This window comes from Bacillus sp. Bvel1 (assembly GCF_014872755.1).
In the GTDB taxonomy this organism is placed as follows: domain Bacteria; phylum Bacillota; class Bacilli; order Bacillales; family Bacillaceae; genus Bacillus; species Bacillus velezensis.
This window is the reverse complement of sequence record NZ_JAAOBZ010000008.1, coordinates 400,394-515,736: the sequence shown is the minus strand read 5'-3', so window position 1 is coordinate 515,736 and position 115,343 is coordinate 400,394. Positions and strand designations below refer to the sequence as shown.

Below are 115,343 nucleotides of genomic sequence, written 5' to 3'. Positions count from 1 at the left end.
AAGGCAAAAATAAAGATATGCCAAGGCGCTTTCCTTAATAAGTCCGCCGGTCCGATTTTTAAATAAAACCATCTCCAGCAAAGCAGGATGACTGAACTGATGACAGCCACGAGCGAAACGGATATGCCGTTGTAAGAAGCTGCAAACAGACTGATCCGGACAAACAATACAAATACCAAAACACAAAACATGATGTTCGTACGGCTGTTTTTTTGGGACAAGTCTGGCGGAGGCTGAAGCGGATGATATCGTTTGTGTTCCAGCGATTCAAAATGAACCGGAATATCGGGGAGCTGTTTCGGCAAACGGCGGTAGAAAACGGCAAACAGCAGAAAGGCCATAAACACCAGTCCCAGCGTGCCGGGGATAAACATCATATTGGTGTACAAATAAAGGTCCATGCCTATCATTTTGAGAGAAATTAAATTGACGATATTACTGACGCCGATCGGGGTGCTTGCCGCCGTCGCAATTAATACGCCGCTTATTAAATACGGTGTTTTCTGATGTCTTTTAAGTCCGAGATATTGTAAGACCAATAGTAAAATAGGAGTGGTGATTAAGACGCTGCCGTCATTATTCAGAAAGAGCGTCATTGAAAAACAGAGCAGGTTGGTCAGCCAAAAAAGCCGGATGCCTGATCCCTTGGCGCGGTGAAGCAGTTTGGCCGCCGCCCAGTTAAAAAAACCGAAGCTTTCCAGCGCGATCGCCATTATCATTGTGGAGATAATGGTTATTGATGCTCCGGTGACTTTTGACCCTATATCCCCCAAATCATGAAAGGAAACGGTTCCGCATAACAAAACGAGAATGGCGCCCAGCGACGCCGGAACGGCTTCATTTAATCCCCCGGGTCTCCAAAATATAAAAATAATGGTCACAAAGAAAGAAATCAGGGTCAAAATGACGGTAATATGTGTAATGTGTTCTGCCTCCTTTTCGATGGGTCATTGCCGCCCCGTTATTTTTATCCCTCCTGATCAGTTGTACTGTATGTATACGGGTACAGGTCGTAAGGTGTACTGAGCGTTTCTACCAATTTAGTAAAAATCCATAAAAGCACAAAAAAAAGAGGCTGCTTTCGGCGGCCCTCTTTTTTATGCATTTTCCTTATCCGCCTGCAATAAAGCCTGGCGCTTATTCATAATATCCAGAAAATGTTTCAGGATCGGATTTTGATTATCCTTGCGGTAGGCAATGACCCATTCGGCAGTGAGCTGCGCCTGATTAATGCCGCGGTAGGCGACTTCGAGATTAAACAGCTTTTTAGCAGAAGAAGGCACGAAGGTTACACCGATACCGGCACTAACCAATCCGATCACCATTTGATACTCCGTCGCTTCCTGAACGATTTTCGGTTTGAAGCCCGCCTGCTCGCAGTAGTTTACAAACTCCAGGTATAAAGTCGGCCATGTTTCTTTCGACAGTGTGATAATCGGTTCATTTTTTAAATCCTGAATGTCGATTGTCTGTTTAGCGGTAAGCGGGTGCTGCTTCGGCAAAGCCAGAATGCACGGGCTGCTCTGCACCTTTTCCATATGTAACGCGGAATGCTGTAAAGGCGGATGAAGGATGCCGATATCAATGTTCCCCTTCAGAAGTTCTTCCTGCTGTCTGAAAGAAGAAATTTCACGCAGATCAAGCTTGACGGAGGGGAATTTTTCGCGGAATTCCCGAATGATCGGCGGCAGAAATTCATATGTGGCCGAGCCGACAAAACCGACGACAAGGCGGCCGAGCTCTCCCCGCGCCGTTCTCTGCGCCATTTCAATCGCTTTGTCTATTTCTTCGATCGCGTTTCTGCTGTGTTTTAAAAAACTTTCTCCGGCAGCTGAAAGCTCTACAACCCGTTTCGTGCGCTTTAATAAGGTCACGCCGACTTCCTTCTCAAGCTGTTTGATCTGCTGGCTGAGAGGCGGCTGTGTCATATTTAACCGAAGCGCAGCTTTGCCGAAATGAAGTTCTTCGGCAACGGCAATAAAGTATTGAAGATGGCGAAGCTCCATCCTTATCCATTCCTTTCTCTTTGTTAATTATTCGTGAAACATATTAATCATACGGCGAATTGATATTGGAGGTCAATTTCCAAAGAGTGTATAGTGAATAATATCACAAATTACTTAAAATTTTATATTTAATATGCATAATAAGGAGTGAGGGTGTTGGCAAAAGCAACAAATGAACTAAAAACCTCTGAAAAAAATCGGGGGGCGGAGCTTGTTGTTGATTGCTTAGTGGAGCAAGGTGTCACACATGTTTTTGGCATTCCGGGTGCAAAAATTGATGCAGTATTTGATGCGTTAAAAGATAAAGGACCTGAACTGGTTTTATGCCGTCACGAACAGAACGCTGCATTTATGGCTGCGGCTGTCGGAAGACTGACTGGAAAACCAGGCGTTTGTCTCGTTACTTCAGGCCCGGGGGCATCCAACTTGGCGACCGGCTTGTTAACGGCTAATACAGAAGGTGATCCGGTAGTGGCGCTGGCGGGTAACGTAATTCGCGCAGACCGGTTAAAACGGACACACCAATCATTGGACAATGCGGCGCTATTTCAGCCGATTACAAAATACAGTGTAGAAGTACAGGAAACAGGGAATATACCAGAAGCGGTAACAAACGCCTTCAGGGCAGCGTCAGCAGGTCAGGCAGGCGCGGCTTTTGTGAGCTTTCCGCAGGATGTTGTGAATGAAATCACAAATGTGAAAAACGTACGCAGCGTGCCGGCGCCGAAACAAGGCCCTGCACCGGAAGAGGCGGTCAGCGCGGCTATCGCGAAAATCCAGACGGCGAAACTTCCCGTTCTGTTAGTCGGCATGAAAGGCGGAAGACCGGAAGCGGTAAAACAAATCCGCAAACTGCTTGCCAAAACAAAACTGCCTTTCGTAGAAACGTACCAAGGGGCCGGCACATTGTCCAGAGAGCTGGAAGACCAATATTTCGGCCGGATCGGACTGTTCCGCAACCAGCCGGGCGATCTTCTGCTTGAACAGGCGGATGTCGTATTAACGATCGGTTATGATCCGATTGAATACGATCCGAAGTTCTGGAACGTAAACGGTGACCGTGCTATTATCCATCTTGACGAAATCCAGGCCGATATCGATCATGCCTATCAGCCGGAATTAGAATTATTAGGCGATATCCCCGCTACGGTTAAACAAATTGAACACGACGCTGTGACATTTGATATGGGCAGCCGTGAAAAAGAAGTGCTGAGCGAGTTAAAACAGATGCTCACAGACAGCGAGAAGGCGCCAAGCGATCATAAATCCGACAGAGTGCATCCTCTGCAAATCGTCCAAGAACTCCGCAATGCAATTGATGACGACGTAACCGTCACTTGCGATATCGGTTCTCACGCGATCTGGATGTCCCGCTACTTCCGCGCTTATGAGCCGCTGAAGCTGTTGATCAGCAACGGCATGCAGACATTGGGCGTAGCGCTTCCTTGGGCGATTGCCGCCACATTGGTGAATCCGGGTGAAAAAGTCGTATCCGTTTCAGGAGACGGAGGATTCCTGTTCTCTGCAATGGAATTGGAAACGGCAGTCCGCTTAAAAGCGCCGATCGTTCACCTTGTATGGAATGACAGCACATATGATATGGTCGCATTCCAGCAAATGAAAAAATATAACCGTACATCATGCGTAGATTTCGGAAACATTGACATCGTAAAATATGCAGAAAGCTTCGGCGCCACCGGCTTGCGCGTTGAGTCACCGGAACAGCTGGCAGACGTGCTGCAAAAAGGCTTGAACACAGAAGGCCCTGTCATCATTGACATTCCTGTCGATTACAGTGACAATGTCCATTTATCAAGCGACATGCTTCCGAAGCAATTCAAAGAAAAAATGAAAGCAAAAGCTCTCTAGCACTCTGCGCACCATGACCTGTTTTCTAAAACAGCCCAATTTAAAAGGAGTGAAGGGAATATGAAAAACGCAAGCGACATCCATATGATGAGCCGCGGAGAAAAAGGCTCACCTGAGGATCAGATCTATCAAGTATCCACCATGACATCTCTGCTGGACGGAGTATATGACGGAGATTTTGATATGGCTGACATTCCGAAGTTCGGTGATTTCGGGATCGGCACGTTCAATAAACTGGACGGCGAATTAATCGGATTTGACGGCGAATTTTACCGTCTGCGCGGCGACGGAACGGCTACGCCTGTTAAAGGCGGAGACCTGTCACCATTCTGCTCATTCACATTTTTCACGCCGGACATGACGCATACGATCGACGGCGAAATGACCCGTGAAGAATTCGAGCAGGAAATCGCCAGCCTTCTGCCTAGTAAAAACTTATTTTATGCGATCCGTTTAGACGGCGTATTTAAAAAGGTGCAGACAAGAACGGTAGAACGCCAGGAGAAACCGTACGTTCCGATGATTGAAGCGGTGAAAACACAGCCTGTGTTCAACTTTGACGACATTCAGGGTACAATCGCCGGCTTCTGGACGCCGGGTTACGCAAACGGCATCGCTGTTTCCGGATATCACCTGCACTTCATTGATGAAGGACGCAATTCCGGGGGACACGTGTTTGACTATGTCATTAAAGATTGTAAAGTGACCATTTCTCAAAAAATGAATATGAACCTCAAGCTTCCGAATACGGCGGACTTTTTCAACGCAAATTTAGATAATCCGAATTTTGCGAAGGATATTGAAACAACCGAAGGAAGCCCGGAATAAAATAAAAAAGAAAGCCTCATTTTTCTCGGGGGCTTTCTTTTTATTTGGCTGAACCGGCAAAGATTAGGTAAAATACAGTCAAAAGGGAAAGGTGTGGTAGCTGTGAAAGTATTGGTATTAGCGGTTCATCCTGACATGGACAACTCAGCGGTCAATAAGGCGTGGACAGAAGAATTAAAAAATCATGATGACATCACGGTCCGTGAGCTTTATAAAGAATATCCGGACGGGAAAATAGATGGGGAAAAGGAACGGCAGCTGTGTGAACAGTATGACCGGATCGTATTTCAATTCCCGCTGTACTGGTACAGTGCGCCTCCGTTTTTAAAAACATGGATGGATCATGTGCTGGCGTATGGCTGGGCTTACGGTTCCAAAGGAAAGGCGCTGCACGGCAAAGAATTGCTGCTGGCTGTTTCTGTAGGTGCCGGAGAGGATGCATATCAGGCAGGCGGGTCCAACCATTTTTCACTGAGCGAGCTCTTAAGGCCGTTTCAGGCAATGGCTAATTTTACGGGAATGACCTATTTGCCGGCTTTCGCGATGTACGGTGTAAGCAGCGCCGATGCTGCGGCTATCCGTGACAATGCCAAACGCCTGGCGGATTACATAAAGAAGCCATTTTAGAGTCGTATGCATTCATCTTCATCCGACAATATTTCCTGAGAAATATTTCGAACCCTAGACGTTTCTGACTGCTCAAGAAAGAAAAAACGGATTTCGCGCTGAATTTGCGAAATCCGTTTTGATATTATGTCAGTTTTTGCAGATCTTTTGTGCTGATATATCCCGTTGCGCCCCCGTAATCGACAAGCGCCCAGCCGAAATCAATGCCGCCGCCGGCTGTCTTTTTCCATCCGAGGAAAGAAACGCTCGTGTTTTTGGCAAGGGAAGCTTTGACCGCTTGTTTGTCTGTATATACTTTTGTTTTTGCCGTCGTTTTTACGGTTGTTGCTTCTTTAACAATATAATGAGTAGATACAAATCCTGTTTTTCCGTTTTTATAATGTACTTTTGCCCAGTCAGCGTTCTGGAATGAAACGATCTTTAAGCTGTCGCCTAAATGAAGGGTATCAGCTCTCGGACTGGCTGCTGATGCTTTTGTTCTCACGTTCAATGCTTCCGCGGAAACGAGATAAGAGTCAAGCGGGTAGCTGTACAGATCGTCAATTTTGACCGCTTCTTGCGCGTGTGTCTCGGGAAGAGGCGTTATTCCGGCAGCTGAAGCCGCTGATATTCCCGCTGCAAGGGTCAGAATGGATGCCGCTTTGGCTGTTTTCTTCATCTGTATCTCTCCTTTTACTTCATCCTTTCACGTTTTACCGGAAGTCTAAACATCAGCCGGTTATTTTTGCGTTTGAAGTTTCAATGGAGCGGAAATGGTTTTTTTGACTTTTTCTCCTTTGAGCACCTGCTCCGCCGCTTCGGCCGCCAGTTTTCCGATCAGCTCCGGCTGCTGGGCGACCGTGGCTGTCAGCTTCCCGCTTTTAATGGAAGAAATCGCATCTTTATTTCCGTCGAAACCGACGACCAAAATGTGTTTGCCCGAGCTGTTAATCGCTTCGAGCGCCCCGAGTGCCATTTCATCATTATGGGCGAACACGGCTTTGATATCCGGATGTCCCTGCAGCAGGTTTTCCATGACGGTCAATCCTTTTGTACGGTCAAAATCTGCCGCTTGTTTTGTAACGACATCCAGCTTTTTGTCGGCAATATGATGAAAGCCCGTTCCGCGTTCCCGTGTCGCGGATGCGCCCGGCACCCCTTGCAATTCAGCCACTTTGGCGCCTTTTCCGAGCTGATCGGCGAGGTAGTCAGCCGCCATTTCTCCTCCTTTGACATTGTCAGAGGCGACAAGCGTTTCGACTTTGCCGTGTTCGGCTGAACGATCCAGCGCAATGACGGGAATGCCGAGGGAATTTGCCGATTCGACGGCTGTTGAAATCGCTGATGAATCGGTCGGATTGATCAGCAGCGCATCGACTCCCTGCTGGATCAAATCTTCTACGTCATTTGACTGTTTAGATGAATCATTTTGGGCATCGACAATAATGACCTTCATGCCCCGTTTTTTGGCTTCCTTTACAACGCCTTCTTTTAATGAAACGAAGAACGGATTGTTTAATGTGGAGACGGAGAGCCCGATAGTGAATTCTTTTTTATGTTTTGTGTTTGACGGTTTTGCCCATTGCGGCGGTTCAAGTGAACAGGCGGACAGCAAAAACAGTGATAATGCCGCGATCGTGATGATGGCTTTCTTCATAATGGTCCTCCTACTATGCCGATTTTTTGCGGTCCAGCAGCACCGCGATTAAAATGACGATTCCTTTGACGACAAGCTGATAAAACGATGATACGCCGAGAAGGTTCAAGCCGTTGTTCAGCGTACCGATAATCAAAACCCCGATCAGCGTACCGATGATGCGCCCTCGACCGCCGGACAGGCTCGTTCCGCCGAGAACGACCGCTGCGATGGCGTCCAGCTCGTATGATTCTCCGGCCGTCGGCTGTGCGGAATTTAAGCGTGATGTCAGAATCGCTCCCGCCAGCGCCGATAATAAACCTGTCAGAGAATAGATCATGATCTTGATGCGGGGCACTTTGATTCCCGATATCAGCGCCGCTTTCTCATTGCCGCCGATGGCGTATGTCCGGCGGCCGAACGGTGTTTTGTGCAGAAGAACCCACAGGGCCGCAAATGCAATCAGCATCGTAATGGCAGGTACGGGGATGCCGAGAAAATAACCGCGCCCGAATAATTGAAATGCGTAATTTGAACCGAGCCCCGTAATCGGATTTCCGTCCGTATAGACGAGGGTCAGTCCGCGAAAGACGGTCATTGTCGCCAAAGTGGCGATGAACGGCGCCATTTTTCCTTTTGTGATTAATAATCCGTTTATCATGCCGAGTACGGCGCCGATCACGCAGCCGATGATGACGGCTAAGATCGGATCGATGCCTGATACCATCATACCTGCGACCAATGCGCTCGATAAGGCGAGGATGGCTCCGACAGAGAGATCAATGCCTCCCGTTAAAATGACAAACGTCATTCCGAAGGCAATCAGAGCGTTAATCGCAACCTGCCGAAGAAGATTGAGAATATTGAGAGGTTCAAGAAAACTCGGGTTTAAAACGGAAACGATCAGCACAAGAATCAGTAAGCCGAGAAACGGACCGAGTTTTTGCGTGAAGGTATGAATGGAAAATCGCTTTTGTTCAGTTGATGTTATTGGTTCAGTTTTCATACTGCTGCCCTCCCGTGGCAAGTGTCATGATGTGTTCTTGTGTTGCATCTGCCGCATTGATTTCTCCGCTGATGCGCCCTTCGTGGACGACGATGATTCTGTCACTCATGCCGAGAATTTCCGGCAGCTCGGAAGAAACCATGATGATGGCGACTCCGCGATCGGTCAGTTCATTCATTAATGAATAGATTTCCCTTTTCGCGCCTACGTCGACGCCTCTTGTCGGTTCATCAAGGATGAGGACTTTCGGGCCGATTCCGATCCATTTGGCGATGACGACTTTTTGCTGATTTCCTCCTGATAAATGCCGGGCGGCGGTTTCCGGAGATGCAGTCTTAATGGTCAGACGCTTGATGAGCAGCTCAACGAACTCCGCCTCGCGTTTTCGGTCAATGATGCCTTTCGGAGAGAAGCTGGTCAGGTTCGGCAATGAGATATTTTCACGAATGGACGTATCCAGCAGCAGCCCTTCATCTTTGCGGTTCTCCGTAATCAGGCCGAGTCCCTTGCGGATGGCATCGTACGGACCCCGAATGCCGGTTTTTCGGCCGGAAATCCAGATCTCGCCGGAATCGAGCCGGTCAATTCCGAACAGCGCCCTCATGATTTCTGTCCGTCCGGCACCCATTAAGCCGGAAACGCCGAGGATTTCTCCGGCGCTCACATGGAAACTGATCTGTGAAAAGCTTCCTTTTTTTGAGGCGTTTTTCACTTCGAGCACCTTATCGCCGAGTGACGGCGTGCGGGTCGGATACCGATCGGTCAGCTCCCGCCCGACCATTTTTTTGACCACTTCATCAAAATGAGTATCTTTCATATGCGCCGTATCGACAGTGAGGCCGTCCCGCATAATGGTGATCCGGTCGCAAATTGAAAATATCTCTTCCATTCGGTGAGAAATATAGACAATGGATACGCCGTCCCGCTTTAACGCCGTCATCACGTCAAACAGTTTGCTGATTTCCCGTTCGGTCAGCGCCGCGGTCGGTTCGTCCATAATAATGACTTCGGCGTTTGTCATCAGCGCTTTGGCAATCTCAATCATTTGCTGCTGGCCGACGGAACATTGTCCGGCTTCCCGGTCAAGAGGAAGAGAGACTCCCAGTTTTTCAAGCTGTGATTTTGCTAGCGCTTTCATTTTCTTCGTTTCCAAAACGCCGAACGCCGTCGTCAGCTCTTTGCCGATAAAAAGATTTTCAAGCACCGTCATGTCCGGCCATATATTCAGTTCCTGATGGATAAAGGCGATTCCGTGCTTTTCGGCTTCCTTTGGATTGGAGAAATTCATATTTGTTCCGTTTATCGTAATGTTTCCCTTGTCGAGCCGGTAGAGCCCGGTGAGCAGATTCATTAACGTCGATTTGCCCGCTCCGTTTTCTCCCATTAAAGCGTGGATTTCTCCCGGCAGAAGCTCAAATGAGACGCCGGATAGCACTTGGTTTTTGCCGAATGCTTTATGAATGTCTGTCATGCCGATGTGCATGCTGGATCCCTTCTTTCTAGAAAATCACACCCGCCTGCAGGATGCAGTTGGCGTATGGTGTCATTTCACCCGTTCGGATGACGGCTTTTGCTTTCTGTGTGAGCCGTTTGAATTCCGAGTGGGACATGTACTCGATCGTCTGCGCTGAGAAATGGCTTTCTATGAAACTTGCATTCTCAGGATTTTCGTCTTTGATCTCGGAGGCGGCCATCACCTTTTCGACGGCCATCTCCCCGGCTACCAGGCTGGTCACATCCCGAAAGGCGGGAATGCCCGCCGTTAAGGACAAATCAATTTTAGGGACGCCGTCAGGGACGGGGAGACCCGCATCGGCGATCGCGATGAGGTCTGTATGCCCGAGATCGGCTAATACTTTGGCAATGTGGCTGTTTAACATTCCGTGTTTTTTCATGACAGCAGCTCCTCAACTTCTTTTCTGACCGGCATCCCGCCTTGGGCGCCGAAGTGCTGCACGGACAGGGAGGCGGCGCGGTTGGCGAACTGGAGCGCTTGCTCGATGTCCCGTCCTTCCGCGAGTGCGACGGCAAGTGCCGCATTAAAGGTATCGCCGGCACCCGTCGTGTCGACCGCTTCTGCAGGGAAGCCGGGAACAAGCCGTTCCGCGGTGCCGTCTGAGTAGCGTACGCCTTGTTTTCCTTCGGTAATGAACAGTTTGCCGGGATAGCCGGCGAGCGCTTCTTCTTTCGTCCGGTCAGGAAATAAAATGGATGCTTCATGTTCGTTCGGCGTAAGATATGCGGCATTCTCAATCGTCGATTGTTTCAGCGGGCGGGCCGGCGCGGGATTCAGGATAACCGGAATTTGCTGCGCGCGGCAGTAGCTGCACACTTCTTCAACGGTTTCTTCAGGAATCTCCTGCTGGATCAGCACGATATCAATGCCGGGAAGTTTTGCCAGCGCACTTTTGGCATAATCGGGTGAGATGTCATCGTTTGCACCTTTTACGACGACGATGCTGTTGTCTCCTTCTGCGAGCACAATATGAGCCGTTCCGCTTTTTTTATGTGTAACCGTTTCCATATAGTCCGTATTGACACCGTTTGCCTTCAGGTTTTCAATAATCGCTTTTCCGTAGCTGTCACTGCCAGCTTTTCCCACCATATATACGTTCGCGCCAAGGCGGGAAGCGGCTACGGCCTGGTTTGCGCCTTTTCCCCCGGGCACGGTTTGAAAGTCTGTGCCCAGTACGGTTTCTCCGGCTTTCGGACGCCGTTCGGATGTGACGACCAGATCCATAGAACAGCTTCCGATAACACAAATTTCACTCATGGTGATCATCCTTTCTCGTCGTTTGTCTTCTTATATAAGTCACAGGCAGTTGAATGGCCGTCTCTTTCGGCGGCTCTTTCTTTATCAATTGCAGCAGCAGGTTTGCCGCTTGTTTTCCCATCTCATATGCAGGCTGGCGGATGGTTGAAAGCGGCGGAAACAAAAGCCTGCTCTGCGGAATATCGTCGTATCCGATGATCTGAATCTCCTCCGGAACTTTTTTACCGAGCCGCAGCGCCTCATGGAGGACGGCAGCCGCCGCAATATCGTTGCTGGCAATGACTCCGTCGGTTTCGGGGTATGCTGCAAACAATTTTTCTGCTAAAACGGCGGCATCCTTGATAGAAAATGAAGCGGCGGAGATGACATTGAACTGCGCGCCCGCTTTATACAGCACATCAAGTGCGCCGTTAAAACGTTCCTGAGCGGTCGGAAGGTGGCCTGGGCCTTTGACAAGCGTGATGCTTGTGCTTTTGCCGCGAAGCATTTCCTCAGCCGCCCGTTTTCCGCCTGCCCGCCCGTCACTGAATACGGATGGGGCGCCTTCTTTTGTCCGGTCCAGAAATACGACCGGGTAAAGGCTGCCGCTGTATTCGGGAAGGTCGGGGTAATGGGTGGCCGCCAAAATACCGGCAACTTGATTTTGTTTAAATGTTTGCAGGTAGTCGAGTTCTTTTTCCAATTCTTCATCGCTGTTGCCGATGATCAGTCGGTATCCTTCCCGCTGCAGCTCGTCTTCAGCGCCGCGGGCAAGCTGCGGGAAAAAGGGGTTCGTAATATCCGGAAGCAAAAGCCCGACCAGTCTGGATTCTCTTTTATAAAGAGAGCGGGCAACTTCATTCGGATAATAATTCAGCTTCTCCATGGCAAGCATGACCTTCGTTCGTGTATCTTCATGGACGTAGCCGTTGTCATTGAGGACACGCGAGACCGTGGCAACAGAGACGCCGGCAGCGCCTGCGACATCTTTAATCGTTGCCAACAAACACTCCCCCTTCATTTATGTAACCGTTTACACAAAAAGAGTACCACGAATCATTTCGGTTGGCAACAAAAAAAGAGACCGGGGTCTCTTTTAGTTCACGATGCCGATTTGCGAGATATTCACTTTGATATCAGGGATTATCTCGATGGAAGGATAGACCTCACGCCAATTGAGCCGCTTGCCCCGCTCATAATAATGGGTTTGATATTTCCGGCCGATGCCGAGGATATCCGAGTTGTGCTCCTGAATATGGCTGATCACCGATCTGGCCTGGCTGTTCAAATTTGCTGATGCTTGTTTGTTCATTTGGTTGATTGCCGTATAAGAATTCAGCTTGTCCTTCGGATATTCCAAGACGCGTGCGTTCAGCTTTAAACGGATTTTCACTTTTATATGCTGCGGATCTGTATCTATAAATACAATCTTTCGCGTGGCATCCGTGATGCCGAGAGAAAGATAATTTTCAATATCCATTTTGTATTTGTCCCACAGCTTCAGATTAATATTAGCCGATTTATTAAATTGCCCGCTTAAAAGGGTCAGGAGGGTCGAATCCTGACCGAGCACCTCAGTCACTTTCCGCTGGCCGCTGAACAGGGCAGAACCCTCTACCTTTATCGTCTGTCCGTTAATCGATAAATAAGGAAGGGCGAAATCCTTATCAGCCGTCAGCATGCTTGAACGGATGGATTGCAAATTTTCCATGCTGATATTTGATTCCGCATTAGCGCTTGTTAATAAATTCGTTAAATACTTGCTGACGATCAATTTCTGCCGGACGATCAGCTTCAGCACTTCAATCGCCTCGCCGTCTTTTACAACCGCCGGATGAGCGAGAAGCGGACTTTTCGGATCTCTGTAAAAGACATCGAGATAAGGAAAAAGCGGTTTTTCCGCCATTTTCTCACCGATTAATAAGACTCTTTGCTTGGACGTGTCGATGCGCTGGTCGACAAGCTTATCCAATTGAAACCGCGCTTCACGGATGGTGTGCCCGGAAGCGCTGAGCACCGTCGTAATGAATGAGCCGCCCGTTTCCTGTTCCGCCTGGGAGGACTGAACCTTCCGATAGGTAATGCCGATTTTATTTTTACCGTCATGATCAACATCAAGGCTTGCGGTCAGCACGAGAGAAATATCTTTCAACAAATTTTGATCCCAGCAGCCGGCAAGTGTCAGGCTTGCGCACATGAGACTGATAAGAACCGCTTTTTTAATGCGCATGGCGGACACCCTTTTTGCGTACAAGGACAATCAATACCATAAACAACGGAAACAAATACACAAACACAATATCGGAAATGCGGAAAAACTGATCCAGCTGCTGTATCGTTTTATCTGTGCTTGTGGCCCAAATAGACAGAAGGAAGACGAGCAGGGCCAGCGGATAAACAAACCGGCTGTGATCTTTTTGATTGAACAGCTTGGCGATGCCGGTGCTTGCCAAGTAAAACACGTTGGCCAGCGTTGAAAAGACGGTCACGAACCAAAACGTCAAAAAGAGCAGATCCGTCCGTTCGATAATTCTGAATGAAACGGTTTTTAACAGGTACAGCACAGGCTCCGGGATCATTTTTATTTCTTCGGGGCTGATGGTGACAAAGCAAGTAAGAGTGATATACAGGTAATAAAGGATAATCAAGCCGTTTGAAATCGTCAGTATTTTGTAGCGCTGGCTGACGGTGCAGTTGATAAGGGGCCCGATCACAAGCGCCGCCTGAAAGCCGGTAATGCTGACAAGTGTTTGCTGCACCCCGGTAAGCATGTCTTTTGCGGTTCCGTGAAAAATCGGCATAATGTATGTGATATCGGCTTTTCCCAGCGTGTATAAAAGCGGCAGAGAGATCAGCAGCAAAAACGGCGTTAAAATAAAGCTGAACCTCGCGATCGCATTCAGCGGGGCTTGGGCGATATAGACAGAACCGAGAATCAGCATTAAGCTGATCACCCAATTCGGAGTCTGAGGGAGCACCCAGATATCCAATAACCGTGTAAATACAGAAAGAATGAGCGTGCAGAGAAACGCGAAATATAAAATATACAGCACCTGCACCCCTTTGCCGGCAAGTGTTCCGAACACCTCCTCCAGCATTTCATACAGGTTCAGCTTCGGAAACCGGTGAAATAATATCATATACAGGCTGAAGGTAAGCTGGACGAGCAATCCGGTAAGCAGAATGGAAATCCATCCGCTGCTTCCCGATTTCATCATCAGTAAATGGGGCAGCGCCAAAATGCCGATGCTGATCTGCGTCTGATTAATGAAAAACACGCCTTGAAGCCGGCTGATTTTTTTAGGCTTCATCTTTTCTCCACCCCCGAACATGTTTTATCTGCTTTGAATCTTGCGGTCTCAAATAAAAAGGCCTTCTTTTAATAAACCAGGCCGGCAGCCGGATAAATGCATCCTTTAAGTCACTGAAATGAAACGGCGTCAGAGATGATAAATACGGAACGCCGAGGGATTCAAGCTTGCACAGGTTCATCAGAATAAGTCCGAAGCCGAATGCGATGCCGATAAAACCGAACGAGGATGCCAGAAACATAAGCGGAAATCTGAGCGTTCGAATGGACGTGCTCATTTCATATGAAGGAAGCACAAAAGAAGAAACGGCCGTAACGGCCACGACGATAATCATCATATTAGAAATGAGTCCCGCCTGAACGACTGCGTCACCGATCACGAGACCGCCGACAATGCCGATCGTCTGACTGATCGGTTTCGGCAGCCTGATACCGGCTTCGCGGATCAGCTCAATCGTAATCTCCATAATCATGGCCTCTATCAGCGGAGGGAAGGGAATATCAACAATCGAATTTTTCATGGTGATAATCAAATCGTTGGGAATGACTTCAAAATGAAACGCAATCAGCGCGATATAAAAAGCGGGCAGTGTAATCGCGATCATAAAGGCGAAAAATCTCAGCACTCTCAAAAAACTGGCGGAAATCCACCTCGTGCTGTAGTCATCCGGCGATTGAAAAAAGGAAAAGAACGTGATCGGCGCAATCAAGGCCGACGGGCTGCCATCCATCATGATCAGCACACAGCCTTCCATCACGCATGCTTTTGCTTTATCCGGCCGTTCCGTATGAACGATCTGCGGAAAAATGGAAAACGAATTATCTTCTATCGACTCCTCGATAATTCCGGGCGCAAGCACGCTGTCTATACGCAGGTATGACAGGCGCCGCTTCACTTCCTCCACAATCTCCGGATTGGCGATATTCTCAACAAAGATAACCGCAACCTTTGATTTGGCTCTTTCCCCGATATCCATATAATGAACGGAGAGATGGCGGTCCTGTATGTGAAACCGCAGCTGATGAATGTTCGTTTCCAAACTTTCCACAAACCCGTCATGGGCGCCGCGGACGATACTTTCAGATTCGGGTTCCATAATGGAACGCAGCGGATTCTGCCCGACGGAAAACAGCTTCGCTTTCCTTGATGCATCGCTGAGAAAAACAACCTGGCCTGCCAAAATCCCGTCAATGAGTTTTCTGGTTTCATCCGTTTCCGCACTGCTGACGGCATTCATCGTTTCCTCAAGCGGACCGTTCTGCAGGGTGTCGCTTAACAGAAACTCATTCAGCTTCTGTTCTTCTATCATTTGTTCAATATAAAAGAAAGCGGTATGACGGTCCTGCAGTTTGATCCTTCGTATTTTAAAATCACCGCAAACACACATCAGCTCCTGCATTTCCCGTACAGCCGATTCAAAATCGCCGGAAATCCGCTTGTTTTGTTTATCCGCAGACATCAGACCGCCTCCTTTCCCGGTTATTTGTAGTTTTCAGCGGGTATTCCTTTTTTATGCATTTTATAAAATAGAGGAGTTTCTCGACGTTTTACCAAGAACTTCACAATTATGGATGAATATTTCTTGAACGAATATAAAGATTTATTAAAATTATTTCAAAAGAGTGATAAATGTCCTGTAAATGCTTTAAAAGGAGATAGGCTTTCCGCATATAAAATGTGTATTTCTTGTAAACACTCCGGACCCGTCTTTTTCTGTCACGTACCAGTCATTCCGCTAGTTATTTTGAAATGGGACTGAAAGCAGGATGCGGGGGAAAAATGAATGACTTTAAGACCTTATCCTTAACAAAAAAGGCAGTCTGCACACAGCGGACATAGAGTCCCGAAACGTATGCGCAGTGCGGAAAACGCTGATATAACAGGCTGTAAAAGATGGATTATCATTACATCTTTTTCTTCCGGAACGCGTATAGTCCCATTGGTCCAAATGAATTTCTGTGTGGAAATGTAAACGCATACATTTTTCTTTTGAAAAATTGAAGTAAGGTTTAAGTCCTGCCTATTCCCAAAAAAAGCAATTCGATAATAGGAAGAATAGCGTCACTAATAGAGAAGTTTGGCTCAGTGAAAGCGGGAAGATTATGTTACATAATGCCGATTGAGAATTCATAGTGAAGCTATATACTGATGAATGAATTTATCAATACAGAAGGAGATGTCAAAAATCAATGTGGTTACTCATTATAGCCTGTGCTGCCGTACTAATCATCGGAATCATTGAAAAAAGGCGGCATCAGAAGAATATCGATGCTCTGCCAGTACGCGTCAATATTAATGGTATCCGCGGAAAGTCAACCGTAACGAGGCTGACGACCGGAATACTGATGGAGGCGGGCTACAAAACAGTCGGAAAAACGACGGGAACAGATGCAAGGATGATCTATTGGGATACACCTGAGGAGAAACCGATCAAACGGAAACCGCAGGGCCCGAATATCGGCGAGCAAAAAGAAGTAATGAAGGAAACCGTAGAACGGGGCGCCAATGCCATTGTCAGTGAATGTATGGCGGTAAACCCGGATTATCAGATTATCTTTCAGGAAGAACTCCTTCAAGCCAACATCGGCGTCATCGTGAATGTGCTTGAAGACCATATGGATGTCATGGGGCCGACGCTTGATGAGATTGCTGAAGCTTTTACCGCGACGATACCGTATAACGGTCACCTTGTCATTACAGACAGTGAATACACAGACTTCTTTAAAGAAAAAGCCGCAGAGCGGAATACCGAGGTCATTATTGCGGATAACTCTAAAATTACAGATGAATACCTTCGAAAATTTGAATATATGGTCTTTCCTGATAACGCTTCCCTGGCGCTCGGCGTTGCCCAGGCTCTTGGGATAGATGAAGAAACGGCGTTTAAAGGAATGCTGAACGCGCCGCCTGATCCTGGCGCCATGAGAATCCTGCCGCTGCTCAGCACGAAGGAGCCCGGTCATTTCGTAAACGGCTTTGCCGCAAATGATGCATCTTCTACTTTAAATATATGGAAACGTGTAAAGGAAATCGGCTACCCGACAGATGAACCGATCGTCATCATGAACTGCCGCGCCGACCGTGTGGACAGAACGATTCAGTTCGCAAACGACGTGCTTCCGTACATTAAAACGAAGGAACTCATACTCATCGGCGAGACGACAGAACCGATCGTCAGAGCTTATGAAGAAGGCAAGATTCCTGCCGATACACTGCACGATCTGGAATATAAATCAACAGACGAAATCATGGACGTGCTGAAAACAAGAATGCAAAACCGTGTCATATATGGCGTCGGCAATATCCACGGTTCAGCGGAACCATTAATTGAAAAAATCCAAGAGTATAAGGTGAAACAGCTCGTTAGCTAGGAGGAAAAGGATAAATGTTCGGATCAGATTTATACATTTCACTTATTTTAGGCGTGTTAATCAGTTTAATTTTCGCGGAAAAAACAGGTATCGTACCTGCCGGTTTAGTTGTGCCGGGTTATTTAGGGCTCGTATTTAACCAGCCGGTCTTTATTTTACTCGTACTGCTGGTGAGTCTTCTTACATACGTGATCGTCAAATACGGTTTATCCAGATTTATGATATTGTACGGACGCAGAAAATTCGCAGCTATGCTGATAACGGGAATCTGCTTAAAAATCGCCCTTGATTTTCTTTACCCGATCGTACCGTTTGAGATATCAGAATTCCGCGGAATCGGTATCATCGTACCGGGTCTGATCGCCAATACCATTCAGAAACAGGGATTAACGATTACATTCGCCAGCACGCTGTTCTTAAGCGGCGCAACTTTTGCCATTATGTTTGCTTACTACTTAATCTAATGTAAGGTGTGTCAAACGATGAAAAAACAATTAAGCTTTCAAGAAAAACTGCTGAAGCTGACCAAACAGCAGAAAAAGAAGACCAATCTTCACGTTTTTATCGCGCTGCCGATCGTCTTTTGCCTGATGTTCGTCTGCATCCTGACAGGGAAGGCGGAAACGCCGAGTGTGAAAAGAAATGCCGATGACCTTGTATCAGCCTCGTTCGTCGGAGATATTATGATGGGCCGGAATGTCGAGAAAGTGACAAAGCATAAAGGCACGGAGAGTGTCTTCCGTTATGCAAAGCCATTCTTCGAAGCATCCGACTATGTGTCAGGGAACTTTGAAAACCCGGTTACATATAAAAAGAACTACAAAGAAGCAGAAAAAAATATCCACCTTCAGTCAAACAAAGATGCCGTAAAAGTATTGAAGGACATGAATTTCACAGTTCTCACGGCAGCCAACAACCATGCGATGGATTACGGCCCTCAAGGAATGCGGGATACGGTTGAAGAGTTTTCAAAGCAAAATCTTGAACTTGTCGGAGCAGGCCTCACGCTGAAGGAAGCCGAGCAGAACATTTCTTATCAAGATGTAAACGGAATCAAAATCGCAACACTGGGTTTCACTGATGTTTCCGGAAAAGGTTTTGCAGCTAAACGAAATGCGCCGGGTGTGCTTCCGGCCGATCCAGAGCTGTTTATTCCGATGATTTCTAAAGCCAAAAAGAAAGCCGATCTTGTCATTGTTCAAACACACTGGGGACAGGAATACGATAATGATCCGAATGACAGACAGCGCCAATTGGCAAGAGCAATGTCAGATGCCGGAGCGGATATTATCGTCGGACACCATCCGCACGTGCTGGAACCGATCGAAATGTACCACGGCACCGTTATTTTCTACAGCCTGGGCAACTTCGTATTCGACCAGGGGTGGACAAGAACGAGAGACACGGCGCTTGTTCAATATCATCTGCAGAAAAACGGTACGGGACGCTTTGAAGTCACGCCGATGAACATTCATGAAGCAACGCCTGCACCGGTTAAAAAAGGCAGCATCAATCATAAAACGATCGTACGTGAACTGACGAAAGAATCGAATTTCAAGTGGAGCGTCAAGGATGGAAAATTAACGTTTGATGTGGATCACAGCGATATCTTAAAAAAGAAAGCGGAGTGAAAAACAAATGAAAATCATTAAAGCAGGATGGCCGTTTGCCGCGATCATTATGGTGTTTATGTTTATGTCTGCGTTTAAATACAATGATCAGCTCACAGATCAGGAAAAACAAAAAATTGACACGGAAATGCAAAAAATTCAGCAAGAGGACACAGCGGGCGCAAAATAAGCGCATGATTCCGCTTGCCGGCATATTGTTTGTTCCGAATCCAGTAAAGAATGCCCATATCGGGCATTCTTTTTTTGTGTGCTCTCCTAAACATTTGTTAAAAGTTACCGATGTAAAAACTACTAAAAATGAGGAGAGTGAATAGAAAACATGCTCACAAGCTGGAGGAAGTACATCCTTGCCGGCCTTATGATTTGTCTTGTGGCACCTGCAGTAACGAGAACGGAAATTGCCGAAGCGGATTCTCAAGTTTCTGTCCTGATCGTTTCAGACGCGCAAAAACTTGTCGGAAATAAATATGTTTACGGAGGCGAAGAGCCTGAGGACGGTTTTGACCCGTCCGGATTGATGCATTATCTTTTCAGCAGGCAGAACATCCATCTGCCGAGAACGGTCAGTGATCAATGGAAAGTCGGAGCCGCCGTCAAAGAAAATGACCTTTTACCGGGAGATCTTGTGTTTTTCAAAAAGTCGGATTCAACACAAAACGCGCCCGTCCATGACGGTCTTTATATCGGAAACGGAGAGATGATACACAGTTCTCCGTCAGAAGGCGTAACCGTCACACGCTTTCAAAAAAGCAGTTATTGGATGAATTTATATCTTGGCGCAAAGCGGATGACAAAAGATCCGGAACTGGCTGATGATCCGATCGTTCAGGAGGCAGCCCGTTACCTCGACATTCCGTATGTATTCGGCGGAAGCACGCCTGAGGCGGGATTCGACTGTTCGGGGCTGGTCCAATATGTTTTTGAAAACAAGCTTCACATTTACCTGCCGAGATCTGCGGAACAGCAGTGGCTGGTCGGTGAGAAAATCAAACTGAGCGACATAAAGCCCGGGGACGTGATTTATTTCAGCGACACGTATAAAAAAGGAATTTCCCATGCGGGCATTTATGCGGGAGAGGGAAGGTTCATCCAAGCAAGCCGCTCCGAAAAAGTCACTATTTCTTACTTGGCGGAAGATTATTGGAAAAAACATTTCACAGGGGTGCGCCGATTCAGCAATTTAGCCATTTCTAAAGACAATCCCGTTGTATCCACAGCGGCCGATCATATCGGAATTTCTTATCTGAAAGGCGGCGCTTCACCGGAAGCCGGCTTTGATACGGCGGGATTTGTTCAATACATCTATCAAAAAGCGAAAGGAATCAGCCTGCCGCGTTATGCCGACAAGCAGATGCAGGCGGGCGTTCCGGTCGATAAACAAGATCTGAAGCCCGGCGATCTGGTCTTCTTTAAAGCGGAAAGCCTGAATCCGGCCATTTATATCGGGAACGGACAAGTGATTCATGTCACCGTGTCCGCAGGTGTTACCATAACAAATATGAACACAAGCGCTTATTGGAAGGACAAATATGCGGGCGGCATCCGGCTTCCGTAAAAAAAGACGTCAGAGAGTGTCTCTGACGTCTTTTTCTTTTACCGTTTCGGCGCTCTGTATCCGGCCGCTTCCGCTTCTTCTACAGAACAGAACATTTCCGCGGGATCTGTCGTCCGGTCGTAGTATGTACTTCCCGGCGTGTGATAAATGCCGTTCCGGCTGCCTTTAATGTCGCATCCCTGTGAGGTGCCGGCTGCTTTCGTTTCGGCATGTCCTCCGGAGGAAGAGGCGTTGTTTTGCGCCGTTTCCGCATTTTCGGATGTTTTTGTTTCTGCTTTCTGCCGCTTTAAAGTTTTATTTTCTGACTGAAGCGTTTCAGCGGTCTTTTCGAGCTTCTTTTGTGAATTTTTTAATTTCTCATTGTCTTGTTTGAGTGATTTGTTTGTTTTTTTCAGCTCGCTTATCTCTTGGCTGAGTTTGCTGAGTTTGTCTTCATTGCCGGCTTCAGCTTCGGATTTCTCCTTTTCGGCTGCGGCACTGATGCTTTCATATTTTTTCTCAAGCGCCTGGTGTTCCTTCGTCAATTTTTGATAAGCCGTATCAAGGGTGCTGTATTTCTCCTCTGCCTTCACGGCCGAGGCGTCCGGCTCTGCGAGGGATGCACTGGTCAGAAGCAGGATAAATCCGCCGATGAGAAGAGGCCAAAACAGCTTTTTTAAAAAATGTTTTTCTTTTTTTGCCGCTTTGCATATGAGATGAAAAATTCCGTATCCGACTGCGCAGAGAAAAGCTAAAAATCCTATAATAGCGATTGCATTCGACATCATGAAACTCCTTTTTTCTTTATCTTACAATTTATTTTCAATTTTGGAAATTCCTTTTTTAGAAAACATGAAAAAGCCAGGCCGTGAAAGACCTGACTTTTACCTTTTATTGCCCATTGTCGAGAAGCCGGTTGATGAAATATGCGACGCCGTTTTCATCGTTGCTTTTTGTAATATAGGTGCTTTTTTCTTTCAGTTCATCAATCGCATTGCCCATAGCGATGCGGTTTCCCGCTGCTTCAAACATGGAGAAATCATTCGGGCTGTCGCCGATGGCGTAAATATCCTGTTTTTCAATTCCGTACAGTGAGGCAAGCTCCGTCAGAGCACGTCCCTTTCCGGAACCGGCAGGGAGGATTTCGATAATGTGTTTTCCGGAAGATGTCTGGGATAATTTCCGATGATGTGTAATTTCTTCTTTGGCGTTTCTCAGTTTTTCCATATCAAAAGAGAAACAAAGAAGCTTGTAAACATGTTCGTCTCCGTTAAAAATCGCCTGTATATCCTGTACGGGTTTAATGCCGAATTGTTTGAACTGCGTCTTTGCGCCCTCCCATAATGTCTGAATATCTTCCTTAGGATTGGCGCTTTTCAGAATGTCCAGTTCTGCCTGCAGTTTGGACTCGCCGTCAAACGGGGACAGCAGATGATCATCTGTATAGACCTCAAAGTAAATGTCTTTGTCCGTTAAATAAGCGGCGATATCCTTCCCGGCCTGCTGATCCATTAAGAGCCGGCTGACGAGGCGGTATCCTTTGTCATGGACTGTCCCGCCGTTTGCCGCAATGATCGGAATATCCAAATCCTTCAAGAGCGCTTTTACATCAAACGTGGCTCTGCCCGTGCAGATGGCCACGAGTATACCCGCTTCATCCGCTCTTTGTAAAGCCGCTCTGTTTTCCGGAGAAATCACACTGTCCGAATTCAGTAATGTGCCGTCTAAGTCAATGGCTATCAATTTCATATGTATGGATGCCCTCCTTAAAAATAAAGCTGCTTCATGTAGTATGTTCAGCTTTGTGCGAAATCAGCAGAAAGCCGTCAGTTAAAAGGCTATACCTTCATGTCCTTTTTTTCAACAGAAAAACGGCGGGATTTGCTAATCCCGCCGTGACATCTTACGCGTCTAAATCATTTTTTAATTTCGTTTTTACTTCTTGAAGGTTTTCCTCATTCAGCTTGAAGTAATAAATATTTTTGCCGTACTGAGGAGTGTAAATGTAGCTGTCTGAACCTGTCAGCTGCAAAGAATTCACCGATTTCAGCGATGTGATAAACGGGAACAGACCGATGGCGTCATTAAGAGATAAGTTCATTTTCAAGTTTTTCCCTAAGCTGTCGACGATATCGTCATAAGATGGGATCGAGCTTAACGATTTAGATTTTTTAATAATGGCGCTCAGCACTTCCATCTGTCTTTGTCCGCGCATCAGATCGGTGTCCGCTTTGCGTGTTCTTACATAAGCCAGTGCCTGCTCACCGTCAAGCGTCTGGACGCCCGGCTTCAGCACGACTTTTCCTTTTGTATCGACTTTAATACGATCGGCAATTTTCTGGCTTTTCACATTTACCGTAACGCCGTTCAACTCATTGACGACATCGCGGAACGCGTCGAAGTTGCTCTCAACCACATAATCTACCGGAATATCAAACATGTTTTCTACTGTTTTATAAGTTAAATTATAACCGCCGTAAGCATGTGCGTGCGCGAATTTGTCATAGCCGTGTCCCGGGATGTTGACATAGGAATCCCGCGGAATGCTGAGCATCGTCGCTGTTTTCTTTTTCCGGTTGAAGGTGACGAGCACGTTGGCGTCACTTCTTGCGTCATCTACTGATTCACCCTTATTGTCACGGGCGTCTATTCCTAAAAGCAATACGGTGAAAGAATCCTTCTTCGGGTCAAATTCTTTGATCCGTTTTACGGACTGGTCGCCGCGGTCAAGGCTGACGTGCGCTTCTTTGGTCGCATTATTCAATTTCACAAATGCGTAGGTGCCGACGGAACCGGCGATCACCAATAAGAAAGCGGCGAATACCAGTACAAATTTCACCCATTTTCTGAGGCGTCTTTTCTTTTTTCTGCGTTGAGATCGTTCTTCCATATCATTACCTCTCGTTTCTATTCTTTGTGAAGCGTACCATAATTGTTGACTCGGAGCAACTCTGCAAATGAGAAAATTCTAAATCTTTCTCTCTATTTCGACAACATCTACTGTTATTTTTGCATCAGGTTCACATTATATTGGACGGCAGGAAGCGGGAAATGTTTCGTCGCTTTGTGAAAAATAATCAGTAAAATAATGGATATTAACGGTGCGGAAGGTTTGAAACGATCGGAAACAGGCAAAAGAAGCAGTAGAACAATTCCGCGCGGATACAGCGTTGGATGAAGGGAGTCTATATAACATGAAAAGCATACACTCGAATAAATGGCTCTATTTTTTCGGCGCTCTCGGGGGCGCGTTATACGGATATGATACCGGAGTCATTTCCGGAGCTATTTTATTTATGAAAAAAGAACTGGGACTGAACGCCTTTACAGAAGGCCTCGTCGTCAGTTCGTTATTGGCGGGGGCGATTCTCGGATCGGGATTCGCCGGCAAACTGACCGACCGGTTCGGCAGGCGGAAGGCCATCATGGGAGCGGCGCTGCTGTTTTGTATAGGCGGATTAGGAGTCGCTTTTGCCCCGAATACAGAGGTGATGGTTCTTTTCCGGATTATTCTCGGACTGGCTGTCGGAACATCGACAACGATCGTCCCGCTCTATTTATCGGAGCTGGCTCCGAAGCATAAACGGGGGGCGCTTTCTTCGCTGAATCAGCTGATGATTACGGTCGGAATCCTCGTTTCTTATATCGTGAACTATATATTTGCCGATGCAGGCGCTTGGCGCTGGATGCTTGGACTTGCGGTTGTGCCGTCAGTCATTCTGCTGATCGGAATCTTATTTATGCCGGAAAGCCCGCGCTGGCTGTTTACGATCGGCAAAGAAGAGAAAGCAAGAGAAATCCTTTCATCATTGCGGGGAACGAAGAATATTGATGATGAGATTGATCAGATGAAAGAAGCGGAAAAGGAAAACGAAGGCGGCTTGAAAGAATTGTTTGAGCCGTGGGTGAGACCCGCGCTGATTGCCGGCCTCGGACTTGCCTTTTTGCAGCAATTCATCGGGACAAATACAATTATTTATTACGCACCGAAAACATTTACCAGTGTCGGGTTCGGCAATTCCGCGTCTATATTGGGAACGGTCGGAATCGGCGCCGTCAATGTCATCATGACGCTTGCGGCTATTAAAGTCATTGATAAGATCGGCCGGAAGCCGCTGCTGCTGGCCGGAAATGCGGGCATGGTCATCAGTCTGCTCGTATTGGCCGCGGTCAATCTTTTCTTTGAACATTCAGCAGCCGCATCATGGACAACGGTGATTTGTTTAGGCCTGTTTATCATTGTGTTTGCGGTCAGCTGGGGGCCTGCCGTGTGGGTCATGCTTCCTGAATTATTCCCGCTGCATGTCCGGGGTATCGGGACGGGTGTCTCCACTTTGATGCTGCATGCCGGAACATTGATTGTCTCATTAACCTATCCGATGTTAATGGAAGCAGTCGGCATCAGCTATTTATTTCTCATTTATGCCGCTATCGGAATAATGGCATTCCTGTTCGTCCGGTTTAAAGTGACCGAGACGAAGGGGAAAAGCCTTGAAGAAATTGAGCAGGATCTGAAAAGCCGTAACGGAGGCTCGGGATCAGAATCAAATCGGCGGACAGTTCATCCGTAATATTCAGTTTTAGGGGGGCGGTTATTCACCGGCCCCTCAAAACGGATGCGTGCGGGCGCCCGCACGGTCACATAAATGACGGGGATATGTCATACGTTGTATAAAGTCACGATAAAGGCGGGGATGCCGGTGAAAACGAGTATTATTATCCTTACATATAATGAACTTGAGCTGACGAAAAAATGTCTGGCCAGCATTGAACGATACACCGACAAAGATAAGATTGAACTGATTATAGTTGACAACGGTTCCTCAGACGGAACGAGAGAATACATATCAAATCTGCCTGACGTCAAAGTCATCCTTAATGAAAAAAACCTCGGGTTCGCCAAGGGGTGCAACCAGGGAATCGAAGCGGCAGGGGGAGAAAATCTGCTGTTCCTGAACAACGATACGATGGTCACGAAAAATTGGCTCACCTCCATGCTGAGGGTGCTGTATCAATCTGAAAAAACCGGTATGGTCGGGCCCGTCAGCAACTATGTCAGCGGCGCGCAAATGATCCATGACGCGTATCAATCGCTTGATGAGCTGGAGTCATTCGCGGAGGCGTATTGTGCACGGGAAAAGCATCAAACAAAGCGGGTGCTGCGCCTTGTCGGCTTCTGTCTTCTGGTGAAAAAAAGCGTCATTGAAGACATCGGCCCGTTTGATGAGCAATTCGGATACGGTTCTTTTGAAGATGATGACCTATGTCTGCGCGCCCTGCAAAAAGGATACAGCCTGCACATCGCTCTCGATGCCTTTGTGCATCACCACGGCCATGCGACGTTTACGGCTAATCAGGATATCAATATCAATCAGTTATATTCGGAGAACCGCCAGCGTTTTACGGAAAAATGGGGCACTGATTTTACGTACTTTACTCATCCGAGACCGGAAATTGCGGAGCTCGTTCCCCGGGAGGCGAAACGGATACTTGATGTCGGCTGCGGTGCGGGAGCTACGGGGCTGGAACTTCAAAACAGACAGCCTTGCGAACTGTACGGAATAGAACTGCACCCGCTGGCGGCGCAAGCGGCAAAAGGACATTATGAAGCGGTGCTGCAGGAAGATGTCGAAAAAGTGAAGCTGCCTTATCCGGAAGGCTTTTTTGATTGCATCATTTTCGCGGACATCCTTGAGCACTTAAAAGACCCGTGGCGCGTCATTGAAACGTACTCATCCTATTTGTCGCCTGCCGGATCAATCGTTTGCAGCATTCCGAATATTTCCCACGCCGAAGCGCTGTTCCCGCTGCTGCTCGGGGACTGGACATACAGAGACGCCGGGATTCTCGACCGCACCCACTTGCGGTTTTTTACGCCGCAGACGGTGCGCACGCTCTTTCCGGAAGAGACATTTGACGTGAAAAAGCAGTCCTATACGTATGTTCACGTGGATGAGCGGGTGCAGCTGTTTTTACAGGAAATCACACGAATGGCGCAATCGATGCAATTTCCGGTGACACAGCTGCCCGAACAAAGCCGGATTTATCAGATTCTCCTTCGTGTCGAAAAAACACGCTGAAGGCTACCGCCCCATCGTTCCGAAGTTGGTAATCTGAATGGAAACATCATAGTCAAAGGCCGCTTCGGAGAAGGTTTCATCCCAGTGATGCTTCACTTTCTTCCAATAGTCGGGATATTGAATGCGGACTCTGTCAGAAAAGAAGACAGGGTCCGTTTCATATTGATTCTGCAGCTTATCGATGACTTCTTTCATATCGCTTTTCAGTTTTTTTTCGAAAATCTTTTCCAGCCCGTTTAAATAGTGCTGATCGAATGAATCTTCTCCGGCATATTGATCCTCTGACAAAAGTCCTTTTGTTTTCACCGCTACGTGAAATGACAGCTTCCCGTTTTTCAGCAGGGGGGTGATGGAGGATGTTGATTTTTTGATCTCGAAGGTAATCGGGTGCCCTCCTTTATCCAAAGCGGGCAGCACGCCGCCCTGTATCGTCCCCGTCAGCCAATTCAGGCTTTGTACTTCGTATGATGACAGAAAGCCTGCCAATCTGTTTTGTTTTCCGTTTTTGATAATGGCCGCTCCGTCATACACCGTTTTTCCTTTTTGATTGCTGACGGCCTGAATGAGAAAACTGAGTTTATTATGGCAGTAAATCGAAGCTCTCCCGATTCGGAGCGGTTTTAAAATCTTCCCGTTGTAGCCGCCGTTGTTCGTAAGGTCGATCAGCTTTTCTGCGGGCATGGGCTGCTGCTGATTCGGCGTCGGCTCTGTCAGAATATCGGACGCTTTGCCTCTCGCCGCGAAGAGATAGCTGCTCCGCCTTAATTCATCATCGCGGATAAAATGATTCATCATCTGCAGTATATTTTGGTCGGCCAGCAATTTGTCGCTGAATATCAGCACTTTTAAATGATCGCTGTAAACGGGCGGATCTTTTAAAGCGACTTCACTGACGGCTTCAAGAATGGTATCCCCCCGCGTCGTCACATTGACAAACACGGGCCGGCCGGAAGCCTGGCTGTTTTCACTTTGGGGCAGCAGGTTTTGATAGGTTAATTTATATCGGCGGTCACTCGTCTCGTCTATCGCCAGCCCCCGGGCGAAAGATAGCTTTTCGACTTCCTTCGCGTCCCAGCACCCTGAAAGCGTCATCAGTATGAAAAGCGCCGCCGCCCATTTTACGAAATGTGTCATGACGTCTGTTTCCTCCCGGCTATTTTTTTCATCCAGCTGACAAACCAGATGAGAAAAGGAATCATAATGACGGCAAAAAACGCATATCCGAGAATATTCGCGAATGCAAACACACTGTTGATATCATCAGGGTACATTGAAAGGCCGAATGTCACTGCCAATAAGCCCCCCAGCAGCCAGGCATTGTTTTTATTTTTCAGTCTGAAAATGGTGTTTAACCCGAGATGCGCTCCTTTAAAAGAACCGAGCATACAGGTGAACTGCTGGCATGTCCACGTAATTAAAAGAAAGATATCAAACCTTTCGATGAAAATACCGCGGATTTCCAAGGCGTGAATCAGGGAAATGGTCGGATATGTCACCGTTTTGGCTTCAGCGATCGACATACAGCCGATTACGACAAGCAGCGTAAAGCTGTAAAATAAGCCTGCGCATGCGATGCCGAAGACGGCAGCCTTTTTCGCCTGCTTCGGATTTTTCATAAACGGCACCAGATAAAGAATCACCTCAAGTCCTGAAAAATACAGAAGGGTACGCGGAAACAGCTCAAAAAAGCTTTTGTAGCCTCCTTCCATGACCGGGCGGATGAAATCCAGTTTAAACAGTCTCAGGCTGAATATGAGCAGCGTAATCAGAATGACGATCGCAATCGGAAAGAGATAAGCATAGAGTTTTGAAATGGGATACACCCCGCCGGTCACATGGTAGATGCCGACCGCCAGAAAGATGAATATGACGACACCCATCGGCGTATTTTTCAGTAAAAAGTAATTGATGACCTCACCGAGAAAACGGGCTTGAAAACAGACGGTGACGACAAAATAACAGCTGATGAATAAATTAAGAAGAGAACCGATGGCGCGTCCCATAATGCTTTGATTCAGCTCATAAATGGTTTCCCCGCTGTTTTTCTGCAAAAATGGCATAAAGAGCAGGACGATGCCGATAAACACGAGACTCTGCACAAGAATAATGATCCATCCGCTCGGACTGTCCGCTGCTGCGGCGGAGCGCGGCAGTGTTAACACGCCCGCTCCGATCATTGTTCCGCTTACCATGAGAAGTGTCTGCATAAACGACAGCTTGTCTTCCGGTTTTTTCATGGTGATCACCTTTGCTTGATTTTATCTTTCGTCTCTTTTCTGGTCGGCCGTTTTTTCAAAAGAGGCGTCGGCAGTCTGACGATCGTATCTTTTAAGTCCTGTCCCGGCTGCGCCATGATCGGAATAAGATAGTCCTGGCCGAAGCTTTTCAGGCGCATCAGATGGCCGACGACAAGCAGATAACACATGATCAGTCCGTATAAACCTAATATCGCCGACAAAATCATCGAAAAAATACGGATGAGTCTCAGCGGAAAATTGAACGCATAGGAGGGCGCCGTAAAAGAAGCCAATGCCGTAACGGATACGATAATGACCATCATCGCGCTGACGATGTTCGCCTGAACGGCGGCCTGCCCGATCACCACGCCCCCGATCAGGCCGATCGTCTGTCCGATCGGCTTCGGCAGCCTGAGTCCGGCTTCTCTGATCATCTCAATCGTAAAAATCATAATAAACGCTTCAACAAAAGGGGGAAACGGAACATTCAATCTGCTTCCGGCAATCGTCACCGCCATTCTCGTCGGCAAAAGCCCCGTGTGAAACGTAACGAGCGATATGTAAAGGCCGGGTAAATAAATCGTGATTAAAATGCATGTATACCGAAGCAGCCTGAGAAAGTTAACCGGAACCCACCGCTGATTATAATCGTCAGGTGAGTGGATAAATTCATCAATGGTAGCCGGCACCAAAAGGGTAAAAGGCGTTCCGTCTACAAGAATGGAGACCCTTCCTTCCAAAAGAGCGCCCATAACCCGGTCGGGCCGTTCGGTCGTCAAGACGGTCGGGAAAATGGAATACGTGTTATCTTCAATAAGCTGCTCGATCGTTCCTGATTCCGGAATGTCATCAATGGTGATCGAATCCAGTCTTTTCATCACTTCTTTTACAACATCATCAGGCGCAATATCCCGAATGTAGGCAACGGCGATCCGCTTTTTTGTCCGTTCGCCGAGTGTGATCTCTTTGATCTGGAGGTTGGGATCACCGGACTGCTCGCGCAAAAGCGCCGTATTCGTTCGGAGCTTTTCGACAAAACCTATCCTAGGTCCCCGTTCAAGCACTTCTGAAGCCGGTTCTTCAATATCACGCATTTTAAATGTTTCCGTTTCAAACGAAAGGGCTTCCTCCCATCCCTCCGCCAGCAAAACCGATTTGCCGGAAAAAATGTCTGCCTCCGCGTCCTTAAGTGAAGAAAGCCGGGTGTGACGATAGCCGAAAGAGATGGATGACGGCGGTATTTCAGCCGGTTCCTCTTGATGCAGGGCGGCCGCCTGCACGGGCGAAATAATATATTCCGCAAGCAATTGATTGTCGGTCAGTCCGTCTATATATATAAGGCAGGCGTCACATTTGCCGTTTCCGTACGTAAACGAATAAAACATCATGTCATCGCTTTGGCCGATCCGTTTTTTCAGCGCTTCAAGGTTTTTGCCGAGCTCCGCATGTATCGTCATAATGTTCCCCCCTTTCCATCAGTTATTTTAATTTGCGACAAACAAGGCATTTTATTCTGGAATAGGAAATGACTGAGCATTCCGCCCCATCCGAATGGTATAATGAGCAGGTCAGCCATTTTATACATATTGTTTTTAACCGCGGCTCCCTCCGTGTTTTAAAAAAGACACAGGGGGAATGGGATATGAGCCGCTTTTTAAGGGGAGGGGAACGAACATGACGCAAGAGCCGATTTTTCTACAGCCTGTATGTAAAGAAAAAATATGGGGCGGCACGTTATTACGCGAACGATTCGGATATGACATACCTTCAGAAACAACCGGCGAATGCTGGGCGATATCAGCCCATCCGCACGGAATGAGCACGGTCAAAAGCGGTCCGTATCAAGGGAAAACCTTGATGGACCTGTGGGATCAGCATAGAGAGTTATTCGGCGGAACGGAAGGGGACCGGTTTCCGCTGCTGACGAAAATACTGGACGCCAAACATCATCTGTCCGTTAAAGTCCATCCTGACGATTATGACGCCGAGGAGCATGGACAGGGCGAAACGGGGAAATCTGAGTGCTGGTACATTATTGACTGTAAAGAAAATGCGGAAATCATATATGGTCATACGGCCCGTTCGAAAGCGGAACTTGTCACCATGATTAACAGCGGTGACTGGGAAGGCCTGCTGCGCCGCGTGAAGATCAAACCCGGCGATTTTTATTATGTGCCGAGCGGAACCATCCATGCCATTTGCGCCGGGGCGCTCGTGCTGGAAATACAGCAGAATTCAGACGCCGCCTACCGGATATATGATTACGGGCGTACAGATCAAAACGGCGGTGCGCGTGAGCTGCATATCCGCGATGCCGTCAACGCCGCCACCGTTCCTCATGTGGACGGATTTTTGGATGAATCAACTGAAACGAGAAAAGGCATCACCATTAAAACCTTTGTGCAGGGAGAATATTTTTCTGTATACAAATGGGATATCAGCGGGACGGCGGAAATGACCCAGGACGCTCCGTTTATGTTATGCAGCGTCACAGAAGGAAGCGGCTCCATCATCTTTGAAGGCAAGTCCGCCAAGCTTGAAAAAGGCGCGCATTTCATACTGCCGGATCAGATGCCTGACTTTACGATAAACGGAGATTGCACGATCATCGTTTCTCATATATAAAACCAAACTTAATCCCAGCTCTGGGATTAAGTTTTTTTTATTTGGATAATTGGATGATTTCTCTCTGTAAAAATGAAGAAAGCGGGCCGATAAATAAACTAGTTTGATAGAAACCAATTGAATCAGAAAGAGGAGAAGGAATGAAAAAGAGATTCGTTGCACCTATGTTATTGTCCGCCGTTTTCCTTGTCTTTAGCACCGTTACACAGCACGCCGAGGCCGCATACAGCGACTACTCCGTTTACGAGCTGGAAACGAAGCAGCAATTTGCTTCTGAGAACGAGGCGCTTCAAGCGGCAGCGAAATTGAAAAAGGATACGGGGTGGCAGGCTGACGCAAAGAAAGCCGGAAATGCGCCGCTCACTTATCAAATCTCAGCTTCAGGCTTACACGATGAAACGGATGCGAAAACCGTGCTGAAAGATTTTACGAAGCAGACGGGCGTGGCCGGCACTTACAGCGCAAGCGGAAGCAAACAGCCGTACGTGACCGTCACATCAGGCGTTCTATCAGACGAGCGGCAGACGAAAAATCTTCTTGCCGAACTGACGAAAAAAACGGGCGTGACCGGCGCCGTCAAGCCGGCGGGGACAAAACAGCCGTATAAGCAGGTCGTGACTTCTGAGATGGCGGCCGATGCGGATGCAAAAGCGCTCTCGCAAGCGTTGACGAAGCAGACGGGCGTGAAAGCGTCATACCGTCAGATCAAACGAGAAACAGCCCGGTTTCAGATCCAATCGGGAACAATCTCCGGCGATCAAAAAGCCGCTCAAATTCAAACTGATTTTCAAAAGGAAACAGGATTGCAGTCGTCGCTGAAAGTCACGGCAAAGGCCAGTCCGAATATCACCGTGACAGCCTCTGGCATTTCAAATGCAACTGATGCGGCAGGTTTAGCGAAACAGCTGCAGCAGAAAACAGGCGTCAAAGGGAACGTTCAAAAGTATGCCCAAAGCAAAACAGCAACCGTGTATAACGTGCAGTCAGGATATTTTAACGGAGTAAGCGCCGTACAAAATGCTATCACCCAAATCAAGAAGAATACGGGTGTCAGCGGAAGCTATCAAAAAGCCGGCAAGAAGAATAATTACACGGTCGCGATGAGCGGACTGACGGCTAAACAGCTGCAAAGCGTGCAAGCTTTCTTTAAAAAGAAAAAATGGCATTGCGACGCATCGCCTGTCAAAAAGACAGCATCAGTGTCCGTTTACCGGATCACGGCAGGGCAGCTTACCGCTGCAAAGGCAGAACAAACGGAGGCGTTTTTCCGCCAGCAGCATGTAAAGACGGCAAGAACAGCGGCGGGAAAAACAGCAGAAAATGAATATCAGCTGCTTTCTCAGCAGACGGCAGACCAGTCGAAGATAAAAAAAGGATTGAATCTGCTGGCGGGATATAAACTGACTGCCATTTCAAAAACGATATCCAAGCAGACGGACACAACGTACCAAGTCACAACCGAATCATTGCTTGATACGGCAAAGATCAATCAATCGCTGGATTTTTTCAAAGGGAAAAAAGTATCCGCCTCCGCACAGAAAACAGGTGAAGCGGCGTATACACAATTCAGAATTGAAACGGCACCGCTGCTTAAGAAGGAAGACATTGACCGCGTGACTGCTTTTTTCAAGCAAAACAAAGCGGCCGGCACTGTGAAGGAGACGGGGAAAACCGGCTCTGCACAATACGTCATCAAAACCGAAAAATTCAGCAGTAAAACCGTTTTAAATAAAAGCATGAGCTTTTTCAGCGCCAAACAATTACAGGCCGGCTATACGAGTGAAAGCCATCCGGTTTATGAACTCCGCATTCGCAATCAATTCACGGGAGCGCAGTCAGCGGACGCCGCCTCCCAAAAGCTGAAAAAGCTGTACGGATGGACGATGGCTATTCTGAAAATAAAAAACGGATCGCAAATCATGAACACCAATTACAACATCTCGCTGGCAGATATGGTCAAAAAACAAATGACGGTCAGCCCGCAGACTGATGCCGCGGCTTATGTATCGCTTACGTACATCAATACGGCTTCCGGAACGGTCACAGCCGACGTCCTGAACGTCCGGTCAACCCCGGAAGTCAGCTCCGGCAATATTATCGGGCAGTTGAAAAAAGGCGATAAAGTCAGCATCACAGGCCAGACAAACGGCTGGGCCAAACTCAGCATGGGCTGGAGAAACGCCAGCAGTGACGAAGTCGGGCAGTACGTCAATCCGGCTCACTTCGCACAAGACAGCAAGTATTACTTTCAATTTCTGAAGCTCTCTCAGACAGCCGGACTGAACGCATCGGAACTGAATCAAAAAGTGCTGGTCAATAAAGGAATACTGACAGGGAAAGGCCAGGCCTTTATTACAGCCGCCGGCAAATACAGCATCAATGAAGTGTATTTGATTTCGCATGCTTTGCTTGAAACGGGCAATGGCACGTCAGAGCTTGCGAACGGCATTATGTATAATGGTAAAAAGGTTTACAACATGTACGGCATCGGGGCTTATGACAGCAACCCGAATTACTACGGCGCACAATACGCGTATAAGCAAGGCTGGTTTACTCCGGAAGCCGCGATTATCGGCGGAGCCCAATTTATCGGTGCGTCTTATATTCACAATCCTTCATACGAGCAGGATACGCTGTATAAAATGAGATGGTCTCCAGCCGCGGCTCATCAGTATGCGACAGACATCGGCTGGGCGTATAAGCAGGTAAACCGCATGTACAGCTTATACTCACTGCTGGATGATTATACGCTTTACTATGATGTTCCCGTGTATATGAAAGTATAAAAAAAGGGCTGAAGTGTATGCTTCAGCCCTTTCTTCATGCAAAAAACACCCGCCTCAGATTCAGGCAGGTGCTTCAGCACAATTTTTCATTTTTGTTTCCGCAAATTTCAATAACGCTTCACTCGAATTCCCATCTGAATACATATTCCATTTGTCCGAGAACCGCTTCATTTCTTCTGCATCAAATGGCTTTTTCGTCATTTCCTCCAAAAGAGCTTCGCTGTCATGACAAGCCTTTCCGGGAATGACGGAAGTATAATTATCGATTAAACCGCGTTGTCGATCATATTCCTCCAGATCATACGTGAAAAAGAAAATCGGTTTATTTAAGAGCGCGAATTCAAAAGGCACGGAAGAGTAATCCGTAATTAAAATATCAGCCGCTTTCAAGAGATCATGAAGACGCATGTCAGACACGTTCTTGATCAATTCGCTTTCAAACGAAGCCGAAATATGATGCAAAACGGCAGGATGAAGCTTTACAAGCAGCATATACTCTCCGTTTAACGCGTTTGTGAGCTGTTCTTCGGTGAATGGCAGCCGAAAGGACTGCATATCATAATCCCTGAATGTCGGTGCGTACAGGATGATTTTTTTCGGCCATTTGTGCTTCGGTTCGGGCTTGTGTTCTTCATAATAGACGTCAGTCAGGGGGACACCCGTTTTTAACAGCTGGCCGTCCCGTATGCCGAACGACTTTTTAAAAACGTCAGCCATCGCGTCTGAACCGACGGTGACAAAGTCAAACGAGCGGTACACTTTTTTAAAACGGCTGATATCTGATGCCGGACGGTTTTGATTCGTCACATCCTCAAGGCCGAACTTTTTCAAAGAGCCGTTCGCATGCCACACTTGAATACATGTCGTTTGCGGCCGGCGGTTTAAGACGCTTGTCATAAGGAAATAGTTATCTGTTATCACCGCTTTGCTCTTAAAAAGGATCAAAACCGCCTTCAAAAGATGCAGCGGATGTTTTTCGTTCAGATAAAAAGAGCCGAGTCCTTCCAGCTCTTTTTTCAGACTGACGGCGTGTCTCGTATACAAAACCGTCACTTCATAAGAAAGCGATTCAGCGTGCGCTTTGTAAGAACGGATGAGAGCCTGTGCATTCTCTTCAAAAGATACCAGCAGGGTCAGATGGTTCTTGGGCTTTACAGGCTTGAACAAAACGCCCAGAACAGACAGATATATAGAATAAAAAGCGGCGAATAAAGATCGCAAGTTCATAGATTACCAATCTCTTTTGCTGTTTTATTTGTTTAAAGCTGTTTCGTTTGATCTTCTGCCTGCTCGGAATACAGGCTTTTATTTGATTTATTATTTCTCAAAACGGTAAAAGCATACTTCGGAATGTTCAGCATCCTTTTCCATCTCCACGGATTCGTCACCAGTCTGTACAGCCATTCCAGATTCGTTTTGATCATCCATTCAGGGGCGCGTTTCACCGTTCCGCTGAACACATCAAAGCTTCCGCCCAAACCGATCGATACAGCCTGAGGGAAAAGATGTTTGTATTCATAAATAAATTGTTCCTGATGGGGATATCCTAAGGCGACAAACACGAGATCGGGTTTCGCCCGGGAAATCTGTTTGGCGACGAAGCGTTTATCCGCTTCATAACCGTTGCTGGCTCCGACAACCTCAATATTCGGATACTCTTTGCCGATCCGGTTCAAAACGGCGTCAAGCACGTCTTGCTTAGCTCCGTATAAAAATATTTTTTTAGACTGCCGGTTTGCGAGACCGAGCAGCGACAGAAATACATCGAATCCCGCAATTCTTGATTTCAGCGGGTGCTGCGTCAAACGTGACATTAACACGACGCCGATACCATCCGGCAGGACGAAATCCGCGGAAGAAATGACTTGATGATAACCTTTGTCTTTCGCCGCAGCGTATCCGATCTCAGGGTTGACCGTCGCAATGACGGCTCCTTGCTTTTGCGCGATATAATAAGTGTCTAAATATGAAATAAACTCCTGTAAATTTCCATTAACATAAGAAAGGTTGTGCACCATTTCAGTCTGCATCTGCCGTCCTCCTTTTTGTACGGGATTTTCTTTCATTTTTTCGTGACTTAAGCTAAGCTTTATTTTAACATAATACCTTCAGATAAACTTAACAATAGTTTTACAAAAATATAAATAAGATAACAATTTCTTTAATCAACCGCGCAAAAACCCTGCTAAACTCCTATTGTAATAACATTTGTTAATAAGTGGAATTTAACTTCGTTTTACATTAGCTTAACCTTTTCAGGGCTATGTGATATAATGAGGTTCCATGAGTACGAAATTGGCACTTTAGTGATTAAGGATACAGCTGCGCAGCATTTCAGGGCAGTTGCTTGTTATACGTATGATGATAGAAAGGAGCTTTTGTTTCATGAAGAAGGTCATTACTTACGGAACGTTTGATTTACTGCATTGGGGTCATATTAAACTGCTTGAGCGCGCAAAGCAGCTTGGAGATTACCTAGTTGTTGCCATCTCAACAGACGAGTTCAACCTGCAAAAACAAAAAAAGGCCTACCACAGCTATGAACACAGAAAGCTGATTCTGGAAACGATCCGTTATGTCGACGAAGTCATTCCGGAAAACAGCTGGGATCAAAAAGTACGTGACGTAGCGGATCACAACATCGACGTGTTCGTAATGGGAGACGATTGGGAAGGCAAATTCGATTTCCTTAAAGATCAATGCGAAGTCATCTATCTCCCTAGAACCGAAGGCATTTCCACCACACAGATTAAAAAAGAAATTGCCGGGGTGTAATTGAAACATTCGGATATACAGATGATAAAGAAGTACTCCCTCCGGATAGGGAGTACTTCTTGTAATATAAGGTTATTTTCGCTATATTTGTTATGCGCTTTTGAAAAAAAGCTAGACAATAAGAGGAGAATTTAAAGATGAATCTTAGTAACTTTTTTAAGTTGAATAAAAAAGAGTCCAAGCCGTCCATAGAAGAACGCGAATATACCATTTTAAACAAAGAAGCATTGGCGGAAGAGAAGAAGGTAGCGGTAGTCGTTCCTGTTTATAATGCAGAAGAATATGTAAGGAAAACAGTTGATTCTGTGATCCTTCAAAACATCGGCTTTCAGCATATTTCTTTAATTCTGGTAGATGATTGCTCTACCGATGATTCCAGAAACATCCTGACTGAGTACGCCGAATTGTATGAAAATATTACAGTCGTCTTTTTGAAAGACAACACGGGAACTCCGGCTTATCCGAGAAACTTGGGAATTGAGCTGGCAAATGCGAAGTACATTACATTTTTGGATGCGGATGATTGGTTTGCGCCGAACGGGGTTAAAATCTTATTTGACATGCTTGAAAGAGATCATGTAAATTATGCGGTCGGAAAAACGATCGAAATGCAGGTGAACGGTCAAAAAACGATCGGGAAACATGAGTCTTCGCTGAACAGAGCGAAGGTATCGCCTTTTTCAATCCGGCATATTTTCTATCATCTGGGCCCGCGGGCAAGAATGATGAACTTACAATTTCTAAAAGATAACGATATCAGATATCCGGAAATGAAATTTGCTGAAGATAAGCAATTTTTTATGGATGTTCTTTTGGCGTGCGGAGATATTTCAACGTCAACCGAACCGGTCTATTATCTGAACAGAATGGACAATAATGAGTCGCTGACAAAGCAGACCAATATAATGGAAAAAACCGACACGAACATAGCCGTAATGAAGTATATTCTGAACAAAAAATTAGATACTGAAAAAGAGAAGATGGCGATGAACCGCCTGATTGAATTCGATTCCATTACGCGGCTTTTCGATCGGATGCACTTCCTGAAAAGCGAAAACAAAGAAGCCTACTACAATAAATTCAATGAAATTCTGAATGTGTTAAAGAAGACGAAATACGATATTTCCGAGACATTTTTTCATCCGATTCATAAAACAGCCTACCGTCTGCTGACTCAAAAACGGTATGATGAGGTCGAAAAGCTGTTCCGCTGGTCCAAAAAAGAGCCCGATAAAAACATCGTGACGAAAGACGGACTGGCTTATTTAGAAAGCCCGCTGACGGATGAAGAAAATAAACTGGTCGAACTTCGCATGCACGGAGAAACGGAAAGCGCGGTGTTCGCCGATCATAAATTCACCGTTACGTTCCGCTTGTTCGGACAGGACAGAAATAATGCCCAATATATTCAGTTTCAGCACAGAGATAACATGAAAGTACACCACCAGTTTCCGGTTCAGTCACTGGGAGACGGGCGGTACGTCCTTGAAATCCCGTTAAGTGACATTGAAAAAGTCGGACTTGGCGGTTATATTATGTATGTCATTTATAACGATTATGAACGTGTCATGTTAAACAGAGAAGACGGTGAAAAGGTGACGGCAGAAGCGAACGGACTGCAATATCAATTCTACCGGACGGTGAAGGAGAACCTTTCACTGAAAGTAACAAAATGATGATTGTGATTGGATATGTTTAATTGAAACAGAGGAGTAGACTTATTTTATGGGTATAGAAAATCCTGTCAGATACAAGTTAAAACATCTTAACATAAAGGAAGAGACATTCAGCATTACGATATCCTGTGAAAATGTCACTGCAGGGGAAGAGCCTTCTCTTCAGATTATAAATCGTAAAACAAAAGCGGAACTTTCCGTCCCTCTGAAACGGTTGGCCGGAGAGGGCGGAGAGTACCATGCTGTCATGAGCACGGATCTGCTTTCTGACCATACGGACGGCAAAGGATGTCTGGATTTCTATGTCTCCTTTATCAATGATGACAGTGATATCAGTAAAAAACGGTTAAAATCCAGCCTTGAACCTATTGAACTGTCTTCTTATAAAGATGAGGCTCATCATATGTACTTTTTCCCTTACACGACGAAGAAAGGGAATTTCTCCTTAAAGCTGCTGCAGAAAAAGTTCGTCACGCGGATTGATGAAATGGAGCTCGAATCTGACGGCAGCTTACATCTGAAAGGTTTTGCATTCCGGCTGAATGCGGCAGAAACCTTAAAGATAAAAGAAAAAAACCTGATTCTGAAAATGAAAAAAGGAAAAGAAGAGGAGCCTCTCATTCTGAAGTATCCGCTTCACGACGTGCCGAGACACGACCTTGATGAATATGTTCAGGACACAACGATGCTTGACACGATAGGCTTTGATACAAAAATTGATTTGAATGCTGTTTATAAAGAATTGAATCAGCAGCTCATCTTTCAATTCCATATTCAATTCATTTTTGAAGATGCCGGGACAGGTGAAGAGGTTATCACCAACAGCAAACCGTTAAAGGTTCTGAAATCTGAACATGTAAACCCTAACCAATTCACGGTTCTGAAAACGGAAAAAGGGCCTGCCAGATTTCACGTTTTCACGAAAAAGAAAACGAAAAATCTCCACCTGAGAATGAACGATTACAGCTTCAGCACCCGCGTGGAGTATTTTGTGAAAGGTAAGCTGAAACGGGGCGCTTCCTTTGTACGCAGGAGAAAGAATAAGCTGAAAAAGTTCATTGAGAAAAGAATACAGAACACTTACAAAGCAGGATTCAGATTTGCAGGAAAACTGCCTGTCAAACAGAAACTTGTCATGTTTGAAAGCTTTGCCGGAAAACAGTACAGCTGCAACCCGCGGGCGATTTATGAATACATGAGCAAAGAGATGCCGGAATACCGTCTCTGCTGGAGTGTAAACCCCGCTTACTCACAGACATTTAAAGATAAAGGGATTCCTTATATCGAACGCTTCACGTTCAAATGGCTGTTTGCCATGGCAAGAGCCGAGTACTGGGTTGTCAACAGCCGTATGCCGCTGTGGATTCCGAAACCTGAGCATACGACATATGTCCAGACATGGCACGGCACGCCTTTAAAGCGCCTTGCCGTAGATATGGATGAAGTGCATATGCCCGGAACAAACACTGAAAAATACAAGCGCAACTTTACGACAGAGGCTTCAAAGTGGGATTACCTGATTTCACCGAACGCATATTCAACCGAAATATTCGCCCGGGCGTTTCAGTTTAATAAAACCATGATTGAATCGGGATATCCGCGGAATGACTTCCTTCAAACGGATAACAGCCCTTCTGTCATTAAAGCGCTGAAAGAAAAAATGAATCTTCCGCAAGATAAAAAAGTGATTATCTACGCACCGACATGGCGGGATGACCAATTTTATAAGAAGGGAAAATACAAGTTTGACCTTGATTTAGACCTTCACCAATTGAGAGAAGCGATCGGCGACCGTTATGTCATTATTTTACGGATGCATTATCTCGTGGCGGAAAACTTTGATCTCGGACCGTATGAAGGATTTGCGTATGATTTCTCCAGCTACGAAGATATCCGTGAGCTGTATATGGTCTCTGATTTACTCATAACGGACTATTCCTCTGTCTTTTTTGACTATGCGAATCTGAAAAGACCGATGCTGTTTTATGTGCCTGATATCGAAACGTACCGGGATAAACTCAGAGGGTTTTACTTTGACTTTGAAAAAGAAGCGCCCGGCCCGCTTGTCAAAGAAACAGGTGACGTTATCAAATGGGTCAATGAAACGGAATCAGATGATTATAAGCTTCCGGATTCGTTCGGGCCTTTTTACGAGAAGTTCTGTTATTTAGAAACCGGAGAATCGTCTGAAAAAGCCGTAAAAGTGATTTTCGGGGACAAGTAAATAAGTGCAAAAAAGCATAATTTAACCACGTTAATTATGCTTTTTTGCTTAAGTGACGGCATGTTGCGCTCATGGGACTCAGGCTTGTTATGAAGTGAAAAATACATCGTAATCTGTTACAATTATGAGCGGTGCTTTTGTAAGTCAAAGCTATTACCTAAAACTTACGACTAAGGAAGATTAGAATGAATGCATTGGTAAAAATTCTGAAAGAGCAATTCAACTCATTTCCGCTGATTATGCGGCTTGCAGTGTACGAAACGAAATCAAAGTATCAAGTGAACTATTTGGGTATATTGTGGCAGTTTCTCAACCCTATGATTCAAATGCTGGCTTACTGGTTCGTATTTGGTCTCGGGATTCGCGGCGGACATGATATGGTGCTTGGAAATGGAGACAGCGTACCGTTCATCGTTTGGATGCTGGCCGGCTTAATTCCTTGGTTCTTTATCAGTCCGACGATACTGGATGCATCTAACAGCGTTTTTAAACGGATAAATTTAGTGTCGAAAATGAACTTTCCGATCAGTTCACTGCCTTCTGTAGTGATAGCATCGAATTTATTCAGTTACTTTGTGATGATGGCGATTTATATTATTGTGCTGCTGAGCAACGGACTGTTTCCGACGCTTCACTGGCTGCAATATATTTATTACTTGTTTTGCATGATCAGTTTTATGTTTGCTTTCGGCCTGTTTAATTCAACCATCAGCGTATTAATCAGGGACTATCAGTTTTTGCTTCAAGCCGTCACAAGGCTTCTCTTTTTTCTTCTGCCGATTTTCTGGGACATTGCGGAGAAATTTGGAAACAGACCTGAAGTTTTGACCATCTTGAAGTTAAACCCTCTTTTCTATATTATCGAGGGCTTCAGAGACAGCTTTATGGAAGGGCAGTGGTTTTTCCACGATGTGAAATACACGCTGTATTTCTGGTTCGTCACACTGCTGCTGTTAACAGTCGGTTCACTTCTTCATATGAAATTCAGAGATAAGTTTGTTGACTTTCTTTAATATAGTAAGGAGATTATACGATGAAACTAAAAGTTTCGTTCAGAAATGTTTCAAAACAGTATTTTCTATATAAAAAACAGTCTGACAAAATTAAAGGATTGTTTTTCCCAAACAGAAATCAAAAAGGTTTTTTCGCTGTCCGAAATGTTTCTTTTGACGTCTATGAAGGGGAAACGATCGGATTCGTAGGTATCAACGGCTCGGGAAAATCAACGATGTCCAATCTGCTTGCAAAGATCATTCCGCCGACAAGCGGTGAGATTGATATGAACGGGCAGCCGTCTTTAATCGCGATTTCTGCCGGATTAAACAATCAATTAAGCGGCAAGGACAACATCCGTTTAAAATGCTTGATGATGGGTCTCAACAATCGGCAGATAGACGAGCTTTATGAAAAAATCGTTGAATTCGCGGATATCGGCGACTTTATAGATCAGCCTGTTAAAAGCTATTCAAGCGGTATGAAATCCCGTCTCGGTTTTGCCATATCGGCGCATATGGACCCTGACATCCTTATTATTGATGAGGCGCTCTCAGTAGGGGACCAGACTTTCTATCAGAAATGTGTGGACCGCATTACGGAATTTAAAGAACGCGGCAAAACGATCTTTTTCGTCAGTCATTCCATCGGACAGATTGAGAAAATGTGTGACCGGGTGGCTTGGATGCATTACGGCGAAATGCGTATGTTCGACGAAACGAAAGCCGTTGTAAAAGAATATAAAGCTTTTGTGGAATGGTTCAACAAGCTTTCAAAGAAAGAAAAAAAGAAATATCAAAACGAGCAGATTGAAGGCAGAACGCGGGCAGCCGAGGAACAGAAAATCACTCAGGCGCAGCAAAAGAAAGCGAAGCCTAAATTCATTGCCAATACGATACAGATTACGCTGCTTGCATTGCTGGCTGTCGGCGCAGGCGCTTCGATGTTTTCAGACAAGCCTCTGCGTGCGATCACATCTTTCGGTGACGTCAAACAGAGCGATGCCGGCCTTTATGAGTCTGTGAATAAACCTGCTTTGGTAAAAGCTGAAAAGGCGGACCTTTACACTGAAAAAGATATAAAAGGAAAAGCCTCCGCAAGTGTAAGTTTCGGCACGAAGGTGCAGATAGAAGCCGAGAATAACCAGGCGGCTAAAGTGAAATTAAACGATAAAGAGTACTTTATGAAAAAGACTGATCTGTATAAGGTGAACGCTTTAAAAAAGACGGATGTTCAGCTGAATGATTTCAGCGGCAGTTTATCAAGCCAAACAGCAGAAGAGTTTCTCTCATATCTCAATAAAAGCCGGGACGATGTGCAGCGTAAATTGAAAAATCCAGCTGCGGGACAAACGGCTGACGGACGGAACGTATTAAAAGCATCCGATGCAAAAACGGATGTAGTGATTGACAATGATACAGTCTCCGAAGTGGTTTTTCATTTATCGCGTCCTGCAGACATCTCAGCTTTAAGTGAAAAAGGCGGCAGCAAAATCAATCAGAATTTGCTCATGCTTAAAAACCAGGAATATACTTTTTCTGTGAACAATGCTGATAAGACACTGACGGTAACGTCTAAAAAGTAAAGATCACATAAAAAAAGCTGCCGGATTCGGCAGCTTTTTCTATTCGTCAGCTTCTTCTTTTTCAAGAAGATCCTTCATGAACGGAATTAATTTATGGCGGATATCCTGATCCTGTAAGGCAAATTCAAGCGTCGTCTCGATAAATCCTAGTTTTTCACCGACATCGTAACGTTTTCCTTCGAAATCATAAGCGAAGACACGCTGAATGTCATTGAGCTTTTGGATGGCGTCCGTTAATTGAATTTCTCCCCCTGCACCGACTTCCTGCTGTTCAAGGTACATGAAAATTTCAGGAGTGAAAACGTATCTTCCTAAAATAGCCAAGTTGGAAGGAGCTGTGCCCGGTTCAGGCTTCTCTACAAAATTTTTGACCTGGTAACGGCGGCCTTCATTTGTTAACGGATCGATAATTCCGTAGCGGTGTGTGTCGCTTTCAGGAACTTGCTGAACACCGATGATGGAAGACAATGTTTTTTCGTATTCATCCATCAGCTGACGAAGTCCCGGTTTTTCAGCCTGGACAATATCATCGCCGAGAAGAACGGCGAAAGGTTCATCGCCGATGAAGTTGCGTGCGCACCAAACGGCATGACCGAGTCCTTTTGGCTCTTTTTGGCGAATATAGTGGATATCCGCAATATTTGACGATTTTTTCACTTTTTGAAGCAGTTCGATTTTCCCTTTTTCTTCTAAATTGCGTTCCAGTTCAGGGGCATTGTCGAAATGGTCTTCTATTGCTCTTTTTCCTTTTCCGGTTACGATAATAATATCTTCGATGCCGGATTCGACAGCTTCTTCGATAATATACTGAATTGTCGGCTTATCAACGATTGGAAGCATTTCTTTAGGCATTGCTTTTGTGGCCGGCAAAAAACGAGTGCCTAAACCTGCTGCCGGAATAATGGCTTTGCGTACTTTCTTCACTGAATAACACCATCCTTGTTTCTGCAAAATCTTTTTTTCAGAACTATAACCTAGTCTTTTTCCACTTTACCACAATTGATTAAAATTCACACCTTTTAATCCGCTTTCAAAGAGTCTTGTAACGGTTTTTGCTTTGTTTGCCATTAAGCTTTACAATATCTAAGAAACGGCATAAATATGTTAACATGAAGGGATATCCGACATATAAAACGAGGTGCAGACAAACCGTTGAAAAAACTAAAAGTAATGACCGTATTCGGTACAAGACCTGAAGCAATTAAAATGGCTCCGCTCGTATTAGAGCTTGAAAAATATCAGGAAATTGATTCGCTGGTGACTGTAACCGCACAGCACAGACAGATGCTGGATCAAGTGCTTGAAGCATTCAGCATCACGCCTGATTTTGATTTGAATATTATGAAAGAGCGTCAAACGCTTTCAGAAATTACATCTCATGCTTTGCTGAAACTGGACAAGCTGTTTCAAGAAGTAAAACCAGATATCGTTTTGGTCCACGGAGATACGACGACAACGTTCGCCGGAAGCCTTGCCGCCTTTTATCATCAAATCGCCGTCGGCCATGTGGAAGCCGGTCTGCGTACGCAAAATAAATACTCTCCTTTCCCTGAAGAAATCAACCGGCAGATGACGGGCGTGATCGCTGATGTGAATTTTGCGCCGACAAGCCAGGCAGAACAGAATCTGCTTGCTGAAAATAAAAAGCCGGATTCTATATTTATCACGGGAAATACGGCGATAGACGCGCTTCAAACGACAGTGCGGGAAGACTATTCTCATCCGATTTTTGACAAGCTGGAAGGAAGCAGGATGATTCTTTTGACAGCGCACAGACGTGAAAATTTAGGCAGGCCGATGAAACAGATGTTTAAGGCCGTCAGAAGAATCGTTGAAGAGTTTGAGGACGTACAAGTCGTTTATCCCGTTCATTTGAATCCCGCAGTTCGTGAGGCCGCAGAAGCCCATTTTGCTGATTCGGACAGGGTGCATTTAATAGAACCTCTGGAGGTCGTGGATTTCCATAACTTCGCTGCGAAAGCAAATTTCATTTTGACCGACTCAGGCGGGGTTCAGGAGGAAGCGCCTTCTCTCGGAAAGCCGGTCTTGGTGCTTCGGGACACAACCGAGCGCCCCGAAGGAGTGAAAGCCGGGACATTGAAGCTGGCGGGTACAGATGAAGAAACGGTGTATCAGCTGACAAAACAGCTCTTAACCGATCAGGCCGAGTATGAACGGATGTCAAAGGCGTCAAACCCTTATGGTGACGGATCGGCCTCAAAACGGATTGCGGAAGAACTGCTTTATCGGTACGGCTATAGAAAAACCCGTCCGCAGCCTTTTACAGAATAAAAAAAACTCTGCATCATATGCAGAGTTTTTTATTATTTCAGGCTTTCTTTTAATTCTTTTTTGACTGAAGCGAGGCTTGCTTCATCTAATTTGTAATAATAGATATTGTTGATTCTCGTTCCCGTTCCCTTCAGTTCATGCTGAGTGACTTTGCTGCGGGCGTTTTTATAGTCAGTCATAACCGTCCACATATCATCGAATGACATGTTTGTTTTCATATTGTTTTCAATGACCTTAAACATATCTCCGAATTTCGTGACAGACGAGATGTTTGCCCCCTTAGAAATAATCCCTTCAATCACTTGGCGCTGCCGCTGCTGTCTGCCGAAATCCCCCCGGGGGTCTTCTTTTCTCATGCGGGTGTAGGCAAGTGCTTCTTCGCCGTTCAGGCTGATGTTCCCCGTTCCGAAAGAATGCCCGTCGTAGTTGAAGGCGAACGTGCTGTTCACCGTAATCCCGCCGAGTGTATCCACGGTATCTTTGAAGCTCTCCATGTTTACTTTCACAAAATAATCTACCGGCACGTCGAGCAGGTCCTCGACGGTATCCGCGGCCATTTGGGTTCCGCCGAAGGCATAGGAGTGGTTGATTTTATCCATCGTACCTTTGCCGGAGATTTTCGTATACGTATCGCGCGGGATGCTGACCATTTCCGTTGTATTCGTTTTAGGATTGACGGTCATATAAATCATCGTGTCCGCGCGCCCTTTGTCATTTTTCCGCTCATCGACTCCCATGATTAAAACAGAAATCGGATCCTTCTTTCCGAGATCTATATCCGTGTCACGTTTGTCCGATTTTTTTAAGTCTTCCTGAATGCTTGCCACCGTTGAAGCCGCTTTGTGCCACAAGTAGTAGACGTAGCCTCCTGATGATAAAACTAACAGCCCGATGATTGTTACGATTGTCAGAAGAACCTTTTTCTTCTTTCTTTTTCGTTCAGCTCTCATTTGTCATCACCTTTTCTATTAACTTTCATGATGCAATTTACTAATCTTTATAAACCCAGTCATATTTTTACTTATAACCATGTAATAGACGAAATTCTTAAAAAAAAGGTTACAAAAAGACCTTAAAATTACCTTAAAAAAAAGTTAGTATAAGACGATACATAAAGATGAGGTGAAAAAAATGAAAAAAACTATTGCAGCTTCGTTCTTAATACTGCTTTTTTCTGTTGTATTGGCAGCGTGCGGAACGGCGGAACAATCAAAGAAGGGAAGCGGTTCTTCGGAGAACCAGGCTCAAAAAGAAACGGCATATTATGTCGGTATGGCGGATACGCACACAATTGAAGTAAAAGTGGATGATCAGCCCGTCAGCTTTGAATTTTCTGATGACTTCTCTGATGTTCTGAATAAATTCAGCGAAAATGACAAAGTCAGCATTACTTATTTCACAAATGATAAAGGCCAAAAAGAGATCAAGGAAATCGAGAAAGCAAAATAATACACCATGATCAGCAAAAGGCGGGATAAAAATTGAAGAAAACAATATGGGCTGTCTGTTTTTCTGTGATATTCAGCCTGGCTTTATTACCGGAAAGCACTTTTGCGGCCAGTTCTGATATCTCAGTAAAACTGACGAATTATATTGGTAATAAATCGACTCTGAATATCGAACCTTCAGGAACTTATAAACTGACGGGAAGCGATGTGTCCTCCGTTGTCAGATTGGGAGGCGCGTCCAAATATGATACGGCTAACGCCGCGACATCTAAGTATTGGAAAAACCCGTCCAACGTAGTCGTCGTGAATACGGACGCTTATTTTGCGGACACGCTTTCCGTCATTCCTTTAGCGAATAAACTGAAAGCGCCTGTTCTGCTGACTGAAGCGAAAAAACTGAGCAGCAGCACAGAAGCGCAAATCAAGAAATTCAATCCGGATAATATTTTAATCATCGGCGGGACGAACAGTATTTCGTCAGCCGCGGAAAAGACATTGAAGAAATACGGCCGTACGAAACGGATCAGCGGAAAAAACAGATATGATCTGTCCAAAAATATTGCGGCCGAAATGGGCAGCTATGACCAGGCGGTCGTAGTAACGGGGGATGTATATACGGATGCGCTGGCAATCGCGCCATATGCCGCGCAAAACGGCTATCCGATTCTTCTGACGAAAAAAGACTCCCTTCCGAGCTACAATCTGCCTAAAAAAGTGATCATCATGGGAGGCACTTCAAGCGTCAGCAAAGATGTGGAGAATCAAATTAAAAAGAAGGCCTCGGTCACCAAACGAATTACCGGATCAAACAGATATCAAATATCAGCAAACGCAGTCACTTCGCTTGGCATGGATGCAAGCAAAACGGTGGCTGCCAACGGGACTAAATTAGCGGACATCGTAGTCGGATCAAATATTGCCGCCGCAAATCACATGCCGCTTGTATACATCAAAAAAAGCGAAACACCCGCCGACGAGGCCGGCCTTTTTAAAACGAAAGGCACCTATTCTTATACATTAATAGGCAGCGCGAATTCAATTGCCGATTCAGTTAAGGCTGCTTACGCAAAAGAGTTTTATCTCGTAAACGGAAAGACGTACCGTATTGAAACGTCCGGCGGCAAATTAGGCGTTGCAGGCATTAACAGCGGAAAAACGTCTTTCAAGGCGGTTCCTGAAAAATATTCAACAGCAAACACAATCAGCATTGACGGGAAGCCATATCTGGGGAATATGAGTTTCACTGCTGAATCCGGCAAATATGTAAGACCCGTTAATGAAAACATTCCTTTTGAGGATTATCTGAAAGGTGTCCTGCCGAATGAAATGCCGGGAAGCTGGCCGACAGAAGCGCTGAAAGCCCAGGCTGTTGCCGCCCGCACCTACTCTATCGGCAAGATGGGACAAACAGTCGCGGATACAACGGCCTTTCAGGTTTACGGGGGATACAGCTGGTATCCAAACGCCACCGCAGCCGTTAACGGAACAAAAGGGAAAGTGCTCACTTATTCCGGCAGATTGATAGATGCCACTTACTCATCAAGCAATGGCGGTTACATGGAAGCCGGCGATGAAGTGTGGGGATCGAAAGTGCCGTATTTAGTAGCCAAAAAGGACACAAAAGATCCGGAAATCAGCTGGTCTTTAACATTGCAGAAGCAGCAGCTGCCAGCGGGTCTGGATATGAAAAATCCCGCATCCTGGTGGTCTAAAACAAACGAAGCAAATGCTGCGCAGCTCAACGGAATAAAAAATTGGCTGATGAAAAATAAAGAAACCAATGCAAGTTCCATAAAAATTGCAAGTATCTCTGATCTCTCGCTCACCGGAAAAACAAAAGGCCAGCGCGCGGAAGACGCCGCGGTGAAGGTCACGTACCATGTGAATGACAAGTCGAAGGGCTATGTCATGAACAAGACTGCATCTGTTGAGGTGAAAGCGTCTGAACTTAGGACGATGATCGGAGCTTCATCTTTTAAAAGCACATACGCCAGTGCGTCCGGTAATTCTTCGCAAATCACGATATCAGGAAAGGGATACGGTCACGGCGTAGGAATGAGTCAATACGGAGCAAAAGAAAGAGCGGAGGCCGGAGAGCCGTATACTTCTATTCTTGCGTTCTATTATCCTAATACAGCACTTACAAACTACTAAACTTCTGTGGAGGAGATCGGATTGAAATTCATCATAAAATGTCTCCCCGTCTTTATTCTCGGGGTCATTCTATTTGTCCCTTCCGCTTTGGCTGACAACACGGTTAAAAGGATCGGCGGAAGCACCCGGTATGATACGGCTGTACTGGCGGCAAAACAATCATGGGGTGAAGCGAAAACGGTAATTATCACCGGCGGAACTTCATATGCCGATGCAATTGCCGCTGCGCCGCTTGCATATCAAAAAAATGCGCCGCTGCTGTTTACAAATAAAGATCAGCTGTCTGCCGGCACAAAAAAGGGATTAATTGATTTAAAAACGAAAAATGTGATTATCGTAGGCGGCACACCTGCCGTTTCGAAAAATACCGCAAATCAAATTGCTAAATTAGGCATCAGTGTCAAACGGTTATCAGGGAGCACGAGATATGCCACAGCCGCAAAAGTGGCGGGTGAAATGACAAGATCTTCTACAGCCCTTGTGGTCAACGGGTTTGTTGATGCGGATGGAATGGCTGCGATTTCTTATGCGTCCGCTAAAAAATATCCGATTTTATTCACTAATGATTCAACGTTAAATGGTTCTGCGTCCAATGCGATCAAAAGCTTAGGGATTAAAAACACGATTGTCATCGGCGGGACAAGCAGCATCAGCAGCTCACTTTATAATAAGCTGCCGAACCCTTCGAGAATCAGCGGCAAAAACCGCTATAACCTGTCTGTGAATCTTGCAAAAAAGACAGGCTTAAGCACAGGCTATACGTTTGTTACCAATGGCTTTAAAGAGGCGGATACCATCGTCGGAGGCGTGCTGAGCGCCAAACAGGGAAGAGTTCACCTGCTGACGAATGGAGACAGTCTGTCAAAAGACGTCCGGACGTATATCGGAAGTAAAAACATCACCAGCTTCACCGTCATAGGAAGTGCTTCATCTTTAAGCAACAATGCCGCGTCGCAGCTTAAAAATCCCGTTGTCGGCAAAACGGTCTTTATTGATCCGGGACACGGCTATCAGGATTCAGGTGCAACCGGAAACGGCTTGCTTGAGAAAAATGTAAACCTTGATATCGCTACGCGTCTTAACAATCAATTATACGGCGCGGGCGCGCTTACTGTAATGTCAAGAAAGGGCGACACCTTTGATTCGCTTGAGGAGAGAGTGAACAAAGGGGCGAAGGCGAACGCCGATATTTTCATCAGCGTCCATGCAAATGCGAATGATAACAGCAGTGCAAACGGTACGGAGACGTATTATGATAAAACCTACCAATCGGCAAACAGTCTGAGGCTTGCCCAAAATATTCAGCCGAGAATGGTTTCTGCTCTCGGCACGCGTGACCGCAGTGTGAAAACTGCCGGATTTTACGTCATTAAGTATTCTAAAATGCCGAGTGTCTTGTTAGAAACCGGTTTTGTCACAAGCCCGATTGATGCCAATATTCTAAAACAATCAACGAAAAAGGACAGACTCGCGGCGGGGATCACCCAAGGCGTTTCCTCCTATTTCAGATAATTTTTTTCATGGAAACAGACCGGTTCATACCGGTCTGTTTTTTTATTTTTTCATTATGCTTTGTCTCAAATATGGATATGAATAGATTTACAATAAAAAAACAATAATCGAAACATTCTAATAAACATTAACGTTTCCTTTACTTCCAATTAACATCCATCTGCTAAACTCACGGCATAGGTCATCAAACATCCCAACAAATCGTGAGGTGTGTGTCAGTGGGAGCAGAGAAAAGCATGAATGTAAATAATAACTATGCAGTGCGGCAGGGGACTTCCGCTGCCGTTACGGAAAGAACGGCCCGTTATTTGGCTTTTAAGCGATTCATGGACATTGTGTTTGCGCTTGCGGGGCTTTTGGCGGCGCTCCCGGTGATGGGCCTGTTCTCCATACTGATTCGTTTGGAGTCGCCCGGCCCGGCTTTTTACAAGCAGGAGCGGGTAGGCAAAGATGGGAAGCCGTTTTATTTGTATAAGCTCCGCTCTATGAAAATAGATGCTGAAAAATCGGGGGCGGTCTGGGCGCTGAAAAAGGATCCCCGCGTGACAAAGGTCGGCGCTTTTATCAGAAGGACCCGTATTGATGAGCTGCCGCAGCTGGTAAATGTCCTTCGGGGAGAAATGAGCCTGATCGGCCCGCGTCCCGAGCGTCCCGTGTTTACGGAACAGTTTCAGGCTGAGATTCCGGGGTTTACGGAGCGGCTGGCCGTTAAGCCGGGATTAAGCGGCTGGGCGCAGGTCAACGGGGGATATGACATGACACCGAGGGAAAAACTGATGTTTGACTTATATTATATCCGCAACCTGACCTTTTCATTGGAACTGAAGATTATGCTCAAAACGTGCAAAGTGATCTGGACCGGTGACGGGGCGCGATAAAAATTCTGGTCAGCAGACAAAAAAGTAGGGAAAACGATGCCTAGTATTACAAATCAAATTTTGAGCGGCGCCAAATGGACAAGTATTTCGACAGCGTGTATTACGGTCATTCAAATCGTCCAATTCGCCCTGCTCGGGCGGGTCATGTCACTGGCTGAATTCGGCCTTGTCGGCATGATCACAACGGTAGTGGTGTTTGCCCAAATTGCGCTTGATATGGGTTTTGGCGCCGCGCTCATTCAAAAAGATCATGTGACTGATAAACAGATGTCTTCCTTGTACTGGCTGAATATCATAACGGGGCTTGCGCTGTTTGCGCTGCTGTTCTTCAGCAGTCCGCTCATTGCCGATTTTTATCGGCGGGAGGAGCTTGTCTATTTAATCCGCGTGCTGGCCGTCATGTTTTTAATCGCGCCGATCGGTCAGCAATATCAATATATGCTGCAAAAAGCGCTGGCATTTAACACGCTAAGCAAGATTGAAATCTTTTCAAATGTGCTGTCCTTCGTTTACTTGGCGGCTGCGGTTTTTTATACGGACCCGATTCTCGCCTATGTGATTTCCCAGGTGCTGCTGCAATCGTCAAAAGGTATTCTGTACTGGGTGTCCTGCAGAAAAACATGGAGACCGGCGTTCGTTTTTGATCTGAAGGGAATGAAAGGCTTCTTTTCTTTCGGAGCCTTTCAGCTGTCTTCCCGGCTTGTGAACCGGCTCGGGGCGAATATTGATATGATTCTGATCGGCAGTTTTATCGGCGCCGAGGCGCTCGGCATTTACAATCTGGCCTACCAGATTGTCACGCTTCCGGTATTAAAAATCAATCCGATCATTACGAGAGTCGCGTTTCCCGTCTTTGCGAAAAACAAGCATGAAAACAGCGTGATCAGAGAAGGTTTTCTCAATATGACCAAAATACTCGCGCTGATATCCTTTCCGCTTTTGCTCGGTTTGGTTTCAGTATCGGATGCATTCGTGGCTTCGGTTTTCGGAGAAAAATGGCTGGCGGCTGTCCCGGTTTTAAACGTTCTCGCCATCGTCGGGATTTTAAGGGTTCTGATGAATCCGAACGGATCTGTGCTGCTGGCAAAAGGGCGGGCCGATCTGGCATTTTATTGGGACGCCGGGGTGATGCTGCTGTATGGTGCATCTTTGTACGCCGCCGTGCTGTCCGGAAATCTCTTGACGGTAGCCTGGACGTACGCTTTCATCAGCATCCTGAATTTCCTGATCGGGCGCTGGCTGCTGGCATATGTCATTAAGCTGCGGCTGTCGGCTTACTTCAAAGCCGTGGCCAAACCGTTTCTGCTTACGGCGGCAATGGGTGTCATCGCCTTTACAGCCAGCTTCGGGACGGAGCGGATCAGCCTTGATGTCAAGCTGCGGCTGGCGATCTCCGTAGCCTGCGGAGCATTGTGTTATTTGTTCCTGTTAGGAAAAGCTTATCCGCATATGAAAAGTAAATTAAGAAAAGGACGTTTGCTATGAAGGTATTGTGGATGACAAGTGTATATCCGAGCAGTGAGAAGCCGGGAGAAGGCGTTTTTCATGAGACGCAGGCCCAAGAACTGAGAAAGCTTGGCGCGGAGATGACTGTCATTTGTCCCCGGCCGAAACTCGCCGCGCCATTCCGGGTGCTGAAAAAGACGTATCGGCAAAAGGATATAAGGCCGGCGCATGAATGGCGGAAAGGCGTGTCCGTCCACCGGCCGTTTTATCAGGCGGTTCCCGGGCAGCTGAAATGGGCGCAGCCGCATAAAAGAATGGCGTCATCGGTTCTTTCCGAAATTAAAAATCATGGCCTGAAGCCCGATCTGATTCACGCGCATTTCGCCATGCCGTCAGGCGGAGCTGCCGCCATTGTGTCAAAGGCTTTAGGCATCCCGTATGTGCTGACCTTGCATGGCAGTGATGTCAATGTCTATCCGCATTACAGCAAAAGCGCTCATCGCGCATTTACATTTGCGGTGCGGGAAGCAGCCGATATTTACGCTGTGAGCGGCAGTCTGCGGGAACAAATGAAAAAGCTCATCGAAGCGGAGTGCAGCGTGCTTCCGATCGGCATCACGCTTGACGCCTTCCGAAAAAGGAACGAGACGAAAGAAGCCGTCAGAAAACGGCTCGGCCTTCCTCCGGATAAAAAACTGATCGTGTTCATCGGCAGGCTTGTCAAAGAGAAAGGTGTTTTCGACTTATCAAAAGCCGTTCAGTCATTGGATGAAAGATATGAAGCTGTCTTTGTCGGTGACGGTCCCGCCGCATCTTCATTACGTGAAGCCGCTCATATCGTCACGGGGCAAGTGCCGAACGACAAGGTACAGGACTATCTGCTGGCCTCGGATATAATGGCGCTGCCGTCCTACAGCGAAGGCATGCCGACTGTGGTCATTGAGGCGCTCGCTCTGAAGGTGCCGGTGATCTGTACCGATGTCGGAGGATTGGCTTCTTTATTTGGGAAATATAGAGGTTTGCTGATCAAGCCGGGTTCACCTGATACGCTGGCAGAATCCATTCTGCAATATGACGAAGGAGAGGCTTGGACGCCGCAAACAGCCGAGGAACTTTATCAAACCGTCCGCACGTATTTTGACGCAAGCCAAAACGCGAAAACGCTGAAAGAGAAATACCGGTCCGTCATGAACCGGCCCGGGCAAGAGGAGAACCTTTCGAAAGAGGGATGAAGCTGTGAAAAAAATCGCTGTATTAGGAACAGGGTATGTAGGTCTTGTATCTGGAACTTGTTTTGCGGAAATCGGCCATCATGTGACTTGCTGTGACATCAATGAAGCGAAAATCAGAAGCTTGCAAAACGGAGTCATCCCGATATATGAACCGGGGCTTGAGGAATTAGCCGAAAAAAATGTCAGTGACGGGCGGTTATCCTTTACGGCCGATATTGAGCCGGCTGTGAAAGCCGCTGATATCATCTATATCGCCGTCGGTACGCCGATGTCAAAGACGGGTGAAGCCGATCTGACCTACATTAAGGCAGCGGCGCAAACAATCGGAGAACAGCTGAACGGATACAAAATCATTGTCACCAAAAGCACTGTTCCGGTCGGGACGGGAAAGCTCGTTTACCAAATCGTCAGCGAAGCGTCAAAGGGAACATATCCGTTTGATGTCGCGTCAAATCCTGAATTCCTCCGCGAAGGTTCGGCGGTGCGGGATACGATGCAGATGGAGCGGGCGGTTATCGGCGCCACAAGCGAACATGCCGCTTCGGTCATTGAAGAGCTTCATAAGCCGTTCCGTACGAAGATCGTAAAGACCAATCTTGAAAGCGCGGAAATGATTAAGTATGCCGCAAATGCTTTTTTAGCCGCCAAAATATCTTTTATTAACGATATCGCCAATATTTGCGAACGTGTCGGGGCGGACATTTCTCACGTGTCAGAAGGCGTCGGTCTTGACAGCCGGATCGGGAATAAATTTCTGCAGGCGGGCATCGGATTCGGCGGATCCTGCTTTCCGAAGGATACAACGGCTTTATTGCATATCGCAAACGCCGCCGGCTATCCATTTGAAATGATGGAAGCCGTCATTGAAACCAATCAGAAGCAAAGGGTCCGTATTACGGAAAAATTGAACCGCGCCATCGGTCCCTTAAAAGGGAAAACCGTGGCCGTACTGGGGCTGGCCTTTAAACCGCATACAAATGACGTCCGCTCCGCCCCGGCTCTTGATATCATCACAAGTCTTAAAGAGCAGGGCGCTCACGTGAAAGCGTATGATCCGATCGCGATTCCCGAAGCGGCAGCGATATTAGGAGAAGGCGGCATTGAATATCACGCAGAGATGTACAGTGCCATCAAAAGCGCGGACGCATGCCTGATTACAACAGATTGGCCGGAAGTCAAGGAGATGGATCTTCAGAGAGTGAAGCGGCTGCTCAAACAGCCGGTCATCATTGACGGCAGAAATATGTTTCCGTTGGAGTATATGAGGGTTTCAGGATTCACTTATCATTCCGTCGGACGTCCGGCGGTTCATGCCGATCGGCAAATAAAAGAACTGGCAAGATAGAAAAAGATTTGTCTTCAGGCTCTCGGCAGCCCGGCTCGGCTGCCGGTTTTGGAAAGGGGTTTGCCATGTGAGTATCAAACGTTCAGCGGCACATGTTCTTGTGCTGCTTGCCGCTGTCATTACAGGAGGATTCATCATGCTGGAGGCGGTCAGGGCGGATGCCGGCCTCGGAAAAATCACCGTGCTGCTGCTTGCCGCCATGATCGGTATTGCCGGACTTGCTTTGCTATCCGCCTTTACAACAAACGGTCAGATGTTTATGGGGCTCATTTATATACTGATCGCGTGTACATTTTTAAACCAGGCCTTCTTTGCGGTTCATCTCGGATTTTTCAGCTTATTTATATACCGGCTGTTATTAATCGGAGCGGGCGCCCTACACATCGCCGGCATCCTGACAAACCGTCATCATATTGACAGATGGAATCGGGTGAATGTAAAAGGGGTTCTGATGTTTTTCGCCTTATGGTTTACATACGGTCTCCTATCGTTATTGTGGGCAAAATCCGTGACGTACGGGATTAAATATTTAGCTTTAATGGGAATGGGCATGTTTTTGATTTATCTTATTGTCATGTTCATTCAGCGCTTTGATCAGCTGATGGTTTTTTACGGCATATGGCTTGTGATGACCATTTTTGTGATGGCGATCGGCTTTTACAACCATTTTACACACAACCATCTGCCGAGCTCCACGCTTTATAACGGCCCGCAGTACAAACAGCATTATCCGACGTCCGTTTTCTTTAATCAAAATGATTTCGCGACGTTTTTGTGTATCAGTTTCTTTCTGTATGCGGCGGCGGTGAAAAATTTGAAAAACGGCTATGTGAAGGCCGTCAGCCTGCTCTTAGCGATCTGCGCTTTGTATTTAATCATTTTGACCGGTTCGCGCGCGAGTCTGCTGGGCATATGCGCGGGGGCGGCTGTATACGTCTTCATCCTGCTGCCTTATCTGTTGAAAAAATTCGCGCTGTACGCTGCGGGAGCGGGTGCTGCGCTGTTTGCGGTTTTATTTGCGGGCCGTATCACCAATGCCGTCTTGAATCTGTTTTCAGCTCCGCAGGCGATGCCGGGACAGCAGCCGCTTCCTTCCAACCTCGCGAGGGCGAATCTTTTAAAGAACGCCTTTCACTATGTGATTGATTCCTGGGGGTTCGGAGTGGGTGCCGGAAACGTCTCTTACTATTTAAAAGCGGAGCCCGTTTATGATACGGGCGGCGTAGTTGAGGTGCACAACTGGCTCGTCGAGATTATGGCGAACTTCGGCGTACTTACGATGCTCGGTTACCTGACAGTCTATTTGTTCCTTTTTTGGACACTTTATAAATGTCATGAAAGAAAATCGGAAAATCAGTCAAGACTGATCACAGAAGGACTTATCACGGCGATGGCCGGTTTTTTGGTAAGCAGCATCAGCCCAAGCTCCGTATCAAATTTATTTTTCCACTGGGTATTTCTCTCGCTCGTGATCGCGGCGGTCAATATATTGAGGCGTTTACAAAAGGAGCCTGCCGTCACGGCGTACTATGAAAAACAGGGAGATGCGAGATGAAGGATATGTTGACAAGAATAACCCGGCGTATCAAAAAGAATATCATTTGGATCATTGCGCTGCCCGTTGTGTTAGGGGCGGCGGGATATGTATTGCCGTCAAAAATCAGCGGAAACAGCAGTTTTACATCAGAAGCCGCGATCGCCGCGGGAAATTATGATCATCCGCTTTATAACAATACAAAAGAAATCCCGCTCCTTTTGACGAGCGATGCCTTTTTAAAGCAGGCTCTGCCTGATAAAACAGACGAAGAAAGAGCGGCCGTGAAAAGTAAACTGACTGTCGAAACACAATCAGATTCATTGATCACGGTCAGCTGCAGCGGCCAAAACAAACAGGAAACCGAATCGGTGTTTCAAGCCGTCATAACAACTTTTCTGAAGAATGATCAGGACCTGTTTGAAAAACGGGCAAAAGTAGTGCGGCAGAGTATTGCTGCGCTTGAAGGAGAAACCGTCAGCGCGGACGCCAAAGTGGATAAGGAACGATTTTTATACGAATTGAAAAATACGCAGCTGAACCTGAAAGCGGCCGGCGTCATCAATTCAGAAGCGATGAATGAAACGGCGGGTCAAGGCATGCCGCCGAAAAAGAAAGCGGTTCTGGGCGTTTTAATCGGCATTGCAGTTGCCTTTATGTTCATTGTCATTCCTGAGTTTTTTAGAGAGTCCTTGTAAAAATCTGCGATGGAGATGTGACCATGACAAACTGGAAACCTTTCGTATCTGTCATTACACCGTCTTATAACGCAAGTGAATATATCGAAGACACGATTCAGTCCGTTTTACATCAAAGCCACCCGCATTGGGAAATGATTATCGCGGATGATTGTTCAACGGACGGAACGAGAGATATTTTACGGCAATATGAACAAAAAGATGAGCGGATCCGCGTCGTTTATTTAGATAAAAACGGGGGAGCCGCGGCTGCCAGAAATACAGCCCTTAAACATGCCAAGGGCCGTTATGTCGCATTTCTGGACAGTGATGACAGATGGAAGAAGGAAAAGCTTCAAAAACAGCTTGCGTTTATGGCGGAGCGTTCCTGCGCTTTTTCATTTACGGGCTACAGCGTCATGGAGCAGGACGGAACGCCGACGGACAAAACGATTCAAGCCCCTGAAAGCCTGTCATATGATGAAGCTTTAAAAAACACGATTATCGGATGTTTAACGGTCATGATTGACAGAGAGCAGACGGGGCAGATTCAAATGCCTGATATCAGAACGCGGCAGGATTTAGCGACATGGCTTTCCCTGCTGAAAAGGGGATTTACGGCTTACGGCCTGAATGAGTGCCTTTCAGAATACAGGCTTGTGCAGAATTCGATTTCAAGCAACAAGTGGAAAGCCGCAAAAAAAACGTGGTTTGTTTATAGAGAAATTGAGCGCCTGCATTTTATCAAGGCTTCGTGGTGTTTTATGCAATATGCGAAAAACGCGGTCTTGAAAAGACTGTAGGCGTCAGAGGAGCTGGGTGATGAAGGTGGAACCGATTATTCACGTAATCGTCGGAGCGGCGGAATGGGGGCATGACCGGCTGAGATACAGACGGCATCGGCTGGCTGAATTTCTTGCCCGGCAAAAAGAAACGAAAAGCGTCATTTGGGTATGCCCGTCCCCGCGAGCCAATGATGATCAGATGGCCGGGATCGCCGAGGGAATCCGGCAGTTCACTGTAAAGGATCTCATGCAGCAAAAAGCATTCCGTTTCGGCAGGTATACAGACATGTGTTACAGGCATAAACTTTCACCATTGTTGCACATGCTGAAGGAAGAAGGAGAAGGGGCCCGCTGCTGCTTATGGTACACCTTCCCCGGTTTTCCGCTTCTGGCAGATCTGTTTCCTTGGGATGAAGTGATTTACGATTGCAGTGATCTGTGGGCCGCTCCGATCAGCGGCCGGGCCGGTGTGCTGTCAAATGTAAGAAGAAACATCATTAAACAGGCGGAAATGAGAATCATTCAGCGTGCCGATTCCATCACCTGCACATCTGACTGTCTGCACCGGGAGGTCGGAAAAAAGCTGGAGAACCCGCACCAGAAAGTGTTCACCATTGAAAACGGAGTAGAATATGACCTGTTTTCACGGGAAAATAAACAGCCGGATGAAGACATTTTACGGGGAAGAAACGGAACGGTTCTCGGTTTTATCGGCGGAATCAAACCGAAGCTCGATTTTGCGCTTATGGCGGAAACGGCAGATTTGCGGCCTGACTGGACGATTTTATTGGTGGGCCCGAACACGGCTCAGGACGATCCGGATTTCGAGTCGCTTCTGGAACGCCCGAATGTCATCTGGACGGGACCTGCCGCGCCGAATGAAGTGCCGTCCTATATGCAGCTTGTCGACATCGGCATCATGCCGTATAAAAATTCACCTTATAATGACGCGGTATTTCCGCTTAAGCTTTTTGAATTTTTAGCCGCCGGGAAATCGGTTGTCGGCTGCAACCTTTCTTCTACGTCAAAAATCAAAAGGCCTTACGTTTATGAATACGTTGAAGGGAGCGACCCCGCAGATTTCATCGCGGCCTGCGACGCGCTTCTGGCAGCGGACCGCCGCGGATCATATGAGGCTTTGCGCCGTGAATTGGCCCGGGGACGGGATTGGAATGTTTTATTCGGCCGAATGCTTGAATGCACGGGTATATTGGAAAATGCGCAATCCCATTAAAAGGGAAAGCGCATTTTTTGATTTGAGTGTTTCTTTTTGATGATGCTTGTTATAATAACTAGTAAGAATTATAATGGAAGGAACGGTTCAATATCAGAAAAGACTTCATATAATTCCAAAGGAGACTTCTTTATGCTTGACGAACGCATGTTTCGCATAGTTGTTGCGTTTTTTGTCTCTCTGCTAACGGTTTTAATCCTAACTCCTATCGTAAAAAAAATTGCGATCAAAATAGGTGCAGTTGACCAGCCCAGCAACCGAAAAGTACATGATAAAATAATGCCCCGTATGGGCGGCTTGGCCATCTTTATCGGCGTAGCGGCGGGTGTGCTCGCGGCCGGCATATATAATGAAACGAAAATGACCGCCATTACGGTGGGTGCGTTTATTATTGTTATTTTAGGAATCCTTGATGATAAATACCAATTAAGCGCAAAGGTAAAGTTTTTCGTCCAGCTGGCCGTGGCCATTATGATTGTGAGCACGGGACTGAAAATGGACTTTTTCTCCGTACCGTTTTTAACGGAACGTTTAGAATTGGGATGGGTCGCTTACCCGCTGACTGTGTTATGGATCGTCGGTATTACGAATGCGATGAACCTGATTGACGGTTTGGACGGACTCGCTGCCGGCCTGTCGGTCATCGGACTCTCCACTATCGCCGTTATGGCGTTGTCCGGAGGGAAAATCCTTATTCTGTCACTTTCACTTGTCGTGATAGGAAGCACACTCGGATTTTTATTTTATAATTTTCACCCGGCAAAGATATTTATGGGAGATACCGGATCGCTCTTTCTCGGATACGTCATCTCAGTACTCTCATTATTAGGTCTTTATAAAAGTGTTACTTTATTCAGTATCATCATTCCGATCATCATTTTGGGCGTGCCGATTTTTGATACGACATTCGCCGTCATCAGGCGGATTTTAAACAAACAGCCGATCTCAGCGCCTGATAAGTCACATATACACCACCGGCTGATGGCCTTCGGGCTGTCACACCGCACGGCTGTCATTATCATTTATTTAATCGGCTTTATTTTCAGCGTCAGTGCCATCCTGCTGAAAAGCGCGACCATTTGGCTTTCGCTGTTTATTATTTTTGTATTGATTGTATTTATGCAAATCATAGCAGAGGTCACAGGGTTAGTAAATGAACAATTTAAACCATTTACCAAGTTTTACAAAAGATTGGTAAAGAAAAATTAAAAAGAGCAGATCATGCGAATGGTCTGCTTTTTTGCTATTCTCTTATTATATAGAAAAACCCGATCCTGCTCAAAGGATCGGGTTTACTCTTAATAGCCTGTTGTGCCGCCGGACTGTGTGCTGTCCGTACCGTTTGCACCTGCAGTACCGTTGGTTGAATCGGTTGTGCCGCTTGTTCCTGTGCTGCCGGAAGTCGAATCAGCCGTACCGCCTGTTCCTGTGCTGCCGGAAGTCGAATCAGTCGTACTGTCCGTTCCGGTGCTGTCAGAAGCGGGATCGGATGCCGTGCTGCTTCCGGACGGGTAATCCAGGTGCTTCTGCAATTCCTGCCGTACTTTCTCGAGATTGGTTGGATCCGGCTGGAAATAATATGTTCCGCGCGTAGTTGCGGTTCCGCCTAAATATAAATCTGATCCTGTTATGGTCAGTGTATCAATCTTTTTGCTGGTAAAGCCGCTGTAAATCTGCTGAAGAGCGAGTCCTTCAGTGATTCGGATATTCGTTTGGACATTATTGCTCGCTGTTTCAGCGATTTTATCGATTTTAGCAATATTTCCAGCTCTGGACATTTGGTCGATCAGTGCGTTTAAAATTTGCTTTTGGCGGTCATTCCGGCCGAAGTCTCCGCGCTTATCCTGCTTTCTCATCCGCGCGTAAGCCAAAGCCTGCTCACCGTTCAAATGCATGTTTCCTTTCTTGAAATAGATCCGTTTCTTTTTACTGACGTCACTCATCTCGTCGAAGTCAAACGGCACTTTTACATCGACCCCGCCTACTTCATCAATAACATCCTTAAAGCCATTGAAGTCGACAGTGACATACTTATCAATCGGTATGCCTAATAAGTCTTCGACGGTTGAGACGGTTTCATCCGCTCCGCCCTTAGCAAAAGCCGCATTGATTTTTGTTTTGTTACCGGTTGTGTCGCCGGCAAGCGTCACCCGCGTATCACGCGGAATACTCAGCATTTTCATTGTTTTATTTCTCGGATCAAGGGTAACGACAATAAGAGAATCTGATCGTCCGCCTTTTCCGCTGGTGGCATAATTTTCGATCCCCATAAACAAAATGGAGAACGGTTTTTTCTTCATATTGATGACTTTATCCCGCAATTTTGATTTGTCTCCGCGGGAAAGGGCATCATATGCATTATCTGCCGCATTGATCGTTTTGTATACTTTGTATCCGCCAAATCCGGCAGCAACTAACAAAACGAGGGTAAGCAGCAGCAAAATCCGTTTGAATATGATCTTTCGTTTGCTTTTCTTTTTCTTTCGAACACGCACTCTTACACGTTCAGCCATTACATTAGTCTCCTTTAGGGCTGACGTCTGTTTCTAAATACGTCAGTTCTCCCTCTGTATTCTTACTCTTGCCGTTCGTCAGTTCTGTCATCCATTTTAGAAACGCTTCTTTGTCTTTTTCTTCAACGTACGTTTCAAATTCGACATGATCCGCATAATGGATATCTTTCAGTAAAAAAACTGATTCTCTCAGTTCGTTCTCTATCTTGCCGAGCCACGTATAATCCGCTGATGTATGCATAATCCGCATCAGCTTCCGCTCCGTAACTCCTATATGATTTAAGCCTTCAGACACTGACTTCCCATATGCACGAATCAATCCGCCTGCACCGAGCTTTATTCCGCCGAAATACCGGGTAACCACCGCGCAGGTATCTTTCAGACCGCGTTTTTTCAGCACTTCCAGCATGGGGACGCCGGCTGTGCCGCTTGGTTCTCCGTCATCATTGGCCTTTTGTATATGGTCGGTTTCGCCGATCAGATAAGCTGAGCAGTTATGAGTCGCATTCCAGTGCTGTTTTTTTATCTTTTGTATAAATTCCTGCGCTTCCTCTTCAGAAGCAGCACGGCTCAGGTGACAGATAAAACGTGATTTTTCAATCACAATCTCATGTTCACCCGTTTCTTTAACAGTTAAATAGCTGTGCAGCATGATTGCTGGACCCTCCTGACAAGCATTAAAAGACTTGTTTCTACAAATTCGAACAGACTTTAGAATTTTTGCGCATATTTTGGTATCATGAAAGAGTAAGATACTATATAAAAATGTTTTTTTCTAGAATATACGCATTCTTTCATTATAATTCGACATAAATTGCAGTTCAATTACATTTATAATAAAAATACATAACAACACCGTTACGGAGGGAGACAGATGAATAAATCGAAGATGGACTCCAAAGTTTTGGATTCTATACTTATGAAAATGCTGAAAACCGTGGACGGGAGCAAGGACGAGGTTTTTCAAATCGGAGAGCAGTCGCGCCAGCAATATGAGCAGCTGGTTGAAGAACTCAAACAGATCAAACAGCAGGTGTACGAAGTCATTGAGCTGGGCGACAAACTTGAAGTTCATACGCGGCACGCACGAAACCGCTTGTCTGAAGTGAGCAGAAATTTCCATAAGTTCAGCGAAGAAGAAATTCGCAACGCCTATGAAAAGGCGCACAAACTTCAAGTGGAACTGACGATGATCCAGCAGCGTGAAAAGCAGCTGCGGGAGCGCAGAGATGATTTAGAACGCCGGCTTTTGGGGCTTCAGGAAATCATTGAACGGTCAGAATCATTGGTCAGCCAAATAACCGTCGTTCTGAATTACCTGAATCAAGACCTTCGCCAAGTAGGGCTTCTTCTTGCCGATGCGCAGGCTAAACAAGATTTCGGCTTAAGAATCATTGAAGCCCAAGAGGAAGAAAGAAAAAGAGTTTCCAGAGAAATTCATGACGGTCCCGCGCAGATGCTGGCAAATGTCATGATGAGATCGGAATTAATTGAACGGATCTTCCGCGACCGCGGCACGGAGGACGGATTTCAGGAAATCAGAAATCTTCGGCAGAATGTGCGGAATGCCCTTTACGAAGTCAGAAGGATTATATATGATTTAAGACCGATGGCATTGGACGATCTCGGGCTGATTCCTACACTGAGAAAATATCTTTATACAACTGAAGAATACAACGGAAAGGTGAAAATACATTTTCAGTGTATCGGAGACACGGAGAACAAAAGGCTTGCCCCGCAATTTGAAGTGGCGCTTTTCCGTCTCGCTCAGGAAGCCGTCACAAATGCACTCAAACATTCAGAATCAGAGGAAATAACAGTAAAAGTGGAAGTAACCGCTGATTTTGTCGTTCTTATCATTAAGGACAACGGAAAAGGCTTTGATATTAAGGATGCTAAACAAAAGAAAAACAAGTCATTTGGCTTGCTGGGAATGAAAGAAAGAGTAGATCTGCTTGAAGGAACGATAACGATAGACTCTAAAATAGGTCTTGGGACATTTATCATGATTAAGGTTCCGTTATCTCTCGGCCTATAATTTGTTAAATAGAGCCAAAAGACATATTGACCGAACAGCGGCGTATATAGAACAATAGGATAAGGAGGCGTAGCGTGTGACTAAAGTAAATATTGTTATTATCGACGACCATCAACTATTCCGTGAGGGTGTAAAAAGAATATTGGATTTTGAACCTACCTTTGAAGTGGTAGCAGAAGGTGACGATGGAGATGAGGCGGCTCGAATCGTCGAGCATTATCATCCCGATGTTGTCATAATGGACATCAATATGCCGAATGTAAATGGAGTAGAGGCTACTAAACAGCTTGTTGAGCTGTACCCTGAATCTAAGGTGATTATCCTCTCCATCCATGATGATGAAAACTATGTGACTCATGCTTTAAAAACAGGTGCAAGAGGCTATCTCCTGAAAGAGATGGACGCAGATACTTTAATCGAAGCAGTGAAAGTGGTAGCCGAGGGCGGTTCTTACCTTCACCCGAAAGTAACCCACAATCTTGTCAACGAATTCCGCCGTCTTGCGACAAGCGGAGTTTCTGCTCATCCTCAGCATGAGGTTTATCCGGAAATCCGGAGACCATTACATATATTAACGAGACGGGAATGTGAAGTGCTGCAAATGCTTGCAGACGGAAAAAGCAACCGCGGAATCGGTGAATCATTGTTTATCAGTGAGAAAACAGTGAAAAACCACGTGAGTAATATTTTGCAGAAAATGAACGTTAATGACCGGACACAAGCCGTTGTCGTAGCCATTAAAAACGGCTGGGTAGAGATGCGTTAGTCATGTATGAGAAGACTTGCCATAATAGGCAAGTCTTTTTTTACAGCTTCATATCTATTAAAATACTTATTAAGTACTTAATAAGGCAGGTAAAGTGATGAAGATTGCAGTTGTAACAGACAGTACAGCATATATTCCGAAAGAGATGAGAGAAGAACATCATATTCATATGATTCCTCTTCAAGTGGTTTTCGGTGAAAAAACATTCCGCGAAGAAACAGAACTCGACTGGAGAAGTTTTTATAAAGAAGTAAAAAATCATGATGAGCTGCCGACTACGTCCCAGCCTTCTTTCGGTGAATTAATCGCATTGTACGAAGAACTGGGCAAAACATATGACGCAGTCATAAGCATACATTTGTCCAGCGGAATCAGCGGAACTTATAACAGCGCCGCCTCGGCAAACACTATGGTTGATCATATTAAAGTTTATCCCTTTGATTCAGAGATCAGCTGTTTGGCGCAAGGTTTTTATGCATTAAAGGCAGCACAGCTCATTAAAGACGGTGTTGACTCACCGGAAGAGATTATTAAAGAGCTGGAAGAAATGAAAAAAACAGTCCGTGCGTATTTTATGGTGGATGATTTATCACACCTCCAGCGGGGCGGGCGTCTAAGCAGTGCTCAGGCTTTTATCGGCGGTCTGTTAAAGGTAAAGCCTATTCTTCATTTTGACAATAAGATAATTGTTCCTTTTGAAAAGATTCGCACACGCAAAAAAGCGATTTCGAGAATTTTTGAACTGTTTGGGGAGGATGCAAGTAAAGGAATCCCGATGCGGGCCGCTGTCATCCATGCAAACAGGGAAGAAGAAGCGGCGGATATTATACAGGAGTTAAGCGGTAAATATCCTCATGTCGAATTCTATAACAGCTATTTCGGTGCCGTGATCGGAACCCATTTGGGCGAAGGCGCCATCGGAATCGGCTGGTGCTTTAAAAACTAAGTGAAAATCTCCGTTTTCAAGGGCGGAGATTTTTTTATTATTAAATTTTCGTGATTCGACAAAAAAATTCCCGGCAGGCATACTTTGAACAGAAAGGAGGCAGGGAGATGTCCGAAGGTGCTTCAGAATTTTCAGAGGTGCGGGATTTCTTTTACGGCCGGCATTTATTGAGATCTGAGATACCGTTTTCAGATCAGCGCATCAACCGTTTTATAGAAAAAGAGCATATAACGGCCGAGCCGTCAATCATCCGCCGGAAAAACCGTTACGTCTGCCAACGATGCGGTCAGTCTGATCAAGCCTGCTTTGCGGCATTTTGGGCGCCCTCTGCCAAAAGGCAGATTACCTATTGCCGTGCCTGTGTCATGATGGGAAGGGCTGATGAACTGACATCATTATATTCTTGGAATCAAGCCCCTGAAAACAGCTGGGAGCCTGTAAAGCTTTCTTGGGAAGGAACACTGACAGACGGACAGAAGCAGGCCGCCGCCGCGCTTACAGATGCGATAAAAGAGAGACAAGAGCTGTTAGTATGGGCGGTTTGCGGATCGGGGAAAACAGAGATGCTGTTTCCTGGTATCGAGTTTGCCCTGAATCAAGGTTTGCGCGTCTGTGTCGCGACTCCGCGTACAGATGTCGTACTTGAACTGCTGCCGAGACTGAAAAAAGCATTTGAGAAAGTCGACGTTTCTGCTTTGTACGGCGGCAGCGAGGACAAAGGCCGCTTGACTCCGCTGATGATCTCAACCGCTCACCAGCTGATGCGCTACCGAGACATTTTTGATGTCATGATAATAGATGAAGTAGATGCGTTTCCTTTTTCAGCCGATGAGACATTAAGGTTCGCTGTTGATAAAGCGAGGAAGAAAAACAGCGCCCTTGTTTATGTAACGGCAACTCCTTCTGACACATTAAAAAAGAATGCTGAAGCAGGTTTGCTGAAAAGCGTTCGCATACCGGCCAGATATCATCGGAAACCCCTCCCGGAGCCGCGTTTTTTGTGGTGCGGCAATTGGAAGAAGAAGCTTCAGAAAGGAAAACTGCCGCGCTCTGTAACGGATTGGGTCCGCCAAAAACTTCAATCACAGCTGCCGGTTTTCTTATTCGTTCCGTCTGTACACGTATTGAAAAAGACAACGGATTATTTTCAGAAATTAAACATACGGGCAGAAGGCGTACATGCGGAAGACACATTCAGAAAGGATAAAGTGAAACGATTCAGAGACGGCCGGCTTGATCTGCTGGTAACGACTACGATTTTAGAAAGAGGGGTTACCGTGCCCAAAGTTCAGACATGTGTCCTCGGCGCAGAAGCACCTATCTTTACTGAGAGCGCGCTCGTACAGATCGCGGGCAGAACGGGAAGGCATTATAAACATTTCAGCGGTGATGTCGTCCTGTTTCATTTCGGAATGACAAACGGAATGAAAAAAGCAAAAAAACATATAGAACTTATGAACAAATTGGCACAAAAAAGTAAATTGTTGGACTAGTTAATTTCAGAAAACATGATACAGTATACTCATACTTTCCTATGAGGAGCTGTCAGCATGCTTGTCAATTCTAAAGAAATCATATTAAAGGAACTTCTCGACCGCCATATGCCTAAGCTTCATATGAAATGCACATGCCGGGTATGCAAAAATGATGTACTGGCACTTTCATTAAACCGGGCTGAGCCGGCATATGTTACAGATAAAAAGAAAGTTGCTTATGCAAAAGCAGAGATAGTTGATAAACAGAAAAATACGGCGCTGCTTGTCATTCTGGCTGAATCAGCGGCGATTGTTTCGGTTAATCCAAGCGAGTTCTGTGAAACTCGGGAAGGAGCGTAATATCTCTGAATTGTTTATTGTGTGACTCACCAATTTCAAGTTCATTGACTTGGAGATCTCTGTTTTCTCTGGCGCCCGAGCAAGAGGTATGCACCATATGTAGCAGCCGATTCGAAAAAATTGAAGGCCCCGTATGCAGTATATGCGGGAGGCCTCAGGAGTCAAATGAAAAATGCGCTGATTGTGCGGCCCGGGAATCAAAAACGGAAAAGCGCTTTTTGCTGCGGCAAAACCGTTCGGTATATTTGTATAATGATGCGATGAAGGACTCATTAGCCCGGTTTAAATTCAGGGGTGATGCGAAAATCATTCAAGCATTTGGACGTGACTTTGCTGCCGGCTTTAAAGCGGCATATCCATCAAATACACATACTCTCATCCCTATTCCGCTGAGCGGCGAACGGCTGGCGGAACGCGGTTTCAATCAATCCGAGCTGCTGGCCTCTCTGCTCGGAATGCCCGTCATTTTCCCCCTCATCCGACTGAACAATGAAAAACAATCCAAAAAGAGCAAAACAGAAAGGCTGTCCGCAGAAAAAAAGTTTTCAGCAGCCGAAAACTCGGCCGAAGGTATGAACGTCATCTTAATAGACGATATTTATACGACGGGCGCCACACTGCATCAAGCCGCCGAAGTCCTGCTGACAGCGGGTAAAGCGTCATCGGTCTCCTCTTTTACTTTAATCAGGAGCTAAATCATTCTTTTTTTCTGCCGATATAATTGATAGAAATATAAGGCAGATTAAAGAAGGAATAGGAGTTAATACGATGGGTGAATTGGCGAATTGTCCAAAATGCAATGCTTTATTTTTTAAAACGAACCTGCAGACCGTGTGCCAGGCATGTATTAAAGAAGAAGAAAAAGCATTTGAAACCGTCTATAAATTTTTGAGAAAGCAGATCAACAGACAGTCGACGATGCAGCAGATCACTGAGGAAACAGGTGTGGATGAAGAGCTGATCCTCAAGTTTATCAAACAAAAAAGGATTCAGATCAGCCAGCTTCCGAATTTGGCATATCCTTGCGAAAGGTGCGGAAATCCGATCAGGACGGGGAAATTTTGCAAGTCCTGTCAGACAGATATTGAGTCGCAATTAGATCATATGAACCAAAAAACAGCCGCTGAATTCAAAGAAAAAAACAGTACAAAAGACACATACTATGCCTATAATACCAAAAACACCTGATTCCCTAAACTAACTGATAACGCAGTCGATAAAAGAATTAGACTGCGAACAGAAAGCGAGAGGAATCCTATGAAAATCAATCAGTACGGAACACAATCCGTTAATCCATACCAAAAAAATTACGAAAAGCAAGCCGTACAAAAAGAGGCTGCAAAGCCGAAGGACAAAGTGGAAATTTCTTCTCATGCAAAAGAGCTTCAAAATGCGTCAGATGCGGTCACTAAAACACGTCAGGAAAAAATCGCTCAGCTTAAAGCGGATATAGAGAGCGGAACATATAAAATAGATTCAAACAGCATCGCTGAAAACATAGTGAATTTTTATAAAAAGCAATAAAAAGGAGAAAGTCAATGTCTGCAAAGCCAATTATTAATCAACTGAAGCGACTTTGCGCACTGCATGAACATCTGCTCACGCTGTCTGAGGAGAAAACGGAAGCGCTGAAAGCAGGTAAAACAAAAGAGCTCTCCAACATATTGACTAAAGAGCAAAAGTATATTCAGGCAATCGGGCAGACTGAGGAAGAACGAATCAGGTTAACTTCTCAGTTTCTCAGCCGCGGTGAGGACAATACAATTGCTGCATGCATCTCCAGAACTTCAGGCAGTGAAAAACAGGAGCTTGAAGGGTTATTTCACTCTCTGTCTGCGCTTCTTGACCGTCTGAAAGAAGTGAATGAGATGAACAAACAGCTCACGATTCAGGCTTTACAATTCATCTCCGGGGCATTCGATATGATTATGCCGGGTGAAAAAGAGAATATGAATTATAAAGAGCCGCAAGCGGCGCGCAAGCCTGTCAGCCGTTTGACATTATTCGATTCAAAAGCTTAGAACGGAGGATTTTCAATGCCATCGACTTTTATGGGGCTCGAAACAGCAAGGCGTGCATTGAGTGCGCAGCAGACTGCATTGAGCACAGTTTCAAATAACGTTGCAAATGCAAATACAGAAGGATATACGAGGCAGCGCGTCACATTACAATCGACGAGCCCTTATCCCGCGGTATCAAAAAACAGTGATCTGACGGCCGGCCAAATCGGAACAGGAGTAAAAGCCGGTTCAGTTGAGCGCGTCAGAGACAGTTTTTTAGACTATCAGTACAGAACGGAAAATACAAAATTAGGGTACTATACAGCCCGTTCCAATTCATTGTCGCAAATGGAAGGCGTCATGAAAGAGCTTGACAATAACGGATTAAACGGATCGCTCAGTTCATTTTGGAATGCCCTTCAGGATCTGGCGACGAATCCGGAAAATACGGGAGCGCGCTCAGTTTTGCAGGAGCAGGGGAAATCTCTTGCCGAAAGTTTTAACTATATATCTACCTCTTTGACTAACATTCAGGGTGATATTAAAAAGAACCTGGATAACACAGCTGATCAGGTCAATTCCATTCTCAATCAGCTGAATGACCTTAACAATCAAATAGCGGCAGTTGAGCCGAGCGGTATGCTCCCTAATGATTTGTATGACCAAAGAGACAGATTGATTGATCAATTATCTTCTATGGCAAATATAAAAGTTTCATATAATAAGTCGGGCGGACATGCCTTGGCGACTGCTGAGGGCACGCTTAACGTCGAATTGCTGAACGGGAACAACAATTCTCTCGGAACGCTGCTCGACGGTAACACAAAAACAGTTTCAGAAATGAAAATCAACTACGACAAGGACAGCGGACTCGTGTCGAGTGTGTCAGTCGGCAGCAGTACGGTCAATGCGGATGCATTTACCGGAAAAGGCTCACTTTTAGGTCTTATTGAATCATACGGCTATATGTCAAACGGAGAAGAAAAAGGGCTTTATCCTGAAATGCTGACGGCTCTTGACAATATGGCGCTATCCTTTGCTGACGCGTTTAATGCAGTTCATGAAAAAGGGAAGACCTATACAGGCGAACAGGGTGCAGCATTTTTTGATTTCAGCGGTGATGAAGCGGTGCCGGCAAAAGGTGCGGCAGCGAAAATAAAAGTCAGTGACAAAATCCTTGCGTCTACTGATAATATCGCAGCGTCGTTAAACGGAGAAAAAAGTGACGGCACAAACGCGACAAATCTTGCAGCCGTACAGAACAGCAAGCTGACTATTAACGGTGAAACCACTACAATTAATGACTTTTATGAATCCCTTATCGGAAAGCTGGGCGTTAATTCACAAAAAGCGGCTAATCTTATGAACAACTCTGAAAGCAACACCCTTTCAGCCGATGAACGGAGACAATCAGTCAGTGCAGTGTCTTTAGATGAAGAAATGACAAATATGATTCAGTTTCAGCACGCTTATAATGCGGCTGCGCGGATCATAACGATGCAGGATGAAATATTCGATAAAATTATTAACGGTATGGGCACCGGAGGAAGATAGGAGATAAGTAAATGAGAGTAACTCAAGGGATGATCGCAAAAAATTCTCTTCGATTTATCGGCTCAAGTTATGACAAGCTCGATCGGCTTCAGCAGCAAGTGTCTACGGGGAAAAAAATCACGAAAGCTTCTGATGATCCGGTCGTCGCAATGAAGGGAATGCAGTACCGTACTCAGCTTGCGCAGGTAAACCAGTACCAACGGAATGTTTCGCAAGGTTTTACATGGCTGGAAAACTCGGAATCAAGCGTAAACTCGGAAACGGATATTATGGGGAAAATCCGGGACTTGATGGTTCAGGCGAAAAGTGATTCGAACGGTGAAACAGAATTGAAAGCAATCGGTACAGAAATCGGCCAGCTGAAAAAGCAGCTCGTTTCTGTCGCGAATACTCAGGTAAACGGACGTTATCTGTTTAACGGAACGAATTCAGATGTCCCGCCGATCACTGAAAATGCCGACGGCACATATACGTACAACTATGAGAATTATACCGGTGCTTCGGATGTTAACATCAACATCTCAAACGGAGCAGTGCTGAAAGTGAATTCTGATCCAAACTCAGCTTTCGGAGGCGTCGCACAAAATGGAGATAATGTATTTGAATTTCTCAACTCCTTAGAAGCTTCTTTAAGCAAAGGCACGCTGTCCGAAGCAGATTCAAATCAAATTCTGTCAGATATCGACGGTTTTACTGACAAAATGAATGCTGAAAAATCCAATATCGGCGCACGCACAAACCGGTTGGAACTCATTCAGACAAGATTGGAATCACAAGCGGCAACCGCTGAAAAAGTATTGTCGGATAATGAGGATGTAGAAATGGAAGATGTAATTGTTGATTATTTATCTCAACAGACGGTTCATAGAGCAGCGCTGTCAGTGAATGCGAATATCATTCAGCCGTCACTGATCGACTTCCTGAAATAATATAACTATCGTCTTCAATATATAAAAAAAGCGACTCACAACAGGGAGATCGCTTTTTTTACTAAAATACTATAAACAGGAGGGATCTCTGTGCAGATGCCGAGATTGATTATTGACAGTGTGCCTGCTAAAATCGGTATAACCTTTCAAAAGGAAGAAATCGAGATGGAACAGCCGCCCGCTGACCTGGAAATCGAGCAGCCGCCGGCAGAGCTGAACATTGAAAGCACGCCGGCCAAACTGACGATTGATCAGACGAGGGCGTGGGAGAACTTGAATCTCAAATCATTTGAAAAGCTGAACGCTGAAGCCGCTCAAAAAGGTGCTGAGGCCTGCAGCGAGTTTATCGCAAAAACAGTCAGGGAAGGGAAGGAAATGGCGGCTATCGAAAAGAAAACGGGCAATGTGATGGCCCGGCAGGCAGCAGATGTCAGGCCGCCCGATCCATTCGGCGAATCCAGCGACTTTCTGCCTGCGCAGTTTCTCGTCGACATTGACTGCATTCCTTCAAAGCTTACGATTGATATTGAAGCCCGCAAACCTTCAATTGAAGCAGCCGTCAATAAACCTGTATGGAATTATACGCCGGGGAAAGTTCAGATTGATATGATGCAAGACCCTAAGGTGACGATTTCGGTTGATGATGGCAACGCAGAATAAAAGATGAAAGTGGTAAAGGATTGTGAAGCATGATAATTAAAACAAAATATCACGGAGAAATCAGAATAGATGAAGGGCAGATTATCTCATTTGAAAACGGCCTGCCGGGATTTAATGACGAGACTCAATTTGTTGTTCTTCCTTTGTCGGAAGATTCACCGTTTTTGGCGCTGCAGTCTGTGAAACAGGAGCACATCGCCTTTATTGTCGCCAGTCCGTTTATTTTCTTTAAAGGGTACGAATTTGACATTGACCAAGCGACGCTTGAGCTTTTGCATATTGAAGATATAGAGGACGTCGAAGTGATGGCGATTTTAACGCTGGAAGAGCCTTTTGAAAACACGACCGCCAATTTAAAAGCGCCGATTATCGTCAATAAAAAGGAAATGAAGGCGAAACAAATCATTTTACATGATGCTTCCTATGAAACAAAACATCTGATAGGAGGAGGATCATGCTAGTTCTCTCAAGAAAAGTGAATGAGTCCATTCAGATCGGGCCGGATATTGAAATAAAGGTGATCGCTATCGAAGGAGAACAAGTGAAGCTGGGAATTGAAGCGCCTCAGCACGTAGATATTCACCGGAAAGAAATCTACTTGTCGATCCTGGAAGAGAACAACAGAGCCGTATCTTTTAATACTGATTTATTACTTAACTTATCCTCACAAAAAAAGTGAGGATTTTTTTATTTTCAATATAAACAATGGAAGCGGCCGTCCGATATATATATTGTAGCCAATGAGAGGAAAAATTTTCTTCAGAAATGACGCTGCGCAAATGCACAAGGACGTGCGAAAAACAATTCAGGGAGGAAATACAAAATGAGAATCAACCACAATATCGCGGCTCTTAACACTAGCCGTCAGCTGAATGCAGGTTCAAACTCTGCTGCAAAAAACATGGAAAAATTATCTTCAGGTCTTCGCATCAACCGCGCTGGTGATGACGCTGCGGGTCTTGCGATCTCTGAAAAAATGCGTTCTCAAATCCGCGGTTTAGACATGGCGTCTAAAAACGCTCAAGACGGAATCTCTCTTATCCAAACATCTGAGGGTGCATTGAACGAAACTCACAGCATTCTTCAGCGTATGAGCGAGCTTGCTACACAAGCAGCTAACGATACAAACACAGATTCTGACCGTTCTGAGCTTCAAAAAGAGATGGACCAATTAGCGTCTGAAGTAACAAGAATCTCTACTGACACTGAGTTCAACACGAAGAAACTTCTTGACGGAACTGCGCAAAACCTGACGTTCCAAATCGGAGCTAACGAAGGCCAAACAATGAGCCTGTCTATCAATAAAATGGACTCTGAAAGCCTGAAAGTTGGTACGACTTATACAGTATCCAATGATCAAAATACATTGACATCAACTGACGGAAAAAGCACTGCTACTTGGGCGGATGAAGTAACAGATCCAGATGGTAAGGTTACAAAAGCAGCCGGCTATTATGATACTGACGGTAAAGTCGTTGCATCTGAAAAATTAGCTGCAGATTCTAAAGTAACAAAAGGTATCGACATCTCTTCTTCAGCTAAAGCTGCGTCTTCAGCTCTTACAACAATCAAAACAGCTATCGACACAGTATCTAGCGAGCGCGCTAAACTTGGTGCGGTTCAAAACCGTTTAGAGCACACAATCAACAACCTTGGTACTTCTTCTGAGAACCTGACTTCTGCTGAATCACGTATCCGTGACGTAGACATGGCTTCTGAGATGATGGAGTACACGAAAAACAACATCCTTACTCAGGCTTCTCAAGCTATGCTTGCGCAAGCTAACCAACAGCCTCAGCAAGTTCTTCAATTGCTTAAAGGTTAATGACGGAAAGATCCTGGTTCTCCAGGATCTTTTTTTTATTTCTTCAGCTAACTCCTCCTTCAGCAAGCCAAAGAACCCTATTGACAAAATGAAACATTATATTTTGCAGTTAAATTATTGAAAACCTTTTAATATGACCGATATAAGAATAAGATCATACATTTATGGAGCTGTGATATGATAAACAGTCGGAAACTCACTGTTGTCATAGAGCCGTCTACGACTAAACGCCGAAAAGGAGAGGGTACATATGGTCACAAGAATCACAGGCCTTAATTCCGGTCTTGATGTAGATTCTCTGGTGAAAAAAATGATGGATGCCGAAAAGCAGCCGCTTAATAAATTAAACCAGCAAAAGCAGACGCTTGAATGGAAGCGCGATGCTTATCGGGAAATGAATACCCAGATTGCCGACATGTATTCTACTACATTTAATAATATGCTGATGTCCACAAACTGGAATAAAAAAACAGTAACAAGTTCGGATTCCAGTGTCAGCGCGGTGGCCGTCAGTGCCGAACAGAATATTTCAACGAGCATGTCTGTACAGCAGCTGGCTACGCCGACGACTTATAAATCCTCAGGGGCCATCAATTTCACTTGGGGTCAAAGCCAAACATTGAAATTCAATGTCACAAATCCGGGGGAAACGAAGCCGACTGAGGTAAACGTCACGATCGCCGCAACCGATACGATTGACGATGTCATTTCTAAACTGAACAGCTCGGGTCTCGGAGTGACGGCTTTAAAAGAGAAAATCTCTAACGGCTCGGATTATGTGGACACGATTGCGTTCACTTCCAATAAAACGGGGGAAGGGTTTACCCTTTCAGCAGGTGATGACGCGACCAAAAGCTTTCTGAAAGATCAGCTCGGTTTTGCCGTTGATGATGCAACAAATGAACTGACGGCCAATGCCGAAGGGAAAAACGCGAAGTTTACGTTCAACGGGCTTGAAATGACAAAAACATCAAATAACTTTACGATCAACGGCATCAAATACACGCTGAACAGCGTGACGGACAGCAACAAAACGGTTACGATTAACAGCACGACTGATACGGACGGCATTTTTAACAACATTAAAGATTTCGTTGATAAATACAATACGTTAATTAAAAGCGCAAATGAGAAGGTGACAGAATCAAAATACCGTGATTATAAGCCGCTAACCGATGAACAAAGAGAAGCAATGACCGATAAGCAGATTGAGCAGTGGGAGGCAAAAGCCAAAAGCGGTTTATTACGGAGCGACAGCACGCTGCAGAACGGTTTGGCGGAGATGCGGCTTGATCTGTACTCAACGGTTACGATTGACGGGAAAAAATATCAGCTTGCCGATTTCGGAATTGAGACGTCTGATAGTTATACGGATCAAGGAAAGCTTGTCATTAAAGACGAAGCGAAACTGAAACAGAAAATTACCGAGAATCCTGCTCTCGTGGCTAAACTGTTTAATGCAGACAGCCCTGATACAGCGAAAACCAAAAACCCGGAGGAACAGGGGATTGCCCGGAGATTAAAAGACACATTAAACAAAATGCAGATTCAAATTTCAAAACAGGCGGGTACGGAAAGCTCGGTATCAACCAGCTTTGCCATCGGAAAAAGCCTGGATGAAATAGAAACAAATATTTCCAATATGAAAACGAAGCTGGATGACATCGAGACGAGATATTATAAAAAGTTCAGCGCACTGGATACGGCATTGGAGAAATTGAACAGCCAATCTTCATATCTCACGTCAATGTTAGGATCTTCAACTTCATAACCTTGGGGGTTTTATAAAAATGGCAATAAATAATCCTTTTGCTGCTTACCAGCAGACATCCGTCTTTACAGCCGCTCCGGAAGAGCTGACCCTTATGCTTTATAACGGCTGCCTGCGATTCATTAAGCTGGCAAGGCAGGCGATGAAGCAAAACAACCTTGAAGCCAAAAATGAAAATATCGTAAAGGCGCAAAACATCATTCAAGAGCTCAGCATCACGTTAAACCGGGAGATTGAGATTTCCGAGCAGATGTCATCCATTTATGATTACATCCGCCGCCGGCTGATCGACGCGAACGTGCAGAATAACGGAGAGTTTTTAGATGAAGCGGAAAAGCTCGTTACTGAATTTCGCGACACGTGGAAGCAGGCCATGCAGAGTGAACGGAAAAACAGCCATGGCGCGGGCGGCCTTGCCTGATGAACAGCAATGTCTTTTCTTTGTATAACGAAACGAAGAACATGTACGCCGCACTGAAGGACGCCCCGGAAAGCGACGGTCTCATCAGCAGCGTTACGGCATTTACGGAGAAAAGGGAGGAGATGCTTGCGGGCATAAAGCCGCCTTTTTCCGAAGAAGAAAAAACGCTGCTTCGGCAGGTGGCCGCGATGGACCGTCTGATTACCGGCGAAGTGAAACGGATTCAGGATGGTATCCGAAATGAAATAAAAACGCTTAAGAAAAAACGAATCTACCATAATACGTATTTCAATCCGTATCAGCAAACGACAAGTGACGGCCGTTATTACGACAAACGCAAATAGGTGAGTGTTTTGAGAAGTTTGAACGATTACCATTTGGTGTCAGCCTATTACCAGCTTCTTTTTACGATTGATGAGGGGCTTTGCTACCTGTTGGACACACAGGATGATTTTTTTAAGACGGAGGGCGAGCGGATTTACAACGATTTGATTCAGGCTTTTTTTCATCTCGATTCCTCTCATGCGCTTCTGCTGTCTATCATTGAGTGCCGATGCGTGGAGACGGCGATCCGCTCATTTGACGAGATCTTTCAGGATTTCAGCATGTTAAATGATTATGATTTCCCGTCCGCCCCTTTTCAGGAGTTTTTAAAAACCATCTTTCTGCCGCATTATAAGCTATGGATGGAGCAGACGCACGACTGTATCAAACCGTATGTTCTTCACTAGACCTGCTGCAAGCGGCAGGTCTTTTGCCTGCGTCCTTTGCATATACTTATAATCCTGCCGGAAGCTGCCGGATAAAACCGACACCATTCGTCATCGTTCACCGAATTTACACATTACTTTAACGTTTCAGCAGGGATCAGAAGGGGTAAAAGAGAAATAGTTACATATCCTTAGATAAAGGGAGGCGTTCTTTGATGAACTACAATATCAGAGGAGAAAACATTGAGGTTACACCTGCGTTAAAGGATCATGTGGAGAGAAAAATCGGCAAGCTGGAACGATATTTCGAGCAGAGCGTCAATGCCGATGTGAACGTCAACTTAAAATTCTATAACGATAAGGAATCCAAAGTTGAAGTCACCATTCCGATGACTGATCTGGCGCTTCGTTCTGAAGTGCATAACGAGGATATGTACAATGCAATTGATCTCGCAACAAACAAGCTGGAACGTCAAATCCGAAAGCATAAAACAAAAGTCAACCGAAAATTCCGCGAGCAGGGTCTTCCGAAACATTATTTCGAGAACGGCAGCGCTGCTGATACGGGCGTAGCGGTTCAGGACGAAATTGAAGATGACAGCCCGGAAATTGTCCGTCAAAAGCGTTTTAATTTAAAACCGATGGATAATGAAGAAGCGATTCTCCAAATGAATATGCTCGGACATAATTTCTTCGTATTCACCAACGCGGAGACGAATCTCACAAATGTCGTTTACCGCAGAAATGACGGCAAATACGGATTAATTGAACCGACTGAATAAACCCACCCAGCCTTCCGTGAACGCGCGGAAGGTTTTTCTCTATCTTTATCTGCAAATTCTTTGGAAATAGCAAAAGGTATGTTATGATAATGAGAGGTATACATGGACAGAAAATTATCATTTATTCCATGCAAAATCTGCATGTGAACATAGAGGAGCGTTATAGATGCTTGGGATTTTAAATAAAATGTTTGATCCGACCAAACGTGCGCTGAACAAATACGAAAAAATAGCAAATGACATTGATGCCGTAAGAGGAGATTATGAAAATCTTTCTGACGAGGCGCTTAAAAATAAAACGGCGGAATTTAAAGAGCGGCTTGAAAAAGGAGAAACGACGGATGACCTTCTTGTCGAAGCGTTTGCCGTCGTTCGTGAAGCTTCCCGCCGCGTAACCGGCATGTTCCCGTTTAAAGTGCAGCTGATGGGGGGCATCGCCCTTCATGAGGGGAACATTTCCGAAATGAAAACAGGGGAAGGGAAAACGCTGACGTCTACGCTTCCCGTGTATTTAAATGCCTTGACGGGAAAAGGCGTTCACGTCGTAACGGTCAACGAATATCTGGCAAGCCGTGATGCCCAGCAAATGGGAGAAATCTTTGCGTTTCTCGGGCTTACAGTCGGCCTGAACCTGAATTCAATGTCAAAAGACGAAAAACGCGAAGCTTACGCTGCCGATATCACGTATTCAACGAACAATGAACTCGGCTTTGATTATTTGCGTGACAACATGGTGCTCTATAAAGAACAAATGGTGCAGCGCCCGCTTCATTTTGCCGTTATTGATGAAGTCGATTCAATTTTAGTCGATGAAGCGAGAACGCCATTGATTATTTCCGGACAAGCTCAGAAGTCCACAAAACTGTACGTGCAGGCAAATGCGTTTGTCCGCACGCTCAAGAAAGATCAGGATTATACGTATGACGTCAAAACGAAAGGCGTTCAGCTGACGGAAGAAGGAATGACGAAGGCTGAAAAAACGTTCGGCATCGACAACCTGTTTGACGTCAAAAACGTAGCCTTGAACCACCATATCAACCAGGCTTTAAAAGCCCATGCGGCGATGCAGAAAGACGTGGATTATGTTGTTGAGGACGGCCAGGTCGTCATCGTTGATTCCTTCACCGGCCGTCTGATGAAAGGACGCCGCTACAGCGAAGGTCTTCACCAGGCGATTGAGGCGAAAGAGGGCCTGGAGATTCAAAATGAAAGCATGACATTGGCGACGATTACGTTCCAAAACTATTTCCGTATGTACGAAAAGCTGGCCGGTATGACCGGTACCGCAAAAACGGAAGAGGAAGAATTCCGCAATATTTATAACATGCAGGTTGTATCCATCCCGACTAACCAGCCGGTCATCCGTGACGACCGTCCGGACTTGATCTACCGCTCAATGGAAGGGAAATTCAAGGCGGTGGCGGAGGATGTCGCCCAGCGCTACATGACCGGACAGCCGGTTCTTGTCGGTACGGTTGCCGTTGAAACGTCTGAATTGATTTCTAAACTTCTGAAGAATAAAGGGATTCCGCACCAGGTGCTGAATGCCAAAAACCATGAGCGTGAAGCTCAGATTATTGAAGAAGCGGGACAAAAAGGCGCTGTCACGATTGCGACCAACATGGCGGGACGCGGAACCGACATTAAACTCGGCGAAGGCGTAAAAGAGCTTGGCGGTCTTGCGGTCGTCGGTACGGAACGCCACGAATCCCGCCGGATTGACAATCAGCTCCGCGGACGTTCAGGACGTCAGGGAGACCCGGGCATCACACAATTTTATCTTTCAATGGAAGATGAATTGATGCGCCGTTTCGGAGCTGAACGGACGATGGCGATGCTTGACCGGTTCGGTATGGATGACTCCACGCCGATTCAGAGCAAAATGGTGTCACGCGCCGTGGAATCATCTCAAAAACGTGTCGAAGGAAACAACTTCGATTCACGTAAACAGCTTCTTCAATATGACGACGTGCTCCGTCAGCAGCGCGAAGTCATTTACAAGCAGCGTTTTGAAGTCATTGACTCTGAAAACCTGCGCGACATTGTGGAAGGCATGATCAAGTCTTCTCTGGAGCGTGCGATTGCCGCTTATACGCCGAAAGAGGAGCTTCCGGAAGAATGGAATCTTGACGGCCTCGTGGAGCTGGTGAATTCAACGTATCTTGATGAAGGCGCGCTTGAAAAGAGCGATATCTTCGGAAAAGAACCGGATGAAATGCATGAGATGATCATGGACCGCATCATGACAAAATATAATGAAAAAGAAGAGAATTTCGGTACAGAGCAGATGCGTGAATTTGAAAAAGTCATCGTATTGCGTGCCGTTGATTCAAAATGGATGGATCATATTGATGCGATGGATCAGCTGCGTCAAGGGATTCACCTTCGCGCTTATGCGCAGACAAATCCGCTGCGTGAATATCAAATGGAAGGCTTCGCAATGTTTGAGCACATGATTGAGTCCATTGAGGACGAAGTTGCGAAATTCGTCATGAAGGCCGAGATTGAAAGCAATCTGGAACGCGAAGAAGTTGTTCAGGGCCAAACGACGGCTCATCAGCCGCAGGACGGCGATGAGGCCAAACAAGCGAAAAAAGCGCCGGTCCGCAAAGTTGTGGATATCGGACGCAACGCGCCTTGCCATTGCGGAAGCGGAAAAAAATATAAAAATTGCTGCGGCCGGACAGAATAGTCTCGACTGTATGAAGCGAACATGACCGGGTCTGCGTCTTATGGCGCCCCGGATCTTTTAATGAGGTGAATGGAATGGAATTATCAGAAATCAGGGCAGAGCTCGAAAATATGGCTTCTCGTTTAGCGGACTTCAGGGGGTCTCTTTGACCTCGAATCAAAGGAAGCCCGCATTGCAGAATTAGATGAAAAGATGGCGGAACCGGAATTCTGGAATGACCAGCAGAAGGCCCAAACCGTCATCAACGAAGCGAACGGTCTGAAGGAATACGTGAACTCCTATCATCAGCTGAGCGAGTCTCACGAAGAGCTGCAAATGACACATGATCTTTTAAAAGAAGAACCTGACCAGGACCTTCAGCAAGAGCTTGAAAAAGAGCTGAAGTCATTAACGAAGGAATTGAATGAATTTGAGCTTCAGCTGCTGCTCAGTGAACCATATGACAAAAATAACGCGATTTTAGAACTTCACCCGGGCGCCGGCGGTACGGAATCCCAGGACTGGGGTTCCATGCTGCTCAGAATGTATACCCGCTGGGCGGAAAGACGCGGCTTCAAAGTTGAAACGCTTGATTATCTCCCGGGAGATGAAGCAGGAATTAAGTCAGTCACACTGCTTATTAAAGGCCACAATGCATACGGCTATTTAAAAGCGGAAAAAGGCGTACACCGCCTCGTGCGGATTTCTCCATTTGATTCATCAGGCCGCCGTCACACGTCATTCGTGTCATGTGAAGTCATGCCTGAATTCAATGAAGAAATCGACATTGATATTCGTACCGAAGATATTAAAGTTGATACGTACCGGGCGAGCGGTGCCGGCGGACAGCACGTCAATACGACTGATTCAGCCGTTCGGATCACCCACCTGCCGACAAATGTAGTCGTCACATGCCAGACGGAACGCTCCCAAATCAAAAACCGCGACCGGGCGATGAAAATGCTCAAAGCGAAGCTGTATCAGCGCAGAATTGAAGAACAGCAGGCGGAGCTTGACGAAATCCGCGGCGAACAGAAAGAAATCGGCTGGGGCAGCCAAATCCGCTCGTACGTCTTCCATCCGTACTCCATGGTGAAAGACCACCGCACCAATACGGAAATGGGGAACGTGCAGGCGGTTATGGACGGAGATATCGATATCTTCATTGACGCCTATTTACGTTCTAAACTGTCGTAATCCGGGAACACACCTGCCTTTGGCAAGGTGTGTTTTTTTATCCGTTCTCTTTTTCCATTTTTCACAACAGCGCTTTAGCAAATTAATACGGTATTTGGCTGTTATTTACTTCTAAGCCGGGAAGACTTAAAATGCTATCGAGAGAAAATCGGAGAACGGAGGATTTTGCATGGATGTGAATCACAATAAGCCGCTCCGTCTGATCAAAGATTACATATATATCATGATCGGCGCGGCGATTACGGGGGTCGTGTTTAACGTATTTTTGCTGCCGAACCGTATAGCAGCGGGGGGAGTAAGCGGGATCAGCACCATTTTAGAAACGTTTGGTTTTGAACCGGCTTACGTGCAGTGGATTATTAACATCCCTTTGTTTATCGCCGGAGTGATCATTCTCGGCGGGAAGTTCGGAATGAAGACACTGGTCGGTTCCATCGTTCTGCCGCTTGCCGTCTTTTTAACAAGAGATCTGCCTCCCGCGACGACCCATGAACTGCTGGCGGCGATTTTCGGAGGCGTCGGGATCGGAACGGGAATCGGCATCGTGTATCTCGGCAAAGGCTCCACGGGGGGAACGGCTCTGGCGGCGCAGATCATTCACAAATACACGGGGCTGTCGCTGGGAACGTGCCTTGCCATCATGGACGGATTAATTGTGCTGAGCGCGATGCTCGTTTTCGGAGTGGAGCAGGGACTGTATGCGATGCTCGGGGTATTTATTTCAAGCAAAACGATTGATGTCGTGCAGGTCGGGTTCAACCGCTCCAAAATGGCTTTAATCATTACGCAGCATGAAGAAGCCGTCAGATCAGCTGTGTTTAAAGAAATCGACAGGGGTGTGACGAAGATTTCCGCAGTCGGCGGGTATACGGAACATGACCGGCCGATCTTAATGTGTGTCGTCGGTCAGACCGAATTCACAAAACTGAAACAAATCGTCAAACAAATTGATGAGTCAGCCTTTGTCATTGTCGCAGACGCAAGCGAGGTGCTCGGCGAGGGTTTCAAACGCGCGTAAACGAGGTTATAATAGCGAAGGGGTGCATCTTACATATGAAATCAAAATGGGCGCTGCTGGCGCTGGTTCTGACCATGTCCGTCCTGCTGGCGGCATGCGGCGGATCCAATGAATCGAAAAAAGAAAGCTCTGACAGCTCAGGCGGATCAAAAGCATCTGCGTCAGCGGGTGAAGAACTTTATCAGCAAAGCTGTATCGGCTGTCACGGTAAAGACCTAGAAGGCGGCGGAGGTCCGAATTTACAGGAAGTCGGCGGGAAGTATGATGAAGCTAAAATTGAAAGCATCATTAAAAACGGACGCGGCAATATGCCGAGCCATCTTGTAAATGATGAGGAAGCCGCGAAGATCGCAAAATGGCTGTCACAGAAAAAATAACAGAAAAACCTTGCCTGTTATAGGGGCAAGGTTTTTTCTCGGTCTGGGAATGAAAAGAAACTGTAATAGTAATATGTCTAAATTTGACGTATAATGAAGTGTACTGAGGAAAAGGAACTTTCAGATTTTTCATCTGTTTCCTGACAAATCGGCCATAAACCGCTGTACGTTTGCGAACTCTATGGCTGCAAGACATAAATAAAAGATTAGGTGATTTCATGATAGAGATGAAAGAAGTATATAAATCCTATCCGAACGGTGTAAAAGCGATTAACGGGCTGTCAGTCATGATTCATCCCGGGGAATTTGTATATGTCGTAGGACCGAGCGGAGCCGGTAAATCTACTTTTATTAAAATGATTTACAGAGAAGAAAAACCGACGAAAGGGCAAATATTGATTAATCATAAAGATCTCGCGGCTGTGAAAGAAAAAGAGATTCCTTTCGTGCGGCGTAAAATAGGTGTTGTTTTCCAGGATTTCAAACTCCTTCCGAAATTGACGGTATTTGAAAACGTAGCGTTTGCGCTTGAGGTTATCGGAGAGCAGCAGTCAGTCATTAAAAAACGCGTGCTCGAAGTGCTCGATCTTGTGCAGCTGAAGCATAAAGCGCGGCAGTTTCCCGACCAGCTTTCCGGAGGAGAACAGCAGCGTGTTTCCATCGCAAGATCCATCGTCAACAATCCTGACGTCGTGATAGCTGACGAACCGACGGGCAACCTTGATCCGGTAACATCATGGGAAGTGATGAAGACGCTGGAAGAGATTAATAACCGCGGAACGACCGTCGTGATGGCGACACACAATAAAGAAATAGTAAACACCATGAAGAAACGGGTCATCGCGATCGAAGACGGAATTATTGTGCGTGATGAGTCAAGAGGGGAGTATGGTTCTTATGATTAAAATTCTCGGGCGCCATTTGCGTGAGAGTTTTAAATCTCTCGGAAGAAACACGTGGATGACATTTGCATCCATCAGTGCCGTTACCGTTACATTGATTTTGGTCGGCGTGTTTTTAGTCATTATGCTGAATTTAAACAACATGGCTAAAAATGCTGAAAAAGAAGTGGAAATTAAAGTATTAATCGATCTGACGTCAAATAAGAAAACGCAGGATACGCTGCAGAGTGAGATTAAAGACATCTCAGGAATCCAAAGCGTAGAGTTTTCATCTAAAGATAAAGAGCTTGATCAATTGGTCAAAAGCTTCGGCGACAGCGGAAAGGCCATGAAAATGCAAGATCAGGAAAACCCGCTGAACAACGCGTTTATCGTCAAAACGACAGATCCGCATGATACGCCGAAAGTCGCGAAAAAAATTGAGAAGCTTGATCATGTGTATAAAGTAACATACGGGAAAGAAGAAGTCAGCCGTCTGTTTAAGATCGTCGGGGTGTCACGCAACATCGGGATTGCGTTAATCATCGGCCTTCTGTTCACGGCGATGTTCTTAATTTCGAATACGATTAAAATCACGATTTTCGCCAGAAGAAAAGAGATTGAAATCATGAAGCTTGTCGGCGCGACAAACTGGTTTATCCGCTGGCCGTTCTTCCTGGAAGGACTGCTGCTGGGGGTATTCGGTTCTGTCATACCGATCGCTCTCGTACTGAGTACGTACCAGTCGATGGTCGCTTGGGTGGCCCCGAAAGTTCAGGGATCATTTGTTTCACTTCTGCCGTACAGTCCGTTTGTGTTTCAAGTATCACTTGTGCTCATTCTGATCGGCGCGGTGATCGGAGTATGGGGAAGTCTGACTTCCATCCGGAAATTCCTTCGTGTATAAAAAAAAGCCAGTCTGATACAGACTGGCTTTTTTTAATGGTTTCGTTACTGAATGACGGGCAGGGCCGGTGATCCGGGCTTTAATGTAAAGTCATAAGACGATTCGTCTCGGTACATCGGGTCCGCATAAATGGAATCCGAATCGTTTGCCGTTCCTTTTCTGTACGCTGTGAATGAATCATATTCTCTGTTCTTCCAATTCCAGATGCCGTCTTTTCCCTCTTCTTTGTGATAGACGTTATGATTAACGGTATTTTCTTCGTTTTTCGTAAAATCATTTGCGATAAAAATCCGTGAATCGCTTGCCGTCATGATGTTTTTTTCGATCGTGTTCCCTTTTGTGCCGTACTGCAGGAGCAGCTGGCCGCCGTCAAGGTCCTTCGTGTCATTTCGGTACATGATGTTGTGAGCGATCACCGAATTGATGGTGCCGCCGCGTTTCGTGTCATAGCCTCCGATTGAAATACCGGTGTATGCATTGCCGTACACCTTGTTATCCGTAATCCGGATATCTCGTGCGTATTTCCCTTTATGCTCAGAGGTGGCTTCAATCCCAAGGTCATTGTTGTAAACGGTGTTTTTCTTAATGTCCACATGTTCTGCGCCGTCAACGTAAATACCGCCCGCTGAATATTCATCTCCGTAAGCGGGATTTCCGTAAGAAGAGTTATGGCTCACCGTATTGTTTTCAATGACGCCGTTTCGCGCATAGTCGTTTTGCTTGGACGTTCCTTCGTATCCGATCACGTCAATCCCGATATTGTTATTGTCCCGGATGGTATTGCCGGCAATCTTAAATCCGTCGACATTCCCGTTCAGCACGACCGCTTCGCTTGCGCCGAGCGTCAGTTTTTCAACCGTATTATTTGTAATGCTGACATCCTTCATGGCACCTGTGCCGTAAAATGCGATGCCGTGTGCATTTCCTTCATCAGCCGTGGTTTTAATGTTCCGGATATGGTTGCCGTCAATGTTGATATGACTGCTTGATCCGGTGACGCAGATCCCCATGGCCGTCGCATCTTCTGATGATACGGAGAGATTCTCAAGCGTAACGCCGTGAATGGTAATGTACTGTTTATTGCGGATTTGGATTAACGGAGTTTCAGAATCGCTTTTTGGCGCAGATTTGCCGCTGATTGAGACATGCTCATTCTGATAGTTCCGAAATGTAATCGGCTTTTCGGCCGTGCCGCTGTGCTTTACTTCAAACGTTTCATCATATGTCCCTTCCCGAATCAATACGGTTGTCCCGGCCTCTGCCTTTTCAGCCGCATGTTTTAATGTGCGGAACGGCTTTTCTTTCGTTCCTTCATTTTGGTCGCTGCCTGCGGGAGAAACATACAAGGCGTCCGTCTGCGCTTTCTCATTGGCCTCTGTTTTTGGCCAGACAAAGGCGGTAATGCCTGCGGCCAGAACCGCCGCGGATAAAATCGATAATTTTATTTTCATATCGCATTCTCCTGTATATATAATGAATTGCATACAAAATATTATACGTTACCCATATATATGAAACAATCTCGCATTTTCATTTTTTTGTTGCCGTTACATGAATTCTTTGCAATTTACACATACTATCTCCAGGTTTTCGTAAAAGGACTAAGAGGAGGTAAACGATGAAGCAGAAAATGATCGCAGTGATAGCGGCCCTAAGCATGATGTGCGGCGGAGCCCATATTGCCGGGGCGGCACAGCCGAATTCATCAGACGCAGAAAGAACCCGGGCAATGGAAAAAATCGAAAAAGCATATGAGCTGATCTCGAACGAATACGTGGAAAATGTAGATAAAGAAAAGCTTCTTGAAGGAGCGATTCAGGGGATGCTGTCTACATTAAACGACCCTTATTCCGTTTATATGGACAAGCAGACCGCTAAGCAGTTTTCCGATTCTCTAGATTCTTCTTTCGAAGGGATCGGCGCTGAAGTCGGTATGAAAGACAATAAAATCATTATCGTATCACCGTTTAAGCAATCTCCGGCAGAAAAAGCGGGCCTCAAGCCGAATGATGAAATCATCAGTATAAACGGCGTGTCAATGAACGGGAAAGATTTAAACGAAGCCGTGCTGAAAATCAGAGGAAAAAAAGGATCGAAGGTTTCTATTAAAATACAGCGTCCGGGTACTGAAAAACAGCTGTCATTCCGGATTAAAAGAGCGGAAATCCCGCTTGAAACCGTATTTGCTTCCCGCAAAGAATCAGGCGGTCATCATGTCGGCTACATCGGCATATCGACATTTTCCGAGCATACCGCCGAGGACTTCGCCGCGGCGCTGAAAAAGCTTGAAAAACAAGGGATTGACGGTCTCGTCCTTGATGTAAGGGGGAATCCCGGCGGCTACCTTCAAAGCGTCGAACAAATTTTAAAGCATTTCATCACAAAAGACATGCCGTATATCCAAATTGCGGAGCGTAACGGCGATAAAAAACAATATTTCTCAACCTTAAAACATAAGAAGCCGTATCCCGTCAATGTTATAACAGATAAAGGAAGCGCCTCCGCTTCAGAAATTCTTGCGGGCGCGTTAAAAGAAGCGGGACATTATGACGTTGTCGGCGACACTTCTTTCGGTAAAGGAACGGTTCAGCAGGCCGTGCCTATGGGAGACGGGAGCAACATTAAATTGACGCTTTACAAATGGCTGACACCGAAGGGCAATTGGATTCACAAAAAAGGCATTGCTCCGACAATCGCTGTGAGCCAGCCGGATTATTTTGCGGCGGGACCGCTTCAGCTGAAACAGCCGCTTCAGCCTGATATGAACAGCGCGGATGTCAAGCACGCCCAAATCCTGCTGAAAGGCCTAGGCTTCGACCCGGGCAGAGCGGACGGCTATTTCAGCAAAACAATGAAAAAAGCCGTTCTGGCGTTTCAAGACCGGTACAAGCTTGATAAAACAGCGGTCATTGATAAAAAGACAGCGGAAAAAATGAATCAGCTGATGAATGAAAAGAAATCTGACGAAAAAAATGATTTGCAGCTGCAAATGGCGTTAAAATCATTATTTGTAAAATAAATGAAAAGGAGGCGTTTTTTGCGTCTCCTGTTTCTTTTGTCATTCATAAAAAGTGAACCAAAAGACATATAATTATGACGGTTTTGACAAGATATTAAAAAAATTTTCACATTTAAACATTTATAAAGGACAAACATTACCCGATATTTATAGAGAAGAGAGACTTTATGCCGATTTAATATGTATTCAAAATGAAACTTTTGAAAGTTGCCTCAGTCAGTTTTAGTTCTTACAATAAAAGAAGGTTCTAATAGAGAACAGTTTTAGTTTGGCAGCTGCATTTCAGTATCGAAAGCAGAAGTGTTTGCGGCGCTTCAGCACGGCAGCTGTAATCACCCGTGCTTATCTGGATAAAAAAATGGGGGTTCACAATTGAAGAGGGCAAGTATTGTGCGTGAAAAAAAATATTATGAATTAGTGGAACAACTAAAAGACAGAACAAAAGACGTCACATTTTCATCAACAAAAGCACTAAGTCTTCTTATGCTGTTCAGCAGATACCTGGTCAATTACACAAATGTTGAATGCGTTCACGAAATCAATGAAGAGTGTGCGAAGCATTATTTCACTTACTTAATGAAAAACCATAAACGTTTAGGAATCAATCTGACGGATATTAAGCGGTCCATGCTTCTGATCAGCGGCGTGATCGAGGTGGAGGTTGACCACTATCTGAAAGATTTCTCTCTCTCAAATGTAACGCTGTGGATGACGGAAGAGAGATAGACGTTTGAGATATTCAAGCCAATGATTATTTGGTAGAATAGAATTAAAATGTTTGGCTTGAGGCGGTGAAAGCAGTGTCTGTTCAATGGGGAATTGAACTTCTGAAAAGTATCGGTCTGTTTTTTTTGCACCCGATGTTCTGGTTTTTTATCATCATAAGTCTCGCATGCGGATATTTGCGGATCAAACGTGAACGCCATACGTTTCATACAAAGATCGCGGATATGTATGACGAGCTTATCTTTACATACATAAAAGGACTTATACCGGGTATTCTTCTCTCCATATTATTTTTTGGACTGGGAATTTCGATTCCATTCGGTCTTCTCGGCATAATCGCGGCTGTGACTGCTTTGCTTTCGCTGACGTTCCGTATGAATTGGCTGTCCTCAGCTTATATTGTCAGCGCCGGCATGTTCATTGCGTTTATCCTTCAGTATACCCACACAGTGCCGTTTGCGGATCGGTTTCCGCAGGCATTCGGCGTGAATTGGGCATCGGCGGCCGTGTTTATGGGCCTTTTGATTATCACGGAGGGAGCGGCTGCCTGCCGTTCAGCGCATCTGAAAACATCTCCGGCGCTTGTCGTCAGCAGCAGAGGCCTGCCCATCGGCCGACAATTGGCGAATCGCGCATGGCTGCTTCCGCTTTTCTTATTGGTGCCGGGCAGCGGGCTTGAGTCACACCTTTCTTGGTGGCCTGTCTTTACCGTACCGGGCGGCTCTTTCCATTTGATCTGGATTCCTTATATCGCCGGCTTCGGACAGCGTGTGCAGGGGTCACTTCCGGAAGTCAGCATAAGGATAACGGCGAAACGCGTCATGATTCTCGGGGTTATCGTGACCGCATTCGGGGCAGCTGCCCTTTGGTGGACTCCGCTTGCCGGAGCTGCCGCTTGTATTGCGGTGCTCGGACGCCTGTTTTTATCATTAAGACAGCGGCTGAACGATAACGCGGCTCCGTTTTATTTCTCTAAGCGGGATCAGGGCTTAATGGTGCTCGGCATCATTCCGAATACACCCGCGGACGATCTTGAGCTGAAGATCGGTGAGATTATTACGAAAGTAAACGGCATCCCCGTGAAACATGTATCGGATTTTTATGAAGCACTTCAAAAAAACCGCGCATTTGTAAAAATGGAGATCATCGGCCTGAACGGTGAGATCCGTTTTGATCAGCGCGCGTCCTATGAAGGCGAACATCATGAATTAGGTATTTTATTCGTGCAGGATGAACACGAGCACGAAGAAATGACAGCATTATAATGTGATTTTTCATAATTATTCGGAATAGTTTCAAGAACTCCTAAACTAGATTTCAAAATCAGTTAGAAAGTAAAACAGCTAAGAAAATTATATTTTCTTAGCTGTTTTATTTTGAAATAATAAAAAAATAAATGAAGGAGAGGTATGGCTTATTGGAAAGGTTATTGCTAACTCCAAAACCTTTAGAAGATGAATCTTTAGCGGGATATATATTAAGAATAACTGATTATAATGGTTATGTTGGATAGGGGGAGTACATTATAAAAAAGCTTTTACTTAAGAGATTACCGTTGATTTCACTTGGAGTTATAGCTTACATACTGACAAAATACGCGCAGAACCATCAGGATTGGGCGGAAAAATACAGTAGGTCTGTATATCCGTTATTGTCAAAAATAGTAGGATTTGTACCTTCTTGGGTCAAGTTTTCTGTTAGTGAATGGCTCGTCGTGTTGGTTGTGTTACTTTTTCTATTTTATATCGTTTATTATGTGCGCAAGGTTATCATGAGTAAAGGTGTACGTAGGATGGTAGTTTATCGTGGTGCTCTAGGAATAGTTACGATCTGTAGCGTGATATATTTTTGTTATACTATTTTGGGTGGAATAAACTATTACAGATATTCTTTTTTGTCTTATACCGAATATAAAGAAGAGAACTACAGCAAGGAGGAACTGGTCAAATTGAGTAAGTCGCTTGCCGTTGAAATGGAATTGGCAAGGGAAAAGTTAGCGGACACTGATCTTTTGGCTCAAGTACCAGAGGTTTTTGATTATTATGCACAACACGCAGTGTTCTCGATGCAAATGTTATCAAAGGAATATCCTATTTTGGAGCATTCTTTATACTCAACACCAAAACCAGTTGTGATGTCAAAGCTAATGTCGCATGCAGGGATAAATGGCATCTTTGTCCCTTTTACTTATGAATCCAATATCAATGTTAATGTGCCCGTTTTCTTGGTGCCTGCTAATATGGCACATGAATTGGCACATCAGAGTGGTTTCATGCATGAGGATGAGGCAAATTTTATAGCATATCTGGCATGTAAGCAGCAGGATGATCCAATGATACTTTACAGTGGTTTTTTTCTAGCATTTGTTTATTCTATATCTGAGCTAAAGAAAGTGGATCCAGATCAGGCGTCTGATATAATGTCCAGTCTGTCCAAGGCGGTGCAGCATGATATAGAACAAAATGAGCAGTACCGGGATAAGTATGAGGGTGTTATTTCAAGTATTTCAAGAAATGTAAATGATGTATATCTGAAGGCAAATAATCAGACAGACGGTTTGAATAGCTATAGTGATATGGTGAATTTGTTGCTGGCAGAGCAGCGAGAGATAGAGAAGTACAACTAAATGTATCTTGAATACTTATAGGTTTATATAGTAATGATAGTGGGCTCAAGTTGAACATAGGAGTGAGTGAAATAAATAAAATAAAAGACGGCGGCCGGGCTTTTTACGGCCGGATTACGATGTCAGCGCCGAACTTGATCGGAACTCTCAGCCATTTACATTCCCCTTTTCTCTTGTAAATCAAAAGATTCTTATAGAGCAAACGGCATTGCGGTGACACTTTGAGAGAGAAAATGAAGAAGGAAAACTAGAAAAGGTTCCGGAAAGCTGATGCTTACGGAACCTTTTTCGTTATGCCGAATGGCTTTTTTTCGTCTGAACGGTTTCCCCGGACTTAATTCCAAGCGATACGAACAAGCCGATCACAGAAACTCCGATCAATATGATAAACAGAATATGAAACCCGGAGATTAAACCGATCAGTGCTGAAGAAATAATGCTTCCGAAATAACGGAAGGTGGAGAAAATCCCGGATGCGATGCCGGACATGCCCGGTTCTACCGTCGCAAGAGAAGATACCTGCATGCTAGTCAGCCCCGCACCTGACGCGATGCCTCCTACAATAAGCGATGCCATAAGAAACGGAACGGAATGGGAATAAACCAAAAGCAGAAATAAGAGATTGGCTGCGGCCATCAGCCCGAAGGACAGAAAAATCATTCTTCGCGCGCCCCATTTCTGATGCAGCTGAGCTCCGCCCCAGTTGCTGGCGGACATGAAAACAGAAAAGACTGACAGCGCCATGCCGCTGTGCGACGTGTTCATGCTGAAGTGGCCGGTCATAAAGAGCGGCATAATCAATAACACGGCGTACATCATTAAATTGCTTAACAGAACCGACAGATTGGCGCTCGTAAAGGTCGTGTTTTTAAACAGGTCAAAATCAATAATCGGATGTTTCGTGCGCAGTTCCCGCCTGAAAAATAGCGGAACCAATACGAGAATGAGCAGCGCGTACACCCAATAGCCCAAAGAGCTTTCATTTTTCGTCAAAAGAATAATAGATACAATGCTTCCGGCAAGCAAAACGGACCCGATGATATCAAGCGGAGCGTCAGACGTTTCTTCTTTATATTTAGGAAACATCATTAATGCCGTCACGAGTGCGATCGCAAGAAACGGAATGTTGACCCAAAAGATCGAATGCCAGCTGAAGCTCTCAATTAAAAGAGAGCCGATAAACGGACCGAGAGCCGCGCCCAGCCCGGCGCCGAGGCCGAAAAACCCGAATACTTTCGGAAGCCGTTTTTCAGACACGACATGGCGGATGATGGCGATGCTGTTTGGCGTAAGCAAAGCGCCGCCGGCAGCCTGAAGCGCCCGGAAGAAAATCAATAAGAAAAGACTTGGCGAGAGGGCGCACCCCAATGATGCGATGAGAAAAAGGCCGACGCCCCATAAATACATTTTTTTGTTACCGTACATATCACCGAGTTTGCCGGCAATGGGCTGTGTCACTGCCATCACGATTAAGTACACGGTCACTACCCATGTGATGCTGGCAATTGATTCGCTGAATGAGCGGGAAATGGATGAAAGGGCGACTGCGATCATCGTAGAATTGATGGGAACGAGTATGGCTCCCAGCAAAAGCGAAACGATCAGCGCCCATTCTTTCTTTGAACCCATCCTTCATCCTCCTTGGAGCCGGAAAATGACCGGCCGGTAATGCCTTTCATGAAAATCTCAGTGCTGTGTTTCAGCATCGTTTCCTCAGAGAGAGTAATGACTCTTTTCCCCAGCTGCAGCCGGTGTATAAAATAACCGAAAATCATCGTCATAAAGACGTCTGCATTAGCTTCTTCGCTGCCGGGGCTTATCATATTTTTCTTTGTCAGCTCCTTAAAGTAAACGATTAAATGCTTTTTCACGGATTGCGGATATACGACAATATCCTGCAGGACGTCTTCGAATAGTTCCGGTTCGCGCAGGCAGATGCGGAACACTTCTTTTTTTTGTTCCAATTGCTGCAGAAGGGTCGTGGCGAAATGAAGAAGATCCTCATACAGATCGCCTTCCGCCTTGGTGATCATGCTTTCCGGAACCGGCGCCTGCTGTTCAATCATGGCTTTCATTAATCCTTGCTTGTTTTTAAAATTACGGAAAATCGTTGCTTCGCTTACTTTTGCTTTTTCTGCGATTTCCTTTGTTGTCGCTGCGCGGTATCCTTTTTGGATGATCAGATTCATCGCGGCGTCAATAATTCTCTTGTTCGTCGTTCTCAACATGTTTCACCTCGCGTAAATACTGGCAGGACAAGTATACACCCGCCCTGCCCGTCAATAAAGAGGGAAACCTAGCATGAAGCGCGTTTGACAATCGTAATCTTGCCGTTTGTCCCGTCTACCGTGACGATATCTCCGTCGTTGAGCCTGTCAGTCGCGGCACGTGTGCCGAGAACGGCCGGGAGCCCGTATTCTCTCGCGATGATCGCCGCATGTGACAGGATGCCGCCCGTGTCCGTAATGACGGCCTTTGCATCCTGGAACAGACTGGTCCAAAGCGGTGTCGTCATTTTGCAGACAAGCACGTCTCCTGTTGAAAAACGGGAAAATTCACTTGCGTCACGAATGACTTTCACCGGTCCGCTTGCGATTCCGCTTGACGCTGCAAGTCCGTAAATTTGATGTTCAGTGTTTTTTTCATCTTCTGTGATGGAGCCGGTAATCTGTTCAGCCGTTTTCAGCTGTTCCGAAGTCGGAGTCCCGAGATAAGCGGGGGCTTCAAGCAATTGATATTGCTGGAAGAGCCGTTTTCGTTCAGCGGCTTTTTCCTGCATCGGAACCGGCGACGCCAGCGCTTTCTCGACTTCATCGCTGTATAAGTACCACATATCCTCCCGATCATCGATTACGTCTTGTTTTTGAAGCAGCTCGCCGATTTTCAGAAGGCAAAGGCGCGCTTTGGCGTCCAGCATCGCATCAATATAAAAATGGTGATCATCTTTGATGACGGATGAAGACAATGTCCACTGATAATAGCGATCAAACGTCTCCCGGAAGCCGTCATCTTCAATTCTATCCATAAAGTCGGCGTAGAGCTGTTTTCGTTTTTCTATCGTTTTATGAAACTCACTGTCAAAATCGTATCCGTTTCGGACATAGTTCTGAATGTTGGCCAAAGCGAAATAAGGGTTTTCCGCCCAAGTTTCTTCAATGAGATCATGACTTTTCACGGATCTCCAGCCGTATTCCTGTAAAAATTCGCCGACTTGTTCGAGAAAGCGTTTTCCCTCATTTGATTGCAGAAGCGTCTGATGCAGCTCATCGGCATGAGAAACCGTAAAGACGCGCCGCAGCTCAGGGCTGTCTTTTACTTGTCCGGAAAGCAGCCAGAGCTGTCTGTCGGTCTCCAATGACTTATTCATGACGCCGGCCAGCATTTCATACAGAAGGAAGGTGTTTTCTTTCTCAACCTGTCCGTACATAGATTCCAGTATCATGTTTAACGCAACCTGCGGAAAGACAATATTGAAATGTTCTGCGTATCCTTTTAAATAGAAGTCTTGCAGGTTTCGGAACGCATCAATGGCAGTCTCCGGCGTATGGTCTGTATGCGCCAGTTCGTCCAGCTTTTGATAAAAAGGCAGAAAGGTTTCCTGAATAATATCGTACATGCGGTCAGCCAAGACGGGGAAAAGCGCTTCTAACTGTTCTGCGGGCAGCTTGTCGTCCGTCTTATGCTGTCTGGAAAAAACATGGCCCTGATGAAGTTTGACACGCTCAATCTCGATGCCCATCACAGGGAAGGTCTTCGTGCTCTCTTTGAGGCCGTATTCCAAAGCCGGCACAATGAGTGAAGCGAATAACGGGCTGACGGGACCTTCTATATTGGACTCCATATTGAGCCAAAAATCTTTCTGATCCCGGGGCGTCATGATAAATTCCCGTTCTTCGTCTGCCGCTTTCTGATCCTGCGCGATCGTTGTAATCGGTCTGGCCTGAAGCAGATAGAGCTTATTTTCGGCAAATCCGAACTCGAGATCCACGGGATAACCGTACAGTTCTTCCGTCTTTATCGTCAGCATGGCAAGCTCTTTGACGCTCTCGTCATCAAGGCAGAAACGGTTTCTCATGTCAGCGGACGTCTCTTTTTCCGTCACGCCTTCGTCTTTAGAGACGATATACATTTCTTTTAAGCCGATTTCTTTTTCAATCTGAAATGTGTCTTTATTGACGATAAATGTGTCGGGCGTCACGCTGCCGGAGACGATTGCTTCTCCGAGGCCGTAGCTCGCGCTGATCATCAGTTCTCCGTCATCATGTGTGACGGGGTTGCGGCTGAAAATGACCCCTGAAACCTCGGAATTGATCAGACCTTGCACGACAACGCCCATTAACGGTTCTGCGGTGTCATTGTTCATTTTCTCTTTATAACCGCTGACCCGCGCCGAGAAGAAGGAAGCCCAGCACTCTTTCACTTTTCCGAGAAACTCTTCTTCAGTTTTGATATTTAAATAGGTTTCGTACTGGCCCGCGAAAGAAGCGCCTTCAAGATCTTCGGACGCGGAGGAGGAACGTACGGCGACAGAGGCGTATGATTCTCTCAATTCATAAAACGACGCTGTCAGTTCCTCCCGAAGCTCTTTTGAAAACGTGCCGTTCATAATGGCGCGCTCCATCTGTTCCTGATCTGCTTGAAGCCCGTTGTCTTCCATAAAACGTGTCAGGGCATTCGTCTGAATGATAAAACCGCCGGGAACGGGCAGCCCGTTTTTCGTCAGTTTAATCAGGTTCATTCCTTTTGCTCCTGCAGAGCGGCTCGATTCTTCCGCTTTTTGAAATCGCACTGAATACATGCGGTATGACCCCCTTTTTTTCTTCATCCAAGAAAATGATAGTAAACACTATCATTACATTGTAAAGAGGGAGGAAGAAACTGTCAAAGATACAAAGACCTAAACCTTCTCATCCTTTCGGCTGAAGAAAGGTAATTCGATTCATCTGGTTAATGGTTCAATGGATTTATATTCACATTTTCTTTGACAGATGATTGAAGACTGCCGAAAAAGGGTATTGTGATAGCAGGGGAACGATTGTCCGATTCTTCATTTTTTACTATAATCAGATGAGATGAAGAATTCCCGAGGAGGGTTTTTGTGATTACAAAAGCCGTTTTTGCATTATGTTTCCCTTTTATGCTGGTCGTCCTTTTTACGCGCGTCACGTTTAACCACTATGTGGCGATCGCTCTCACAGCCGCACTGCTTTTCGCATCCTATTTAAAGGGTTACACCGAAACGTATTTTATCGTTGGATTGGATGTCGTATCGCTGGTGGCCGGAGGGCTGTACATGGCCAAAAAAGAAGCAGACAAAAAGAAAGACAATGCCTGACATGGTGAATATGAAATAGAATGCCTGCTTTTACGCCATAAAAGCAGGTTTTTTATACAAAAATTGACTTGGTAAAAATAAACCATCGAACTTTAGTTCGTATTTTTAGTGATTTTGCCCGTCATTGTGTTACTATATCAATAGGAAGATTTCGTAAAGAAACGGAGGCTTTTTTGTGAAAGATCGTTTTGAGTTAGTCTCGAAATATCAGCCCCAGGGAGATCAGCCGCAAGCGATTGAGAAGCTTGTCAAAGGCATACAGGAAGGCAGAAAACACCAGACTCTCCTGGGTGCGACAGGGACGGGCAAAACCTTTACCGTGTCCAATCTGATTAAAGAAGTGAACAAACCGACACTGGTCATTGCCCATAACAAAACCCTTGCTGGACAGCTGTACAGCGAGTTTAAGGAGTTTTTCCCGAACAACGCTGTCGAGTATTTTGTCAGCTATTACGATTACTATCAGCCGGAGGCGTACGTGCCTCAAACGGATACTTTTATAGAGAAAGACGCAAGCATTAATGATGAAATTGATAAACTGAGACACTCCGCGACATCCTCTCTGTTTGAACGGAGAGATGTCATCATTATCGCGAGTGTGTCATGCATATACGGCCTCGGTTCGCCTGAAGAATACCGGGAAATGGTCGTGTCGCTCAGACCGGAAATGGAGATTGAGCGGAACGAGCTGCTGAGAAAGCTTGTGGATATCCAGTATGCCCGCAATGATATCGACTTTCAGCGCGGGACGTTCCGCGTGCGCGGCGACGTTGTGGAAATCTTTCCGGCTTCCCGTGACGAACATTGTATCAGAGTGGAATTTTTCGGAGACGAAATTGAGCGGATCAGGGAGGTCGACGCTTTGACCGGAGAAATTCTCGGCGACCGTGACCATGTCGCGATTTTCCCGGCTTCCCACTTCGTCACCCGGGCGGAAAAGATGGAAAAAGCGATTCTGAATATTGAACAGGAGCTTGAGGAGCGCTTGAAAGTGATGCACGAAAACGGCAAGCTCCTTGAAGCGCAGCGGCTTGAGCAGCGGACGAGGTATGATCTTGAAATGATGCGGGAAATGGGTTTTTGCTCAGGGATCGAGAACTATTCAAGACATTTGACGCTCCGTCCGCCGGGCTCTACGCCGTATACGCTGCTTGATTATTTTCCGGACGATTTTATGATTGTCGTTGATGAATCACATGTGACGATTCCGCAGGTGCGCGGCATGTTCAACGGTGACCAGGCGAGAAAACAGGTGCTTGTCGATCACGGGTTCCGCCTCCCGTCAGCGCTTGACAACCGTCCGCTCCGATTCGAGGAATTTGAAAAGCATATGCACAATATCGTGTACGTGTCGGCGACTCCGGGACCGTATGAAATTGAGCATACGCCGGAAATGATCGAGCAGATCATCAGACCGACGGGACTCCTCGATCCCCTCATTGACGTCCGTCCGATCGAAGGACAGATTGATGATTTGATCGGCGAGATTCAGGCGAGGATTGAACGGAATGAACGCGTTCTCGTGACGACTTTAACGAAAAAAATGTCAGAGGATCTGACCGATTATCTCAAGGAAATCGGCATCAAGGTCAATTATCTGCATTCCGAGATTAAGACGCTTGAACGGATTGAAATCATCCGTGACCTCCGCCTCGGAAAACATGATGTGTTAATCGGCATCAACCTGCTGAGGGAAGGGCTTGATATTCCGGAAGTGTCACTTGTCGCCATTCTCGATGCGGATAAAGAAGGCTTCCTCCGTTCTGAACGTTCGCTGATTCAGACGATCGGACGGGCGGCACGAAACGCGGAAGGCCGCGTCATCATGTATGCCGATAAAATCACGAATTCGATGGAGATCGCAATTAATGAAACGAAGCGCCGACGGGAACAGCAGGAGCGCTTTAACGAAATTCACGGCATTACGCCGCAAACGATCAATAAGGAAATCCGCGATGTGATCCGCGCGACGCAGGCCGCTGAGGATAAAGAAGAATATAAAACAAAAGCCGCGCCTAAACTGGCGAAGATGACGAAGAAAGAACGCCAGAAAGTCGTTGAGCAAATGGAGCACGAAATGAAAGAAGCGGCCAGAGCGCTTGATTTCGAGCGGGCGGCAGAGCTTCGTGATTTACTGTTAGAGCTTAAAGCGGAAGGATGATGAACACATGGCAATTGACCGGATCGAGGTGAAAGGCGCAAGGGCGCACAATTTAAAAAACATTGATGTAACGATTCCCCGGGATCAGCTCGTCGTCGTGACGGGGCTGTCCGGATCGGGAAAATCATCCCTTGCCTTTGACACCATTTACGCGGAAGGACAGAGGCGGTATGTTGAATCGCTTTCTGCCTATGCGCGCCAATTTTTAGGGCAGATGGATAAGCCGGACGTTGATGCGATCGAAGGGCTTTCTCCGGCGATCAGCATTGATCAGAAAACGACGAGCCGCAATCCGCGGTCAACCGTCGGAACAGTAACGGAGATTTATGATTATCTCCGGCTCTTATACGCGAGAGTCGGGAAGCCGCACTGCCCGGAGCACGGCATTGAAATTACGTCGCAAACGATCGAACAGATGGTTGACCGGATTCTTGAATATCCGGAGCGGACGAAGCTTCAAGTGCTTGCGCCGATCATCTCAGGCAGAAAAGGCGCCCATGTCAAAGTGCTTGACCAAATCAGAAAGCAAGGTTACGTAAGGGTGCGGATTGACGGAGAAATGGCCGAGCTTTCCGACGATATTGAACTTGAAAAAAACAAAAAGCATTCCATTGAAGTGGTCATTGACCGGATTGTCGTCAAGGAAGGGGTTGCCGCCCGGCTTTCCGACTCACTGGAAACCGCGCTCCGCTTAGGGGAAGGCCGTGTCATGATAGATGTCATCGGTCAGGAAGAGCTGATGTTCAGCGAGCATCACGCCTGTCCGCTGTGCGGTTTTTCTATCGGGGAGCTTGAACCCCGGCTGTTTTCGTTTAACAGCCCGTTCGGCGCCTGCCCGACTTGCGACGGTCTCGGCTTGAAGCTGGAAGTGGACCCTGAGCTCGTCATTCCCAATCCTGAACTGTCATTAAAGGAACACGCCATTGCGCCGTGGACGCCGATCAGTTCACAATATTATCCGCAGCTGCTTCAGGCGGTCTGCCGCCATTACGGCATTGATATGGAGATTCCGGTCAAAGACCTGCCGAAGCATCAGCTTGATAAAGTGCTGTACGGCAGCGGCAATGAACGGATATACTTTAAATACGAGAATGATTTCGGACAAGTGCGCGAAAATGAAATTGAATTTGAAGGTGTGCTGCGCAATATTGAGAGACGGTATAAAGAGACAAGCTCCGATTATATCCGTGAACAGATGGAGCAGTACATGTCACAGAAGCCGTGCCCGACGTGCAAAGGCTACCGGCTGAAGAAAGAAGCGCTTGCCGTTTTGGTCAACGGGCGCCACATCGGCACCATTACCGAGCTTTCCGTCGGCGATGCGCTGGAATTTTTCAAAAACCTGACGCTGTCTGAGAAAGATATGCAGATTGCCGATTTAATTTTAAGAGAGATTGTGGAGCGTCTCAGCTTTTTAGATAAAGTCGGTCTTGATTACCTGACGCTGAGCAGGGCGGCGGGAACGCTGTCAGGCGGAGAAGCCCAGCGTATCAGGCTTGCGACGCAGATCGGCTCCCGTTTGTCAGGCGTCCTGTACATTCTTGATGAACCGTCCATCGGCCTTCACCAGCGTGACAATGACCGTCTGATCAGCGCGCTGAAAAACATGAGGGATCTCGGCAATACACTGATTGTCGTGGAGCATGATGAAGATACGATGATGGCTGCCGATTACTTGATAGATATCGGCCCGGGCGCCGGCATTCACGGCGGCCGCGTCATATCGGCGGGGACGCCTGAAGAAGTGATGAATGATGCGGATTCTCTGACCGGACGTTATTTGTCAGGGGCTCAATTCATCCCGATGCCTCCGGAGAGAAGAAAGCCTGACGGCCGGTTCATTGAAATCAAAGGCGCTTCAGAAAACAACCTGAAAAAAGCGAACGCCAAATTCCCGCTCGGCACTTTTACGGCGGTGACAGGTGTGTCCGGTTCGGGAAAAAGCACGCTTGTGAATGAAATTCTGCATAAGGCGCTTGCGCAAAAGCTTCATAAAGCCAAAGCGAAACCGGGAAGCCATAAAGAGATCAAAGGCCTTGACCACCTTGATAAGGTGATCGACATCGACCAGGCGCCGATCGGCCGGACACCGAGATCAAATCCGGCAACTTACACGGGTGTGTTTGATGATATCCGCGATGTATTCGCGCAGACAAATGAAGCAAAGGTGCGCGGCTATAAAAAAGGCCGGTTCAGTTTTAATGTAAAAGGCGGGCGCTGTGAGGCCTGCCGCGGCGACGGCATCATCAAAATTGAGATGCACTTCCTTCCTGACGTGTACGTTCCGTGTGAAGTGTGCCACGGCAAACGTTACAACCGGGAGACGCTTGAGGTCACATACAAAGGAAAAAGCATTTCCGACGTTCTGGATATGACGGTGGAAGATGCTCTGTCTTTCTTTGAAAATATCCCGAAAATCAAACGCAAGCTTCAAACGCTTGCTGATGTCGGACTTGGGTATGTGACGCTCGGCCAGCCGGCGACGACGCTGTCAGGCGGAGAAGCGCAGCGCGTCAAGCTCGCTTCCGAGCTGCATAAGCGTTCCACCGGCCGGACGCTGTATATTCTGGACGAACCGACGACAGGCCTCCACGTTGATGATATCGCAAGGCTTTTGGTTGTGCTTCAAAGACTCGTCGATAACGGTGATACCGTTTTGGTCATTGAACACAATCTCGATATCATTAAAACGGCGGACTACATCGTCGATCTGGGACCTGAAGGCGGAGCGGGCGGCGGCACGATCGTAGCCTCCGGAACGCCTGAAGAAGTTGTCGAAGTGAAAGAATCATATACGGGCCGCTATCTGAAACCGGTAATGGAACGCGATAAAAAACGGATGAAAACATTGCTGGCCGAAAAAGAAACGGCAGCCACGTAATAGATCAATAAAAACAGCCCAAAACTCATCGGTTTTGGGCTGTTGTTGTTACAGGCTTTTTTTCTGTTGGGGAAGCTGTCTGCTTAAATGCATTAAGTCCTGCAGAATATGGGTGCTGCTGCTGTCCAGCAGCACTTTTATATATTGGATATCATGGGAAATGGGAAGAGGGGCTGCTTTGATCTGTTCCAATTCAGCCAGCATTTCGCTGTTCATTCTTTTCTGTTCGCGAATTAAATTTCGAAGACTCTCTTCCGTTACTTGGGCGTTTTCGGGATCTTTCTCCATTTGTATGTCCTCCTTGCATACGGTCAGGCTTTGTTACATATTGTAATCGGTTCGGGGAAAAGATTCTATAGTGAAATCTCTGAAACCAAAAATTACGTATAACGAAGCATGTCCTTAGCATGAAAATGAAACCCGCTCATTCGTCATACGTATGTATAAGGAATGGTTTTTTATATCACGGCACAGGGAGTGTTTTTATTGAACCGAAATCAAGCGATTATCGCATCAATCTGTTATTTCAGCGTGTTTCTCGCGCCGCTCATTCTTCCGATTGTGGCTTACTTTGTCGTCGATGAAAAAGAGACGAAGCGGCATGCCATGCGTGCTCTGATTTCCCATATCATTCCGTTTGCGGGCTTGCTGATTGTGACCGCCGGTGTTGTCGGCGGATTGATTACGGCCCAGGGGGAGAGTATGGTGCCCGTTTTTGTTATGATAACAGGAGCAGCTGTTTATTTTCTGATCCTCATCGGAATGGTCATTTGGAATATCGTGCAGGGAATTAAGGTGTTACGCCAGGTGTAAGAAAAGTCGGGGGAGGAGTTTTGTATGAAACAGGAGAAAGAACGGATTTTAAAGCTTGTGGAAGACGGCATGCTGACGGCGCAGGAAGCACTGACGCTCATTGAAAAACTGGATCATGAATATAAAGAAAAAGAAGATCAGATCACCGCGTTATCTGCGGAGGTTCAGGAACCTGCGGAAGATTTCGAAAGCGGTGCAAAAGGAAGCCAAAAGCCGTCGCTCGGGGCGAAGCTGTTCGACTGGATTGATTCTGCCGTCAAAAAAGTGAAGGAAGCGGATCTTGATCTGAATTTCGGCCACGCACACGAAGTGCAGCATATTTTTCAATTTAAAGACAGTGAATTCTCGGCCATTGATATGCAGATCGCAAACGGCAGCGTCAATATCGTGCCGTGGGCGGATGAAGATATCAGAGCGGAGTGCCAGGCGAAAGTGTACCGGGCGGACAGTCAGGAGGCGGCGCGCACCGCATTTCTTCAGCATATTGAGTGTGAAGTGAAGGGCAATAAGTTTTTTGTCCGCACGGAAAAGAAAACGATGAAAACCAATGTTACGCTTTATGTTCCCCAGAAAGAGTACGATAAGATAAGAGTGAAGCTGTTTAACGGACCGATCAGAGGGGAACATTTACATGTAAAAGAATTCTCGGCGAAAACGACAAACGGCGTTCTGTCATTCTCTCATTTGACGGCTGAGAAAGCGTCGGCGGAAACGGCTAACGGACAAATCAAGCTGGCCGGACATCAATGCGGCGCGATTGAAGCGGAAACGATCAACGGCTTGATTGATTTGCGCGGATCGAGTGAATCCATTGACGTTCAAAGCTTTAACGGCAATATCATGCTTACCGTGACAGCGCCGCACTGCCGCTCCATCTACACGAAAACGACGACCGGAAACGTGGAGATCGCTCTGCCTGATGATTCGGCGGTGAAAGCGGAGCTCAAAAGCAATCTCGGCTCTCTCAGCCATGAGCTGATTGATGCGGAAATTTTAAAGGAAAAGAATGATACCATTCAAAAAGAACTGATGCTGGCATCAAATCAAGGCCATGATCAGCATCTCTCGATTTTCTCAGAATCGTTAACAGGAGCCATTAAGCTCAAGCATACTCAGAGGTGATTGGATGAAAAGACTTTACCGTTCAGAAAAAAACCGTAAAATCGCCGGCGTCGTCGGCGGTTTGGCGGAGTACATCAATATGGATGCGTCGCTTTTGCGCATTATCACCGTTGTATTAGCGCTTGTCACGAGCGGAATCGTGCCGATTGTATATATTATCTGGTGTTTTGTTGTACCATTAGAAGGAGATTTGAAATAAATGATCAAATGGGCAGTCAGCATTTTAGTAAATGCTTTATTATTAATCGTTATCGCGGGATATTTTGATTCCGTCCATATCAGCAGTATCGGAGCGGCTGTCATCGCCAGTGTGATTCTTTCTGTGTTAAATGTGCTGATCAAACCGATCATCGTCATATTGACATTGCCTGTCACGGTTGTGACCCTCGGCCTCTTTCTGTTTGTCATCAACGCCATTACGTTAATGATGACCGCAGCAATGATGGGAGACAGCTTTCAGATTGACGGGTTCGGCACCGCCATTTGGGCATCCGTCGTGCTGTCCGTTTTCCACTTGCTGATCCAAAAAGGCATATTGGAGCCGCTTAGAAAAGGATAAAAAACAAGCTGTCCCGAGAGGGCAGCTTTTTTATGTGCGGTTTACATAAGCGGCAGCCTCCTGACGCAACATAATGCATAGGGAGGTAATGAGATGAAACTTGTGATGACGCTCTTTTTTCTGATTGGTTTGCTTTGTGTGAGTCCTTCTGCGGATGCGGCGCGCAAAGAATCGGCAATCCCCGTGAATCAGCAGGAATTCGGACAGCCGCCTCATTACATACCGCTTCTGGAGAATCCTCCCCAAATCGAAGTAAAGGCGGAAATGAAAAGAAATCTGTTCATACAGGCTCATGTACGGAATGCTGACTATCAAGCGTTTTCGGCGTTTCTTTTTTATAAACAAAGCAATGAGCTGGGGTTTAAGATGGTGCCGATGGAGCCCGCGCCAGGCGCAATCCGGCTTTTTACGGCCCAGGTTTCAAAACGGGATATCTGGAATGGAGAATTGGAATATTACCTTGTTTTCACCAACGGCAGACAGCGGGCGGAATCGGAGAAAAAGCGGCTGAAGCTGGACGGCTATCAAGCCGATTTGAATCATATTCCCGAGCTGATGATTACGGAGCTTGCGGTTGATACGAAAAATGAAGACGGCGCTGATGCCTATGAATTTATCGAGGTGTATAACACGACGGACAGGCCCATTCATTTTAAAGACTATCATATCCGCTACCGCTATCCGAAGGAAGGGCCGGAATCAGATATGATATGGAGGCCGAAAGAAGATACCGTCATTCCGTCAGGCGGGACTTACGTGTTTTGGCTGAGACGCGCCGCATCAGAACTGACGATAGATGATTTCAACCGCTATTACGGGACACGTCTGAAGGAAGGAGAACATCTCGCCGTCATCGAAGGGACAGACGGAATGTCCAACGGCCGCCCGCGTACGGTCGTGCTGTCGGCAAATACCGGCAAGGATATCGCCTCAGCGCAATACCGGAAACACGCTTTCCGCCGGCTGACTTCTTTGCTGTACAAATATCCGCTGAACGGAACGGGAGAATTGCTGAAGATCTCCACGAGCGAGCATAAGCCGTCACCGGGCTCCGTTTTTCAGGCGCAGATTCCGCAGCAGAAAAGGGTGATCAAACCGGACAAGGAAAAACCGGTCATCGAAGACCTTACAGACAGAAAGCCCGTCCGGCCCGCTGAAAGCATTGAATTAAAGGCTGACATAAAAGACAAAAACCTTGTCAAAACAGCCGCGTTTTATTACCGGACCAATGAGAAAAAACCATTCAAACGAATTCTGGCCGAAAAAGACCGCAACGACAGCTTATACCATCACATTCTTTATTCCCCGGAACTGCTCGGCCAGGATCAGCTTGAGTATTATATCGCAGCCAGTGATGGAGAAAATGAAGCAAAAACGCCCGTCAAGATGATTGACATTGAACAGACGAGCAAATCACACGGACTCAGAATGAATGTTGAACCGGAAGATACGATATCCGGCACCTATCTGCTCAAAGCGACTTCCGACGTCAGCGCCGATGAGATCAAGCTGTGGATTGACGGCAAGCGGCAGGAGACCCGGCCGGCGCTGGAAAAAGAGGTCTATTTCGCCTTCGATGCCCGGAAAACGAATCTTTATTTTCAAAACACCGTCATGATGGAAAACGAGGTGCTGCACATTTTTGACGATCCGTCTCACCGCTACAGAACGCACTCGGTTCTGCTTCCGGAACGTCTGCTGCTAAAAGGGGGCAAAACACAGAAAGTATCCATCCGTTCGGGCTCAAAGGTTTCTCCGTATGACACGGGAGAGAATCGGGATGATTTTGTCGTGAAACATGCCCGTCTGGTGCTTTCGGACGGAACGGTGATCAAAGACGGGAAGACGGACCCGTCCGAGCAGCTGTTTATCGGTGACGGCAGGCGGGCGAATCAGCAGAAGACCTTCTCATTCAGCCTGCCGGATCATTTGTTTACGTCACGGCTGCTGCCGTGGAACACGGCGAAGCTTTCGGAAGGCTATCACCATATTTTTGTCAGTGACGGTGAGGAGCAGCTGAGCCAATCTGTGAGGGTGGACAATTCGGGGCCGAAGATTGTCCCGGGTATTAAAGAAGGCGCGGCGCTGAAAGGTAATGTTGAGCTGAATGCGGACATCCGTGATAAATGGAGCAAAGTGGAAGAGGTGAAAGCGTTTTTGGACGGAGAAAGCATTACGCTCCCGCATCACACGTCATCAGCCGATCTCAAGCCCGGAAAGCACACCCTTACTATCATTGCGGCAGACCTTGCCGGAAATGAAACAACGTCCGTCCGCACCTTCCATATTAAACGGGAGGAGCCGAACCAGCCGGAGCTTGCCGGTCAAAAAATCGGCGCCCGCAAAGCAAAGCTGTCCGTCCGGGTAAAAGACCCGACGATGGATGACATGAATGTATCATTTTATCGCGGCTTCCGTTATACCGCGCGGAATCCGGGCAGCGTGAAAGTGTATAAACACGCCTCATTAACGGAACCGCCGAAGGGTGTAAAAGAAAATGAAATGCCGTTTACCCTGCCGGAAATGAACCGTATCTCGGCAAATGACGGAAAAACCGTTTCGGCGGAAAGTATGGAGCGTTTTCCTTATCACCGGTTCGAAGTCTCCGTTGACCCGTCTATCGACGAAACGGATCTGGCCGAGGCGGTCTGGAAAGGAAGCTCTCTGCCCGGCCGAAAGGTAACCATGTATATTTGGAATTACCGGACAAGCCGCTGGCAGGAGGCGGACAGCGTCCTTGCCAAAGATAAAAAGCCGTTTACATTAAAAGCCGCCGTTTCCGCAGCGGATGTGGTGAAGAACTCAAAAATGAATGTCATCGTGCAGGATCAAATACCGGCGAAAGGCAATTACACGTTTGTCTGGATGTCGGATACACAGTATTACGCACAAGGGCACCCGCACATTTTTGACAAAATGACGGAGTGGATCAAAGAAAATAAGGAAAAGCACAATATTAAATATGTCTTTCATACCGGTGATATTGTCGATGATTCAATGGTGATGAAACAGTGGAAAAACGCCGATCACTCCATGCGGACGCTTGACAAGGCGGGGATTCCGTACGGAGTGCTTGCCGGCAATCACGACGTCGGCCATAAAGACGGCACATACCGAACCTTCGGGGATTTCTTCGGGAGCCGCCGGTTTGAACAGAACATGCATTACGGCGGATCATACAAAAATAACCGCGGGCATTATGATCTGCTGTCGGCAAGCGGGAACGATTTTATTATGATTTATATGGGCTGGGGCATTACGGAACAAGAGATTGACTGGATCAATCAAGTGCTGAAGAGGTATCCGGACCGAACCGCCATCTTATGCTTTCATGAGTACTTGCTTGTGAGCGGAAATCGAAGCCCGATCGGGGAGACGATCTATCGAAAAGTCGTCAAGCCGAATCGCAATGTGGCGATGGTATTAAGCGGCCATTACCATAACGCCATGAAAAAAACCGATGCGCTTGACGATGACGGAGACGGAAAACCGGACCGCCTCGTCCACCAAATTCTGACCGACTACCAGGACGGTCCGGAAGGGGGGCAGGGCTTTATGCGCATAATGCAATTTGATCAGGCCGCCAATCAGGTTCACATGTTCTCCTACTCGCCGTACACGGATGACATCAATTACTATGACACCGATCTGTTCGCTGATAAAGACGAATTCTCAGCAGAAATGGATTTACAGCCGAAGAGGAAAAGGGTAGCGACTGATTATTTTGAATGCAACGTTTATACGAACGAACTGCTCGGTCATAAAAAACACGTAAAAAGCGGAAAAACCGCAAATTGGGTCTGGGACGGCCTGCAGCCTGATTCCGTTTATTACTGGTACACCGTCGTGAAGGACCCGTACAACGGCAAAACAATATCACCGCTGTGGATGTTCAAAACGGGAAATACGCCGTATCACCCGGCTCCGGATCAGTTTGATTTCAGGCATGCCTCAAACCCATAGCAAAAACATACACCTGCCGATCGGTCAGAAGAAAATCTGACGGTCAGCAGGTTTTTTTCTGTAACATGCATGGCGGTACTAAGTGTTTTTGACTTTTTTATGTCCCTTTTCTATACTAAAATCGATTGGTTTTCGTAATATGCAGGAGGAAACATAATGAACAGTAAAACCGGGACAAAAGAAAGAATTATTCAAACCTCTGCATATCTTTTTCAGATTCAGGGATACCATGCGACTGGTTTGAATCAAATTATAAAAGAGAGCGGAGCACCCAGAGGGTCAGTGTATCATCACTTTCCAAACGGAAAAGAAGAACTCGCCATTGCGGCGATCAAATATACGGGAAGATGCGTTGAAAAGCAGATACAGAATAGTATGTCTCAATCCGCGGACCCTGTAGAAGCGATTCAGCACTTTATTCATGTAACGGCTGAACAGTTTAATGATCCGCAGAATATTGAGGGCGTGCCGGTTGGATTGCTGGCGGGTGAGACCGCTCTGATCAATGAAACGTTAAGATGCACATGTGTTGAGGTGTTCAAGAAGTGGACGGATGTGTTTGCGGCAAAATTTCTTGAGCATGGGTTTGAACAAGAGGAAGCGGAGAAGCTTGGGATGACAATCAACTCGATGATTGAAGGCGCAATCATGTTTTCATTGGCTCATAAAAACAAAGAACCGCTGCTGCTGATTTCAAAGCAGGTTCCGTATATTGTCCAAAACAGAGGATAGCATTTTATTACTCTTTTCTTTATAAAAATAGATACCGGAACCCCAGCCTCTTCGTTTTGACAGAGTCATAGAGAACATTCACCGGCTTGATTTGAAAATGGCAGATCAAAAAAACATCTCCAACCCGTAACGGTTGGAGATGTTTCATTTCACCCTGTCCATATAATGCACGAATGTGTAGCGGTCGCCTCTGTAGGCGGATTTGACGTGCTCAAAGGCAGTGCCGTCCTGCAGATAAGTGGTCCGCTTGATATAGAGGACGGGGGCGCCGGGCTGGATACCGAGCAGCTCAGCTTCTTCCTCGGAAGCGGTTCCCGGTTCAAGCTCTTGTTTTGCCCGTGAGATCGGCATCTGATTGTACGCTTCAATATGCTCATACATGGATGATTGAAAATGGGAGGCATCCAATTTTCCCGCCTTGTCAAACGGGATATACGATGCCTCAATCGCCATCGGGATATCATTTGCCAGCCGGACGCGGATGATTTTATGAAGCGTTGCCGGATAGCCGCACCCCAGGATAGAAGATAATTCTTCCGTCGCCTGAATCAGCTGGTATTCGGCAAGTCTGCTCCCCGGCTTCATGCCCCGGCTTCTCATATCTTCGGTGAAGCTTGTCAGCCCTTGAAGCGGCTGTTCCATCTTCAGTTTGCTGACGAACGTTCCCCGGCCTTTCTGTCTGTATAAAAATCCTTCATTCACCAAATTGGAAAGCGCCTGACGCACCGTCATTCGGCTGATGCCGAATTGTTCGGCGTATTCCCGCTCCGACGGAAGCAGCGCATCCGCTTTCAGCTCGCCGTTTTTGATTTGTGTTTTTAATTGTTCCATAATCTGAAAGTAAATCGGAATCGGAGATTGTTTATCAATCTGCATAGGTCAAATCCTTTCAATCGCCGCCCGCAGCCTTTTCATCAATCAAGACCGTCACATCCGGATGCGCGTGCAGGGCGGAGGCGGGGAATGCTTCGCTGACGCGCCCGTCCAGAAGCTGCTTCACCGCTTGGGCCTTGCTTTTTCCGGATGCCATGATCAGAATCCGTTTGCCGGACAAAATCGTCCCGATCCCCATTGTCAGGGCTTTTTCAGGGACTTGATCAATTGACGGAAAGTACCGCGCATTCGCCTGTCTTGTCTCTTCATTCAGCTCAACGACATGGGTTCGGGATTCAAATGGCGTCCCGGGTTCATTAAAGCCGATATGGCCGTTGTGTCCGATGCCTAAAAGCTGTATATCCGCTCCGCCGAGTGTTTGAATCAATCGGTCATAGCGCCCGCATTCGGCATCAAGATCGTCTGCCCGTCCGTCAGGGAGAAAGTGGCGGTCCTTTCGGCTGTCGATATGTGCAAAAAAATGTGTATTCATATAATAATGATAGCTGTTTTTGTCCTCGGGAGAAAGCCCGGCGTATTCATCAAGGTTGATCGTCGTGACATTCCGGAACGACAAGCCTTCTGAGCGGTGCATCCGCACAAGTTCTTTGTATACGCCTTCAGGAGTGCCCCCCGTCGCAAGGCCGAGAACGGCATCCGGCTTTTGTTTCACTGTTTCAGCGATAATCGCTGCGGCTTTTTCACTTAATTCTTCATAATGTCTGCATGTGATAACGTTCATGTCCAATCAGCCTCCCTTGAGATATATGCGGTGTTTCCGCGGCAAATCGTGGTCAGCACGCCGCACTGTCCGTCCGTCAGAACAACGTCGGCGTCTTTTCCTTCGGCGATGCTTCCTTTACGGTCGAATATGCCGAGGCGGCGGGCCGCATTTGCCGATGTCATATTTGCTATATCCAGCCATGAGCATTTTGTAAACCTGCGCATGAGCGCCGCGCCTTCATTCATTTTTAAAATGGAACCGGCCAGCGTTCCGTCAGAGAGAAGCGCCGTGTCACCGCGAACGGTGACTTTTTGCCCGCCGAATTCGTATTCTCCGTCCTTAAGCCCTTTTGCCCGCATGGAGTCTGTAATCATGATCAGGTTTTGGCTTCCTTTCGCCAAATAGGCAAGCTTTACAGCCAGAGGATGAGAATGAATGCCGTCAGTGATCAGCTCCGCCGTGATGCGGCCGCAGGCGAGAGCCGTGCCGATGCCCCCCGGCTCACGGTGATGAAAGGAGCTCATGGCGTTAAAGAGGTGCGTCATATGCACCGCCCCGGCATCCGCCGCTTTTTGTAAAAGCTCGGCTCCTGCGTCTGTGTGTCCCATTGAGGGGATGATGTTTTGGTTTTTTAAATAACGGATCAGGCTGAAATCAGGATCTTCTTCCGGCGCAAGCGTCACGATTTTGATCAGCCCTCCCGAGAGCCGCTCCCATTTCTGAAAGAGCCCGGCATCAGCAGGAGTAATCCATTGTTTCGGCTGTGCTCCCGCCTTTTTCGGAGAGACAAACGGTCCTTCTAAATGAATGCCGATCAACTCAGCGCCTTTTTGGGTCTCCGATGAGGAAGACGCCCATTTTTTGGCGTTGATGAGCGCTTTTTCAATGTTTTCGTGCTGCTGTGTGATCGTTGTCGCTAAAAAAGCGGTTGTTCCTTCTTCGGGCAGCCGGGCGGACAGTGTATCAAGAGCCGCAACATCGGCATCCATCGTATCCGCGCCGTATCCGCCGTGAATATGGATATCAATCATTCCGGGAAGCGCATACGAGCCCTCGGGCGCCTTCCATTCCTTCTCATACGTTTCTTGCGGCCTTGTTTTTCCCGCGTAAGAAATGATGCCGTCCTTTATACCGAGAAAACCGTTTCGGATGATTTCTTTTTCTGTTACGATGTCCGCACCGCTGATTAACAAGCTTTCAGCCACTTTAAAACACGCCTTTCTGGTTAGTTGTTAGTTTTATTTTACTCCTTTTCAGACTAGTTATCTAGACCAGTTATGCCGGAATTGTATAAATCTGTTTTGGTTCAGACGGTAAAGTGATAAAATATAACTGTTCAAAGCTCGGAACATCCCAGAACAGGAGGAACATATCTTGGCAAAGGTTCGGACCAAAGACGTAATGGAACAGTTCCATTTAGAATTGATCAGCGGAGAAGAAGGGATTAACCGCCCGATTACGATGAGTGATTTATCACGGCCCGGTATTGAAATCGCCGGTTATTTTACATATTACCCGAGAGAACGGGTGCAGCTTTTAGGAAAAACGGAGCTGTCATTTTTCGATCAGCTTCCCGAGGAAGATAAGAAACAGCGGATGAAATCGCTGTGCACCGATGTGACGCCGGCTATCATACTTTCCAGAGATATGCCGATCCCGCCGGAGCTTGTAGAAGCTTCCGAGCAAAACGGCGTGCCTGTGCTCAGATCCCCTCTGAAAACAACCAGGCTGTCAAGCAGGCTGACGAATTTTCTTGAAAGCCGTCTCGCGCCGACAACGGCCATTCACGGCGTGCTTGTGGATATATACGGCGTCGGCGTGCTCATTACGGGAAAAAGCGGCGTCGGTAAAAGTGAAACGGCGCTGGAGCTTGTCAAACGAGGCCATCGTCTTGTCGCGGATGACTGCGTTGAAATCCGGCAGGAGGATCAGGATACCCTTGTCGGGAACGCGCCTGATCTGATTGAGCATCTGCTCGAAATCAGGGGGCTCGGCATTATAAATGTCATGACGCTGTTCGGGGCGGGCGCCGTCAGAAGCAATAAAAGAATTACAATCGTCATGGACCTTGAGCTTTGGGAGCAAGGAAAGCAATACGACCGTCTCGGACTTGAAGAAGAAAAAATGAAAATCATTGATACGGAAATTACAAAACTGACCATTCCCGTCCGCCCGGGGCGGAATCTCGCCGTTATTATCGAAGTTGCGGCGATGAACTTCAGATTGAAGCGGATGGGCTTAAATGCTGCCGAACAATTCACGAATAAGCTGGCGGATGTCATTGAGGACGGCGAACAAGACGAATAGGAGTTGGCAATAATATGAATGAAGCTGGAACACCAATCAATCCGATTGCCTTGCAGCTCGGGCCTTTATCCGTGCACTGGTACGGCATCATTATCGGCGCGGGCGCGTTATTAGGGCTTTGGATGGCCATGAGGGAGAGTGAAAAGCGGGGGCTGAAAAAGGACATTTTTATTGATCTTGTTCTTTTCGCCATCCCGATCGCAATCATTTGCGCAAGGGCATATTATGTGCTTTTCGAGTGGAGCTATTACTCGGAACACCCCGGGGAAATCATTAAAACTTGGAAAGGCGGCATTGCGATTCACGGCGGATTAATCGGCGCGATCGCAACGGGAATTGTCTTTTCAAAAGTAAGAGGCATCTCATTCTGGAAGCTGGCGGATATTGCCGCGCCGAGTATTCTGCTCGGCCAGGCCATCGGACGCTGGGGGAACTTTATCAACCAGGAGGCTCACGGTGGAGCGGTCAGCCGGTCATTTTTAGAAAGTCTGCATCTTCCGAATTTCATCATTAATCAGATGTACATAGACGGACAATATTATCACCCGACGTTTTTGTATGAATCGCTGTGGAGTTTTGCGGGCGTCGTGATTCTGCTTCTGCTCCGCCGCGTGAACCTGCGCAGGGGCAATCTGTTTTTGACGTATGTGATCTGGTATTCAATCGGCAGATACTTTATTGAGGGAATGCGGACGGACAGCCTGATGCTTACGAGCCAGCTTCGGATCGCGCAGGTCATTTCCATTGTGCTGATTGTACTTGCGATTATTTTAATGATTTTCAGACGCATGAAGGGGTATGCCGATAAGCGGTATGCTGACACGGACTGACGACTGAAATCGGAAAGGACATAAGATGACTGATAAACATGTAACCGCCATTTTATTCGATCTCGACGGCACGCTGATTGACACGAATGAACTGATTATCGCTTCTTACCTTCATACGCTTGATCATTATTGCCCGGGGCAGTTTAAAAGGGAAGATGTGCTTCCGTTTATCGGCCCGCCTCTGTACGAAACGTTTTCAGGCATTAATGCCGAAAAGTGCGATGAGATGATCAGCATGTACAGAGCATTCAACCATGAAAAGCACGATGAGCTCGTCACGGAGTACGAAACGGTTTATGAAACGCTGGATGAATTGAAAAAAGCGGGCTATCAGCTTGGTATTGTCACTACTAAGCTGAGGGATACAGTCAATATGGGATTGAAGCTGACAGGCATCGGGGCGTTTTTCGATACTGTCGTCACGCTTGATGATGTTAAGCAGCCGAAGCCTGACCCCGAGCCTGTGCGGCTTGCGCTCAGCCGGCTTGGGTGCGATCCGTCGGAAGCCATCATGGTCGGTGACAATTATCACGATGTCATGGCGGGAAAAAACGCCGGCACGAAAACAGCCGGCGTCGCGTGGACGATTAAAGGCGCACAGACGCTTTCCGCCTATGAACCCGATTATATGCTCGAGAAAATGAGTGATTTATTGCACATCACCGGAGTGAAGTAACCCGTGAGAAAAACAGACCGCCATCCTGTTTCAGGTGCAAATTCATTGTGGCATGTTTATCAGACGGTTCCCTTCCTGAAGGTGATGAAAAATTTCATCATCATTCAGATTGCAAGGTATACGCCGT

General features: G+C 46.4%; 105 protein-coding genes (2 of these 105 running past the window's edge). 73 read left to right on the top strand and 32 right to left on the bottom strand.

What is annotated here, in order from left to right:
* Both HAP68_RS16885 and alsR read right to left on the bottom strand, forming a co-directional pair.
* Nucleotides 1-902 carry the 5' portion of an arsenic transporter gene (locus HAP68_RS16885; protein WP_014305962.1) on the bottom strand. 433 nt of this gene lie to the left of the window's left edge, so the window shows 902 of its 1,335 coding nt (coding positions 1-902); the start codon lies at nucleotides 900-902; its stop codon lies beyond the left edge, outside the window.
* Nucleotides 903-1,097: 195 nt separating this feature from the next.
* A complete protein-coding gene (alsR, locus tag HAP68_RS16880) occupies nucleotides 1,098-2,006 on the bottom strand; it encodes an acetoin biosynthesis transcriptional regulator AlsR (RefSeq protein WP_003151316.1) in 909 nt (302 codons plus the stop codon).
* Nucleotides 2,007-2,162: 156 nt separating this feature from the next.
* On the opposite strand from alsR, the gene alsS reads away from it, so the two are divergent.
* The 3 genes from alsS (at nucleotide 2,163) to HAP68_RS16865 (ending at nucleotide 5,330) form a co-directional block, all read left to right on the top strand.
* Nucleotides 2,163-3,875, top strand: a complete 1,713-nt coding sequence (alsS, locus tag HAP68_RS16875; protein WP_015387606.1) for an acetolactate synthase AlsS — start codon at nucleotides 2,163-2,165, stop codon at nucleotides 3,873-3,875.
* Nucleotides 3,876-3,935: 60 nt separating this feature from the next.
* Nucleotides 3,936-4,703, top strand: coding sequence for an acetolactate decarboxylase (budA, locus tag HAP68_RS16870; protein WP_003151318.1), 768 nt, complete (start codon nucleotides 3,936-3,938; stop codon nucleotides 4,701-4,703).
* Nucleotides 4,704-4,805: 102 nt separating this feature from the next.
* Nucleotides 4,806-5,330 carry an NAD(P)H-dependent oxidoreductase gene (locus tag HAP68_RS16865; protein WP_024085888.1) on the top strand — a complete coding sequence of 175 codons (525 nt, stop codon included), beginning with the start codon at nucleotides 4,806-4,808 and terminating at the stop codon, nucleotides 5,328-5,330.
* A 124-nt stretch (nucleotides 5,331-5,454) separates the two neighbouring features.
* On the opposite strand, the gene HAP68_RS16860 is transcribed toward HAP68_RS16865, so the two are convergent.
* The 10 genes from HAP68_RS16860 to HAP68_RS16815 all read right to left on the bottom strand — a co-directional run bounded on the left by HAP68_RS16860 (nucleotide 5,455) and on the right by HAP68_RS16815 (nucleotide 15,473).
* Nucleotides 5,455-5,988: an SH3 domain-containing protein gene (locus HAP68_RS16860; RefSeq protein ID WP_024085887.1), complete on the bottom strand. Its 534-nt coding sequence runs from the start codon at nucleotides 5,986-5,988 to the stop codon at nucleotides 5,455-5,457.
* A gap of 60 nt (nucleotides 5,989-6,048) precedes the next feature.
* Complete coding sequence (gene rbsB, locus HAP68_RS16855) at nucleotides 6,049-6,966, bottom strand: ribose ABC transporter substrate-binding protein RbsB (protein WP_024085886.1); 918 nt, start codon at nucleotides 6,964-6,966, stop codon at nucleotides 6,049-6,051.
* A gap of 13 nt (nucleotides 6,967-6,979) precedes the next feature.
* Nucleotides 6,980-7,951 (bottom strand): ribose ABC transporter permease RbsC, encoded by a 972-nt coding sequence (gene rbsC / locus HAP68_RS16850; RefSeq protein WP_007614200.1) that lies wholly within the window; start codon nucleotides 7,949-7,951, stop codon nucleotides 6,980-6,982.
* The gene (locus HAP68_RS16845) at nucleotides 7,941-9,434 is read right to left on the bottom strand and encodes a sugar ABC transporter ATP-binding protein (protein ID WP_024085885.1); all 1,494 of its coding nucleotides are present in this window, start codon (nucleotides 9,432-9,434) and stop codon (nucleotides 7,941-7,943) included. Before HAP68_RS16845 ends, rbsC begins: the two co-directional genes overlap by 11 nt.
* Before the next feature lie 16 nt (nucleotides 9,435-9,450).
* Nucleotides 9,451-9,846, bottom strand: coding sequence for a D-ribose pyranase (gene rbsD / locus HAP68_RS16840; protein ID WP_014305955.1), 396 nt, complete (start codon nucleotides 9,844-9,846; stop codon nucleotides 9,451-9,453).
* Nucleotides 9,843-10,724, bottom strand: coding sequence for a ribokinase (gene rbsK, locus HAP68_RS16835; protein ID WP_024085884.1), 882 nt, complete (start codon nucleotides 10,722-10,724; stop codon nucleotides 9,843-9,845). The genes rbsD and rbsK overlap by 4 nt, the downstream gene beginning before the upstream one ends.
* A complete protein-coding gene (locus HAP68_RS16830) occupies nucleotides 10,717-11,706 on the bottom strand; it encodes a LacI family DNA-binding transcriptional regulator (protein ID WP_024085883.1) in 990 nt (329 codons plus the stop codon). Before HAP68_RS16830 ends, rbsK begins: the two co-directional genes overlap by 8 nt.
* A gap of 93 nt (nucleotides 11,707-11,799) precedes the next feature.
* The gene (locus tag HAP68_RS16825) at nucleotides 11,800-12,933 is read right to left on the bottom strand and encodes a Ger(x)C family spore germination protein (protein ID WP_024085882.1); all 1,134 of its coding nucleotides are present in this window, start codon (nucleotides 12,931-12,933) and stop codon (nucleotides 11,800-11,802) included.
* The gene (locus HAP68_RS16820; RefSeq protein WP_003151333.1) at nucleotides 12,923-14,014 is read right to left on the bottom strand and encodes a GerAB/ArcD/ProY family transporter; all 1,092 of its coding nucleotides are present in this window, start codon (nucleotides 14,012-14,014) and stop codon (nucleotides 12,923-12,925) included. Before HAP68_RS16820 ends, HAP68_RS16825 begins: the two co-directional genes overlap by 11 nt.
* Nucleotides 14,004-15,473 carry a spore germination protein gene (locus HAP68_RS16815; protein ID WP_003151334.1) on the bottom strand — a complete coding sequence of 490 codons (1,470 nt, stop codon included), beginning with the start codon at nucleotides 15,471-15,473 and terminating at the stop codon, nucleotides 14,004-14,006. The genes HAP68_RS16820 and HAP68_RS16815 overlap by 11 nt, the downstream gene beginning before the upstream one ends.
* 730 nt (nucleotides 15,474-16,203) lie before the next feature.
* Here HAP68_RS16815 and pgsB point away from each other — a divergent pair.
* The 5 genes from pgsB (at nucleotide 16,204) to HAP68_RS16790 (ending at nucleotide 20,571) form a co-directional block, all read left to right on the top strand.
* Nucleotides 16,204-17,385 (top strand): poly-gamma-glutamate synthase PgsB, encoded by a 1,182-nt coding sequence (gene pgsB, locus HAP68_RS16810; protein ID WP_003151337.1) that lies wholly within the window; start codon nucleotides 16,204-16,206, stop codon nucleotides 17,383-17,385.
* Nucleotides 17,386-17,399: 14 nt separating this feature from the next.
* Nucleotides 17,400-17,849 (top strand): poly-gamma-glutamate biosynthesis protein PgsC, encoded by a 450-nt coding sequence (gene pgsC, locus HAP68_RS16805; RefSeq protein ID WP_003151340.1) that lies wholly within the window; start codon nucleotides 17,400-17,402, stop codon nucleotides 17,847-17,849.
* 18 nt (nucleotides 17,850-17,867) lie between these two features.
* Entirely contained in the window at nucleotides 17,868-19,016 is a 1,149-nt protein-coding gene (locus HAP68_RS16800; RefSeq protein WP_017418784.1) for a CapA family protein, read from the top strand.
* 7 nt (nucleotides 19,017-19,023) lie between these two features.
* A complete protein-coding gene (gene edmS, locus HAP68_RS16795; protein WP_003151344.1) occupies nucleotides 19,024-19,185 on the top strand; it encodes an extrachromosomal elements maintenance protein EdmS in 162 nt (53 codons plus the stop codon).
* A 150-nt stretch (nucleotides 19,186-19,335) separates the two neighbouring features.
* A complete protein-coding gene (locus HAP68_RS16790) occupies nucleotides 19,336-20,571 on the top strand; it encodes a C40 family peptidase (RefSeq protein ID WP_024085881.1) in 1,236 nt (411 codons plus the stop codon).
* A gap of 38 nt (nucleotides 20,572-20,609) precedes the next feature.
* Here HAP68_RS16790 and HAP68_RS16785 read toward each other — a convergent pair whose 3' ends face one another.
* From HAP68_RS16785 to HAP68_RS16775, 3 genes are all read right to left on the bottom strand, one after another.
* On the bottom strand, nucleotides 20,610-21,335 hold the full coding sequence (locus tag HAP68_RS16785) for a sunset domain-containing protein (protein ID WP_024085880.1): 726 nt from the start codon (nucleotides 21,333-21,335) through the stop codon (nucleotides 20,610-20,612).
* Nucleotides 21,336-21,441: 106 nt separating this feature from the next.
* Nucleotides 21,442-22,299, bottom strand: a complete 858-nt coding sequence (locus tag HAP68_RS16780; protein WP_003151347.1) for a Cof-type HAD-IIB family hydrolase — start codon at nucleotides 22,297-22,299, stop codon at nucleotides 21,442-21,444.
* 154 nt (nucleotides 22,300-22,453) lie between these two features.
* A complete protein-coding gene (locus tag HAP68_RS16775; RefSeq protein ID WP_003151348.1) occupies nucleotides 22,454-23,440 on the bottom strand; it encodes an LCP family protein in 987 nt (328 codons plus the stop codon).
* 304 nt (nucleotides 23,441-23,744) lie between these two features.
* Between HAP68_RS16775 and HAP68_RS16770 the strand changes: the two genes are divergently transcribed.
* Together HAP68_RS16770 and HAP68_RS16765 are read left to right on the top strand one after the other, a co-directional pair.
* Nucleotides 23,745-25,121 (top strand): sugar porter family MFS transporter, encoded by a 1,377-nt coding sequence (locus HAP68_RS16770; RefSeq protein WP_014305946.1) that lies wholly within the window; start codon nucleotides 23,745-23,747, stop codon nucleotides 25,119-25,121.
* A 96-nt stretch (nucleotides 25,122-25,217) separates the two neighbouring features.
* Entirely contained in the window at nucleotides 25,218-26,630 is a 1,413-nt protein-coding gene (locus HAP68_RS16765; RefSeq protein WP_014305945.1) for a bifunctional glycosyltransferase family 2 protein/class I SAM-dependent methyltransferase, read from the top strand.
* A 3-nt stretch (nucleotides 26,631-26,633) separates the two neighbouring features.
* Here the strand turns inward: HAP68_RS16765 and HAP68_RS16760 are convergent, their stop codons facing one another.
* Genes HAP68_RS16760 through gerBA form a run of 3 tightly spaced genes read right to left on the bottom strand, consistent with a single transcriptional unit; the run spans nucleotide 26,634 to nucleotide 30,324 of the window.
* Entirely contained in the window at nucleotides 26,634-27,764 is a 1,131-nt protein-coding gene (locus tag HAP68_RS16760) for a Ger(x)C family spore germination protein (RefSeq protein ID WP_014305944.1), read from the bottom strand.
* Nucleotides 27,761-28,867, bottom strand: coding sequence for a GerAB/ArcD/ProY family transporter (locus HAP68_RS16755; protein ID WP_014305943.1), 1,107 nt, complete (start codon nucleotides 28,865-28,867; stop codon nucleotides 27,761-27,763). The genes HAP68_RS16760 and HAP68_RS16755 overlap by 4 nt, the downstream gene beginning before the upstream one ends.
* A gap of 5 nt (nucleotides 28,868-28,872) precedes the next feature.
* Complete coding sequence (gene gerBA, locus HAP68_RS16750; protein ID WP_003151354.1) at nucleotides 28,873-30,324, bottom strand: spore germination protein GerBA; 1,452 nt, start codon at nucleotides 30,322-30,324, stop codon at nucleotides 28,873-28,875.
* 217 nt (nucleotides 30,325-30,541) lie between these two features.
* On the opposite strand from gerBA, the gene manA reads away from it, so the two are divergent.
* Nucleotides 30,542-31,492 carry a mannose-6-phosphate isomerase, class I gene (gene manA / locus HAP68_RS16745; RefSeq protein WP_003151356.1) on the top strand — a complete coding sequence of 317 codons (951 nt, stop codon included), beginning with the start codon at nucleotides 30,542-30,544 and terminating at the stop codon, nucleotides 31,490-31,492.
* 140 nt (nucleotides 31,493-31,632) lie between these two features.
* Entirely contained in the window at nucleotides 31,633-34,278 is a 2,646-nt protein-coding gene (locus tag HAP68_RS16740; protein ID WP_024085878.1) for an N-acetylglucosaminidase, read from the top strand.
* Nucleotides 34,279-34,338: 60 nt separating this feature from the next.
* Here HAP68_RS16740 and HAP68_RS16735 read toward each other — a convergent pair whose 3' ends face one another.
* Nucleotides 34,339-35,505, bottom strand: coding sequence for a CDP-glycerol--glycerophosphate glycerophosphotransferase (locus HAP68_RS16735; RefSeq protein ID WP_024085877.1), 1,167 nt, complete (start codon nucleotides 35,503-35,505; stop codon nucleotides 34,339-34,341).
* Nucleotides 35,506-35,537: 32 nt separating this feature from the next.
* On the bottom strand, nucleotides 35,538-36,308 hold the full coding sequence (locus HAP68_RS16730; protein ID WP_003151360.1) for a WecB/TagA/CpsF family glycosyltransferase: 771 nt from the start codon (nucleotides 36,306-36,308) through the stop codon (nucleotides 35,538-35,540).
* 355 nt (nucleotides 36,309-36,663) lie between these two features.
* On the opposite strand from HAP68_RS16730, the gene tagD reads away from it, so the two are divergent.
* The 5 genes from tagD to tagH all read left to right on the top strand — a co-directional run bounded on the left by tagD (nucleotide 36,664) and on the right by tagH (nucleotide 43,531).
* Nucleotides 36,664-37,053 carry a glycerol-3-phosphate cytidylyltransferase gene (gene tagD / locus HAP68_RS16725; protein WP_003151361.1) on the top strand — a complete coding sequence of 130 codons (390 nt, stop codon included), beginning with the start codon at nucleotides 36,664-36,666 and terminating at the stop codon, nucleotides 37,051-37,053.
* Between the two features lie 137 nt (nucleotides 37,054-37,190).
* Entirely contained in the window at nucleotides 37,191-38,729 is a 1,539-nt protein-coding gene (locus HAP68_RS16720) for a glycosyltransferase family 2 protein (protein ID WP_014305939.1), read from the top strand.
* Between the two features lie 49 nt (nucleotides 38,730-38,778).
* Nucleotides 38,779-40,953, top strand: coding sequence for a CDP-glycerol glycerophosphotransferase family protein (locus HAP68_RS16715; RefSeq protein WP_024085875.1), 2,175 nt, complete (start codon nucleotides 38,779-38,781; stop codon nucleotides 40,951-40,953).
* A gap of 185 nt (nucleotides 40,954-41,138) precedes the next feature.
* Nucleotides 41,139-41,966: an ABC transporter permease gene (locus HAP68_RS16710; protein WP_003151365.1), complete on the top strand. Its 828-nt coding sequence runs from the start codon at nucleotides 41,139-41,141 to the stop codon at nucleotides 41,964-41,966.
* 20 nt (nucleotides 41,967-41,986) lie between these two features.
* Nucleotides 41,987-43,531, top strand: a complete 1,545-nt coding sequence (tagH, locus tag HAP68_RS16705; protein ID WP_024085874.1) for a teichoic acids export ABC transporter ATP-binding subunit TagH — start codon at nucleotides 41,987-41,989, stop codon at nucleotides 43,529-43,531.
* Between the two features lie 39 nt (nucleotides 43,532-43,570).
* On the opposite strand, the gene galU is transcribed toward tagH, so the two are convergent.
* Nucleotides 43,571-44,455: a UTP--glucose-1-phosphate uridylyltransferase GalU gene (galU, locus tag HAP68_RS16700; protein ID WP_003151367.1), complete on the bottom strand. Its 885-nt coding sequence runs from the start codon at nucleotides 44,453-44,455 to the stop codon at nucleotides 43,571-43,573.
* A 228-nt stretch (nucleotides 44,456-44,683) separates the two neighbouring features.
* Here galU and wecB point away from each other — a divergent pair, with 228 nt between their 5' ends.
* Nucleotides 44,684-45,823 (top strand): non-hydrolyzing UDP-N-acetylglucosamine 2-epimerase, encoded by a 1,140-nt coding sequence (gene wecB, locus HAP68_RS16695; protein WP_015387618.1) that lies wholly within the window; start codon nucleotides 44,684-44,686, stop codon nucleotides 45,821-45,823.
* A 32-nt stretch (nucleotides 45,824-45,855) separates the two neighbouring features.
* Here the strand turns inward: wecB and tagU are convergent, their stop codons facing one another.
* Nucleotides 45,856-46,773 carry a polyisoprenyl-teichoic acid--peptidoglycan teichoic acid transferase TagU gene (gene tagU, locus HAP68_RS16690; RefSeq protein WP_003151369.1) on the bottom strand — a complete coding sequence of 306 codons (918 nt, stop codon included), beginning with the start codon at nucleotides 46,771-46,773 and terminating at the stop codon, nucleotides 45,856-45,858.
* Nucleotides 46,774-46,954: 181 nt separating this feature from the next.
* Between tagU and HAP68_RS16685 the strand changes: the two genes are divergently transcribed.
* The 12 genes from HAP68_RS16685 to HAP68_RS16630 all read left to right on the top strand — a co-directional run bounded on the left by HAP68_RS16685 (nucleotide 46,955) and on the right by HAP68_RS16630 (nucleotide 61,277).
* A complete protein-coding gene (locus tag HAP68_RS16685) occupies nucleotides 46,955-47,272 on the top strand; it encodes a hypothetical protein (RefSeq protein ID WP_003151370.1) in 318 nt (105 codons plus the stop codon).
* Nucleotides 47,273-47,304: 32 nt separating this feature from the next.
* Nucleotides 47,305-49,425 (top strand): SpoIID/LytB domain-containing protein, encoded by a 2,121-nt coding sequence (locus tag HAP68_RS16680; protein WP_003151371.1) that lies wholly within the window; start codon nucleotides 47,305-47,307, stop codon nucleotides 49,423-49,425.
* Nucleotides 49,426-49,446: 21 nt separating this feature from the next.
* A complete protein-coding gene (locus tag HAP68_RS16675; RefSeq protein ID WP_015387619.1) occupies nucleotides 49,447-50,937 on the top strand; it encodes an N-acetylmuramoyl-L-alanine amidase in 1,491 nt (496 codons plus the stop codon).
* A 218-nt stretch (nucleotides 50,938-51,155) separates the two neighbouring features.
* Nucleotides 51,156-51,815: an exopolysaccharide biosynthesis polyprenyl glycosylphosphotransferase gene (locus HAP68_RS16670; RefSeq protein ID WP_003151373.1), complete on the top strand. Its 660-nt coding sequence runs from the start codon at nucleotides 51,156-51,158 to the stop codon at nucleotides 51,813-51,815.
* 36 nt (nucleotides 51,816-51,851) lie between these two features.
* On the top strand, nucleotides 51,852-53,300 hold the full coding sequence (tuaB, locus tag HAP68_RS16665) for a teichuronic acid biosynthesis protein TuaB (protein WP_003151375.1): 1,449 nt from the start codon (nucleotides 51,852-51,854) through the stop codon (nucleotides 53,298-53,300).
* Nucleotides 53,297-54,493, top strand: coding sequence for a teichuronic acid biosynthesis protein TuaC (tuaC, locus tag HAP68_RS16660; RefSeq protein ID WP_024085873.1), 1,197 nt, complete (start codon nucleotides 53,297-53,299; stop codon nucleotides 54,491-54,493). Before tuaB ends, tuaC begins: the two co-directional genes overlap by 4 nt.
* A gap of 4 nt (nucleotides 54,494-54,497) precedes the next feature.
* Complete coding sequence (gene tuaD / locus HAP68_RS16655; RefSeq protein WP_024085872.1) at nucleotides 54,498-55,838, top strand: UDP-glucose 6-dehydrogenase TuaD; 1,341 nt, start codon at nucleotides 54,498-54,500, stop codon at nucleotides 55,836-55,838.
* A 67-nt stretch (nucleotides 55,839-55,905) separates the two neighbouring features.
* Nucleotides 55,906-57,393 carry a teichuronic acid biosynthesis protein TuaE gene (tuaE, locus tag HAP68_RS16650; RefSeq protein WP_024085871.1) on the top strand — a complete coding sequence of 496 codons (1,488 nt, stop codon included), beginning with the start codon at nucleotides 55,906-55,908 and terminating at the stop codon, nucleotides 57,391-57,393.
* Nucleotides 57,390-58,070 (top strand): teichuronic acid biosynthesis protein TuaF, encoded by a 681-nt coding sequence (gene tuaF / locus HAP68_RS16645; RefSeq protein WP_024085870.1) that lies wholly within the window; start codon nucleotides 57,390-57,392, stop codon nucleotides 58,068-58,070. The genes tuaE and tuaF overlap by 4 nt, the downstream gene beginning before the upstream one ends.
* 23 nt (nucleotides 58,071-58,093) lie before the next feature.
* Nucleotides 58,094-58,852: a teichuronic acid biosynthesis protein TuaG gene (gene tuaG, locus HAP68_RS16640; RefSeq protein WP_003151380.1), complete on the top strand. Its 759-nt coding sequence runs from the start codon at nucleotides 58,094-58,096 to the stop codon at nucleotides 58,850-58,852.
* Nucleotides 58,853-58,871: 19 nt separating this feature from the next.
* Nucleotides 58,872-60,068, top strand: a complete 1,197-nt coding sequence (gene tuaH / locus HAP68_RS16635) for a teichuronic acid biosynthesis protein TuaH (RefSeq protein ID WP_024085869.1) — start codon at nucleotides 58,872-58,874, stop codon at nucleotides 60,066-60,068.
* Between the two features lie 132 nt (nucleotides 60,069-60,200).
* On the top strand, nucleotides 60,201-61,277 hold the full coding sequence (locus HAP68_RS16630; protein ID WP_003151382.1) for a glycosyltransferase family 4 protein: 1,077 nt from the start codon (nucleotides 60,201-60,203) through the stop codon (nucleotides 61,275-61,277).
* Nucleotides 61,278-61,366: 89 nt separating this feature from the next.
* Here HAP68_RS16630 and HAP68_RS16625 read toward each other — a convergent pair whose 3' ends face one another.
* Nucleotides 61,367-62,581, bottom strand: coding sequence for an LCP family protein (locus HAP68_RS16625; protein ID WP_024085868.1), 1,215 nt, complete (start codon nucleotides 62,579-62,581; stop codon nucleotides 61,367-61,369).
* Nucleotides 62,582-62,585: 4 nt separating this feature from the next.
* On the bottom strand, nucleotides 62,586-63,233 hold the full coding sequence (locus tag HAP68_RS16620) for a YigZ family protein (protein ID WP_003151384.1): 648 nt from the start codon (nucleotides 63,231-63,233) through the stop codon (nucleotides 62,586-62,588).
* A gap of 222 nt (nucleotides 63,234-63,455) precedes the next feature.
* Here HAP68_RS16620 and degS point away from each other — a divergent pair, with 222 nt between their 5' ends.
* The 26 genes from degS to ftsX all read left to right on the top strand — a co-directional run bounded on the left by degS (nucleotide 63,456) and on the right by ftsX (nucleotide 85,869).
* On the top strand, nucleotides 63,456-64,619 hold the full coding sequence (gene degS / locus HAP68_RS16615) for a two-component sensor histidine kinase DegS (protein WP_003151385.1): 1,164 nt from the start codon (nucleotides 63,456-63,458) through the stop codon (nucleotides 64,617-64,619).
* 76 nt (nucleotides 64,620-64,695) lie between these two features.
* Entirely contained in the window at nucleotides 64,696-65,385 is a 690-nt protein-coding gene (degU, locus tag HAP68_RS16610; protein ID WP_003219701.1) for a two-component system response regulator DegU, read from the top strand.
* Between the two features lie 97 nt (nucleotides 65,386-65,482).
* Nucleotides 65,483-66,331: a DegV family protein gene (locus HAP68_RS16605; protein WP_024085866.1), complete on the top strand. Its 849-nt coding sequence runs from the start codon at nucleotides 65,483-65,485 to the stop codon at nucleotides 66,329-66,331.
* A gap of 107 nt (nucleotides 66,332-66,438) precedes the next feature.
* Entirely contained in the window at nucleotides 66,439-67,824 is a 1,386-nt protein-coding gene (locus tag HAP68_RS16600) for an ATP-dependent helicase ComFA (RefSeq protein WP_024085865.1), read from the top strand.
* 57 nt (nucleotides 67,825-67,881) lie between these two features.
* Complete coding sequence (gene comFB, locus HAP68_RS16595) at nucleotides 67,882-68,166, top strand: late competence protein ComFB (RefSeq protein ID WP_003151389.1); 285 nt, start codon at nucleotides 67,882-67,884, stop codon at nucleotides 68,164-68,166.
* Nucleotides 68,167-68,171: 5 nt separating this feature from the next.
* A complete protein-coding gene (locus HAP68_RS16590; RefSeq protein WP_196616643.1) occupies nucleotides 68,172-68,861 on the top strand; it encodes a phosphoribosyltransferase family protein in 690 nt (229 codons plus the stop codon).
* A gap of 73 nt (nucleotides 68,862-68,934) precedes the next feature.
* On the top strand, nucleotides 68,935-69,354 hold the full coding sequence (locus tag HAP68_RS16585; RefSeq protein ID WP_003151392.1) for a TIGR03826 family flagellar region protein: 420 nt from the start codon (nucleotides 68,935-68,937) through the stop codon (nucleotides 69,352-69,354).
* Between the two features lie 69 nt (nucleotides 69,355-69,423).
* Complete coding sequence (flgM, locus tag HAP68_RS16580; RefSeq protein WP_003151393.1) at nucleotides 69,424-69,690, top strand: flagellar biosynthesis anti-sigma factor FlgM; 267 nt, start codon at nucleotides 69,424-69,426, stop codon at nucleotides 69,688-69,690.
* Nucleotides 69,691-69,704: 14 nt separating this feature from the next.
* Entirely contained in the window at nucleotides 69,705-70,187 is a 483-nt protein-coding gene (locus tag HAP68_RS16575; RefSeq protein ID WP_024085863.1) for a flagellar protein FlgN, read from the top strand.
* Nucleotides 70,188-70,202: 15 nt separating this feature from the next.
* Nucleotides 70,203-71,720, top strand: coding sequence for a flagellar hook-associated protein FlgK (gene flgK, locus HAP68_RS16570; protein ID WP_024085862.1), 1,518 nt, complete (start codon nucleotides 70,203-70,205; stop codon nucleotides 71,718-71,720).
* Nucleotides 71,721-71,731: 11 nt separating this feature from the next.
* Nucleotides 71,732-72,649, top strand: coding sequence for a flagellar hook-associated protein FlgL (gene flgL, locus HAP68_RS16565; RefSeq protein ID WP_003151396.1), 918 nt, complete (start codon nucleotides 71,732-71,734; stop codon nucleotides 72,647-72,649).
* A 90-nt stretch (nucleotides 72,650-72,739) separates the two neighbouring features.
* On the top strand, nucleotides 72,740-73,309 hold the full coding sequence (locus tag HAP68_RS16560) for a DUF6470 family protein (protein ID WP_024085861.1): 570 nt from the start codon (nucleotides 72,740-72,742) through the stop codon (nucleotides 73,307-73,309).
* Between the two features lie 29 nt (nucleotides 73,310-73,338).
* Nucleotides 73,339-73,770 carry a flagellar assembly protein FliW gene (gene fliW / locus HAP68_RS16555; RefSeq protein WP_003151399.1) on the top strand — a complete coding sequence of 144 codons (432 nt, stop codon included), beginning with the start codon at nucleotides 73,339-73,341 and terminating at the stop codon, nucleotides 73,768-73,770.
* Nucleotides 73,764-73,988: a carbon storage regulator CsrA gene (gene csrA / locus HAP68_RS16550; RefSeq protein ID WP_003151402.1), complete on the top strand. Its 225-nt coding sequence runs from the start codon at nucleotides 73,764-73,766 to the stop codon at nucleotides 73,986-73,988. The genes fliW and csrA overlap by 7 nt, the downstream gene beginning before the upstream one ends.
* A 144-nt stretch (nucleotides 73,989-74,132) precedes the next feature.
* Entirely contained in the window at nucleotides 74,133-75,134 is a 1,002-nt protein-coding gene (locus HAP68_RS16545) for a flagellin N-terminal helical domain-containing protein (RefSeq protein ID WP_003151403.1), read from the top strand.
* Nucleotides 75,135-75,384: 250 nt separating this feature from the next.
* On the top strand, nucleotides 75,385-76,905 hold the full coding sequence (locus tag HAP68_RS16540) for a flagellar hook-associated protein 2 (protein WP_024085860.1): 1,521 nt from the start codon (nucleotides 75,385-75,387) through the stop codon (nucleotides 76,903-76,905).
* Nucleotides 76,906-76,924: 19 nt separating this feature from the next.
* Nucleotides 76,925-77,326 carry a flagellar export chaperone FliS gene (gene fliS, locus HAP68_RS16535; protein WP_003151407.1) on the top strand — a complete coding sequence of 134 codons (402 nt, stop codon included), beginning with the start codon at nucleotides 76,925-76,927 and terminating at the stop codon, nucleotides 77,324-77,326.
* A complete protein-coding gene (gene fliT, locus HAP68_RS16530) occupies nucleotides 77,326-77,670 on the top strand; it encodes a flagella biosynthesis regulatory protein FliT (protein ID WP_015387633.1) in 345 nt (114 codons plus the stop codon). Before fliS ends, fliT begins: the two co-directional genes overlap by 1 nt.
* Before the next feature lie 9 nt (nucleotides 77,671-77,679).
* Complete coding sequence (locus HAP68_RS16525) at nucleotides 77,680-78,057, top strand: DUF8042 domain-containing protein (RefSeq protein WP_003151412.1); 378 nt, start codon at nucleotides 77,680-77,682, stop codon at nucleotides 78,055-78,057.
* A 194-nt stretch (nucleotides 78,058-78,251) separates the two neighbouring features.
* Nucleotides 78,252-78,818: a ribosome hibernation-promoting factor, HPF/YfiA family gene (gene hpf, locus HAP68_RS16520; RefSeq protein ID WP_003151413.1), complete on the top strand. Its 567-nt coding sequence runs from the start codon at nucleotides 78,252-78,254 to the stop codon at nucleotides 78,816-78,818.
* Between the two features lie 166 nt (nucleotides 78,819-78,984).
* Nucleotides 78,985-81,510 carry a preprotein translocase subunit SecA gene (gene secA / locus HAP68_RS16515; RefSeq protein ID WP_003151414.1) on the top strand — a complete coding sequence of 842 codons (2,526 nt, stop codon included), beginning with the start codon at nucleotides 78,985-78,987 and terminating at the stop codon, nucleotides 81,508-81,510.
* Between the two features lie 74 nt (nucleotides 81,511-81,584).
* Nucleotides 81,585-82,686, top strand: a protein-coding gene (gene prfB, locus HAP68_RS16510) for a peptide chain release factor 2 (protein WP_096034905.1) whose coding sequence is annotated in 2 segments (ribosomal slippage) — nucleotides 81,585-81,656 and nucleotides 81,658-82,686 — 1,101 coding nt in all. Because the reading frame shifts where the segments join, the coding sequence is not laid out codon by codon here.
* A 169-nt stretch (nucleotides 82,687-82,855) separates the two neighbouring features.
* Nucleotides 82,856-83,704 carry a YitT family protein gene (locus tag HAP68_RS16505; protein WP_014305922.1) on the top strand — a complete coding sequence of 283 codons (849 nt, stop codon included), beginning with the start codon at nucleotides 82,856-82,858 and terminating at the stop codon, nucleotides 83,702-83,704.
* 35 nt (nucleotides 83,705-83,739) lie between these two features.
* The gene (gene cccB / locus HAP68_RS16500) at nucleotides 83,740-84,081 is read left to right on the top strand and encodes a cytochrome c551 (protein WP_003151417.1); all 342 of its coding nucleotides are present in this window, start codon (nucleotides 83,740-83,742) and stop codon (nucleotides 84,079-84,081) included.
* A 218-nt stretch (nucleotides 84,082-84,299) separates the two neighbouring features.
* Nucleotides 84,300-84,986, top strand: coding sequence for a cell division ATP-binding protein FtsE (gene ftsE, locus HAP68_RS16495; protein WP_003151418.1), 687 nt, complete (start codon nucleotides 84,300-84,302; stop codon nucleotides 84,984-84,986).
* The gene (gene ftsX / locus HAP68_RS16490; RefSeq protein ID WP_003151419.1) at nucleotides 84,979-85,869 is read left to right on the top strand and encodes a permease-like cell division protein FtsX; all 891 of its coding nucleotides are present in this window, start codon (nucleotides 84,979-84,981) and stop codon (nucleotides 85,867-85,869) included. Before ftsE ends, ftsX begins: the two co-directional genes overlap by 8 nt.
* Before the next feature lie 44 nt (nucleotides 85,870-85,913).
* Here the strand turns inward: ftsX and HAP68_RS16485 are convergent, their stop codons facing one another.
* Complete coding sequence (locus HAP68_RS16485) at nucleotides 85,914-87,320, bottom strand: right-handed parallel beta-helix repeat-containing protein (RefSeq protein WP_024085859.1); 1,407 nt, start codon at nucleotides 87,318-87,320, stop codon at nucleotides 85,914-85,916.
* A gap of 206 nt (nucleotides 87,321-87,526) precedes the next feature.
* On the opposite strand from HAP68_RS16485, the gene ctpB reads away from it, so the two are divergent.
* The 4 genes from ctpB to HAP68_RS16465 all read left to right on the top strand — a co-directional run bounded on the left by ctpB (nucleotide 87,527) and on the right by HAP68_RS16465 (nucleotide 92,240).
* The gene (gene ctpB / locus HAP68_RS16480) at nucleotides 87,527-88,888 is read left to right on the top strand and encodes a carboxy-terminal processing protease CtpB (RefSeq protein ID WP_370880548.1); all 1,362 of its coding nucleotides are present in this window, start codon (nucleotides 87,527-87,529) and stop codon (nucleotides 88,886-88,888) included.
* Nucleotides 88,889-89,260: 372 nt separating this feature from the next.
* The gene (gene swrA, locus HAP68_RS16475) at nucleotides 89,261-89,614 is read left to right on the top strand and encodes a swarming motility protein SwrAA (RefSeq protein WP_014305920.1); all 354 of its coding nucleotides are present in this window, start codon (nucleotides 89,261-89,263) and stop codon (nucleotides 89,612-89,614) included.
* Nucleotides 89,615-89,688: 74 nt separating this feature from the next.
* Nucleotides 89,689-90,879, top strand: a complete 1,191-nt coding sequence (gene minJ, locus HAP68_RS16470) for a cell division topological determinant MinJ (protein WP_003151426.1) — start codon at nucleotides 89,689-89,691, stop codon at nucleotides 90,877-90,879.
* Between the two features lie 290 nt (nucleotides 90,880-91,169).
* Complete coding sequence (locus HAP68_RS16465; protein WP_041482381.1) at nucleotides 91,170-92,240, top strand: DUF3810 domain-containing protein; 1,071 nt, start codon at nucleotides 91,170-91,172, stop codon at nucleotides 92,238-92,240.
* 291 nt (nucleotides 92,241-92,531) lie between these two features.
* On the opposite strand, the gene HAP68_RS16460 is transcribed toward HAP68_RS16465, so the two are convergent.
* From HAP68_RS16460 to HAP68_RS16450, 3 genes are all read right to left on the bottom strand, one after another.
* On the bottom strand, nucleotides 92,532-93,869 hold the full coding sequence (locus HAP68_RS16460; protein ID WP_003151435.1) for an MFS transporter: 1,338 nt from the start codon (nucleotides 93,867-93,869) through the stop codon (nucleotides 92,532-92,534).
* Nucleotides 93,842-94,465: a TetR/AcrR family transcriptional regulator gene (locus HAP68_RS16455; protein ID WP_014305917.1), complete on the bottom strand. Its 624-nt coding sequence runs from the start codon at nucleotides 94,463-94,465 to the stop codon at nucleotides 93,842-93,844. Before HAP68_RS16455 ends, HAP68_RS16460 begins: the two co-directional genes overlap by 28 nt.
* Before the next feature lie 71 nt (nucleotides 94,466-94,536).
* Complete coding sequence (locus HAP68_RS16450; RefSeq protein WP_024085856.1) at nucleotides 94,537-97,038, bottom strand: PEP/pyruvate-binding domain-containing protein; 2,502 nt, start codon at nucleotides 97,036-97,038, stop codon at nucleotides 94,537-94,539.
* A gap of 300 nt (nucleotides 97,039-97,338) precedes the next feature.
* On the opposite strand from HAP68_RS16450, the gene HAP68_RS16445 reads away from it, so the two are divergent.
* The 3 genes from HAP68_RS16445 to uvrA all read left to right on the top strand — a co-directional run bounded on the left by HAP68_RS16445 (nucleotide 97,339) and on the right by uvrA (nucleotide 102,617).
* On the top strand, nucleotides 97,339-97,575 hold the full coding sequence (locus HAP68_RS16445; RefSeq protein WP_003151438.1) for a CsbA family protein: 237 nt from the start codon (nucleotides 97,339-97,341) through the stop codon (nucleotides 97,573-97,575).
* Nucleotides 97,576-97,750: 175 nt separating this feature from the next.
* Nucleotides 97,751-99,736, top strand: coding sequence for an excinuclease ABC subunit UvrB (gene uvrB, locus HAP68_RS16440; protein WP_003151439.1), 1,986 nt, complete (start codon nucleotides 97,751-97,753; stop codon nucleotides 99,734-99,736).
* A 7-nt stretch (nucleotides 99,737-99,743) separates the two neighbouring features.
* Nucleotides 99,744-102,617: an excinuclease ABC subunit UvrA gene (uvrA, locus tag HAP68_RS16435; RefSeq protein WP_024085855.1), complete on the top strand. Its 2,874-nt coding sequence runs from the start codon at nucleotides 99,744-99,746 to the stop codon at nucleotides 102,615-102,617.
* 48 nt (nucleotides 102,618-102,665) lie between these two features.
* On the opposite strand, the gene HAP68_RS16430 is transcribed toward uvrA, so the two are convergent.
* Nucleotides 102,666-102,905 carry a hypothetical protein gene (locus tag HAP68_RS16430; protein WP_003151443.1) on the bottom strand — a complete coding sequence of 80 codons (240 nt, stop codon included), beginning with the start codon at nucleotides 102,903-102,905 and terminating at the stop codon, nucleotides 102,666-102,668.
* A gap of 198 nt (nucleotides 102,906-103,103) precedes the next feature.
* Here HAP68_RS16430 and HAP68_RS16425 point away from each other — a divergent pair, with 198 nt between their 5' ends.
* The 6 genes from HAP68_RS16425 (at nucleotide 103,104) to HAP68_RS16400 (ending at nucleotide 109,806) form a co-directional block, all read left to right on the top strand.
* Complete coding sequence (locus HAP68_RS16425; protein ID WP_003151444.1) at nucleotides 103,104-103,430, top strand: hypothetical protein; 327 nt, start codon at nucleotides 103,104-103,106, stop codon at nucleotides 103,428-103,430.
* 24 nt (nucleotides 103,431-103,454) lie between these two features.
* Complete coding sequence (locus tag HAP68_RS16420) at nucleotides 103,455-104,552, top strand: DUF4097 family beta strand repeat-containing protein (RefSeq protein WP_003151446.1); 1,098 nt, start codon at nucleotides 103,455-103,457, stop codon at nucleotides 104,550-104,552.
* Nucleotides 104,553-104,556: 4 nt separating this feature from the next.
* Nucleotides 104,557-104,751: a PspC domain-containing protein gene (locus HAP68_RS16415; RefSeq protein WP_003151448.1), complete on the top strand. Its 195-nt coding sequence runs from the start codon at nucleotides 104,557-104,559 to the stop codon at nucleotides 104,749-104,751.
* A complete protein-coding gene (locus tag HAP68_RS16410; RefSeq protein ID WP_003151449.1) occupies nucleotides 104,752-105,111 on the top strand; it encodes a phage holin family protein in 360 nt (119 codons plus the stop codon).
* A 93-nt stretch (nucleotides 105,112-105,204) separates the two neighbouring features.
* Nucleotides 105,205-109,074 (top strand): metallophosphoesterase, encoded by a 3,870-nt coding sequence (locus tag HAP68_RS16405; RefSeq protein ID WP_024085854.1) that lies wholly within the window; start codon nucleotides 105,205-105,207, stop codon nucleotides 109,072-109,074.
* 156 nt (nucleotides 109,075-109,230) lie between these two features.
* Nucleotides 109,231-109,806, top strand: coding sequence for a TetR/AcrR family transcriptional regulator (locus HAP68_RS16400; RefSeq protein WP_014305913.1), 576 nt, complete (start codon nucleotides 109,231-109,233; stop codon nucleotides 109,804-109,806).
* Between the two features lie 144 nt (nucleotides 109,807-109,950).
* Here the strand turns inward: HAP68_RS16400 and HAP68_RS16395 are convergent, their stop codons facing one another.
* Genes HAP68_RS16395 through nagA form a run of 3 tightly spaced genes read right to left on the bottom strand, consistent with a single transcriptional unit; the run spans nucleotide 109,951 to nucleotide 112,608 of the window.
* Entirely contained in the window at nucleotides 109,951-110,682 is a 732-nt protein-coding gene (locus HAP68_RS16395; protein ID WP_003151452.1) for a GntR family transcriptional regulator, read from the bottom strand.
* A gap of 13 nt (nucleotides 110,683-110,695) precedes the next feature.
* Nucleotides 110,696-111,421, bottom strand: a complete 726-nt coding sequence (gene nagB / locus HAP68_RS16390; RefSeq protein WP_003151453.1) for a glucosamine-6-phosphate deaminase — start codon at nucleotides 111,419-111,421, stop codon at nucleotides 110,696-110,698.
* Nucleotides 111,418-112,608: an N-acetylglucosamine-6-phosphate deacetylase gene (nagA, locus tag HAP68_RS16385; RefSeq protein ID WP_024085853.1), complete on the bottom strand. Its 1,191-nt coding sequence runs from the start codon at nucleotides 112,606-112,608 to the stop codon at nucleotides 111,418-111,420. The genes nagB and nagA overlap by 4 nt, the downstream gene beginning before the upstream one ends.
* Nucleotides 112,609-112,777: 169 nt before the next feature.
* On the opposite strand from nagA, the gene hprK reads away from it, so the two are divergent.
* The 4 genes in view from hprK to HAP68_RS16365 are tightly spaced (at most 25 nt apart) and all read left to right on the top strand, a layout consistent with a single transcriptional unit that may run on beyond the window.
* A complete protein-coding gene (gene hprK / locus HAP68_RS16380) occupies nucleotides 112,778-113,710 on the top strand; it encodes an HPr(Ser) kinase/phosphatase (protein WP_003151456.1) in 933 nt (310 codons plus the stop codon).
* 14 nt (nucleotides 113,711-113,724) lie between these two features.
* A complete protein-coding gene (lgt, locus tag HAP68_RS16375) occupies nucleotides 113,725-114,540 on the top strand; it encodes a prolipoprotein diacylglyceryl transferase (RefSeq protein ID WP_024085852.1) in 816 nt (271 codons plus the stop codon).
* A 25-nt stretch (nucleotides 114,541-114,565) separates the two neighbouring features.
* A complete protein-coding gene (ppaX, locus tag HAP68_RS16370; protein ID WP_024085851.1) occupies nucleotides 114,566-115,216 on the top strand; it encodes a pyrophosphatase PpaX in 651 nt (216 codons plus the stop codon).
* A gap of 3 nt (nucleotides 115,217-115,219) precedes the next feature.
* Nucleotides 115,220-115,343 carry the beginning of an acyltransferase gene (locus HAP68_RS16365; RefSeq protein ID WP_024085850.1) on the top strand. Its footprint extends 395 nt past the window's final position, so the window shows 124 of its 519 coding nt (coding positions 1-124); its start codon is at nucleotides 115,220-115,222; the stop codon falls past the right edge of the window.

Coding starts and splice junctions, on each gene's coding strand:
- HAP68_RS16860 (WP_024085887.1), bottom strand. CDS start 5,988: ATGAAGAAAACAGCCAAAGCGGCATCCATTCTGACCCTTGCAGCGGGA.
- HAP68_RS16420 (WP_003151446.1), top strand. CDS start 103,455: ATGAAACAGGAGAAAGAACGGATTTTAAAGCTTGTGGAAGACGGCATG.
- HAP68_RS16600 (WP_024085865.1), top strand. CDS start 66,439: ATGTCCGAAGGTGCTTCAGAATTTTCAGAGGTGCGGGATTTCTTTTAC.
- secA (WP_003151414.1), top strand. CDS start 78,985: ATGCTTGGGATTTTAAATAAAATGTTTGATCCGACCAAACGTGCGCTG.
- rbsK (WP_024085884.1), bottom strand. CDS start 10,724: ATGAGTGAAATTTGTGTTATCGGAAGCTGTTCTATGGATCTGGTCGTC.
- HAP68_RS16785 (WP_024085880.1), bottom strand. CDS start 21,335: ATGTCGAATGCAATCGCTATTATAGGATTTTTAGCTTTTCTCTGCGCA.
- ftsE (WP_003151418.1), top strand. CDS start 84,300: ATGATAGAGATGAAAGAAGTATATAAATCCTATCCGAACGGTGTAAAA.
- HAP68_RS16605 (WP_024085866.1), top strand. CDS start 65,483: ATGAAGATTGCAGTTGTAACAGACAGTACAGCATATATTCCGAAAGAG.
- HAP68_RS16630 (WP_003151382.1), top strand. CDS start 60,201: ATGCTTGACGAACGCATGTTTCGCATAGTTGTTGCGTTTTTTGTCTCT.
- HAP68_RS16460 (WP_003151435.1), bottom strand. CDS start 93,869: ATGGGTTCAAAGAAAGAATGGGCGCTGATCGTTTCGCTTTTGCTGGGA.
- cccB (WP_003151417.1), top strand. CDS start 83,740: ATGAAATCAAAATGGGCGCTGCTGGCGCTGGTTCTGACCATGTCCGTC.
- nagB (WP_003151453.1), bottom strand. CDS start 111,421: ATGAACGTTATCACATGCAGACATTATGAAGAATTAAGTGAAAAAGCC.
- HAP68_RS16825 (WP_024085882.1), bottom strand. CDS start 12,933: ATGCGCATTAAAAAAGCGGTTCTTATCAGTCTCATGTGCGCAAGCCTG.
- HAP68_RS16575 (WP_024085863.1), top strand. CDS start 69,705: ATGTCTGCAAAGCCAATTATTAATCAACTGAAGCGACTTTGCGCACTG.
- rbsB (WP_024085886.1), bottom strand. CDS start 6,966: ATGAAGAAAGCCATCATCACGATCGCGGCATTATCACTGTTTTTGCTG.
- HAP68_RS16770 (WP_014305946.1), top strand. CDS start 23,745: ATGAAAAGCATACACTCGAATAAATGGCTCTATTTTTTCGGCGCTCTC.
- HAP68_RS16485 (WP_024085859.1), bottom strand. CDS start 87,320: ATGAAAATAAAATTATCGATTTTATCCGCGGCGGTTCTGGCCGCAGGC.
- HAP68_RS16760 (WP_014305944.1), bottom strand. CDS start 27,764: ATGACACATTTCGTAAAATGGGCGGCGGCGCTTTTCATACTGATGACG.
- flgK (WP_024085862.1), top strand. CDS start 70,203: ATGCCATCGACTTTTATGGGGCTCGAAACAGCAAGGCGTGCATTGAGT.
- rbsC (WP_007614200.1), bottom strand. CDS start 7,951: ATGAAAACTGAACCAATAACATCAACTGAACAAAAGCGATTTTCCATT.
- HAP68_RS16820 (WP_003151333.1), bottom strand. CDS start 14,014: ATGAAGCCTAAAAAAATCAGCCGGCTTCAAGGCGTGTTTTTCATTAAT.
- HAP68_RS16845 (WP_024085885.1), bottom strand. CDS start 9,434: ATGCACATCGGCATGACAGACATTCATAAAGCATTCGGCAAAAACCAA.
- pgsB (WP_003151337.1), top strand. CDS start 16,204: ATGTGGTTACTCATTATAGCCTGTGCTGCCGTACTAATCATCGGAATC.
- HAP68_RS16730 (WP_003151360.1), bottom strand. CDS start 36,308: ATGCAGACTGAAATGGTGCACAACCTTTCTTATGTTAATGGAAATTTA.
- tuaG (WP_003151380.1), top strand. CDS start 58,094: ATGACAAACTGGAAACCTTTCGTATCTGTCATTACACCGTCTTATAAC.
- csrA (WP_003151402.1), top strand. CDS start 73,764: ATGCTAGTTCTCTCAAGAAAAGTGAATGAGTCCATTCAGATCGGGCCG.
- HAP68_RS16400 (WP_014305913.1), top strand. CDS start 109,231: ATGAACAGTAAAACCGGGACAAAAGAAAGAATTATTCAAACCTCTGCA.
- HAP68_RS16405 (WP_024085854.1), top strand. CDS start 105,205: ATGAAACTTGTGATGACGCTCTTTTTTCTGATTGGTTTGCTTTGTGTG.
- HAP68_RS16780 (WP_003151347.1), bottom strand. CDS start 22,299: ATGAAATTGATAGCCATTGACTTAGACGGCACATTACTGAATTCGGAC.
- HAP68_RS16415 (WP_003151448.1), top strand. CDS start 104,557: ATGAAAAGACTTTACCGTTCAGAAAAAAACCGTAAAATCGCCGGCGTC.
- rbsD (WP_014305955.1), bottom strand. CDS start 9,846: ATGAAAAAACACGGAATGTTAAACAGCCACATTGCCAAAGTATTAGCC.
- ctpB (WP_370880548.1), top strand. CDS start 87,527: ATGATGTGCGGCGGAGCCCATATTGCCGGGGCGGCACAGCCGAATTCA.
- edmS (WP_003151344.1), top strand. CDS start 19,024: ATGAAAATCATTAAAGCAGGATGGCCGTTTGCCGCGATCATTATGGTG.
- HAP68_RS16395 (WP_003151452.1), bottom strand. CDS start 110,682: ATGCAGATTGATAAACAATCTCCGATTCCGATTTACTTTCAGATTATG.
- uvrA (WP_024085855.1), top strand. CDS start 99,744: ATGGCAATTGACCGGATCGAGGTGAAAGGCGCAAGGGCGCACAATTTA.
- HAP68_RS16430 (WP_003151443.1), bottom strand. CDS start 102,905: ATGGAGAAAGATCCCGAAAACGCCCAAGTAACGGAAGAGAGTCTTCGA.
- lgt (WP_024085852.1), top strand. CDS start 113,725: ATGAATGAAGCTGGAACACCAATCAATCCGATTGCCTTGCAGCTCGGG.
- degS (WP_003151385.1), top strand. CDS start 63,456: ATGAATAAATCGAAGATGGACTCCAAAGTTTTGGATTCTATACTTATG.
- HAP68_RS16710 (WP_003151365.1), top strand. CDS start 41,139: ATGAATGCATTGGTAAAAATTCTGAAAGAGCAATTCAACTCATTTCCG.
- HAP68_RS16505 (WP_014305922.1), top strand. CDS start 82,856: ATGGATGTGAATCACAATAAGCCGCTCCGTCTGATCAAAGATTACATA.
- HAP68_RS16790 (WP_024085881.1), top strand. CDS start 19,336: ATGCTCACAAGCTGGAGGAAGTACATCCTTGCCGGCCTTATGATTTGT.
- HAP68_RS16715 (WP_024085875.1), top strand. CDS start 38,779: ATGGGTATAGAAAATCCTGTCAGATACAAGTTAAAACATCTTAACATA.
- HAP68_RS16685 (WP_003151370.1), top strand. CDS start 46,955: ATGAAAAAAACTATTGCAGCTTCGTTCTTAATACTGCTTTTTTCTGTT.
- alsR (WP_003151316.1), bottom strand. CDS start 2,006: ATGGAGCTTCGCCATCTTCAATACTTTATTGCCGTTGCCGAAGAACTT.
- tagU (WP_003151369.1), bottom strand. CDS start 46,773: ATGAGAGCTGAACGAAAAAGAAAGAAGAAAAAGGTTCTTCTGACAATC.
- ftsX (WP_003151419.1), top strand. CDS start 84,979: ATGATTAAAATTCTCGGGCGCCATTTGCGTGAGAGTTTTAAATCTCTC.
- flgL (WP_003151396.1), top strand. CDS start 71,732: ATGAGAGTAACTCAAGGGATGATCGCAAAAAATTCTCTTCGATTTATC.
- manA (WP_003151356.1), top strand. CDS start 30,542: ATGACGCAAGAGCCGATTTTTCTACAGCCTGTATGTAAAGAAAAAATA.
- tuaC (WP_024085873.1), top strand. CDS start 53,297: ATGAAGGTATTGTGGATGACAAGTGTATATCCGAGCAGTGAGAAGCCG.
- HAP68_RS16800 (WP_017418784.1), top strand. CDS start 17,868: ATGAAAAAACAATTAAGCTTTCAAGAAAAACTGCTGAAGCTGACCAAA.
- HAP68_RS16755 (WP_014305943.1), bottom strand. CDS start 28,867: ATGAAAAAACCGGAAGACAAGCTGTCGTTTATGCAGACACTTCTCATG.
- fliT (WP_015387633.1), top strand. CDS start 77,326: ATGAACAGCAATGTCTTTTCTTTGTATAACGAAACGAAGAACATGTAC.
- tuaF (WP_024085870.1), top strand. CDS start 57,390: ATGAAGGATATGTTGACAAGAATAACCCGGCGTATCAAAAAGAATATC.
- HAP68_RS16545 (WP_003151403.1), top strand. CDS start 74,133: ATGAGAATCAACCACAATATCGCGGCTCTTAACACTAGCCGTCAGCTG.
- HAP68_RS16775 (WP_003151348.1), bottom strand. CDS start 23,440: ATGGAAGAACGATCTCAACGCAGAAAAAAGAAAAGACGCCTCAGAAAA.
- HAP68_RS16450 (WP_024085856.1), bottom strand. CDS start 97,038: ATGTATTCAGTGCGATTTCAAAAAGCGGAAGAATCGAGCCGCTCTGCA.
- tagD (WP_003151361.1), top strand. CDS start 36,664: ATGAAGAAGGTCATTACTTACGGAACGTTTGATTTACTGCATTGGGGT.
- HAP68_RS16735 (WP_024085877.1), bottom strand. CDS start 35,505: ATGAACTTGCGATCTTTATTCGCCGCTTTTTATTCTATATATCTGTCT.
- HAP68_RS16620 (WP_003151384.1), bottom strand. CDS start 63,233: ATGCTGCACAGCTATTTAACTGTTAAAGAAACGGGTGAACATGAGATT.
- HAP68_RS16585 (WP_003151392.1), top strand. CDS start 68,935: ATGGGTGAATTGGCGAATTGTCCAAAATGCAATGCTTTATTTTTTAAA.
- tuaB (WP_003151375.1), top strand. CDS start 51,852: ATGCCTAGTATTACAAATCAAATTTTGAGCGGCGCCAAATGGACAAGT.
- HAP68_RS16815 (WP_003151334.1), bottom strand. CDS start 15,473: ATGTCTGCGGATAAACAAAACAAGCGGATTTCCGGCGATTTTGAATCG.
- HAP68_RS16410 (WP_003151449.1), top strand. CDS start 104,752: ATGATCAAATGGGCAGTCAGCATTTTAGTAAATGCTTTATTATTAATC.
- HAP68_RS16625 (WP_024085868.1), bottom strand. CDS start 62,581: ATGGCTGAACGTGTAAGAGTGCGTGTTCGAAAGAAAAAGAAAAGCAAA.
- HAP68_RS16720 (WP_014305939.1), top strand. CDS start 37,191: ATGAATCTTAGTAACTTTTTTAAGTTGAATAAAAAAGAGTCCAAGCCG.
- HAP68_RS16540 (WP_024085860.1), top strand. CDS start 75,385: ATGGTCACAAGAATCACAGGCCTTAATTCCGGTCTTGATGTAGATTCT.
- comFB (WP_003151389.1), top strand. CDS start 67,882: ATGCTTGTCAATTCTAAAGAAATCATATTAAAGGAACTTCTCGACCGC.
- hpf (WP_003151413.1), top strand. CDS start 78,252: ATGAACTACAATATCAGAGGAGAAAACATTGAGGTTACACCTGCGTTA.
- budA (WP_003151318.1), top strand. CDS start 3,936: ATGAAAAACGCAAGCGACATCCATATGATGAGCCGCGGAGAAAAAGGC.
- tuaH (WP_024085869.1), top strand. CDS start 58,872: ATGAAGGTGGAACCGATTATTCACGTAATCGTCGGAGCGGCGGAATGG.
- gerBA (WP_003151354.1), bottom strand. CDS start 30,324: ATGACGATACATGCGGAGCTCGGCAAAAACCTTGAAGCGCTGAAAAAA.
- tagH (WP_024085874.1), top strand. CDS start 41,987: ATGAAACTAAAAGTTTCGTTCAGAAATGTTTCAAAACAGTATTTTCTA.
- fliW (WP_003151399.1), top strand. CDS start 73,339: ATGATAATTAAAACAAAATATCACGGAGAAATCAGAATAGATGAAGGG.
- flgM (WP_003151393.1), top strand. CDS start 69,424: ATGAAAATCAATCAGTACGGAACACAATCCGTTAATCCATACCAAAAA.
- fliS (WP_003151407.1), top strand. CDS start 76,925: ATGGCAATAAATAATCCTTTTGCTGCTTACCAGCAGACATCCGTCTTT.
- ppaX (WP_024085851.1), top strand. CDS start 114,566: ATGACTGATAAACATGTAACCGCCATTTTATTCGATCTCGACGGCACG.
- HAP68_RS16740 (WP_024085878.1), top strand. CDS start 31,633: ATGAAAAAGAGATTCGTTGCACCTATGTTATTGTCCGCCGTTTTCCTT.
- pgsC (WP_003151340.1), top strand. CDS start 17,400: ATGTTCGGATCAGATTTATACATTTCACTTATTTTAGGCGTGTTAATC.